Consider the following 114296-nt stretch of genomic DNA (forward strand, 5'->3'; position numbering starts at 1 on the left):
ACTACCGCGGTTCAGAGATCCACAACGAGATCCTCCACGACGACTCCATCGCCTTCGCCACCGACATCAAATACCCCGAGTCCGACCACGCCCCCTTCGTCGCCACCTTCGACTTCGACTGACCCCGCAGCACCGCGCAGCACTCGATCAGGAAGGCCGGCGCGGCTCTGGTTCCGGCTCGGAAGGGTCCTGGGCCGACTCTATTTGCTCGGTTGCTCCAGTCAGTTCCCTCCACGCCTTGACCAGCGGGATGCAGGCCTGGATCAAGCGGGTGAGAGAACGCGGCACATGTTCCATGGCGACGAGGAAGGCCAGCAGGCCGGTCGTGGCGGTGACGAGGGTTTGAGTCATGCCGTTGTCGTAGGGGGTGCCGCGGCCGGCGCATCACATCCGGGCGGTGGTTTCACACGTTCGGGGATTCCTTCTGAGGATTGCGTTATCCACGGGCCCCACCCCTCCCTACAACGCTCTCAGCACGTGACCGCATCGGTTCGCAGGGAGAGGCATGCCCGACGACCAGTTCGACGGGGCTCCACCGTTGGGGGCCCAACAACTGCCGGCTGCACGCGTCGGCACCGACATTCCCGAATCCCCGCTCTTCAGGGTGCAGATCGAAGAGAATGCCGCCGCTGTCGCCCGACTCGCGGACAAATCCGCCGACGAAACGAGCCAGAGAGCAGCCGACGATGCAGCCGTACATCAAGCCCTGGCAGCCGCACACTTCGACGGCCCGGCCTGGAATCTCTTCGCGCGGGCGTTGACCGAGTACGCCTATCCCATTGTGACCAACTGGCTCTATACGGGGGAAATCTTCACCTTGTGCGCCGACCGGGGCCGGCCTGTTCGGACACCCCGGACGCTGCAGGACATGGAAACGCTGCGCACCGATCCGGACGAGCGGGAGGAGCTCGTCTGTGAGGTCGTCGCGCGGGCCCTGCACCTCTACCGCCGCAGCGCACGTGCCGGCACCGGCTGGCGCCCGGACGGCGGCGCGTCCCTGAAGACCTATTTCGTCGGTGCCGTCCTGGGCGAGTTCGCCGGGGTCTACGACCGCTGGGCTTCGGAGCGCGCCCGGCGCCCACCGTGTGACCCGGACGGCATGAACGCGTTGCAGGATGTCGCAGGTCATCGAAGTGAGGAACCCGAGAGCCAGGCGATCGGTCATGACGCTGTGCAGCGGTTGCTCGCGGAGGTGAAGGACAAGACCACGCGCACCGCTCTCTTCCTCATGCTGAGGGGTTACACGAGGAAAGAGATCGGCGAGTTCCTCGACCTGTCGGCGGCGGCCGTCGCGATGCGCATGTCCCGGCTGAGAAAGAACCGGCCGCAGCATGACGGCCAGGAAGAGCAACTGACCCCCTCGACGGCGCAGGACGGCAGGGAGGACGCGTGAAGCGGGAAGAACGCCTCGCAGACGGGGTCGCAGAGGCCATCGCGAGGATTCAGGAGGCGGAACTGCTCGCCCCCGAAGAGCTGCGCCCGAGCGTGCGTGCGTGCCTGGAACACCTCACGGAACTGCAAGAGCGCATGGACCGAGAGGCCGGAGGAAGGAGCGGACACGCGGGCGGCGTGACCGGCCCCGACTTCGCGACCTTGCTCAAGCAGTCCTCGCTCAGCACACCAGGGGCGGCGGCACTGCGTGCTCGCACCGGCGCCGAGGTACGGGAGCGCATCGAGAGGCGGTTGTCCGAACTCGAGGAGGGCGTCCCCACCGATGCACCGCCCCACAGCGCCGGGGAAGTTGAACCCGTACGCAAGGTGGCGGGACAACTGGGCACTCTGCTGCGCAGCTACTTGGAGCAGCGACGCCGACGCGCCGAAGAGCAGCCGGAGCGCAAGGAACGTCCTGACGCCTCCGAGGTGACCTGCGAGATGAGCATGCGGCTGGTCGTCTCCAACAGTTCCTCGGCGCCCGTGCCGGCGAAGCTGCGCTACCGCCGGTCGGACCCCTACGCCATCGAGGCATGGTTCCGAACGGCACCAGACGAACTGGTGCACTGGGTCTTCTCTCGTGAGCTCCTCACGGCCGGTCTCCGCACCTCCGCAGGCGTCATGGACGTGAAGATCCGGCCCGCTGTCTCCGTCGGAAGGGAGGTCGTCTTCATCACTCTCCAATCCCCAGAGGGAACAGCACTGCTGGAAGCCCCCCGGGCAGCGCTGCAGAAGTTCCTCCGACGCACGAACGACCTGGTGGCACCCGGAGACGAGAGGCGCCACGTCGATGTGGACGAGCTGTTCCAACTCACCGCACTGAACAGGCGGGACACAGCGAGCAGGCCCGACACCGCCATCGACCCGGTGAGTGAGCAGGACGAACACGAGGACAGCCCCGACCACCGAGCCGAGCCCGACCAACTCCTCGAGAACCAGAAACGCCCCGACCATCCTTGATCCGCCACGGCGGAGGGGGCGGTACGGCCGTGGGATGACGGGCACAGAGTGGTCCCACGGCCGTACGGCAGACCTGGCGCGTCAGCGCCGGGTATAGATGAAGCCGATTTTGTCGATCTCGGCGCCGGCCCGGCCGTGGAATCCGGCGATCTGCCAGCCGGAGGGCGCGGTGCGCGTCACGCAGTCGGACGTCGTCGTCCCGCCGGCCAGCGTGCGGCCGAGGCTGGTTGTGAAACTGGCGTAGAAGATGCGCGTACGGCCGTCCTTCCCGCCCTGGCACAGGTACGCGCTCGTCACGTACTCGCCGCTGCCGAGGGCCAGTGACGCGGCCGTGCCGCCGGTGCCGCCGTGCGCGAGCGTCGTGCCGTTGGTCAGGGTGACGCTCAGCCGGTCGACGCGGGAGCCGGCCCGCAGGGCGATCGTGGTGGCGCGGGCGCCCGCCGACACTCTGTCGATGTCCGTGAAGTAGTCGCCGTGTGGCCCGCCGAACTGGTCGCTGAGCTGGAAGGCGGAGTCGCGCGACCAGGAGAAGCCGACGGTGATCGGGTCGTGGTCGGAGAGCATGAGCCCGTCGCTCGTCAGGAACTTGGCGTGCTCGTTGCCGTACGACGTGGCGCTGAGCGAGACGAGCTTGCTGCTCCTGTACAGGACCTTGTCGACGACCTCGCACGTGGGCGGCACCGTCGTCCCGCTCTGGTCGCACACCAGGGCGGGGCTGCCCTTGGCGGGCGGGGTGCCGCCGCGAACGAGCTCTACCCAGGCGTCGGTGAGGCCGTTGGCGGCGGCGAACTCGGCGATCGTGTCGCCGGTGCGGGTGTAGCGGGTGTTGGTGTCACCCATGACGACGACCGCGTTGCCCGCCGAGTGGGTCTTGATGAAGGCGGTGAGCTGGTCGAGGTTGTCGGCGCGGGAGGCGAGGTCGCCGTCGGTGGTGCCGGCGTTGGTGTGGACGTTGTAGAAGTCGACGTAGACACCCTCGGCGAGGCGCTCGCGCTGGAACGTGAAGCCCTTGGGTGTCAGGCAGTCACCCGAGTCCAGCCGGCACGAGTCCCAGCGCACGCGCTCGAAGTCGTCCGCGTCGTAGGAGATCTTCGACAGGGTGTTCAGCCCGCTGCCGATGCCGGCGCCGCCGCTGGTGGGGGTGCGGTAGGGGTGCGCGGTGTCGGCGGCGTAGAGGTGGGCGTGGTAGTTGAAGTCCTCCTGGACGTGCACGACGTCGTACGGCGCTATGCGCTGTCCGATGGCCGTGGTGCTCGGCTCCCGTGGGGTCGGGGCGCTGGACAGGCTCTCGGGGAGGCCGGCCACGTTGTAGGTGAGGACGCTGAACGTGCCCGAGTCCGCGGCCGCCGCGGGCGGGGCGGACATCGTGAGCCCGCCGACAACGGCCGCGGTCGCGGCCAGACAGGCGAGGAGTCTGCGCATGGGGGAATGTCTCCTGGGGGTGAGGCGGAGAGGCACGGACATGGACATGGACATGGACATGCCGGACGTTACTGCGGGTTACACCAGTCTGGGAACGAATTCGGATGCTCTTCACCCCGCGCATGCCGCGATCAAGGCGTCAGTTCGCCCGCGCTTTCCCACATGTGCACGGCGAGCAGCGCCGCCTGCTCAGACTCGACCCGCTCGCGGACGCCACGACGAAGCTCCAGCCGCGGCTCTTCCACGGGGCGCGTCGAAGCCGGGCGAACCGGACTTCGCGCGAGACGCTGCCACCATGACAGCCTCGCCTTCCACCGAAGCCCCGTACCGCTTCGACGACCTGACCGCCCTCTACATCAACTGCACCCTCAAGCCCTCCCCGCAGCTCAGCCACACTCAGGGGCTGATCGACAAGAGCGCGGAGATCATGATGTCGTGCGGGGTCACCACGTCCGAGATCAGGGCCGTCGACCACGACATCGCGCCCGGCGTCTACCCGGACATGACCGAGCACGGCTTCGCGAGCGACGAGTGGCCCGCGCTGTACGAGCGGGTGATGGCTGCGGACATCCTGGTCATCGCCGGGCCCATCTGGCTCGGCGACAACAGCTCCGTGACGAAGAAGGTGATCGAGCGCCTCTACGCCTGCTCCAGTCTCCTCAACTCGCAGGGCCAGTACGCCTACTACGGCCGTGTCGGGGGCTGCCTCATCACCGGCAACGAGGACGGCGTGAAGCACTGCGCGATGAACGTCCTCTACAGTCTCCAGCACCTGGGCTACACGATCCCGCCCCAGGCGGACGCGGGCTGGATCGGCGCCGCCGGCCCTGGACCCTCGTATCTCGACCCGGGCTCGGGCGGACCGGAGAACGACTTCACCAACCGCAACACCTCCTTCATGGCCTGGAACCTGATGCACCTCGCCGCGCTGCTCAAGCGGTCCGGTGGCGTGCCCGCCCACGGCAACCAGCGGACGCAGTGGGACGCCGGCTGCCGCCCGGGCGCGGACAACCCCGAACACCGCTGACCCGCCCCGGCGAACGCAAGGACTTCGCCACGCGCCCGGCGAAGCGTGAGCGGCCGAGCGCCCCTACGGCAGGAGTTCCCGGGAGAAGCCGGTTGACGGGGACATTCACCCGTTTGCGTGAATCGAGCGAACGTACGACGGCTGGTCCCTCACCGGTGCGTAACGTGCGTGGTCGGCCTGCCGAACGGGGCTCATGCGGAGCGAGCAAGCGGAGGGGTTGCGGGGATGACGGACGGTTCTTCGAACCGAGGCGGAGGGTTGTCGCGACGCAGGCTGCTGGCCTCGTCGGCCGTCGCAGGCGGCGCCGGCTGGCTGCTGCGCGGGCTGGTCGGGCCGGACAGCGCCCACGCGGCCTCGGCGCCGCCGCCGGGCTTCCCTGCCGGGGTCGACGTCCACCAACGCGTCTATGAGAACTGGGTCGGCGAGATCCGTACAGATCAGCTGTGGACCTGCGCGCCGCGCAGCCCTCAGGAGGTGCTCGACGTCGTCAACTGGGCCCACGGCGCAGGCTGGACGGTGCGCGCGCAAGGGCGACGCCACGGCTGGTCTCCCCTGACCGTGGCCGACGGCACGCCCGCCGCGGCCCGGGTCGTCCTGCTGGACACCACCGCACACCTGACCGCGATGTCGCTGGAGCAGCAGGCCGGCGACGGGTCGGCCGCGGTACGGGTCCAGGCCGGGGCCTCGCTGGAGACGCTGCTGGCGTTCGCCGGGGCCGGCGGATACGGCGTCACCGCCGCACCGGCACCCGGTGATCTCTCGGTCGGCGGCGCGCTGGCCGTCGGCGCGCACGGCACGGCCCTCCCCGCCGCCGGCGAGAGCCCGTCACCCGGCCATGGCTACGGCTCACTGAGCAACCTGGTCACCGAGCTGACCGCGGTCGTCTGGGACGCGGGCGTCGGCCGTTACGTCCTGCGGACCGTCGGCCGGGCCGAGCCCGACTGCGACGCGCTCCTGACGCACCTCGGCCGCTCGCTGGTCACCGAGGCCGTCCTGCGAGTGGGCACCGACCACAACCTGCGCTGCCAGTCGTTCGTGGACATCCCCGCCACCGAACTGTTCGCCGCTCCCGGGGCTTCCGCCGGCACACGGACCCTGGCCGGCTTCGTGGACCGCACCGGCCGGGTGGAGGCGATCTGGTTCGCCTTCACCGACCACCCGTGGCTGAAGGTCTGGAGCGTCGCCCCGACCCGGCCGGCCGCCTCCCGCGCGGTCGACGGGCCGTACAACTACCCGTTCTCCGACTCGCTCCCCGAGCCGGTGGCCCGGCTGGCCGGTGACCTGGTCTCCGGGGCCTGGGCGAGCGCGCCGCTGTTCGGGCAGGTCCAGGCCCTGCTGGCCAAGGTGGCGCTGACCGGCGACATCAGCGACGTGCTGCTCTCGGGGACCCTCGTACGGGACGTGCTGACCGGCGACGTCCTCACCCACCTGCTGGCCGGCGGCCTGCGCTCGGACCTGTGGGGCGCCTCCCGCAACCTGTTGCAGTACATCAGGCCCACCACGCTGCGCGAGACCGCCAACGGCTACGCCGTGCTCACCCGCCGCGCCGATCTGCAGTGGGTGGTCAGCCAGTTCGCCGACTTCTACCGCACCCTGCTCGCCCAGTACGCGGCACGCGGCGAGTACCCGGTCAACGGCCAGGTGGAGATCCGGGTGACCGGCCTGGAGGAGCCGTCCGTGTGCGGCGTCCCCGGTGCGCGGCCCCCTCTGCTGTCCGCCGTGCGGCCTCGCCCCGACCGGCCGGACGTCGACACGGCCGTGTGGATCGATGTCCTCTCCCTGCCGGCCACACCCGCCCTCAACCGCTTCTACCGCGACATCGAGCAGTTCCTCCTGACCCTGGACGGGGACCGGGCCACCGTTCGGGCGGAGTGGTCCAAGGGCTGGGCCTACACCGACACCGCCGCATGGGCCGACCCGGACGTCCTCACCCGCCACATCCCCGACAGCCAGCGCGCCGGAGGCGGCCCGGGCTGGGACGAGGCCGTCGCGACTCTCGACCGGCTCGACCCCCACCGCGTGCTGTCCAGCCCCTTCCTCGACACGCTGCTGCGCTGAGCCGGAAGGCAGTCGGGTTTCTGCTGCGACGCCTGAGCGTCGGACTTCCTGGCGCGACGCCAGGTGTCCGACTTCCCGCCGCCACGCCTGGTGCCCGACTTCTCGCCGCGACGCCGGGTATCCGGCCTCCCGCCGCCACGCTTGGCGTCCGGCTCGGCGACCGGCCGCCCGGTGAGCGGGGCCGTCGGTTCATCTGTCCCGTGCGTTGACACGGCATCGTCACCGTCCCCATGATGGACCGTCATGGGAGCGCTCCCACACCTGTGCCCCAGCACGTCCCGTCGCATTTGTGCCTCAGCCCGTCCCGTCGTACGGCTCGACGCCCGGCGAGCCGTCCGTGCCGCCGGCCCCCCGAGGGAGGACCCCATGGCCCCACCGCAGAGATCACGTCGGCCGGCTCGCGCCGCCGGCCGCCCGCGCCACCTCGCACGTACCGCCGCCGCCCTGGCCGCCGCGCTCTCCCTGCTGTCCCCGCTCGGCGCCGCCGGCATCGCGGCCGCCGCCGTGCAGGAGACACCCGCCGCGGACGTCGAGGTCCAGGTCAACACACAGGCGTCTCTGGGCCGCTTGACCGACACCGCGCGCGGCGTCAACGCGGCCGTGTGGGACTCGCACATGAACGACCCCGAGGTCGCCGCCCTCATGAAGGTGGCCGACGTGGGAGCGATGCGCTATCCGGGCGGATCGTACGCCGACATCTACCACTGGCAGACGCACACCGCTCCCGGCGGATACGTCGCCCCCGGCACCGGCTTCGACGCCTTCATGGGCACCGTCCGCGCCACCGGGGCGCAGCCGATCCTGATCGCCAACTACGGCTCGGGCACGCCCCAGGAGGCGGCCGGCTGGGTCCGGTACGCGAACGTCACCAAGGACTACGACGCGAAGTACTGGGAGATCGGCAACGAGATCTACGGCAACGGCCACTACGGCAGCGGCTGGGAGCACGACGATCACCCGGACAAGAGCCCCCAGGAGTACGCCCGTCAGGTCCGCGCCTACGCCCTCGCGATGAAGGCCGTCGACCCGACCATCAAGATCGGTGCGGTGCTCACCGCCCCGGGCAACTGGCCGGACGGCGTCGTCGGCGCGGGTGATCCGGGCGACTGGAACCACACGGTGCTCTCCCAAGTCACCGACGTCATCGACTTCGTCAGCGTCCACTGGTACGCGGGCGGCTCCGACACCACGGCCGACGCCGCCATGGCCCGTCTGACCCGGCTGCCCGGCGAACTGCGTGAGGTGCGCAACCAGATCGACCGGTACGCGGGCGCCGACTCCCCGCGCATCGGCATCGCCCTCACGGAAGTCAACACCAACACCGGCGGAGCCATGCTCACCGCACGCCCCAACGGTCTGTTCGCCGCCGACGCGTTCCTGACGGCGCTGGAGAACGGCGTCTTCAACGTCGACTGGTGGAACACCCACAACGGCGCGGATCGGATCACCACCGTCGACGGTGAGACCGACTACGGCGACATGGGGATGCTCTCCAGCGGCGGCTGCACCGGCGAGTTCTGCGAACCGGCGCCCAACACGCCGTTCCACCCGTACTACGGCATGAAGATGACCAGCGAACTGGGCACCGCCGGCGACACCTTGGTCGCCGCCGTGTCGTCCGCGCGGGACGTCTCCGCACACGCGGTGCACCGCCGCGACGGGCGCCTGAGCGTCCTGCTCATCAACAAGAACCCCGACGCCGCACGGACCGTCGACCTCGCCTACACCGGGTTCACGCCGTCCGTCGCCACACCCGAGGCAAGCCGTTACGCGCGCGGCGACAACGACGTCACCGACGTCACGGGCAGCGGGGCGTCCGCCTCGCGGGTCACCGTGCCGCCGTACGGGATGCTCGCCGTCACCCTCACCCCGCGGCCCGGCACCGGGCCCGAAGCCTCGGCCGCCGGCACCCCGGGCACGCCGAGACTGGACGCCGTGACCGGCACCACCGGCCGCCTGTCCTGGGCGGGCGCGCCCGGCGCCACCCGCTACCTCGTCCAGGAGCGCGACGGCGCGCACACCTGGCTGGTCGGCGAGACCACCGGCACGTCCGTGACCCTGGGGAACCTGCCGCCGGGCAGCACCCACACGGTCAACGTGCTGGCCTCCGACGCCTCGGGACGACTCTCCGCCCCGTCCGATCCGCTGACCTTCACCACCGGCACTCCGTCCGACGCCCCCTGCGCGGTGACGTACCACCCCGACACGGGCTGGGGCAACGGCTTCGTGGCCACGGTCACCGTACGGAACCTGTCGGACACCCCGGTCACCGGCTGGACCATGGACTGGGACTGGCCGACCGACGGCCAGTCGGTGTCCTCCGGCTGGAACGCCACGTTCCACCAGACCGGCCGGCACGTACGGGTGACCGCACCCGAGGGCGCCGGGCCGCTGGCCCCGGACGGTGCGTCAACGGTCTCGTTCGGCTTCGTCGGCGCCAACGACGGACCCAACCCCGAGCCGAGCGCCTTCCGCCTCAACGGCGCTGTCTGCTCCGGGGGTTGAGTGGCCAGTCCCGCCAGGGAGGACCGACGCGTGCCCACCTGTGGCGGAAAAGACCGTACAGAGGCACGAGGAAGCGACGGCGGACACCGCGGCCCGCGCAGTCATGATCCGCGAGAAGCGGGTGGTTCTCTCCACCCTGCGACCCATGGGGCAAATGTTGAAAAAGGGACAGAAGTGACCTACGGGAATTTTGCATCATCCCGGGAAAATCGGTGAACCGGGGTGGTGGGAAATCCAGCCGGAACCGAAAGGAGATGGTGACATGACTGCCACCGAACGCCTGACCGACGAAGTCACCGGCATCGAACTCGAGGAAGTTCTCGCCCCCGCCGAGCCCGACGGGGTCTACCGCGACAGCAGGGAGTGCGCCGCCCTGGCTCTGCAGGGTGGAACCACCACGCTGCTGCTGTCTCCGCCGACCCCCCGCCCGAAGAAGGGCTGAGCGGCTCGACGGGAGCATCACATGGAGCAGTCACGTACCTCCGCCCTTCTCCAGGGCGCGGTGCAGGACCTCGCTTCGGGCGTGGCCTCCGCCCTCCACGGCGGTGGCCACGCCTCCCCCTCCGGCGATGTACTGCGGGACGGGACGGCGAACGGCGTGGTCCTCGCGGCCGTACGGGTGCTGGGAGCCGATCTGCTCCTGCCCCGCCTTCTCTTCCGCACCGCACCGAGTGAGCCCGAACGGGCCGCTGTCCAAGAGGCCGTCCGCGCCTTCCCGCCGCGTCCGGACGCGGCCCCCACCGTGGCCTGGAGCCATTGGGGCATGGTCCGCGCCCTGCGCCGAGCCGACGCCGGCCTCACCCACACACCACTCCCCTCCCTCGACGACCCCGACTCTCCCACCTCGCCCGGCCCGCCCGGCTCGACCGTCGATCCGGACACCGGCTGGCTGCGGGACGACTCCTGGCAGACCCTCACCCACCGCCTCGCCCTACTGGCGGCCCTCGCCGTGCCCGGCGAGGACGGCCCCGTCGCGCGCGGCGCCCAGCAGCGGGTCGTCGACCTCAGCCGCGGCTTCGTACGGGCCGTACGCCGCCGGGACTGGCGGCAGGCCGCCGGAGCGGGGCGCTGGCTGGCGCTGCTCCGGGACGTACCGGAGACGCTGGGGCTGGACACCGGCCTGGACTTTATGGAACTGATGGGAGGCGACGACGCCTGCGTGGCCCTGCAGGTACGGGCGGCCCGCCTGATGCGCACCGGAGTGCCCGTATGACGGCCGCGGACGTGCGAGGGGTGGTGGACGCGGCGCTCGCCTGGGTCTCCGAGGAGCGCGAACGGTTCGTGCTGCCGGACGAGGTCCTGGACAGCGCGGGCGCCGTGAACACGACCTGGAAACCGCTCGGCGAGCTCGCCCAGGTCTGCTCGACCGCCCTGCGCCACACCACCGCGCCGGATCCGCTGCACGCCCGGGCGGCGGACCTGCTGGCCTTCGCGTGGAAGCAGACCGGGCAGGGCGAGCTGCTCGTACGGCAGCAGCGCCGCGAACCCTTCTCGACGTATCCGCTGGAGGTGTACGCGGCGTTCGCGTCGGCCGGACTGCGGTACGAGCCCTTCGTTTCGCTGTCCGCCAGGCTGACCGAGACGCGCGGCCGCCGGCTGGTCGAGCAGGTGCCGGTGCGGCGGCTGGGCGTCCTCTTCGCCGAGCGGCACTGCGGCCGACATCCCGAGGGGGAGGTCCCCGAAGTACTGGGCCGCACCTGGCTGGGCGGGCTGCCCGAACCGTGGGCCTTTGAACGGCTCTCCGGCTACGCGCTCACCCACGTCGTCTTCCACCTCACCGACTGGGGGCGCGGCGGCCCAGGTGTCCCCGCCGACCTGGTCGATTACCTGGAGCTGTGGCTGCCGCCGTGGCTCGACACGTGCCTGGACGCGGGCCTGTGGGACCTGGCCTGCGAACTCGTGGCCGTGGCGGCGAGCCTCCCGGTCCCGTTCCCGGTCCCGGCCGATCAGGCCGCGAGCCCGCCGGTCCCGCCCGAGCACGCCGCATCCGTGGCACCCGGCACCCCCGGCCCCGGTCTGTGCGCCGCCCTCGACGACGCCTGGACCGCGCTCGCCGCCGCCCAACGCCCGAGCGGTGCCATCCCGGAGGAGGCGGGCGGCGGCGACGGGGAGCCGGCCTTCCTCGACTGCTACCACTCCACCCTCATGGCCGCCTTCGCGGGTGTCCTGACCCTCGGCTGCCGCCCCGCCCACGACGGGGAAGGAGCACACGCATGACCGGCACAGCCCTGATGCACACCGTGGGTGTCCGCGCGCTCGAATGGCTGTGGGGCCACCGCGACGGTTTCCGCCTTGAGCCCGACGCGGACCCCGAAGTCGGCTTCCTGGAGCGGTTCAAGCCGATCGGGGAACTCGCGCTCGTATGCAAGGTGCTCTTCCGTGAGGGCGTGGCCGGATCGCGTCAGGCGGAGCTGGCCCGCCGACTCCTGGACCACGTGTGGCGCGACACCCTCGACGGCGGCCGCCTGCTCGTCCGCGGGCAGCGCACCGAGCCGTTCTCGCCGATCCCCTTCGAAGTGCACCTCGCCTTCCGGGAACTGGGCTACCGCTGCCCGGAGGTGGAGCGTGCCACCGAGCTGAACCACCGGCTCGGCAGCTGGTCCGCGTTCGAGACCACACCCACCCGGCGACTGGGCCTGTCCGCCTTCCAGCGCCGCGCCGGTCTGGCCCCGCGGCCCACCGAGGCCGACGTGTTCCGCCGGACCTGGCTGGCCCGCCGGCCCGAGCCGTGGACGGTGGAGGGCCACACCGCCTACGACATCACCCACGCGGTCTTCCACCTCACCGACTGGGGTGAACACCCCGAGGGGCTGCCCCCGGACACCGCCGGCTACCTGTCCCTGTGGCTGCCTGTGTGGCTGGACGACTGGCTGGACCTGCAGCGCTGGGACCTGCTCGGCGAGCTGCTCGTGGTCGACGCCTGTCTGCCGCGGCCCACCTTCGACCAGCGGGCGTGGGAGGCGTTCGCCGCGGCCCAGCAGCCCGACGGGGCCATGCCCGCGCTGCGGACGATGCCGACCGGGGACAGGGACGAGGTGTTCGACGTGGTCTACCACCCCACGCTGGTCGCCGCGTTCGCCTCCACCCTCGCCACCTCGCGGTCCCTGAGCGACCTGGCGGAGGCGTCATGACCGGCGAGCCTCGCACCCGCTGGCCCGAAGCGGCACCGCTCGACGAGGACACCGACGTAGCACCGCCCGCGACCGCGGCACCGCCCCTCGCCGGGGCCGTCGGGGCCGTCGGGGCCGTCGGGGCCGATGACGTCGAGGAGCGGCTCGCGGCCGCCGTGGACGCCGCCGACGCGCTCGACGCCGTGTTCGCCCTGTCCCGGCACGGCAGGCGTGTCGTGCGCTGCGGCGGTCACCGCTCCGCCGACACCCCCCGGGAGGACCTGCGCTACGAGATCGGGTCCGCCTCGAAGACGTTCACCGGCCTGCTGCTCGCCCAGCTGATCCGGCTCGGGCGGCTCACCGGCGGCGAGTCTGCGGCCGCCTGCCTGGCACCCGGCCAGGCCGCGCGCACCGGCGTGATCTCCCTCGCGCACCTGGTCACCCACACCTCCGGACTGCCCGCGCTGCCGGCCGACTTCGTCGTCCGCGCCCTGCCCGCCTGGCGCACCCAGCCCTACGGCCGCTACCCGGACGACCGGGTCGTCGCCGCCTTCCTGCGGGCCAGGCCACGGCACCGGCCCGGCAGCCGCTGGCACTACTCCAACTTCGGGGTCGCCGTACTGGGCCACGCTCTGGCCGCGGTGACCGGGACGCCTTGGGAGGACCTGGTCACCGAGCACGTCCTGCATCCGCTCGGCCTGCACGGCACCACGCTGCGGGCGGGTTCCCCGGCCACGGACGCGACGGGGCACGGCAAGGACGGCCGTACACCCACCCTCAGCTTCGACGCGGGCGGGTTCCGGGCGGCCGGCGCCGTCCGGGCCACCCCGCACGATCTGCTCACGTTCCTGGAGGCGCACCTCGATCCGGCCGGAACGCCCCTCGAGGACGCGCTGCGGTCGGTGCGCGTCCCGGTGCTGCGCCGGGGGCTGGGCCACCGGCACACGCACACGCTCACCTGGTTCCGGCACCCGACGGACGGCGGGCCGATGTACTTCCACAGCGGAGCCACGCTCGGCCAGCAGTCCTTCCTGGGCTTCCGGCCCGACACCGGGACAGCGCTGGCGGCCCTGTGCACCCGCAGGTTCCGGGCCGGCGACCCCTTCATCGCCACGGCGTACGCGCTCCTCGCCGACGACTGACCCGGTCCGGCGTACGGGCTCCTCACGGACGACCGACCCGGTCCGGCGTACGGGCTCCTCGCCGACGACTGACCCGGTCCGGCGTACGGGCTCCTCGCCGACGACCGACCCGGTCCGGCGTACGGGCTCCTCACCGACCACTGATCCGGTCCGGCGCGCGGGTGGCGGTTCCCGCGCGCCGGACCGGTCAGGCCGGGTTCACAGACGCTGCCACAGCGCGGGCGTGCCCTCCGGCCGCCAGCCCGCCTGCGACTGGTGGGCCTGCAGGCACTGGTAGCGGACCGTGCCGTAGGTGACCGTCGCTCCCGCCTCGTAGACCCGGCCGGCGGTCCAGGCATCGGCCGCCGGGGTCTCCTCGGGGCCGGGCGACGCGGGCGGGGCCGACGGGGTCTCCTCGGCGGCCGCGCTCACCAGGGTGAGACCGAGGTCGCTCAGCAGCGGGTTGATCGGCTGGAAGAACGTGGTGCCGCCGCTCGTGCAGTCCCCGGAGCCGCCCGAGAGGACGCCCTGCGCCTGCGCGCCCGCGACGTACGGCCCGCCGGAGTCGCCGGGTTCGCCGCACACCGTCGTCCCGGTCAGCCCGTTGACGGTGCCCTCCTCGTAGGTGACCGTGGCGTTCTCCCGCTCGATGGTGCCGCAGTGCCAGCCGCTGGTGGAGCCCGAGCGGCACACCGAGGCGCCCACCAGCGCCTGCACCGAGCCCGCCACGTCGACCGTCGCGCCGTCCTGGCCCCGCACCTTGGGGGTGACGGTCCAGCCGCCGGTGACCCCCACCCACGCCATGTCCTTGCCGGGGAAGGTCGAGGCCTGGAAGGTGCCCTGCGCGGCGTCGCCCGCCCCGGTGGTCGTCGAACCGCGCTCCCCGCAGTGGCCGGCCGTGGCGAACCCCTTCTGGTCGCCCTTGGTCACGGAGAAGCCGACGGAGCAGCGGTAGGTGTCGTCGATGTTGTACGGGTCGCCCCCGACGATGTCCGCCAGGGCGCGGGGCCGGTACTCGGACAGGCGCACGCTGATCCGCTGGCCCGCCACCCCCGCCCGTGCGATCAGCGACTGCGCCGCGGCGCGGGTGGTGGCCTGGACGACGACCCGGTTGGTGCGTACGTCGATGGAACGCACCGGCGTGTTCACACCGTCGGCGCGGGTGACGGCCGCGTCGAGCTTCTCCTTCACGGCCCGCAGGTCGGCCAGCGATGCGGGGACGACCGCGGCCTCGGCGCCCTGCGCGCGGATGGCGGCCGCGTCGGCGGCGCGGGTGGTGGCGACCGTGAGCAGGGCGGAGGTGGTGCCGCTCAGCCAGGCCCCGGCGAAGTGATCGCCGAGGGAGTTGCGCAGCAGTCCCGCCCGAGCGCCCGCCTCGGCCTCGTTGGCCAGGCGGGTCATGGCCTGGGAGGGGGTCAGATGCAGATCCCGCTGCAGTGCCCGCAGCACCGCGGCGTCGGGACGGCCCGCGCCGAGTGCCTGCGCCGGGGACGGAAGGGGAGCGGCGGCTGGCGGGGACGCGGCACCCGCCGTGGTGTGCGCGGCGGTCAGGACGAGGGCGCCTACCGCCAGCAGGGCGGCTCGGGCTGTGCGCGCGGTGTGTCTGCCGACCATACGGGGCCTCCTAGGGTCCGGATGAGAGGGGTCGGGACGTCGGACGTCGTAGGCCATAGCCCTTGACGCGATGTCCACGGCTCATCGCGGCGGCGGAGGTGTTTCCCGCGATGGGGGACGTGGGGGGTGGCAAGTGCAGTAGGCCGCCGGGCGCGGCGGGTGCATCGGGTACGCGGGGTGCGGCAAGGCACCGCACGGTGCCGCGCGAGGACCCGGCCGCGAGTGTCTGCGAGGTGAGCCTCTACCTCACGCCCGACGTGACGCTGCCGCCGGACACGTGCGGGCCGACGGCACAGGAACAGCGTCGGACTGCTCGATCACAGCCGGGTGGCCGGCCAGACGGTCACGGCCGCGGCGACCATCAGCCCGGCGTTGAGCGCGATCCGGCGGTCTTCGCCCCTCAGGTGGACGGCGATCGCGCCGACCTGCAGGAGTACGAAGCCGATGGCCGCGGCCGGTGCCGGCGAGGGAGCGATGCCGGTCAGCGGCGGCAGGATCAGGCCGGCCGCGCCGAGTGTTTCGACCACCCCCAGCGCTCTGACGGCAGGCAGGGGTATGTGGTCGACCCAGGCCATCATCGGGCGGAGTTGATCGCGGCTGCGGATCACCTTCAGCGTGCCTGCGTAGAAGTAGAAGAGCGCGAGCGGTCCCGCGACGATCCAATAGGCGAGGTTCATGGTTCCCGTTCATGGGCCACCGGCTCGCGGGGGCCCGTCGATTGCGTCGTGCGCCAGGGGCTATGCCGGTCGAAAGGAGGGTGGCCTGGTCGTGCCGCGTCGGTGGTATCAGGCGAAGTCGGTGGCGGGCTCGGTCGCGTAGCGGCTCATCGCGTCGATGTTGGCCTGTGGAGTCAGCGACCGGCCGCCTGCGAGCACCTCTTGGAGGTCTCGGAAGTACTGCACGTACAGGTCGGGGGTGAAGGTGCTGAGCATGACGGCGGGTTGGTCGGTCAGGTTGGCGAAGGTGTGCGGGGTGCCGGGCGGAACCATCACGAGCGTGCCCGCGGCGGCGTCGTAGTCCTGCTCCCCGACGGTGAACCGCACGGTGCCGGAGAGGATGTAGAAGCCCTCGTCGTGTTCGGCGTGGCGGTGCTGCGGCGGTCCCTGGGTGCGCGGGGCGAGGACGGACTCGGCGATCGCGAGGCGGTGCCCGGTGTGGCTGCCGTCCTCCAGAACGCGCATGTGTGTGGTGCCCAGAACGATCGTCTCGCCGTCGCCGGGACCCACCACCGACACAGCGGGGTGGGTCGGCGGCTCGCCGGCCTTCACTTCTTCGGTCATGCTCACGAGTGCACCGCCGGGGACCTGCCCGTGTCCAAGACCCGTCCCGCGGCGCCGATACCTCGTAGGTATCGTTGCAGCGTGGAGCTACGGACCTTGCGCTACTTCGTGGCGGTCGCCGAGGAACTCCACTTCGGCCGGGCCGCCACCCGACTGCACATGAGTCAGCCGCCGCTGAGCCGGGCGATCAAGCAGTTGGAGGCCGATCTCGGGGCCCTGCTGTTCGCCCGCTCCCCCACGGGGGTCACACTCACTGCGGCGGGCTCGGTCCTGCTCCACGAGGCGCGGGCCCTGCTCGACCACGCCGACCGCGTCCGGGTACGCGTGAGCGCGGCGGCCGGCGTCGCGACCATCACCATCGGCATCCTGGGCGACGGCACCGACCCCGGAGTGGCCAGGCTGGCCGCCGCCTACCGCCGAAGCCGCCCCGGCGTCGACATCCGCATCCGCGACACCGATCTGACCGACCCGACCTGCGGGCTGCGCGCCGGACTGGTCGACGTCGCCCTCACCCGGGCGCCGTTCGACGAGACAGCCCTGAGCGTGCGTGCACTGCGGACCGACCCGGTCGGCGTGGTCGTGCGCGCCGACGATCCGCTGGCCCGCCGCGAGGGACTGCGGCTGGCCGACCTGAGCAACCGTCACTGGTTCCAGCTCCCACAGGACACCGACCCCATCTGGCAGTCGTACTGGAACGGCGACAGGCCCCGCGAGGGCCCAGTCGTGCGCACCGTCCAGGAATGCCTGCAAGCCGTACTGTGGAACGGCACCGTCGGCCTGGCCCCGCTCGGACACGACCTGCCCACGGAACTGGCCGTGGTGCCGCTGATCGACATGCCGCCGAGCCGCGTCGTGGCGGTGTGGAACGAGGGTGACACCAACCCGTTGATCCGATCCTTCATCGAGATCGCGACAACCGCGTACCGTCACTGAGCACCGTAACCGTGAGTGATGACGCCGATCGGAAAACACTCGCTACAAGGCGGTGGCGGCGCGGACCAGCCCCGCTACCGCCGTCGAACGGCTGTGTACGGGCCAGGCGATGACCGTGGTGACATGGGGAGCGTCGAGGACGGGCACAGCGATGAGGCCCTCGCGGAGGCCGGTGCGGCCCGACTCCGGAACGACCGCGCAGGCACGGCCGAGGGCGATGAGCTGGGTGAGCTGCGTATGGTCGCGCACCTGCGGGCCCGGCCCGTCCGGGAAGGACCCGTCGGGACGCGGCCAACGGGGCAGGGGCAGATCGGGAAGGCCGGTGACCTCGGCGAGCCGCAGGTGGGGGCGGACGCCGAGGGGATGGCCCGCCGGGAGAATCGCGACCTGCCCCTCGGTGTGCAGGTCCTCGGTGTCGAAGCCGGCCATGTCGTCGAACGGCCGGTGCAACAACGCCACATCGGCCCGGCCGTCGCGCAGCATCCCTGCCTGCTCGCCCGGCCCGCACAGCATGACGTCCACGGCGACGGCGCCGGGTTCGGCGGCGTAGGCGTCGAGGAGTTTCGCCAGGAGTTCGCCGGAGGCGCCCGCCTTCGCGGCGAGGACCACTGCCGGGCGGCCGGCCGCGGTGAGGGCGGCCCGGCGGGTGCGCCGCTCGGCGGCCTCGACGGCGTCCAGCGCCGCCCGCGCCTCCCGCAGCAGCACCGCCCCGGCCTCGGTCAGAGCGACGCCCCGGCTGCCGCGCTCCAGGAGGGCGGCGCCCAGGCGCCGTTCGAGTCCTCCGATCGCCCGCGACAGCGGGGGCTGGGCGATCCCGAGCCGCCGCGCGGCCCGGCCGAAGTGCAACTCTTCGGCGACCGCGACGAAGTACCGCAGCTCACGTGTCTCCACCCCGCCAGCGTAACCGGGCCGGCCAGCAGCGATACCCGGGCGGTATCGCCGCCCACCCGATCGGTCTTGGACGCTTGGCCGGGCGCGGGAGCAGCATCGATGCCATGAGTGAGAAGAACATCGTGAACGTGAAGAAGGTCGCGCTGGTGACCGGGGCCAACAAGGGCATCGGTTACGAGATAGCCGCCGGGCTCGGCGCCCTCGGCTGGTCCGTCGGGGTCGGGGCGCGGAACGAGGGGCGGCGCGAGGCCGCTGTGGAGAAGCTGCGCGCAGACGGAATCGACGCGTTCGGCGTACCGCTGGACGTGACCGACGACGCGAGCGTGACGGCGGCGGCCCGGCTGCTGGAGGAGCGGGCCGGACGGCTCGATGCACTGGTCAACAACGCGGGCATCACCGGCGGCGGACCTCAGGAGCCCACCACCGTCGACGTGGACCGGGTGCGGGCGGCCGTGGAGACCAACGTGATCGGGGTCATCCGCGTCACCAACGCCCTGCTGCCGCTGCTGCGCCGCTCGCCGTCGCCGCGGATCGTGAATGTCTCCAGCAGCGTCGGCTCCCTCACGCTCCAGACCACGCCCGGCACAGAAATCGGCCCGATCGCCGTCGCGTACTCACCGTCGAAGACGTTCCTCAACGCCGTCACCGTGCAGTACGCCAAGGAACTGGCCGACACGAACGTCCTGATCAACGCGGTCTGCCCCGGCTACACCGCGACCGACCTCAACGGCTTCCGGGGAGTGCGCACCCCACGGCAGGGGGCGGCCTCGGCGATCCGGCTGGCGACCGTACCGGACGACGGGCCGACGGGCCGCTTCTTCGACGACGAGGGCGAGGTGCCCTGGTAAGCGCGTCCGGCCAACTGAGCCACCCCGTACGGGGCATGACCCAGATACGCCGGAGAGCCGCCACGGGATGACCCGTGGGCGGGCCCGCGCCAGCTGGGAGGGGTGCGGGGCGGCGGCGCAGCCTGGGCGGGCGGGCCAGGTTGCGCGGCCGCGGCGCCGGCGGCCGCGCCCGCAGCGCCGGCTCCGGCCTGGACCTGCTGGAGTAAGTGTTCCCAGGTGCCGTCGGCCGACCACAGCAAGTGGCGTTCGTAGACCGTCTTCCACGGGCGAACCGTTCAGGCAGTTCCCGGCGGGCTCGTCGGCCGCGTCCGTGGAACAGGTAGTGCGTCAAGCGAGCTCGCTGACAGTGGAGTTGCGCCGGTCGTCTGTCCGTGACAGGGATGCTGAGGACGAGCCGACCATGATGATGCTGGGACCTGCCCGGCCGATCACTCGGAAATCGCGACGCGTTCACGGGGCAGTCGTTGATGTCGTTGGCCGGCTGGAGTGAGGGTGCACGCAGACGGCGAACAGCGGGGCCGTATCCTGAGGTCGGCGACGCAGGGAACCGCCTGTGCGTCGCCGCCGTCCTTCACCGCCAGGCGCCGCCCATGCCGGGTGCCAGGTGCCCGGGCAGACGATCGGGAGTTGACAGTGATCAGCCTGGCCGCAGTGGGAGGGGTGGCCCTGGTCGAACTGGGCATGGCCCTGACTCCTGGACCGAACATGATCCACCTCGCCTCCCGCGCGATCACCCAAGGCCGCAGGGCCGGCCTGGTCAGCCTGAGCGGGACCGCTGTGGGCTTCCTGTGCTATCTGCTGGCCGCGGCCGCCGGCCTGTCCGCGTTGTTCGCCGCCGTGCCGCTGGCGTTCACGGTGGTCAAGCTCGCCGGGGCCGCCTACCTGGCCTACCTGGCCTGGGGCATGCTCAGGCCCGGAGGCCGCTCACCCTTCGCTCCGGCCCCGGACCTGCCTCCGGTCTCCGACACCCGACTGTTCGCGATGGGGCTCCTGACCAATCTGCTCAACCCCAAGATCGCTCTCATGTACGCCGCTCTTCTGCCCCAGTTCATGGATCCGCAGGCGGGTCCGGCCTGGGCACAGCTGATGCAGCTCGGTGGTGTGCAGATCATCGTGGGGATCTCCGTGAACGCTCTGATCATGCTGGGTGCGGCACGGGTGTCGGGGTTCCTGACTGCCCGGCCCCGCGTGATGACCGCTCAGCGGTTCACGGCAGGCGGCCTGCTCGGTGTCTTCGCGCTGCGCACAGCCCTCTCCCGTACGCCTGCCTCGGCCTGAGCCATGCATGTGGACCCGTGAGACCAGTGCTCCGCTGAGGCACCTGCCACATCGGCTGAGGAGCTGATGCCGGCTTCGGTTGACGCGAGGCCGGTGAGCTTTCTGTCAGGCCGAGGACCCGAGGGCGGTCACGCAGTTCGCTTACCCGGGCCGGGCCTTGGCGTTCACCGGCATCCCCCGAGCCCCGGGACGGCGGGTGATCCTGCGGCTTCATGCCCGGCGAACTGGAGCGTCTGCCAGGCGCCCGCGCACGTGGGTCCGCAACGACACTGGGTCGAGCCGGACCGGGCCGGGCCGCAACCGGCCCCGACGAAGGCACAGTTCCTTCCCTGATCAGGGCCCGGCGGCCGCAGCAAGCCGGGGACCGGGCCGCCCGGGCAGGTGCCGGACAAGCTCACCTCCGCGCCTGAGCCGACCCGCCAGTATGAGCCCGCTCGCCGTCTTCGTGCCGCTCTGGTCCTTCGGCGGATCGCCTGTGGCTTCGCGCATGAAGACGGATCGAACCGCTCACGGCCCGTCCCCAAAACGCGGGCCCGCGCGGTGGCCCCAAGATTTTTCTGCCCGCATGTAAAGGATCCGGCGGCGCTGCACCTCTCAGCATGTGTACGGCCGCTGCTTCACCGTGAGGCGCTGGGCCGCAGACGTAAGGAGCTCCGTGGAGATGACAGGGGTTGGAGCCGTCATGCTGGTGGTGCTGCTCTTCGCGCCGGCGCTGAGCAGCGTGCTGAAGAGCATCGCGTTCCGCAACCGCGCAGCGGGCAAGGCCGAGGTGATCCGCGCCAAGAGCGAGTCACAGGTGCTCCGCGCCCAGGGACGCCGGACGGGAGGACGGGGGCGTCGTGGCTGATGAGGGCAGGCCCGGGGCGGGGCATGCAGAGGCGCTGCGGGCGCTGGTCGAGGAGCGGTACACGAAGATGGTGGGCTACGCCGCCCGGCAGCTGCGCACCCGTGACGTGCCGCGGTCGTCGGCCGATCCCGAGGACGTCGTGCACACCGCCCTGAGCGCCGCACTCGCCCGTACCGAACCCATCGGCAAAATGCGGGCCTACACGTACAAGATCATGCAGAACGAGATCGACCGGGCGGCACGGCTCTACCACTCAGGCCGGGGGTACGCCTCCCTGGACGCGGATGTGCGCCTGGAAGACGAACCGGCGGCCGAGCCCGTCGCCGAGGCCGAGCTGCGCCACGTCGTCACCCAGGCATTGAAGGGCCTGCCACTGCAGCAACGCCGGGTCGTGCTGCTCATGCAGATGGGCATGACCCATGCGGAAGCGGCGCGGGTGCTGAAGGTGGCACCGGGCACGGTGGGCGTCCACGCGCACCGCGCGCTGCGCACGCTGCGTGTCGCGCTCGTCGGCCTGGGCACATCCGTCCTCGCGTGGATCACCTGCTCCGTGACGCTCGGAGTACGCGAGATCATCCCTGCCGCAAGTCTCCCGTCACCGGCCGGCCCCGCGATGACACGGAGCCTGCTCACGTTGCTCGGTCTGACCACCGTCATCCTCGGGCTGGCAGTTGCCGGCCCGGACAACACGTCACTGTGGCGGCGGCTGATCAAGGCACTGCAACGACGTACGCCGGCCACCAGCGCCCCGCCGGCAGAAGAGGCTCCCGCCGGCCCCAGCCCCAGCCCCGAGGCCGGCAGCGCGCAAAAGTACGGGCGGGACGACAGCATCGACCCCGCCGACCATTGGCTGCTCAACCCCGACACCGGTGAGTACGAACTGCGCCTCACCCCATCCGCACCGCCATCAACGACTCCACGCCCTCGCGAACACAGCAGTGCCACTGGCCCGGGCAGGCACCGCCGCGTCCCCGACAACAAGCCCCTCAACCGGCGCTAGAACCCGCGCCGTGAGGACCACGCTGGAAGGGCCCCTGCGGAGCGCACGCGTTCGGCCAAAGCCACGGCGCCAAGGCCTCCCGCCTCGCGCACCAGCGGGGGCCAGCCCGGCCCCGATCCAATGACAACTGCCTCCACCTGAGCGTCGACGACCCCGACATCATCCTGCCCGGCCCGGCCGGGGGCACCCTGCCCGAACGCGCCGCCCGCATCGCGCCGGCCGCCCACTTCGCCCCGAGCCAGGATGCAGCCGACCTCGCGGACCACACCCTGCCCATGCTCGCCATGCGCCCCCGGCCGGCTGCCGTCGCAGGAATCGGCGTAGTCGCGGTGCGGCGCGGGGCGTGCTGTCCTGAGAATGTACGTAGGAGAGCTCAGCCATGCGTCATCTCCGGACTTCCGTCCTCGCCTCCGCCCGGTCGCCCGCGCCGACCGGAGCGGGCGGAGGGCTGCTCCCGGCGCGGGAGCTCGCGATCGCGTGGTCGCTGATCCTCCTGGTCGTCGTACCGGCGTGGGTGCTGACCGTCGGGCAGGCGCGGGACATGGGGGTCGGGCCGGGAACGATGGGGATGGCCCTGCCGCTGTTCTTGTTGCTCTGGGTGACGATGATGGCGGCCATGATGCTGCCGTCCATGGCGCCGGTCGCCCTCACCTGGGTGCGGGGGATCGGGCGGCGGTCGTCCGGGTGGAGCCGGGCGGTGCGCACGCTGGAGTTCGTGGGTGGATATCTGCTGGTGTGGACGGCCTTCGGGCTGCTCGCCTACGCGGCTCTGGCCCTCACCGGGAACCTCGTGGACGATCATCCGGCCGCGGGACGCTGGATCGGCGCAGTGGCCTTCCTGCTGGCGGGTCTCTATCAGCTCGGCCCCCTCAAGAACGTCTGTCTGCGGCACTGCCGCGACCCCATGAGCCAGCTGGTGCGCTACGCCGGGTTCCGGCAGCCGGCCCGCGATCTGCGGGTGGGCATCCACCACGGCGGCTACTGCGTCGGCTGCTGCGCGGGACTGATGGTGGTCCTCGTGCCACTCGGGGTGATGAACGTGGCCGCGATGGCCGGGCTGGCAGTGATGATCTTCGTGGAGAAGCTGTGGTCACGGGGGCCGCTGCTCGCCCGGGTGGTGGGTGTCGTCTTCCTCGTCCTCGCCGTGCTGGCTCCGTTCCAGGACTGGCTGCTGCCCGGGCTGCGGGAATCTGCGCCCTCGATGGGCGGCATGTGAGCACCTGCGGCAAGCTGGAGGCAAGAGGCCGCCTCGCGATCCGCGTGCGGCTCGGGACGCGCGGTCTCGCCACTCCGATAGAGCTCCCTGGGGCTCGATGGGAGGGAAGCGAGATGACGGAACAGGCCGCTCCCGATACCCGCTGGCACCTGGCCGGCGACTGGTTCGACGTGTGCAAGTGCGCCATACCGTGCCCCTGCACGTTCGCGCAGCCCCCGACCTACGGCGACTGCGAGGGTGTGCTGGTCTGGCACATCCGTGAGGGCAACTACGGCGACGTACGGCTCGACGATCTCAACGTCCTGATGCTCGGCTCCTTCGAGGGCAACCCGTGGGCCGGCACGCACACCGACCCCTACGCCGCGGTCTTCCTCGACGAACGCGCCGACGACCAGCAGCGCGCCGCGCTCGGGACCATCTTCGGCGGTGAGGCGGGCGGCTGGCCGGCACAGTTCGGGGAGATGTTCCGGCCCGAGATGCGCGGCACGGACATCGCTCCGATCCAGGTGGAGGTCGACGAGGACCTCGCCACCTGGCGCGCCGAGATCCCGGGCCGGGTCACGGCGGCCGCCGAGGCACTCACCGGCCCGACGACACCGGCGGGCGCACGCGTCCAGGTCCACAACGCCCCCGGCGCCGAAGTCGGACCGGGCCAGATCGCCACCTGGGGCCGTGCCACCACCGACCGCGCCGACGCGTTCGGCTTCTCCTGGGAACGCTCAGGAAAGTCGAGCAAGTACTTCCCCTTCGACTGGACGGGACCCGACTGACCGCGGGGACGAGAAAGCACCGGCAGCAAGAGCCGGAAGCAGCGGTCCCAGCACTGCACCCCAGACGACGGTCAAGCACCCGACAGCCGCAGGCACGCCGAGATGGTGGCCGGCGCCCGCGAACTCATTTACGGCTTTCCGGGGTGCCGACCGGGACTGTCGGGCACTCTGCCTGTCGGGCCAAGGGGGGACACCTCGATTCCGCCTCGGCCTGGGCTCGCGCCCGGTCTTCGGTACGCACGCTGGTCGGGGAGGTCAGGGGGCAGGGGCGCAGCCGGACAGTGATCTGGGGGTGTTCGGGCCAGGCGGGCAGCATCGGCCGGTTGCCGTGATCCTCACGGCGCTGTCGGTCGAGAAGAGTCCGCTCAGCGGATCGTCCTGCTCGGCGATCCGGGCGCGGGCAAGTCGATGCTCGCCCGGTACGTCGCACTCGCGCTCGCGGGCGCGACGGACATGGACGCAGACCTTGCCCCGCTCTCCGGGTCACTGCCCCTCCTGGTCGAACTGCGCGCGTACGCCGAGACGCAGTGGCGCTCGGGCACTCTCCTGGATCTCGTCGACCACCTGCATGGCAAGAACAGACGGGGCCTGCCGAAAGACCTGCTAGAGGGGTACCTACGCTCCGGTGGCCGCGCGGTCGTGATCTTCGACGGGCTCGACGAGCTGTTCGATCCACGGCTGAGGGACGAAGTCACCGACGAGATCGCCGGATTCGCGGCGCGCTATCCGAGCGCCCGTGTCGTAGTGACATCCCGCGTGATCGGGTACCAGCGGGCGGTACTCGAACGCGCGGGCTTCCGCGCCTACATGCTGCAGAACTTCGACCGGGCACAGATCGACGCGTTCGTGACCAGCTGGTACCGGTCGGCCTTCCCGGCGGACCCCATCGGGGCAACCGGCCTGCGCGACTACTCACACGACGAGCGGCTGGCCGAGGACGCGCGCCGGCAGGTGCCCTGTACCTCCTGGCGGCGGGCTGGCGCGCCGACCCGGAGACCGGGGACCTGCTCCGGCGCATCGTCACCAGCCGAGCCCATACGTTCAGCGGAGACGCGGCGATCCGCGCACTCGCCGGTGGCTGGCGCGACGACCCCCGCACCGAGGCGCTCCTCCGCGAGGTTTCCGCCGACGACTCCCATGGGGGCTTGCAGCAGATCGCCGTGGAGACACCTGTGGAACGGGGCCTTACGACCCAGAGCTGCAAGCACTTGCCGACCGCTTCTCCCACGACTGGTAGCTGACGGGCTGTGGCGGCAGTGCAAGTGCCGTTCGCAAAACCGCTGCTCACGCTCTTGTGCGGGACAGGCCTTAGCATGTGGCCCGTTGAGGGACGGGCGGTTGCGGGTCACGCACGGTCGTGCCTCGACTGCCGCGTTGCCGCGTGAACGGCTGTGCCGTGGCAGCTGTGTCTACGGGGGGGGAGAACGTCGATGTTCGGAATCATCAGGCCGTGCCGTCATCGCCTGGGCGAGGGCATGCGTACCGAGTGGATGGCGCATCTGTGCGGATTGTGCCTGGCGCTGCGAGGCGAGTACGGGCAGTTCGCACGGGTGGCCACCAATTACGACGGACTGATCGTCTCAGTACTGACCGAAGCGCAGTCGGAGCGTACCGGCGACTGGCGGCGAGGCGCTGGTCCGTGTCCGCTGCGCGGGATGCGGTCGGCGGACGTGGCGCAGGGTGAGGGTGCCCGGCTGGCGGCGACCGTGTCGCTGGTGCTGGCCGCGGCGAAAATACGTGACCATGTGGCCGACGGCGACGGCCTGTTGGGGCGGCGCCCTGTGACGCTGGCGGCGCGCCGGATCGCCCACGGCTGGGACCGGGCGGGCGCCGCGGGCGGCGAACGGCTCGGCTTCGACACCGCGGTGCTGCTCGACGCGGTTGACCGGCAATCGGAGATCGAACGGGTGACCGGCCTCGGCGACTCGCTTCTGACGGTCACGGAACCCACGGAGACGGCGACCGCCGCCGCGTTCGCGCACACCGCGGTGCTCGCCGGCCGCCCGGGAAACGCCGAGCCGCTGGCGGAGGCCGGCCGTCTGTTCGGCCGGCTGGCGCATCTGCTCGACGCGGTGGAAGATCTGGACGCTGACGAGGCGACCGGCGCGTGGAACCCGATCACCGTGACCGGCGCGGACCGCACCGAGGTCCGCCGGCTCTGTGACGACGCGGTCCACGGGATCCGACTCGCCCTGTCCGACGCCGAGTTCGTCGACGCGCGGCTGGCACGGGCACTGCTGGGCGGCGAGTTGGAGCGTGCCGTCGACCGCGTCTTCGATCCCCTGCATCGTCACCGCCAGCACCGCCACCAGACACGGGGCCCGCGCATGCTGCCCTGGCTGGGACGCCGTACGGCGACGGAAACGCACTCGCGGACCGGCACGGAGACGGATTGCGGAGCCGGGGCGCTTACGGGCGCGGCCCCGCAGGGTGCCTCGATGGCGTCGGGTCGGCCCTCGGAGGAGCAGTGTCGGCGGTGTGGCCAGTGGCGCCAGTTGTGCCGCAACTGCCGGTTGTGCTCCAACTGCTGCACCTGCAACGACGACGACGGCCCGGACGACGCGGAGCCCTGGCAGTTCGGCGACGGCAACGGCAACGGCAATTCTCGCCAGGACGGTTCCGGGAGCGACGGCTGGTTCGGCGGATCGAGCGGCAATAACTCGGGCGGTTCCTCCGGCGGTTGGGGCGGCGGTGGTCGGGGGTCGGGCCGCTCCGGTGGCTCCGGCGGTGACTCGGGTGACGGCTGCTGCGGTGGCGGGGGCTGCTGCAACCCGTGCAAGTGCTGCTGCGACTGCTGCGACTGAACGACGGTGAGCGGTGAATCCTCAGGCGGGGGAACCCGTTCGAGACTCGTTCGAGGTCGTGGCACCATGTGCGGCATGACAGCACACCGAAAGGGCCATGCCGCGTAGACGGCCGCGACACGTCCGGGGTGGTGTTCCCCGCCGCCGGACACAGGACACAGTGCGGGTCGTCGACGGGCTGTCCCTGCGCACGCTGGCTGAGATCGGCCGGCTCGAGCGCAGCCGCAACTATCTGCAGCCGGGAGACGTCAGCGCGGCCCTGCTCATGTGGAAGGACTACGTCCACCGCCCCGAGAGGGAGCTGTGGCACGACTACGAGTGGGGCAACGTGCACTGGTACTGCTGTGGTGACCCCCTCGAAGCCCGCGCTCTCCTCGACACCGTGGTCCAGGCCCTGTCGCCCCGAAGCGCCCGCCGGCTCAGACAGATCATCAGCCGTTCCGACGCCATCTGGAACCGACCGACACCGCCGTACATCGTCGACGGAGGTTGAAGAACAAGCTCAGGGCGTGATCCGCACGGATGTCACGGGCTCGGAGTGGATGCGGTGGACCTTGCGGCCGGCGGGTGACTGCCTCAGCGCTCCCACGGATCCGCAAGCCGAGTGCCGCACAAGGCCTGGGAGTGACCGGCCGGACCGTTGAGGCACGCGCAGCTGCAGTGGCAGCATGGGACGCGGTCGTTCAGCATGGCCCGGGGAGGGCGACAACGTGACGGTGATCGAGTACATGCTGATCGGCGGGGCGGGCGGCGCGCTGATCGAAGCAGTCGCCTTCTTCAACCGGCTGGGCGAATGGCGCGCGGCTCGGCTGACGCCGACGGGCAACAAGCGCAAGAACCCTCCGAGCTTCCTCAACTTCATAGACCTGCCGCCAGTGGTGGCCATCGCTGTTACGCGACTGGTTCTCGGCGGGGCTGCTGCCACGGCGTTCGGGACCAGCGGTCAGGCGACTGGGGCACTCGGTGCCTTGACGGTCGGGGCCGCAGCACCCGCCCTACTCCAACAGCTGGGTCAGATCCGTCAGATCCGTGAGGCAGTAACCCAGTCAGCGACTCAGCAGCCGAGCCCGCAGCAGACGCCCGCGGACACTGCGGCCAGTACGATGCAATCGCCGGCCCCGGAGGCCGTGGAAGAGGGTGGGGTCGCATGAGCAGGAGCAGCGATGGCGAGCTGAACTTCGGCCAGAAGGTCGTCGGCGGCCTGATCGGGGCCATCAGCAACACCAACAGTTCCTATGCCGTCCACAACGCGAGTGTCCATGCTGAGCCGACGGAACCGCATTTCGCCGAACTGTTGGCCGGGGTCAGGCAATTGCGTGACGATCTGCAGCGGCTGGTCCCCAGCCCCGAAACCGATGCCCTGGACGAGGTACTCGCAAGCGTCGAGGACGAGATCACGGCGACCGGCCACGCTTCGCCAGGGCAACTGGCCAGGCTGCACCAGGCACTCCAGGACGCAGGGGCGGTGGCGGGACTCCTGGCCTCCGCGGCGGCCGTAGAGCACGCGCTTGCGACGTTGCTCGGCGGCTGAGTCGAAGCTGAACGCATGCCGCGGTCTCGCACCTGCGGCCGCCGCCCCAAGGCCCTCTCCCCGAACCGCGGACCGGCCAGCGTGACGCCGGCGCCGTAGCGAGTGGAGACTCAGCGGGAGTACTTGCTGGTGACGATGAGCACACCTAGGGCCTGTCGTTTGGATCAGGTCGGCTGAAAGGGACTGCGCTTCTTGGCCGGGTCGAGCGGGGTCTGGTGCGTGCAGCTGCAAGGCGGAGGAGGGAGTCGACGCGATGGGGGTCCCCCCGCGCGAGCTCGATTCGAGCGTGGGGGAGTCGGCAACCGACGACAACGCCGCTGGGGGTCCCCCCCCACGCCCTTAAGGCAGTGGGGGAGTGCGTGCCAGACCCCGCGACGCCGGCATGATCCAAACGACAGGCCCTAGCTGCGGGCGGACAGGTTGATCTTGGTCGACAACCCATCTGCCAGGAGCTTCACCTCTTCCAGTACGCGAACCCCACGCCAACACCACCTGTCCTCAGGCAAGTTGGAAACAACCCCCTGCCCACGATCGGCCCGAACAGCCAGAACGACCCGTCGAACAAACCGGCGGGCCGTCGCGAGAGATCGAGGCTAGGATCATCTCGTTCGTGACACGAACATTATTCGTTCATCTTCTGTCATGCTTCCCTTACCACCGAAAGATTCCTGCATGATTCGCCACAAAGGCAGACTTCCTCGCCTGGCCTCGCTCCTGATCGGTGCCGGACTGGCCGCCTCGCTGGTGACCGCTCCCGCCGGCGACGAGACCGCCGCGCATGGCCCCACGGCCCCCGCGCCCGCCGCGTACGCCGTCACCCCCGCTGTCTCCCCGTTCGTCCAGAGCGGCCCGCGCAACATCGTCACACGGATGCAGGACACCTACATCACCAACGTGAACGACGCGGACCACTCCGGGGGGCAGCTCCTGCACGTCGGCACGCCGGACAACGGCACGACCAAGTACCGCAGCTTCCTGCAGTTCGACGTCTCCAAGCTGCGCGGCGCGAACATCAAGAGCGCGAGCCTGCGGCTGTACAACTCCTTCACCGGCTCCTGCGACGGCTGGTGGATGTACGCCGACCCGGTCGCCGCCGCCTGGAGCCAGTCCACCATCACCTGGGCCAACCAGCCGGCCCTGAGCGCCGGTTACCAGAGCTCCGCGAACTTCGGCATAGGACATCCGACCTGCCCGGACCAGCCGGTGGACTCCGACCCGGACACCTCGAACGGGATCAAGCGGCTCGACGTGACCGCCATGGTCAAGGCATGGACGTCCGGGGCACTGGCCAACAACGGCCTGCGCCTGTCGGCCGGCGAGTCCGGCAGTGTGGCGTACAAGGACTTCTGCTCCATGAACCCCAACGCCACCGACTTCGCCTGCCACCTCGCCTACTACACGCCGACACTCGAAGTGGAATTCAACCCCGGCGCGTCGGTCATCGGCGCGGCCGACGAGTACGCCGTGAACTACGGCGGCTACCCGGCCACGAGCTCGGCGCTGGAGTTCTACGACTCCTACAACCCCTCCCTGTGGCCGGCGACGGGCCCTTACCAGCGATGGGTCCCCGACGCGTATCACTCCTTCCAGGACCCCTACGGCGACCTGCTCCGGGCCCCGTTCGCGGGCGGGACGGAGCACCGGCTGCGCCCCGCGGGCGCGTACGCCGCGCCAGGACGCAGCGGCCAGCAGGTCCTGGTCGTCGGGGACGGGCAGAGCGGCCTCGTCACCGTCGTCCCGTACCCGGCTCTGTCGGGGGCGCGCTTCGCCATCAACGTCGGCGTCAGCTCCATCACCAACCTGCACGGCGCGGAACTCCTGCCGGACGGCAACGTGGCCGTGGCCCTGGCCAAAACCGGCCAGGTGAAGGTCTTCACCAAGGCCCAGGGCGCGATCGGCAACGCGCCGAGCGCTTACGCCACCGCGGCGTACACCGCGGCGCTGGAGGACGCCCACAGCGTGCTGTACGACCCGGACACCCAGTCGCTGTGGGCCGTCGGGAAGAGCGAACTCGTCCGCTACGACTACACGAGCGGCACCGGGAAGCTCGGGAGCCCCGAGAAATTCGCCCTGCCGATGAACCCCAACGGCACCTCCGTGGCCTACGGCCACGACATCGAGCCCGTCTACGGCAACCCCGACCGGATGTGGGTGTCGGCCAACGCGGGGATCGTCCAGTTCTCCAAGTCCGGAGCCACGCCCTGCTACGTCTCGTCCCGGTGGCCGACCTCCGCGACGGCGCCCGACGGGAGGACCAACCACTGGTGCACGGACTACACCCGTGAACCGCTGGTCAACAAGGGCGGCATGGCCAAGAGCGTCGGCAACGACCCGGTCTCCGGCACCGTGATCACGACTTGCGCGGGAGATCCCACCGCCTGCCACGCGCCCGTCGCGGGAGCCGACAACTGGACGACGCCGGCGATCACCTTCGTGGACTCCTCCGGTCGCCATGAGGAGTTCTGGCGCGAGACCTACGCCCAGTACTACCGGGCGCGCTGGATGGTGCCCAGCTACAACTGACGCCGGGCCGCTGCCCGTCCTCCCCGGGGGACGGGCAGCACCGCCGCCGGAATGCTGTGAGGGCCCCGATGCCGCCGGGCACAAGGATGTCCAAGTCTCCGGCGGCGTCGCCAACATACGGCCGTTCCTCGCCTCCGGGCTCCTGGGCGACCTCGGGCTGACCGTCCGCACTTCGGACTCCGCTGCGGTGAGGGCGTTTGACCGTACGACGGCTCTCCATTTGGCGCGGAACATGGAGTGCTCCATCGACGCTGAGTCGGCGATGGCGGACCGAGTCGCGCCGGTGGTGTGCCCGGTCGATCCTCACCGTCCTCCGTCGGGGCCGCCGTGTCTACCGGACCCGCCGTCGCCATCACGCCTACCGAACCCGCCATCGCCGTCGCGCCCGCCGTGCCCGTCGTGCCCGTCGTGCCCGTCGCGCCCGCCGTGCCCGCCGTGCCCGTCGTCATCGTCGTGCCTGCCGTGCCGGCCGTCGTCGTGATGGCCGTCGTGTCCGGACGGGAGGTCGACGGTGTCGCAGTAGATCACCGGTCCCTGGGGCGTGAAGGGGGTGGAGCCGTCGGTGGGGATGCCCTCTGTCTCCATGACCAGCAGACGCAGGGGTGCCCCGCGCCGCACCTGAGCCACCTCGATCTCGCCCCGGTAGGACGGTGTGTGGGACGACTCCGCGTCGACCGAGATGAGGGGCGTAACGGTGTCCTCGAGGGTCACCCAGCCGAGGTTTTCGTCGCCGATGACGCCGTGGCGGCGCTGGAGAGTCGCGGTGATCTGTGGCGGCAGGGAGCCGGTTGGGTCCCAGGAGGGGCCGGTGAGACTCACCGAGAGCGGCCGGCCGGGGCTGACCGTGATTTCCCGGTCGGGCAGGGTGCGGACGACATCGGCGAGGACGACCGGTGAGATCTCGGCTCCGTGGATGGAGTCGGGCTGGTAGCGGACCAGGGCGAGCCGGACGAAGGGCAGACAGGTGTCCCCGGTGTCCAGCTCCAGGTCGCAGAACCAGCGTCCGCCTTTCTCGTCCGGGTCGAATTGCGGGGCGAATCCGACGACCGTGACGGGGAGCGGGCCGGTGGGCGCGGGCAGAACGAGTGGCTTGGGCGGCCCCACCGCGTTGGTGAACACGTCCGGGGTCGGGGCCACGACGGGCGCGGAGCGGTGGACGGGGTCGCGGCCCATCAGGGTGACCCAGGCGTCGCGTGCGGACGTCGGGTCGCCGCCGGGCGGCTCGCCGAGGACCACACCCAGCAGTTCGCCCTCTCCGGAGGAGAACCAGGGGCGGCCGAGGTACACCCGGATGCCTCCGCCGCGCCTGCGTCGGACGATGGCACCGGACGGCCCGTCGGCCTGGTCCAGGGACAGCGTGGGTACGCAGTACAGGACCCGCGGTGCGGTGGGCGCCGCGCTGCTGGGCACCGAGTACTCCTGCGCGGCGCCCTGTACGGTCAGCTCGCCCCGGCCGGGCTCGGCGAACGGCAAAGGGAAGTAGTCGCCGAAGCGGCTGCCCGCCAGCGGGCGATAGCGGACCACGCGGTGTTTGGTGTCGCCGAACTCGTGCTTCGTGAGGAGGGGCGGGACCCCGTCGGCCGTGGCCTTGTCCTCGGCCGCCTTGGTGCTGAACGTCAGTACGCCGTCGCGGATGAGGGCGGGGTCCGCGCCGGGAGTGCCGGTCGGGACCGCCCTCGCCGTGAGCAGTCCGAACACCGGCGTGGTCATCGTCCGGGTGACGGTCCCGTCGGGGCCCTCGTCCGTCACCTCGCTCCACTCCGCGATCACATCGATTCTGCCCGTGCTGTTCTCGTCCAGCGCGATGGTGCCGGCGAGATGTTCGGCGGTCGCGTTCCGAGCGCGCTCTTGCGTCGGCGGAGGCACGTTCAGTACCGGTGTCCTCAGCGGCTTCTGGACCGCGTGGACGAGGGTCAGCTCGTGCCAGGGAGTGAACATCCAGTGGCGATTCTCCGCGGCCAGTTCCAGCGCGCGGTCGGTCTTCGTCCGCTCGGCCTCGCTGTCCCCCGCCACAGCCCGGGACCAGGAGGCCATGCCCATGAGGTCCGCGTCGAAGTCGATGCCGGAGCACACCCGTACGGTGGCCATGGCGCCCTTGGGCAGCGACACGGTGAGGACCCGGGACGCCTGGTCGAAGTGGGGTGGCGCGGTGCCTTCGGCCAGCCTCAGCCGGAAGGACTTGGGACGGTGCCAGACGTCGCCGTCCCAGGGGACGAGGAACGGCTGTCCTGCGGGCATTCCCGGCAGGTCGAACAGGGCGGTTCCGCGGGCCAGGGGGTCGGGGAGGCCCCGCATGTCGACCTGTTCGCCCGTGTGCAGGGCGGTCACCGCGGGGTGGTCGGGGTCCGCCGCCGGTGACTCGACGGGCTCCAGTCGGACGTCCGGGCCGGGGTCGTCCAGGGAGCCGCTCTCGCGCACGGCCAGTTCGTAGATCGCGTCCTGGACGGCGTGGTCGGTGGAGCCGATGGCCTCGTCCAGCAGGCCGTGCCATTCCACGCACTGCAGCGATGTCTTCGGTGCGACGACATGGCGTTCGTCGACGCCCTGGTAGGGGACGTGTCCTCGTTCGGTGACCAGCGAGGACCGGTTGAACTCCGCGGCGTACTGCTCCGCCGTAATGCCGGCTGTCGGGGCCGGCTGCGAGCCGGGGCCGCAGTCGACGGTGAAGCCGGCCTTGCGCCCCAGCTCGGTCAGGGACTGGCAGCCGGGTGTGCCGTCGGCATCGTGACCGGAGAAGCCCTGGCTGCGTTGCTCTTCGGCATAGGCAGCCCTCGTCTGGTCGCCGAAGTCGCCGTCGGCGCCGCCCAGGAGGGGGTGGCCCATGGCCATGAGTGCCGTCTGGACGACGCGGATGTCGTCATTGGTCAAGTGGGGCCGGACATTGGCCAGGAGGACCCTCGTCCCGTCTCCCACAGTGGCGGGAGGAGCAGCGGGTGGCGGCCGGTCCCCCGGGCTGCTGCGGATCACCATCCGGAAGGTGGAGGCGCCTTCGGCGAGCGGCCGTCTCGGTGCCACTGCCGGCGCCGGTACGGCCTCGAACCGCTGGAAGACCAGCGGCCGGTCAGGCGCCGCCACGTCGGGCAGGTGCATCAGGGCGTCGGCCTGCCTGAGGTCGAGTCCGTTGCCCGCCAGGTCGACGGTGCGCAGCCGCACCCGGTACGCGTGGCCGTACCGCAGTGGGGGAAGTGAACCGCGGGCCGCCTTGATCGTGATCTCCAACGGCAGTCCCGGGGGCGCCTCGTTCCGGGGTGCCACCGGAGCGTTGGGGGCTTCCTGGTTGTCGGGGTCTCCCTCGGCGGTGTCCAGGAGGAGACCCGGGCGCGGCGCGGACAGGGACCATCCGCGCCAGACGGCCAGCGGCTCGGGTACGTAGAGCGCCGCATCGTTCGGCGGTGAGACCAGGTGGGCCTGGAAGAAGCCCTCGTCAGTGGCCGTCAGCAGCAGCGGTCCGTCCTGGGGCCGCCGGTATTCCACCTCGCGGGCGTGCAGCGAGAACCATCTCCTGCGCTGCTCGTCCCAGATGTCGATCCGGTGGCCGCGGACCAGGTCCTTGGCGGCGAGTACGGGGGCGGTGGGCTGGTGCTGACCGTCGTCCGGGGCCGGTTCCGCGGCCCCCGGACTTCCCGCGTCGCCGTCCGGGGGCTGTGCCCGCTGCATCCGCTGCTGTCCGACCACCTCGTTGAAGGCCTGATTGTGCTCGTTCGCCCGGCCGAGTTCTTCCTGCAGGACGCCCATACGACTGTTTCTGATCAGGGAGATGCCTTGGGCCCGCATCGGGGACAGGCCTTTGGCGTCCTCGGGAGCCCGCAGCATCTTCAGCGCGGCGCCGTCGACGTCCCCCTGCTCGACGGAGAAGTCGGTCTCTGTGAGCGCGACGAGGCCCCGCGACGGCGACGCCAGTGGATCGCCGCCGGTTTGCGGTTGAGCGGGCAGAAAGACACGGCGGCCGGGCGCGGGCGGATCCGAGGACAGGGGGTCGACGCCGAAGAAGTAGCGGGTGAAGCAGGGCACGTCGTGCGAGCGGGGACCCAACTGCGGGTCCCATCGGGGGATGACCGTCAGCAACCGCTCGCCATCCACTGATTCGGGGAGGTCGGCCGGCAGGACGAAGTCGAGGACCAGTCCGAGGCGCCGGAGCAACACAGGGTGGTCGCCGAGCGAGGTGAGCATCGTATGGAAGTCGAGGGACGGTTGCCGTGAGCGTTCCTCAGGACCGGCCACCGGCTGTCCGTCGGCAGGCGGCTGGACGGGAGCCAGCGACTCGGCTCCGAGCGACGGCACGCCGGTTGCGGATCCGTCGGCGTTCGAGGGTCGGTGGAACGCTTCCAGGTTCGCCAGCTCCGGAGGAACGGCATCGTCACGAGAAACGGCAGGCCCGCCCTCAGCGGCCAGCGTCGCCCCCTCGCCCACGAGGGCAGCCGACTGAGCGCGCAGCAGATCGTTCGTCCTGGGCGGTGCCTCGGGATGGTCCGTCGCCGCCGTGGCGTAGACGCGCTTGGTGAAACCGCGGACTTCCTGAGCCGAGTAGCTGCGCATGTCCCCCTGCGGCGCATCGCCCGAGTAGGGCTCCAACGGCGTGCCCTCGTGGAAAAGACTCGTCCACAGGTCCATGTCGGGCGCCGGGCCCTGCGGCGCGAGCGCACCGGTGAAGGACGCGGGCACGGGTGGGGTCACGCTGCCGTCGGCGGTGGCGAACTCGAAGGTGGCCGCCATGACCTTCTCGGGCCATCTGAGGAAGTCGGGGAACTCGGCCAGCGTTGCGTTCGTCCCCTCGGGCTGCAGCCGCGGTGCCACGAACACCGAGACACGCACCTGGGTGCCGTCGTCCGAGAGCCCGGCCGGCAGGACCGTCCAGTTGATGTGCTGTTCGAGGGACATGGACATCACCCATGGGTCTGGGGGGCGTACGCCTCGCAGTACTCGCGCCAGTACGGTTCCAGCGGGACACACTCGGCGAAGGTCGGGTCGCCCGGGGCGCCGGAGAAGCTGCGCTCCAGTTCGAGCGTCACGGACTTGCTGAAGAAGGCGATCCGTACGCTGACCGTGAGCGTGCCTTTTCCACGGACCACCGACTGGTGTCCGTGCTTCTCGTAGGTCAGTTCGAGGTAGAACTCGACGGACACCGTGACGATACCCAGTACGCACAGAAAGCCGCTGCAGTGCAGGTAGCCGCTGAGAGAGACCGTGTCGTGCCCATCCTCTCCTTTGCTCAGCGTGAAGCGGATGCCCGCCATGATCGAGACCCCGCCGCGCGCGACGCCGATGTTCAGCGCCGCGGCGCCGCCGAACTCTATGGCCCCCTCGATCTGTCGTGGACCGGTCGTGTCGACCAGCATGGAGAAATAGCCGCCTCCACCGAGCAGGGACACGGTGACGTTGAAGGGGTGCTCTCGCTCGGAGACGGCGAAGCGGAACGCGACTCCCTCGTCGCCCTCGAAGGGGATGACCAGCTCGGCGGTGAGCGAGACGTTCGCCAGTCTGAACACACCGATTTCCAGGGCCGGAAGCGCGAACTTGTAGCCGGCCCGGATGTCATGGGAGGTGACGTCCACGTAAGCGCCGGCTCCGAAGACGTCGGCGGGCAGCGCGCTGCGAAGGGTGTTGATGAACTCCAGGTCCTTGACGAACGTCAGCTCCAGGCCGCTGGCCGTGATGTCGGGCTTCTTCCCCGCGCCCGCCCTGAAGGTGAGCTCTGAAATGTGCACGCGGGCGATGTCGGCGAAGTCCAATGCGAAGTCGGTCAGTTTGCCCTGCACCGTGGACTTGTCCAGGGCGTCCTGCGAGCGGACGGTCCGGGCGTCGAGCGTCAGCATGGCGTTGTCCATGATGACGGGAAGCGGCGACTCGCCGGGCCCTGGGTCCGGCCGCTCGCCCAGCTTGGTCTTCCACACGTAGCGCAGTTCCTTGCCCTGCCCGTCCACCAGGTCCCGGACCCGCAGAACAGGAGCGGGCAGCAGACCGTCGGGGGCCCGCAGGATGGCCTCGATCTGCTCGTCGCCCAGTTGCTGGAGCGTCCCGAGGGGGCCGTCGGGGATGCCCGGCAGGAACTTGTCCAGGGGGATCGTGCCGAGCAGTTTCGCTCCGCCGAACGCCTTTCTGATGTCATCGACGTCAAGGGCGCCGACGACCGCCCCGGTCGCGTCCGTCTTGTACAGGTCCGGAACGACACCCGCCTGCGCGGTGATCAGCTTCAGGACGGTCTTCGGGCTGGCGACACCACCGGCCTGCTCCGTCCCGAGTGCGAGCGGGATCGGGTTCTGAAGCTCTAGGTATGCGCCTGCCGGGTGCTTCTCCATGGTCTGCTGGAGATAGGTGCCGTTGAACTTGACCTGCACGTCACCGGCGTTCGGGAGGAACTCCTCCACGGCGGGGACGTGTACGGTCGCCGCCCGCACGTAGGGCCGGCCGACCACGTAGCGGTCCTGCTCGCCGGAGTTGCGCGCGATGCTCCCGAGCCCGAAGGTCAGGGTGCTGACCGCGTGGCTGGTGCTGCCGGGGGCATCGGCCGGAGGCTGCGCCATGGCCATCACCTGACCGCCCAACTGGCAGGTCATGCGGCCGGGGACTTCTGCGTGCAGTGCCTCCAACTGGGGCTCGGGATCGACGAGTCCATCGGGTACGAACACGAGCGGCATCTGGAAGCTGACCGTCCTGCCCTCGCAGTCCGTGCCGATGAGAGTGAACTGGTGGTCGGCTCCGCCGAGGAGCCTCACCCAGAAGGCGTCGCGGTCCCGGAGTGGCTTCCTCGGATCGGTCTCGTCCCGCTGCGTCGTCGAGGGCGGCTGGATCAGCGGGGTCGTGCGGTCCGTGATGCGCAGACTGCCGAACGGCATCTCCCGTCCCGCGAACGTGAAACCGGTGCCCTGCCCGTACTGGACCTCCGGCTGCTTGACGATGATGCGGTCCTCCTGCTGCAGGTAGGCAACGATTCCGTCGTTCGGGCGGGCGACGAACACGCGGCGGAACTCCCGTACGTGGGAGGCCCGGTGACCGGTGGTCAAGTGGCCCCTGGTCACCACGCGTACGTACTGGTCGCGTCCCAGTCCCGCGATGTGGTCGTACGCCTCCAGCTCCGGGAAGGGCCGCCCGGCCGACAGGTACCGGGTCTTGTCGCCCTCGTGCGGAGCCTCCCAGACTCCGTGCAGGTGGACCGACGCCCCCAGCGGGGTGACCATGAACTGCTCGACGTGCAAGGGTGCGCTCGGGACGTCGATGGGGACGTCGCCCGGTACGACGAGTTCGGCCCGGCTGGTGAGTGTGACGAGGTCGTCCAGGTTCCCGGCGGTGAGCGGGCCGTCCACCAGGAGCGGGCCCCGGTCGCCGACCGCCGCGAAGGCCCGCAGCAGTACGTCTCCGTCCTGTGTGCCGTGCAGTCGCGCGTGCCACAACGCGGTACGTCCGTCGGACTCGTGGGGCTCCGGCCGGCTCAGCCAGTCCACCGGCTCGTCGTAGGTGATCAGCAACCGGGCGGGAAACTCGATGACGCTTCTGGGAACACCCTGGAAGACCGTCGACCCAGGGGCGTCCGGGTTCTGCAGGCCGACCGGAACCGTCAACGGCACGAGCCGCTCCCAGTCGAGCAACGCCTCCAGTGACAGATCCAGGCCGTCCAGGTCTGCCGGCAGCGAAAAGGCCAGTGTCGTCGGCCCGCAGGTGAACGCTTTGACGGGACCGGGCGGAGGCGTGCTTCCTACGATGATGGACTGCTCCACGACGTGCTGCGGCGGCAGTCCGGCCAGGACGAACGCCGGTGCACCCGGATCCCGCGGCACCAGGCGGTGTCCGTCGAAGCGCAGATTGACCAGGCTGATGTCGACGACGAGCATGTCCGCCGGCCGCACCACGCGGAAGGGTCCTTCGACAACGTCCCCGGGGTCCTCTGGACGGTCCGGCTCCGAGGGCCTCGGACGGGGACGGGGACCGTGGCCACGGTCGTCTCCGTCGAAGGGCCCGTCCCGGTCGGGCCTGTGCCCGCGGAAGTCTCCGTCGAAGTGATCACCCCGGCCGTCGCCGTGCCCTCCACCGTGATGGCCCCCGCCGGAATGGTCGCGCATCTCGTCAAAGCGTCGCAGGACGACAGGGCGAGCGGTGTGGAATGCCATGGGGAAACGCCTCGATCGAGGTCGTGAGAATCGTGGGACAGTCGCGACGACGCCGCTGACCTCACCCTCATCTTCACTCCGGCGTCGCGTGCCCGCCACTGGACCCCGTACGGGGGCCCGAGGGCCGGCATCAACTCGTCGACGATTCAACCGAATCGCTCAAGGCCCACCCGAACGCCTCCTTGCCTCGAACGGCAACTGGATGTCGATGAAGAGGGGTTGGCGATATGGGTGCCGCTGACGCGCTCTGCCGCGTCACGGATTGTTCTACTAGCATCACGGAAGGTAAGACACCTGGGGGGCACATGCGCTCGGAAGCACTGGCGGCAATGTGGGCGCGGCTCCGGCAGGTCGAGGAGACCCGCGATCTCTCCTCGGTCCTGCAAGTGGAAGCTGTCCGCCAGGCCCGGGAACTGGCAGATCTTCTCCCCGCGCAGGAGGACTTGGAGATCCGTCTCGTGCTGGGATGGTTCCACTGGTATCGCTCTCGTGCCCTGCCCGCCAGCGAGCAGGATCTGCAGTCCGCTGTTCAGGCATTCACCCCCTGCTTCGTTGCCGGTCTCGATGGTCTGCCGAAGCCGTTGCTGCCCCACCTTGCCGAAGCTGCAGCTTGGCACGCCCACCAGATGCTCGAGCAGGCGCAACTGTCACCGGAGCCGGAGCCGGATCTGCTCTCCGCCACGGTGGACCTGTGGCGACGCATCCTCTTGGCCACCCCCGCCGGCCACCCCGGTCGTGTCGGATACCAGTCCAACCTGGGATCTGCCCTGCGTATGCGGTTCGACCGGGGTGAGGCCGATGCGGACCTGGAGACCGCCATCGACTGTTTCCGGCTGGCGATGAAGGCCACGCCCCTCGGTCACGCGGACCGCGCGGGACTCCTGACCAACCTCGGGATCGCCCTCATGCGTCGATTTGAGCACAGGGGCGGGATGCATGACCTCGATGCTGCCGTCACCCGCCTGCAAGAGGGCGTGGAGGCAAGCCCCCTCGACGACCCCGACCGTGCCATGTATCTGTCCAACCTCGGGGCCGCCTTGCGGGCCCGGTTCGAGCGGACCGGTGTGGCGGCGGATCTGGAGGCCGCCGTCGGCCGCCTCCAAGAGGCCGTGGACACCCCCGCCGGCCACCCCGACCGTGCGGTCGCCCTCTACAGTCTCGGGCTCGCGCTGCAGCGTCGAGCTGAGGAAAATGCTGCGACGGCGGACTTGGACGCCGCAATCGACTGCTTCACCGAGGCAGTGGAGGCCACCGCACCCGCTCATCCTGAACGCGCGGCCCGCCTGTCCAGCCTCGGCATCGCACTGCAGGCCCGGTTCGCACGCAGCGCTGAAGAAACCGACTCGGACACCTCCATCGACTGCTTCGAAAAGGCGGTGAGGTCCGCCCCCGCCGACGACCCCGGCCGTGCGGCCTCTCTCTCCAACCTGGGCACCGCGCTCCAGGGCCGGTTCTCGCGCAGGGGTGAAGAGGCCGACTTGAAGACCTCCGTCGACTGCTTCCGCAAGGCGGTGAACTCCACTCCCGCCAACCACCCGAGCCGCGCGGGCTACCTGTCCCACCTGGGCGCCGCACTGGAGATCCTGTACGAAAGGACCGGCGCCAGGGAGGATCTGCAGGCCGCCATCCAGCACCACCACGAGGCCGTGGCCACCACTCCCACCGACCACCCCGACCGTGGAGCTCGCCTGACCAACCTCGGGACCGCGCTGCAGACCCGTTTCGAGTGGAACGGTGAGGTAGCGGATCTGGACTCTGCCGTCGATCGCCACCGGGATGCGGTGCAGACCACTCCCGTCGACCACCCCGACCGCGCGGCCATGCTGTCGAACCTCGGGATCGCGTTGCAGGCCCGGTTCGAATGGACCGGTGCGGTCGCGGACCTGGAGAACGCCGTCCACTGGCACCAACAGGCCGTCGACACCACCTCCACCGACCACCCGAGCCATGCGAGATACCTGTCCAACCTCGCGGACGCCCGGCGTATTCGATACGAGCGCACGGGTGAGGAGGCGGATCTGCAGACCGCCGTCCAGCTCCAGCAACAGGCCGTGGACACCACCCCCGTCGGCCATCCCGAACGCGCGCCTCGCCTGTCCAACCTCGGGATCTCGCTGCAGGCCAGGTTCGAGCGGCTTGGTGCGCTCACGGATCTTCAGCGGGCTGTCGACCACCTCCGAGAGGCCGTGGACACCACCCCCGGCGACCACCCGAGCCGTGCGATGTATCTGTCCAACCTCGGGACCGCCTTGCAGGCCCGGTACGAACGGACCAGCGCGGCGCAGGACCTGGACATGGCCATCGACCGCTTCCACGAGGCCGTGGACGCCACCCCCGCCGACCATCCCGACCTCGCACCTCGCCAGTCCAACCTCGCGAGCTCGTTGCAGGCCCGGTACGAACGGTCGTGCACGGCGCAGGACTTGACCGCTGCGGTGAACGCCTGGCTGAAGGCGTTGGATGCAGCTTCGGCTGCTCCCTCGATCCGCATCCACGCAGGGATCTCGGCGGCCGGCCTCCTGACCCGGTCCGGTGATGCCCAGCGGGCGGCTGACGTGACGGAGGCAGCAGTCCGGCTGCTGCCTCAGGTGGTGCCACGCCGTTTGGAGCGCGGCGACCAGCAACACGCCATCGGCAGCTTCGCCGGGTTGGCCGGTGCTGCTGCTGCGCGAGCGCTCGCCGCACCGGGCGGGAGCGCGTCCGAGCGCGCGGAACGAGCACTGGGACTGCTGGAGGCGGGCCGTGCGGTGTTGCTCGGTCAGGCGCTGGACACCCGCAGCGACCTGACCGATCTCAGCGAGCACCATCCCGAGCTGGCCCGTCGGTTCGCCGAGCAACGCAAGCAGCTCGACCAGCCCGCAAACGCCCCTGTCTCCACCGGGCCCAGTGATGCCGGCGATTCTCTGAAGTTGCGTCAGGAGCGCACAGCGCGGGACCGGCACCGGCTGGCAGAGGAGTTCAGCGACACCCTGGCCGAAATCCACCGCCTGGGCCGCTTTGCCTCTTTCGGCCTTCCCCCCGCCATCGACGAGCTCATCACCGAGGCCTCCCACGGCCCCGTGGTGGTGTTCAACGTCCATACCGACCGCAGCGACGCCCTGCTCCTCACCACCCACGGCATCACCAGCCTCGCCCTCACGGACCTCGTCCCCCGCACTGTGGTCGACACCGTCAACACCTTCCGGCACGCACTGCATCTGGCCAGGTCGGGAGCAGACCTGGCCGAGCGGGAACAGGCGCAGAAGACACTCCTCGCGGTCCTTCGGTGGCTGTGGGACGCTGCCATGGGCCCTGTGCTGGAAGCCCTCGAACATGACCGCCAGCCCGCGGCCGCGGCAAGCGGGCGTCAGGAGGAACCCTTGCCTCGGGTGTGGTGGGCGCCGGGCGGGCTGCTGGGTCTGCTTCCCTTGCACGCCGCGGGACATCACAGCGATCCGGCCGACGATCCGCACAGGCGTACCGTCATGGACCGGGTGGTCTCCTCATACACCCCGACCGTGCGCGCATTACGGTACGCCCGCGAGCGCGCTTCCCGGCGGGCAGCCGGCACCACCGCTGCCGGGGCCCTGATCGTCGCCATGCCGACCACTCCACAGGTGCCTGGCCGGCTGCACTTCGTCGATGCGGAAGCTGCCATGCTGCAGGCCCGCCTGCCCGACTCCGTACTACTGCGCGAGCCGGACCCCACCGACGCGCCTGCGGATCCCACACCGTCCACGCCGACGAAGGCCAACGTCCTCGCACACCTGCCTCATTGCGCGATCGCCCACTTCGCCTGCCACGGCGCCAGCCACCCCACCGACCCCTCGAAGAGCCTGCTGCTGCTCCACGACCACGACAGCGATCCCCTCACCGTGCAGAGCCTCGCCCCGGTGGCTCTCGACCAGGCCAAGTTGGCGTACCTCTCTGCCTGCCGCACCGCGGCCATCGACACCACCAGCCTGCTGGACGAGGCCATTCACCTCGCCTCCGCCTTCCAACTCGCCGGCTTTCCGCACGTGATCGGCACCCTGTGGGGAATCGACGACAGGATCGCCGTCCGCATCGCCGAAGCGTTCTACGAGGGTCTGAAGTCCGACTCCACAGCGCTGGACCCCGACCGGTCGGCCCGCGCTCTCCATGAGGCCGTACGGCGCGTACGAGACGGCCACGACCTGCCACCCGGCTATGACCGGCGACAGGCACCCTCCGTGTGGGCGGCGCATCTCCACGCCGGAGCCTGAAACCCAGTTGTCGCAGAAGGCCACCCTCGAATCGTCCCAACCCCAAGGCACCTCGTACTCGCCGAACAGGCTCGTGACCTTTCCGGACTGGATCGCGGGGCCCGAGTCCCGCGCCTCCGCTCGCAACTGTGCCGCACCCTGGTCGGCTCTTTCCCGCCGGCCGGTGGGATCAGGCCACAACTGCCAGCGATCCGCGGCGGGTCAGGAGGAATGATCAGCCCGGCATCTACGTCCGGTACGGGGACTGTCCGATGTCGTTCGGCTCCAGCAGATCCCACTCCGTGATGTAGACGGCGGAAGTTCCGTCGGTCGGAGTTGCGGAAACCGCGACGAAAGCGCCGCTGTCCGCGCTCGTGATCAGCCAGTACTCGCCTTCCATCGCCTCTGGGGAAAGCCCCGCATTCGAGACCCGAGGCCGCTTCCATGGCCGGCACGGGGTTGGATATTCGGTGTTCTCCCCGCCCTATGAGGGCGCAGCATGGTGCGCATGACTTTGGCCACTCCCCTACTGCACACCGCTCGCCTGCGGCTGCGCCCCTTCACCGACGCCGACGCGGACTCCCTCTTCGCGCTGCATAGCAGTGCCCATGTGCTGCGCTACTGGGACTCCGCGCCGTGGAACGACCGGGCCCGTGCGGAGCGCTTCATCGCGATGTGCCGGAAGATGGAGGACGAAGGCACCGGGGCGCGGGTGGCTGTCGACCGTGCTTCTGACGGGGCGTTCGTCGGCTGGTGCGGTCTGACCGGATGGAACCCGGACTACCGCAGCGCGTCGTTGGGCTACGTCCTCGGCGATGCGATGTGGGGCCGCGGCTACGCGACGGAGGCTGCGCACGCCTTGCTGCGGTGGGCATTCGACACGCTGGACCTGAATCGAGTTCAGGCCGAGACCGATACGCGCAACCTGGCATCCGCCCGGGTCCTGGAGAAGATCGGATTCGTACGGGAAGGGACGTTGCGGGAGGACTGCATCGTGAACGGCGAGGTGTCCGACTCGTGGGTGTTCGGGTTGCTCAAGCGGGAGTGGCGGCCGTCGACCGTGCCGATCCCAGCCGCACTCCGATGATCAGGCCGAAGGTGCACGTTCGGCTCTGAGGGGCCGGTCACAGCAACGTGATCCGGCTGCCCGACCACGCTGGGGGAGCGCAGGAGGCGGACCCTACGTAGATTGAAGAGACGAGCTCGTGGCAGGGAACGCGTGTGACACCGGAGATCGACTACACGGCGGTGTTCGCCGCCCTTCCAAGCCCGTGCCTGGTGCTCGGCACGGACCTGGTGATCGCCGATGCCAACGCGGCCTTCTGCGAGGTGACCGGACGGAGCCGGGGCGAGCTGATCGGGCAGTACCTGTTCGACGCCTTCACGGACAACCCCGCCGACCCGGAGGCCGACGGGGTGTCGACGCTGAAGGCCTCGCTGCACCGCGTCCTGGCCTCCGGCCAGGCGGATCACATGGCGTTGCAGAAGTACGACATCCCGATCGCCGACGACCCCGAGGTCTTCAAGGAGCGGTGGTGGACCGCGATCAACGTGCCCGTCCTCGGCCCGGACGGACAGGTCGCATGGATCATCCACCGGTCCGAGGACATGACCGACCTCGTCCTCGCCCGCCGCACTTCGCACCTGCCGCCGGTCAGCCCCGGCCGGGAGGCGGCCATGGAGGCCGAGCTGTACGCCCGGGCGCGGCAGCTGCAGAAGCTGAACGAGGAACTGCGGCAGGCCCACGCCCGTGAACGGCGCGTCGCCGTCGCCCTGCAAGAAGCCATGCTCCACACTCCGGACCTGGCGCAGCACCCGGACGTCGCCGTGCGTTACCTGCCCGCAGTCGGAGCCCTGAACGTGTGCGGCGACTGGTACGACGTGGTCGACCTGCCCGCGGGCCGCTTCACCGTCGCGGTCGGCGATGTGGTCGGCCACGGATTGACGGCCGCCACTGTCATGGGCATGCTCCGCAGCGCCCTGAGCGCCGCCACCCGCACCGTCCCCGGCCCCGCCCAGGCCCTGGAAGCCCTGGGGCTGTACGCCCGCTCGATCGAGGGAGCACTGGCCGCCACCAGCGTCCAGGTCCTGGTCGACTGTCACAGCAAACTGCTGATCTACAGCAGCGCCGGCCACCCCCCGCCCGTCCTGCTGCACCCGGACGGCACCTGCGAAATGCTCGACCAGGCCACCGACCCACCGCTGGGCGCCCGCCCCGAACATGTTCCCCGCCCCCAGGCCACGTCGACCTACGCCCCCGGCGACACCCTCATCCTCTACACCGACGGCCTGATCGAACGCCGCGGTGAGGACATCGACGCCGGCCTGAGCCGACTCACCTCCACGCTCGCCACCTGCACCGAGTTCAGCGCGGAACACCTCGCCGACGCCCTCCTCGCCCGCCTCGGCCTCGCCAGCGGGGCGATCGACGACATCGCCATGGTCGTCGTCCGCCTGGGCTTCACGCCTCAGCCGTCGTGATCGCCCCCAGACAAGTTCCGACGGCCAGGGGCCCGTGCGTCGTCGACCAGGGCCGCGCGGTGCCGTGTCTGATCCCTGGCCCCCAGCCCGACCTGGGCCAGGGGCCTGCGCGCCCGGATCTCCCGTGGGTCAGGGCAGCGGGCGGAGGAAGGTCAGCACGGAGGCGTCCTCCTCGATGAGCGGGGTGAGCGCGGCGTTGAACGGGCCGCCGTAGGGGGCGTTCAGATGGGCTTGGAAGGCGTCCTCGTCGTGGTACACCTCGAAGATCCAGAAGGCGCGTGGTCGCGCTTCCTTGGTGTACACGTCGAAGGCGAGGTTGCCGTCCTCCTTGCGCACCTGATGGGCGTAGTCCCGCAGCAGGCGGGCGACTTCGGCCTCGGCGCCCTCGCGGGCGGTGAACTCGGCGAGCAGGGTCTTGTGCACTGTGGGGTGCCCTTCGTGGTCGGGGGTCAGTCCCGGTAGGAGCCGAGGTGCCAGACGCGGGCCTGGTCGAGCCGGGCCGAGCCGTTCTCGGCGAAGATCTGCACCCCCTGGCTGTCGGGGTCGGGGAAGATCTGGTCGGTGATGACGGCCTCGCCGTTGCCGCCGAAGACCTCGACGGAGGAGCGGTCGACGAGGATGCGCAGCTTCACCTTGCCGTCCTTGGGCTGCAACGGCGCCCGCTGCACGCCGGGGAAGGTGCTGTGGAAGTCCACGGCGCCGGAGTGGGTGCGGTCGACGTACAGCTCCCGTGTCGTGGCGTCGTAGCCGATGACGGTCTGCTCTCCCCCGGCGCCGGTGCGCACCTTCAGACCGAACCGTTCGGCGTCCTTCAGGGAGAAGGTGGCCTCGATGTCGAGTGCCTGGCCCGTGACGGCGGGGGCGGTCAGCGGCTGGGAGGTGTTCGTGACGGTCACGCCGGCGGCGCTCGCCGGGACGCTCTCGCGCAGGGAGGTCAGGCTCTTCACGGGGCTGCTGGTCAGCCGGATCCTGCCGTCGACGGTACGCAGGGCCATCTCCCGGGGCACGGTCTGCGCGCCGCGCCAGGGTGTGGTGGGGGTGGCGCCGGCGTAGTCCCAGTTGTTCATCCAGCCGATCATGTAGCGCTTGCCACCGGGCGCGTTCTCCCAGGAGACGGCCGCGTAGTAGTCCTTGCCGTGATCGGCCCAGTCGGCGCGCTGCACGGCGGACTCGGCGGGGGCGTCGGCGGTGGTGAAGCGGTCGGCGAGGATGTGGCCCCAGCCGCCGGTGTTCATGTCGACGATCCGGATCCGGGCCTCCTTGCCGGCGTAGGGGCGCAGGTCGAAGGAGGCCCAGTCCAGCGTCTCGCTGTTGGCCCCGGTGGCGGTGCGGACGACTTGGCCGTCGACGATCAGGTCGACGGACGTGGCATCGGAGACGGGCTGCGCCCGGGTGTCGGACAGCACGATGTGGTCGACGTTGATGTGGCCCCAGCCGCCGGTGTTGTCGTCGACGATCCTGATCCGCGCCTTGCGTCCGGCGAGGTCGCGGACGTCCCAGGCGGCCCAGTTCAGGGCCTCGGTGTCCGTGCCGGTGGCGCTGCGCACGACCTTGCCGTCGACGAGGAGTTCGACGGCGGTGCGGTCGGCGTAGGCGGCGGGGTGCGTGCCGCCGCCGATGAGGAAGTCGATGTAGGGCTTGTCGAGGGTGAACTCGGGCGAGGTGAGCGTGCCGGTGGTCGAGTCGCCCTGGAGGAAGGTGTTGACGAGGCCGTCGCCCAGATAGCCGGAGACCTGTTGCTGTCCGGCGAGGGTGCCGGTGGCCGGTGCGGTGCCGAAGGCGTCGCCGGTCGCCGTCCAGTCGCCGTAGCTGCCGCTCTCGAAGTCCGCGAGGACGGTTCCCTCGGGCACGGGTCCGCGGTCCAGGACGGTTCCGTCGGTGTGTCCGTGGCGTCCGCCGCCGACCTTGAAGTTGAGGTAGGGGCGGTCGACGGTGAAGGGGGGCGAGGTGAGGGTGCCGGTGGCCGCGTCTCCGGCGTGGAAGCTGTTGGCCAGGCCGTTGCCGTCGAAGCCGCCGACGGTGCCCTGCCCGTCCAGCGCTCCGCCGGCCGGGCCCGGGCCGAACGCGGTGCCGGTGGTCGTCCAGGTGCCGAAGTCGGTGCTCTCGAAGTCCTGGACGACCGTGCCGGCGGGAGGGGTGTAGGTGCCCTTGTCCTCGGCGGTGAATTTCTTGCCGTCGAAGTCGCCGACGAAGTACTGGGCGGCCGAACCGCCCGCGATGCCGCCGGGGTTGATGTTGACGACCAGGACCCATTTGACGTTGTTCTCGTCCCCGTCGACGGGAAGGGGGAACAGGTCGGGGCACTCCCACACGCCGCCCGTCGCGCCCTCAGGTCCGAACTCGCTCAGCGGGTTCCAGTCCTTGAGGTTCTTGGACGAGTAGAACCGCACCTTGTGCTCGGTGGACAGGGAGACCGTCATCAGCCAGCTTCTGGTGGGCGCGTACCACTGGACCTTGGGGTCGCGGAACTCCGTCGAGCCGATGTCGAGGACGGGGTTGCCGGGGTACTTGGTCCAGGTGCGGCCGCGGTCGGTGCTGTACGCGAGCGACTGGGCCTGCCGGCCGGTGGACTTGTGGTGACTGGTGTAGATCGCCACCATCGGCGGGTTCTTGCGGGTGCCGAAGCCGGTGGTGTTGTCGCGGTCGACCACCGCGCTGCCGGAGAACACCATCTCCTCGGCGTCGTGCGGCAGGGCGAGCGGCAGTTCCTGCCAGTGCACGAGGTCTTTGCTCACCGCGTGGCCCCAGGACATGTTCCCCCAGGAGTTGCCGTCCGGGTTGTACTGGTAGAAGAGGTGGTACTCGCCGTCGTGGTAGACGAGGCCGTTGGGGTCGTTCATCCAGTTCGCCTGCGGTGTGAAGTGGAACTGGGGCCGGTAGGTCTCGGTGTACGGCGGGGTGTCTGCGGCTACGGCCCGGGGCGCGAGCGGGGTGGCGGACAGGGCGCAGACGGTCGCCACCGCCGCGATCAGCCGGGTGCGGGCCTGGCGGGGTGCGTGAACAGGGCTCATGGTGCCTCGTCTCCTGACTGTCGGTGCCGTCGTCCCACGGCATCGACAAGGGGTGTCATCGTTGACTTGTGTCATCGATGACATCGAGTGGCCCGATGATGGGGGCAATCCGGCCAGGGCGTCAACGCCCGTGGCGCGCTGACCCCGGCCAGGCCCGCACGGAAGCCCCACCTCAGGTCAAGTCGGGCGGGACGTTGCCGATTTGTGACAGGGGGAAGGCATTGACGTTGCCGCACGGACCCGTACATCATCCTCGGCAAGCAGTGTCAACGATGACATAAGTCAACGATGACACCTCGGGGCGGCACGCACCGCTGCCGACCGCGCCCTTCGCAATCCCGCAGGAGTCGTTCATGTCTCGCATCCCTCGCCCGCACCTTTCCCTGCTGAAGGCCGCCGCCTGCACGGGCCTCGCGGCCCTCACCCTGACGGCCTGCGGATCCGGCTCCGGATCGGACTCGGCCGACGGCTCGGGCGGCGTCAAGGTCGGCCTGATCACCAAGACCGACACCAACCCGTTCTTCGTGAAGATGAAGGAGGGTGCCGAGCAGGCCGCCAAGGAGAACGGCGCCGAACTCGTCACCGCCGCGGGCAAGTTCGACGGCGACAACGCCGGTCAGGTCACCGCGATCGAGAACATGGTCGCCTCGGGCGTGAAGGGCATCCTGATCACCCCCAGCGACTCCAAGGCGATCGTGCCCGCCATCGAGAAGGCCCGCGCCAAGGGCGTGCTGGTCATCGCCCTGGACACCCCGACCGAGCCGGACAGCGCGGTCGACGCTCTCTTCGCCACCGACAACCTCAGGGCCGGCGAGCTGATCGGCCAGTACGCCAAGGCCGCCATGAAGGGCAGGACGCCCAAGATCGCCACCCTCGACCTGGCGCCGGGCGTCTCCGTCGGGGTCCAGCGGCACGACGGCTTCCTGAAGGGCTTCGGCATCGACGACAAGGACCCGGCGGTGGTCTGCTCCCAGGACACGGGCGGCGACCAGGCCAAGGGCCAGACGGCCATGGAGAACTGCCTCCAGAAGGAGCCCGGGATCAACGTCGTCTACACCATCAACGAACCCGCCGCCCTCGGCGCCTACACCGCCCTCAAGGCCAAGGGCCGGGAGAAGGACGTCCTGATCGTGTCCGTCGACGGCGGCTGCACGGGAACCCGGGCGGTCAAGGACGGAAAGATCGCCGCCACCTCCCAGCAGTACCCGCTGAAGATGGCCGCCCAAGGCGTCGAGGCCGTCGTGACGTACGCCAAGGACGGCAAGAAGGCGTCCGGTTACACCGACACCGGCGTCACCCTCGTCACCGACAAGGCACAGAACGGGATCACGTCCGAGGACACCGCGTACGGCCTGGACAACTGCTGGGGCTGATCGCCCCGGGCTCCGCCGGACCCGTCCACCCGCAAGCCGGCGGCCCGCTCCCGCCTTCCCGACCCGAGCGGGCCGCCCTCCCACCTTTCGTCAAGGACCTCGCATGACCGCCACGTCCACGCCACCGTCCACGACCAGGCCGTACGCCGGGCTCAGCGCACCGACCGCGGCCCGCAGACTGCTCACGGCACCGACCACCGGCCCGCTGGTCGCCCTCCTGCTGGCCTGCGTCTTCTTCGCCCTGTCCACCGACCAGTTCCTCACCGGCGGGAACTTCTCGCTGATCGTGCAGCAGGTCATGGTGGTCGGCACCCTCGCCATCGGACAGACCCTGATCATCCTCACGGCGGGCATCGACCTGTCGTGCGGGGCGGTCATGGCGTTCGGCAGCATCATGATCGCCAAGATGGCCGCCGAGGGCTCCCTGCCGCCGCTCCTCGCCATCGCGCTGGGCCTCGCCGTCTGCGGCGGCTTCGGCCTGATCAACGGGCTGCTGGTGCAGAAGATCCCGCTGCCGCCGTTCATCGTCACCCTCGGCATGCTCAACGTGGCGTTCGCGCTGACCCACATCTACTCCGAGGAGCAGACGGTCACCGATCTGCCCGGCCCGCTGACAGCCCTCGGACAGACGTTCCCGCTCGGCAACACCGACATCACCTACGGCTCCCTGGTCACCATCGCCCTGTTCCTCCTCCTCGCGTACGCCCTGAGCGGCACCGCCTGGGGCAAGCACGTCTACGCCCTCGGCAACAGCCCGGAGGCGGCACGCCTCAACGGCATCCGCACCTCCCGGCTGACCATCGGCGTCTACACCGTGGCCGGCCTGGTGTACGGCGTCGCCGCCGTGCTGCTCATCTCCCGCACCGGGGTCGGCGACCCGCAGGCGGGGCAGACCGACAACCTCGACAGCATCACCGCCGTGGTCCTCGGCGGCACCAGCCTCTTCGGCGGACGCGGTTCGGTGCTGGGCACCTTCATCGGCGTCCTCATCGTCGGTGTGTTCCGCAACGGACTTCAGCTGATGGGCGTCGCCTCCATCTACCAGACCCTGATCACCGGCGTCCTGGTGATCCTCGCGGTGACCGTCGACCAGATCTCCCGGAAGAAGGCCCGATGACCGCCACCACGTCCACCACGCCCGTCCTTCAGGCCCGCGGTCTGGTCAAGCGCTACGGACATGTCACCGCCATCGACGGCGCCGACTTCGACCTGCTGCCCGGCGAGGTCCTCGCGGTCATCGGCGACAACGGCGCCGGCAAGACCAGCCTGATCAAGGCCCTCACCGGCGCCCTGGCGCCCGACGCGGGCGAGATACGGCTGAACGGCGAGCCCATCCGGTTCTCCGGCCCGCAGAGCGCCCGCGCCCATGGCATCGAGACGGTCTACCAGGACCTGGCGGTGGCCGCCTCCATGGACATCGCCTCGAACATGTTCCTCGGCCGTGAACTGCGCCGGCCCGGCGTCCTCGGCAGCGTGTTCCGCATGCTCGACAAGAAGCGCATGCGGCAGGAGGCCGCCGAGCACATGGCCGACCTGAAGATCGGACTGCGCTCACTCACCCAGGCCGTCGAGACGCTCTCCGGCGGTCAGCGCCAAGCCGTGGCGGTCGCCCGCTCCGTCGCCTGGGCCCGCAGCGTCGTCGTCATGGACGAGCCCACCGCCGCCCTCGGCGTCAGGGAGTCGGGCCAGGTCCTCGATCTCATCCGCCGCGTACGCGACAAGGGCATGCCGGTCGTCCTCATCAGTCACAACATGCCCCATGTCTTCGAGATCGCCGACCGCATCCACGTCCACCGGCTCGGCCGGCGGGCCGCCCTGCTCAAGCCGTCCGACCACTCGATGGCGGAGGTCGTCGCGATCATGACCGGCGCGCTGACCGTGGACGAGGCCGGAGGTACTGTCGTAGCGGACTCCGAGGCCGCGAAGGCAGCCGGGGTCCAGGCCATCTGACGTACGACCGAATCAACTCACAGGTTCCCGGCCGAGGCCGCGGCCGGAACCGACGAGCACAGGAGACGGCTTCCTCCATGGCAGCGAACCGCCGCCCCACGCTGGCCGATGTCGCACGCGAAGTGGGCGTCAGCGCCAAGACGGTCTCCCGCGTCCTCAACGAGGACGGACCCGCCTCGGCCCGGACCAGGGAACAGGTTCTCGCAGCCGTCGCCAAACTCGGGTTCCAGCCCAACCTCATGGCCCGCAACATCCGCGTCGGCGGACCGGACACCACCATCGGACTGGTCGTCCCGGACCTGGGCAACCCCTTCTTCGGGGCCGTGGCCGGCAGCATCGAGGACACCGTCCGCGAACGCGGACTCATCCTGCTCATGGGATCCTCCGCCGACGATCCCGAGCGTGAGCGCGCCCTGACCGACAAGTTCCTCGCCCGCCGGGTGAGCGTGCTGATGGTCGTGCCGTCCGTCGGCGCCGACCACTCCCACCTCAAGACCCACCGCGCAGCCGGGCTCCCCGTGGTCTTCATCGACCGTCCGGGCACGGGCCTGTCCGCGGACAGCGTCGTCAGCTCCAACCGCGCGGGCGCTCACGACGGCGTGGCCCATCTGCTCGCCCAGGGTCACCGGCGCATCGGCTTCATCGGCGACCTGCCCAGCAACCTCTACACCCGGCGCGAGCGCCTCGCCGGATACCGGGCGGCCCTCCAGGACGCCGGTGTCCCCTACGACCGTTCCCTGGTCACCAACGCCCATGACCAGCACGCCGCTTCCGACGCCACCGCCCAACTCCTCGGTCTGGCAGACCCGCCGACCGCGCTGTTCGCGGGCAACAACATCGTCGCGCTCGGCATCGTCACCGAACTCGCCCGCAGCAAGCGCAAGGACGTCGCCGTCGTCGCCTTCGACGACGTGGCCCTCGCCGAGGCGCTCGAGCCCGCCCTGACCGTCGTCGCCCAGGATCCCGCCGAGATCGGCAGGGCCGCCGCGACCGCCGCGCTCGCCCGCCTCGACGGCGACCGGTCGCGCGCCCGCACCCTCACCGTCCCGACCCGGCTGATCGTGCGGGGCTCGGGAGAATGCCGCCCGGCCCCGACCGCCTGACCAGAAGCGGGCCGCCGCCGGGCAGGCGAGCAGGCCATCAGTGAACAGTTCGGGCATCACAAGCTCACCGGCGACCAGTCACCACCTACGCCGAAGCCGTCCGCGCTCCTTTTGACCGGCGCGGCGTCGCGGATCGGTGGCGGCCTGCCGAGACCTTCTGGCAGGCCGCTGCTCATGCGTCCGAACACGGGACGGGGCCGCATGGGCCGCCTGCCGGCCGGTCGCACGGTGGTGCGCCGGCGTCGTCCGCCTTGCCGCTTCCGACATGCTGCCGCATCGGACTGCTGACCAGCTCCCCTCGAACAGGCGCAGGGCGCCAAGCTCTCCATGCTCGACGCCCCCGGCCGACCCGGTCACTCAATGAATCCCTGTCAGAAACATTGCAAGGCAATGTGACATGTGCCATTTTACAGCGCAGCCCGTCGCGAGACGGGACCCCAACTCCCCTTCCAGGAGCACACCTTGCGCCCTATGGCCGTCGCCACCGCCCTGCTGATAGCCGCCGTCGCCGCCTCTCCCGCGCAGGCATCCCAGGCCTCCCAGGCCGACCCCAAGCCCGACCACGTCTTCGCGGACCCGGGCCGGCGCCCGGCCCACGGCAACGTCAAGGGCGCTCCCGGCGCGCCCGGCACCAATGGCGGCAGGCTGGAATCACGCATCCTGCCAGTCGTCCACAACTGCAGCCCGTCGCTGCGGATCCGTGCCCAGGAGATGACCACCGACCAACTGACGGCGACCTGCGCGAGCCTGGCCAACCAGGACGCGTACTTCCACAGCGTGGTCAAGGACTCGGGGCCGGTGGCGAACGACTACAACACCACGCTGGAGGTCGATGTCTTCAACTCGAGCGCCGACTACAAGACTTACGCGGGGAGGATCTACGGCATCGACACCAACAACGGCGGCATGTACCTGGAGGGGGACCCCGCGAAGACGGGCAACCAGCCGCGGTTCATCTGCTACGAGCGCACCGATGTGAGCCCCGGCTGGCAGATCTGGAACCTCAACCACGAGTACACGCACTACCTCGACGGCCGCTTCGACCTGTACGGCGACTTCGACGCCAGCCAGACCACCCCCACCGTGTGGTGGGGCGAGGGCATCGCGGAGTACATCTCCTACTCCTACCGCGGCGTCACCTACAGCAGCGCGCTGGCCGAGGCCGGCAAGCACACGTACTCCCTGCGCACCCTGTTCGACACGACCTACGCCAACAGTGACGTCAACCGCACCTACAACTGGGGCTACCTCGCCGCCCGCTACATGGTCGAGCGGCACCCGGCCGACGTCGCCACCCTGCTCGGCCACTACCGCACCGGAAACTGGACCGCCGCCCGTTCCTTCCTCACCTCGCTGGACTACGAGAGCGACTGGAACGCCTGGCTGACGGCCGTGGCGGCGGGCGCCTGAGCCATACGCCTCCTACGGCCCGACTCCCCCGCACATCACCCAGTCCGACGGGGGTTCCGCACGGCCCTGGCGGGCGGGGCTGCGTACGAGGATCGCTCAGCTGCGGGCGTCGACGGGGTCGTCGGGTTTGAAGGTACGGCGGTAGGCGGCGGGTGAGATGCCGAAGGCGGTTCGCATGTGCGTGCGCAGCGAGTTCGCGGAGCCGAAGCCGGCCCGGTGCGCGACCAGGTCGATCGGCAGGTCGGTGGTCTCCAGCAACTGCTTGGCCAGCTCCAGGCGTTGCGCGGTGAGCCACTGCACGGGAGTCATCCCGACCTCGTCGCGGAACCGCCGGGTGAAGGAGCGCAGACTCATCCGGGCGTGCTCGGCGAGCTGGGCGAGGGAGAGCGGCTCACCGAGGTGCTCCAGGGCCCACGCACGGGTGGCGGTGGTTCCGGCCACGGCCGGGTCGGGGACCGGGCGGTCGATGTACTGCGCCTGCCCGCCGTCCCGCCAGGGCGGTACGACGCACACACGGGCGGCCCGGTTGGCGGCGGCGGCTCCATGGTCGCGGCGGATCATGTGCAGGCACAGATCGACGCCGGCGGCGACGCCCGCGGAGGTCAGCACATCGCCGTCGTCGACGAACAGGACCTCCTCGTCGACCTTGACGTAGGGATAGGCGCGGCGGAACTCGGGCGCCAGCTGCCAGTGCGTGGTGGCCGGCCGGCCGTCGAGCAGCCCTGCCGCGGCGAGCACGTAGGAACCGGAACAGATGGACACCAGCCGCGTGCCGGGCCGGATGCCGGCGATGGCAGCGGTGACCTCGGCAGGCAGGGGGCCGCCGCGGCCCAGTTCCGGCATGGCGTGCGTGGGCGGGATGATCACGGTGTCCGAGGCGGCCAGGGCCTCGGGTCCGGCGGCCGGCTGCACGGTGAAACCGGCGTCGGTGAGCACGGGGGCGCCGTCCGCCGTGCAGACGGTGACGTCGTACAGCGGGCGGCCTTCGGCGTCCAGGACGCTGCCGAAGACACGGGAAGGGATGCCGAGCTCGAACGGCGGCACCCCGGGCAGGGCCAGCACGGCGATCCGGTGCGGTGAGGGCCCCTCGGACGCCGGTCCCTGTGTGCTCTTCGTGGCCGGCCGCGCAGTACTCATGGCCAGATCCTGTCACATAGTGGCCAGACGGCCAACACTATGCGGAGCCGGAACAGGCCACTCTGAATTGCGTCGCGCCGGGGTCCTCCCGGCGGCGGAACCGATCGAGACGAAGGCAGAGGCAGAGAGCATGCGTGCGGTGGTCGTGGAGCAGTGGGGCGGACCCGAGAACCTCATCGAGCGCGAGGTCGAGCGGCCGGAGCCGGGACTGAACGAGGTCCTGGTGCGAGTGCACGCGGCCGGCGTGAACCCGGTGGACTGGAAGACCCGCGCCAGCGGAGCCCTGATCGAGTGGGGCGCCGTACCCGTGGTCGGCTGGGACGTGTCCGGCACGGTCGAGGCCGTCGGGCCCGGCGTGGGCGTGTTCCGTCCCGGCGACGAGGTCTTCGGGATGCCGCTGTTCCCGCGCCAGGCGGGCGGTTACGCCGAGTACGTCGTGGCTCCGGCCCGGCACCTCGCTCCGAAGCCGGCGGGGCTGACGCACGTGGAGGCGGCCGCGCTGCCCCTGGCCGCGCTGACCGCCTGGCAGGCCCTGGTGGACGCGGCGGACCTGCGTCCCGGTGAGCGGGTGCTGATCCATGCAGCGGCCGGAGGGGTCGGCCACCTCGCGGTGCAGATCGCCAAGGCCCGCGGCGCGCACGTCATCGGCACGGCCAGCGCCGGCAAGCACGACCTGGTGCGGCAGCTGGGTGCGGACGAGGTGATCGACTACCGCTCGGTCCGGTTCGAGGACGTCCTGACCGACATCGACGTCGTCCTCGACGGGCTCGGCGGCGAAACGGCCGAGCGGTCCCTGAAGGTGCTCCGGTCCGGCGGCCGGTTGATCACCCTGCCCGGCCCGGACGACGTCCCCGCGGCCCAGGACGGGGTGCGGGCGATGTGGGTCCTGGTCGAGCCGGACCACCTCGGCCTGCGAGAGATCACCGCGCTCGTGGAGCAGGGCGCCGTGAAGCCGGTCGTCGAGACCGTCCTGCCGCTGGCTCAGGCCGCCGAGGCACACGAACTCGGCGAGCAGGGCCGTACCACCGGCAAGATCGTCCTGACGGTCGCCTGACCCGCGGCCGGCCGGCACGGCATGTGTCGCCATGGCGGCGGATCGCCGCGGTTGTGCGAGGCGGTCCGCCCAGAGGACGTATCTCTGCCGCTGGGTGACGTCGGGGCGGGCCGGCAGAGCGATGCGCACGCGCCCCGGTGCGATCCGGGTGATCGCACCGGGACCTTGGTGGCCCGTCGGCCCCTGCCGGAAGAAGCCGTCCCGGACGCGCCGGCGGATCTCGCGCCTCGCCTGCTCCGGGTGGGACCGGTCCGGTTCCCTTCGGGCCGGTGGGCCTGTCACCCCGTGCCGGGGAGCGACGAGGCGTCCCGGAAGGCTCTGAGCGCCTGCTTGCGGCTGACTCCGAGCCGGGCGAGGACCTCTTCCTTCACCAGGCCCGCCGCGCGCAACTCGACGCACCGGCGGGCCAGTTGGAGCCGTTCCGGGTGGTCCTCGGGCGCTTCGTGGAACAACCCGTCCTTGAGCAGCTCGTCCACCGTGTCGGCGGACCGCCCCATGGCCCGGGCGATCTGCGCTCTGGCCAGTCCCGATCTCTTGAGCGAGACAGCCTGCGCGGCCTGTCGGCGGCGCTCGGACTGCAGGTCCTGCGTCCGCGTGGCGGGGACGCCTGCCGCGTCGCGGGCGCGGGACAGGGCGCTCTCCGCCTGCTTGTGGGTCAGGCCGAGTTCGGCGGCGATGTCCGCGACCCGACGGCCCTCCCGCTGAAGCTCCAGCGCCCGCCGGTCCTCTTCCCTGCGCAGGTCGCGCGCATGCTCCCGCTCGCCCTGCCGCCGCCGTGCGATCTCGTCCTTGAAGGTGTGCAGCAGCCGGGATCTGATGTGGCGGGCATGGCGCAGGCGCTCCTGTTCCGCCCTCATCTGCTCGCGGACGAAGTAGCCGTACCAGAAGGGCATGCGATCGCTCAGGCTCTCGCTGTCCTTGCTGGTCCCCCACTGGAACGCAGGGTGCTGCGACCGCTTCCTCAGCAGTGCGCGCAGGGCCGATGCGTCGGGGGTGTAGCCGCCGTCCTCGCGCAGCAGGAGGCGCTGCTGCTCGGTGAGGCCGGACATGGCCGCGGCCCATGCGGTGCGCAGTCCGGCGGCCTCCGCCAGGTCCGTCAGGGACGCCCAGTCGTACTTGGGCAGCGTGAGACCGAAGCGGTCCTTGTCGTCGTTCGTCGTCCACCGGTTCGTCGTGGCTTCGACGTACACGGCGAAGCCCGCACGGTTCCAGGCCCGTACGACGTCGTGCCACATCTTCGCCGACACCGCGGGGAGGTACCCGACGCGCTGCCCGTCGACGTCGCAGGCGACCGCCCGCGCGTCCCAAGGGTTGTGGGGCTCGGGCACCAGCTCGGCCTCGACCTTCTGCCCCGCGGGGAACCGGCTCAGCGATTCCTGGAAGTAGTAGGCCCCTGAGGCGTAGAACTCCCCGGACGCCCGGAAGCAGTCGTCGAGCAGCATCCGCCCGGCGGGTCTGACGTACTCGTCAGGACGACGTATGTGGATTCCCACCGTCCTGCCCCTCCTCCGTACCTGTCCCCCGCCCTCCTCCGCGCCTCTGACCTGCGGAGCTCTCGGTGATCATACGCCCGGCAGGAGAGCGCCGGAGGCGGGCCGCTCATGGCTCCGGGTCGTCGAGGGTCGGGTGCAGCTCGGGCCGGGCGTCCCACCAGGCGCGGTGGAACGAGTTGTTGTCCACGTTCGTGAGATAGGCATGGGCGGCCGCCCGGTACAGCAGCTCCGCCTGCCGGGCGGAGACCGCCGCCCGGTTCCACGCGATGCGGATGCGGCCGATGACCGGGTCGCCCACCAGAGGGCGCAGAACCGTGCCCTCGGTGGTCGGAGCGGTCGGCTGGCTCAGTGATATCGCCCGGCCGGCGGCGATCAGGTCGTAGTGCATCTTCCGGTCCGTCACCCGGTGGCGCAGCAGCGGGGTGAAGCCTGCCTTCGCGCAGGCGGCGACCAGGGCCTCGGGGCCGCCGTCGTCGTCCTCCACGAGCATCATCCAGGGCTCGTCGGCCAGTTCCGCCAGGGCGATCCGCTCGCGGCCTGCCAGCGGGTGTGTGGCCGACAGCCGTACGCAGAAGGGTTCCTTGGGGATCAGGGTGCGGGCCGTGATGCCCTGGGGCAACGGCACCTCGTAGTCGTTGACCTCGCCGTACAGCACGGCGTCGTACTTGCCCGCGCCGAGCTGTCTGGTCAGCGTGGTCGCCGAATGCTCCACCGTCACATGGATGTCCTGGTCGGCCAGCACCCGTTCCAGCTCGCCGAGCAGCCGGTCGACGAGGACCAGCAGGATGCAGCCCAGCCGCAGACTCGGGTGCGGGGCGATGGCCCGGGCGCCCGCGGCCAGGGCGTCCATCTCGCCGAGCACCAGACGGGCCTTGCGCAGGACGAACTCCCCCAGCGGGGTGGGCTCCACACCATGCCGGCCGCGCAGGAACAGCTCACCGCCGGCGACCCGTTCGATGCGGCGCAACTGGGCCGACAGCGCGGGCTGGGAGACCCCGAGGCGCTTGGCGGCCCGGCTCAGACTGCCCGCCTCGGCGATCCGGCACACGGCCTCGAGATGCCTCAACTCCAGCTTCATCGGCGCAGAGTACGCGCCTCCGCGCGGCCGCACCATAACCCGCGTGTTATGCAACATCGCATGTCCCGAACCGGCCATGTCCACGCCCATACTCGCCGCAACGATCCGCCTCCCCACCCTGAACGGAGCAGACGTTGCACCCCACCAGAGTCACCGCCGCCGTGGCTGCCCTGGCGCTCTCGGCGAGCCTCGCGGCCGCCCTCGCCGGGCCCGCCGCCGCGGTCCCGCAGGACCGGCCCGTGCCGCCACCCGGCAACGGCAGGTCCCTCGCACTCGCCGCTGCCGACAACGCCGCGGACAGCGGCCTCGACGAGCTGCGCCACGGCGCCGACGAGAACCTCGTACGGACGTCCGTCACTCCCTGGTCGAACGGGCTGTACTTCTCGGCGTACGAGCGCACCTACAAGGGCGTTCCGGTCGTCGGCGGCGACGCCGTCGTACTGAGCGACTCCACCGGAAAGGTCCGTGAGGTCACCGGCGCCCCCGCCCCGGTCCTGCGGCTGTCCACCCGGGCCGCGGTCACGGCACGGGCCGCGCGCGCCACCGCGCGGGGACAGCTCGCCTCGGTGGAGAGCGCGAGCGCCCCCGAACTCACCGTGCTCCTCAAGGCCGGCAAGCCGGTCCTCGCCTGGCACACCCTCGTCGTCGGCCGCACCGCGAGGAACGCGCCCAGCTCGCTCGACACTTATGTCGACGCCCGCACGGGCCGTGTCGCGCAGGCCACCGAGAAGGTCCGGCACGCCGACGGCCGCGGCTACCACAACGGCACCGTCACCATCGACACCGCCGCCACCTCCATGACCGACCCGAACCGCTCCGGCTTCCGCTGCGGCGGCCAGAACGGCAGCGCCTACACAGGCTCCTCCCCCTGGGGCAACGGCGGCGCCAACGACCTCGTCACCGCCTGCGTCGACATCATGTACGCCGCCCAGCGCGAGTCCGACATGCTCAAGTCGTGGTTCGGCTACAACGGCATCAACGGCCAGGGCGGCATGGTCCCGGCCCGCGCCGGACTCGCCGAGGTGAACGCGTACTACGACGGCACGAAGACCACGTACGGCCGCAACCAGAACGGCACCAACCAGCTCACCGGCATCGACGTCGTGGCCCACGAGTACGGCCACGAGATATTCGACCGGACCCCGGGCGGCACCGGCTCGTCCAACGAGAACGGCGGCATGAACGAGTCCACCGGGGATATCTTCGGCGCGCTCACCGAGCACTACGCCGACAACCCCAACGACACCCCGGACTACACCGTCGGCGAGAAACTGAACTTCCTCGGTGACAACAGGCCCATCCGGTACATGTACAACCCGTCGCTGCACAACAACGACCCCAACTGCTATACGCAGTTGACCTCCAACACCGAGGTGCACGCCGCGGCCGGCCCGCAGAACCACTGGTTCTACCTGCTCGCCGAGGGCTCCAACCCGGGCGGCGGCAAGCCCAGCAGCCCCATATGTTCGGGCGGTCCCGCGTCCGTCACCGGCATCGGCATCCAGAAGGCCGGCAAGATCTTCATGGGCGCCCTGCTGATGAAGACCTCCTCCTGGAACCACCTCGCCGCCCGCAGGGCGACCCTGACCAGCGCCAAGAACACGTACGGCAGCGCCGAGTGCAATGCGGTGAAGGCGGCCTGGAACGCGATCGGCGTGCCCGCCCAGTCCGGTGAGACCGACTGCGGCGGCACCACCACCCCGGACTTCTCGCTCGCCCTGAACCCGTCATCGGGTTCGGCCCAGCAGGGCGCCTCCGTCACCGCCACCGTGAACACCAGCACCACCGGCGGCAGCGCGCAGACCGTCCAGCTCTCCGCGAGCGGCGCCCCGAGCGGCATCACCGTGTCCTTCAGCCCCTCCTCGGTCACCTCCGGCAACTCCTCCACGATGACCGTGCAGGTCGCCTCGGGCACCGCCGACGGCACCTACCCGATCACCGTCACCGGCACCGGCTCCGCCACCCACACGGTCACCTACCAGCTGACCGTCGGCACCAACACCCCACCGGCCGGCTGTGAGAACGCCGAGTACACCTACGAGGGCACCCTGGCCTCCGGCCAGCGGGCCGCCCAACCGGACGGCACGTACTACTACTCGGCGACCTCCGGCACCCACACAGGCTGCCTGCGCGGCCCGGCCGGCACCGACTTCGACCTCTACCTCCAGAAGTGGAACGGGGCGAGCTGGGTGGACGTGGCCGTGGACGGCGACGCCACCTCCGAAGAGGACCTCAGCTACACCGGCACCGCGGGCTACTACCGCTACATCGTCCACGCCTACAGCGGCTCCGGCGCGTACACGCTGGGCCTGAGCGCCCCCTGACGGGAGATTGAACGCCTCAGGACGGGTACCTGACTCCCCCGCCCTGAGGGCGAGAGCCGCGCGGGAGGAGGGGAGCCGCGCGCGGTACCGGGGCCGGACCGCCGACCATCCGTCGGCGGCCCGGTCCCTTCGCGTGCCCTGGCGATCGTCGGAGTGCACGTGCACGTTGTGGTGGTCAACGCCCGCCACATCACTCGTGCTCCGCACCTACCCCCCGAAGCCGTTGACCGACGCCACGTCACCGGCGTCATGACCCGCAACACCGGTCAGCAGTCGTTCGCCACCGGTCTGTCCTCGAGGCGGTCCGCCAGCCAGTCGACCGTGGCCGGGGCGGCTGCGTAGAAGGTGGCGATGTGGGTGGGCACCAGGTACGCGTCCCAGTCGACGGAGGCGCCGAGTTCGCAGAGCCGGTCCTTCAGTTCGGTGCCGGCCCGGTAGGGGATGACGTCGTCCAGGCGTGAGTGGTACAGCCGCACCGGCACCGCTGGACGGTGCTGTCCGGCCCGTTGTTCGGTGAGCCGGCCGCGCCAGTCGGCCCGCGTGAACGGGTCTTCGGTGGTCAACCGGTCCCAGCTGTGCAGCCCGTACTTGGCGGCGATCTGCAGCGTGCAGTCGTCGGAGATGTCGGCCAGCAGCTCGCGGCCGTGGTCGGTGAACAGCTCCTCCAGGGGGAGTTCCGGGTATGCGTGCTTCAGGCCGACGGCCGCGGTCAGGCCGAAGCCGAAGGCCGGACTGCCGTCCACGCCCTCCGCGACCACCAGGAGATCTGCGGCGGGCGCTCCGACCGAGGCGCCGCGCACGTCCAGCTCCGGTGCGTACGTGGGCTGGAGCTCCGCCGCCCAGCTCGCCGCCTGACCACCCTGCGAGTAGCCGGCGATGAGGACCGGTGCGTCGGAGGCGATCCCCGCCTCGGGCAGCCACTGGGCGGCCCGCACCGAGTCCAGTACGGCCTGGCCCTCGGCCCGACCGTTGACGTAGGTGTGCCCGCCGGGGGTGCCGAGACCCTGGTAGTCGGAGACGACGACGGCCCAGCCGCGGTCGAGCATGGACCTGATCACGGTGCTCTCGTACTGGGTGCCGGCGGCCAGTGCCCGCGAGGGGGCACAGCGGTCGCCCAGGCCGTGCGTGCCGATGGCGTGCGCGACCACGGGGCGCGGGCCCGGACCACCGTAGGGAGCGTCGGGGACGAGCACGGTGCCGGAGACGGCGATCCGGCGGCCGGCGGCGTCGGCGGAGCCGTACAGCACCTGCCAGGACCGGACGTCCTGGTCGATGAGGCCGGTCGGCTCGATGCGGAAGTCGGCGGTGCGGTACCGGATCACCTCGCCGGGGTCCGTGGTGAGTTCACCGGGCGGTGGGGTGTAGAAGGCGTCGGAGAGATCACCGCTGTCCACGGCTGCGGCCGGAGCGGTCGTCGCGATCAGGGTGGCGGCCAGCAGCGCGGCGAGTGCGGGCACGGCGGTGCGCAGAAGTCTCATGAGGGTCCTCGGGTGAGTGAGGGCTGACGAGGTCGTGCACCGATGATCAAGCGGACGGTGTGCGGCTGGTGAGGGTGCTGTCCACACGATGTGACGCGTGATCATGTGATCAACGACAATGACATATACCGTTCGGCAATGCCGTACACCCTCGTTAGGATGCGGCCATGCCCGACATGCCCGTCACCACCCATCCGACGGATCGACAGATCGGCCTGCTCGCCACCGCCTTGAAGGGACGGCTCAGCGAACTGAGCGAGCACGCCGCCGAGCGGATCCTCGCTCCCTCCGGCACCGTCGCCTACCGTCGACTGGTCCCCATGGAGGAGCTGCGCGGCTCCTGTCGCGCCCATCTGACCTTCACCCTGGGCTCGCTGACGGGTCGTCACGGCGTCACACCGGCCACGGCCACGGCGCTGCGCAGGGCCGGTCAGGGCGTTCCGCTGCCCGCCGTGATCGCCGCCTACCACGCGGGCGGACGGTTGCTGCTGGAGGAGCTGACCGCCGAGGCGCGCAACGCGGGCCACCTCGGCCTGGAGGCGCTGCCCGACGGCGCGGCCCGCCTGCTCGGGCTGATCGAGAGCGGTGCACACGAGATCACCACCGCCTACCGGCACGCGACACGGGCCGGCGCGGACCAGGCGGGCTCCCCCGCTCTCGCCGAACTCTTCGACGGCACCGCCCGCACCACGGAGGACCTCTGGCGGGCGGCGGACGCCCTCCGCCTGCCCTACGACGGACTGTTCGTCGTGCTGGTCGCCGACCCGCCGCCCGGGCCGGCGCCCGAACTCGGCAACCGGCTCGCCGCCCACGGCATCGCCTCCGCCTGGAGCCACACCGCCGGTCTGCTGGCCGGCCTGGTCTCGGTCCGCGACCAGCGCACACTGGAGCGGCTGCTGACCGTGCTCGCGCGGCAGGCCACCCTGCGGTACGGGGTGAGCCCGGCCTTCGCGAGCCTCGCCGACTGCGCCACGGGCCTACGGCTGGCCCGGCTCGCCCTGGCCGCGGCCGATCCGGCCGGCCCACGGGTCGTCCGTTTCGACGACGGCCCGCTGGCCGGGCTCGTGGCGCATTCCCCGGACGTCGCCGCCCGGATGGCCCGCTCCGTTCTCGGTGCGCTGCTCGATCTCCCCGCCGAGCAACGCACCATGCTGATCGGCACACTCACCGCGTGGTACGCGGCCTCCGGCTCCACGGAGGAGGCCGCACAGGCCCTGTACTGCCATCCCAACACCGTCCGCCAGCGCTTACGCCGGATCCACGCACTCACCGGACGCACCGTCACCGACCCCGTCGGCACCGCCGAGTTGTACGCCGCGCTCCAGTCCCTTCGGACCCTGCCGCCCTCGGCTCTACGCTGACCGGCCCGACCTCGCCGTCCACAGCGACAGGCCGGCAGGCGAACCGGACCCCCGCGCTCCCGAGGAGCTAAGGCCGGCGCAGGTACGCCACGGCGAACGGCGCGTCCGCCCGCAGGCCGGCCGGGCCGTAGCACCAGACATCCACGCTGACCCGGGGCGGCGCGGCGTAGTCACCGATGTTGCCGAGGTGGCAGGAAGACCCGTCGGCGCCGGTCGGTACGACCTGGACGCTGCCGCCGTACTTGCCGACGGTGTCCCAGGTCAGCCGGTAGTTGCCGATGCCGAGACGGAGAAGTGCCGGTGTCTGGCCGGTGGACGCCCAGGAGTGGGCCCGGTCCACCACGGGGTTCACCGGATCACCGGTGACCTGCGCGTACGCCGCCGGAACGGCACCCACACCATGCAGCCCCGCGCGCGCCGCGTACGACAGGATCCACGGCGTGTCCACGGGCTGCGGCGTCGCCGAGGAGGACACCGCGAAGCAGGCGATGCCGATCTCCAGGGTGTCACCGACCGGCGTACGCGCGTACGGGTTGCAGCGCGCCGGGGGGCCCGAGCCGAACTGGTTGATCTGCAGATACCCGTCGTCGGCCGCGAAGGACGCCCCGGTGAGCACGGCCCGGTAGCGGCCCACGCCGTCGCGCAGCACCCGGTTGACGCGTCCGGCCGAGTTGAAGGTGCCGTCGTTGGCGATCGTCGGGGCGCTCACGCCGCCGCCCGGCACGTCGTAGCGCAGCGTGGCGTACGGGTCGGCGCCGGTGGCGGGTGCCGCGTAGAAGACGGTGAACCACCAGTCGGCGGGGGCGCCGGTGCGGTCGACGCAGCCGACACCGACCAACTCGTCGGCGCCGTCGGCCCGGTAACCGCGCACAGCACAGCCGCGCCCGGAGTTGTCGGTGCGGTACGGGGTGACGTGCGCGACGCCGCCGTTGCCGCCGACGCCGGGCAGGCGCAGCTCGTACTCACCGGTGGCCAGGTGGGTGACCGTGGCCGCCCACCCCTGGCCCGCCGCGGTGCTCCACTGGAAGGCGTTGTTCAGCGCGGTGGGCACGCCGATCGGTGCCTCGGTCTCGGTCGCCCGGTTCATGTAGGCGTATGCCCAGCGCGGCGCGGACGGGGCCGGGCCGGCTGCCGCGACCATGGCGTCCAGCAGCTCCGCTCTGGCCGCCTCGGCCTCCTCGGGTGAGGGTTCCGAGATCTCTTCGCCCGGGACACCGGAGCCGGATCCCCCGTCCGCACCCGAGATGTGGATCTTCACATTGCTCCAGTCGTCGGCTCCGGCCAGCCCGTCGGCGTAGCGGCGCAGGGCCCCGAAGTCGGTACCGCGCGGGACGCCCACTGTGTCCGTGGCCACCGCTTGCGAGTCGCAGTCGGCGTCCAGGCCGGCGTAGATCGCTTCCCCGTGCCGTACGTCGCCGGTGTCCACGACCGTCTCCAGCAGATTCTGCGGGCTTGTCACATCGGGGCGCGAGTCGCGACCCGTGATGCACAGGTGGTCCTCGCCGTTGACGTCGACGGCGACCCGGTCGCTGTCGATGACGCTGTCGAAGTCCCAGTTGACGGGCCTGGAGGCGTCTGCGACGCGCAGGACGCTGTCGTTGTCCCACCAGGCCGCCATGTCGTCCGTCGGGGAACCGACGCCGTCCTGCTCGCTGAGGGCATCACGGAAGAGGGTGGGGAGCCGCAGACGCGAGTAGTCGAGCCTGCTGACCTCGTCCAGTGCCTGCGAGAGTTTCCATGGCGTGGTGGCCCGGCCGAGCGCGGCCACGCGCGCCTGCCACTCGCCGAAGTCCGGGATGCCCACGTCCCCGTAGCGGTAGTTCATCACCGAGAGGTAGTGGGGCTTGTAGTTGACCCTGTCGGTGCCGCCGTGGTGGAGGCCCAGGGCGTGTCCCAGCTCGTGGACGAACGCGGCGCTCTGCAAGCGGACCGGGAAGGTTTCGGACCCGAGCGAGATGATGAAGTCCTCCTGGCGCGGTCCGACGCAGCACACGCCTCCGCTCAGTCCCTGGTTCTGCCGGTCGCCCCAGAGGCTGTAGTGGAACACTCCGCGACGCTGGGGCGCGAAGTGGTCCGCGCGATATCGGTCGAAGGGCGTCACGCCGTCGGCGTCTTGGACGTTGAGCGGTGCCGTGCGGGTGTCGGTGGGGATGGCTTCGTCCACGTGGACGAGGAGTTGGACGCCCGAGGGCGAGCGGGTGGTCGTGTACGGGCACACGGGCGCCGAGGGGATCGGCGCCGCGTCGAACATGTCGCGGGCCTCTGTCACCATCCCGGGGTCGGGCTGGTGCGAGAAGGTGGCGTCGCGCAGCCAGTCCACCTCCACGGCGATGGTCTTGCGGCAGGGGTCGGCGCCGTTGGCCGGGAGCCAGTCGTCGACGCCGTCCACGTGCGGGATCCCGGAGCGCTCGACCCGGTCGGGGATGCCGTCGTCGTCCACGTCCCCGTCGAGCGTGTTCCAGGTCTGCTGCGCGTTCTTCAGGAAGCGGTGCATGCCTCCGTTGCCGTCCGGGTCGGGTACGGAGTGGTTGTAGAGGACGACGTGGGTGTCGCGTTCCTCGATGCGCAGTCCCGCGAGGTTCCAGTTGTCGGCCATCCAGTCGTCGGCCTGGTTGTCGTGGATGAACGTGAAGCCCTCGACGACGCGTTCCTGCGGGATGCAGGGGCGGGCCACGAGGTTCCAGGTGTAGGTGGCGTACCGCTCGTCGCCGGTGCCGCCTCGGTGGAAGGGCAGCAGCGGTTCCGCGTCGGTGACGCCGTCGCCGTCGTGGTCCTCGAACAGCAGTTGCTGTCCGGCGAGTTGGACGAACTCGCTCGAGTCGTCACGGATCCCGTCGTGGCCGGTGGAGACCGTGACGGCGAGGCGGCAGATCTCGCCCTCTCCCGCGCGGGCGGTGGTGCTCTGCAGCGGCAGCAGGGCCAGGATCAGGACGAGGAGGGTGAAGAGGGTGGGTCCGGGGCGTCGGGGTCTACGCGGTGCGGACATCGGAACCTCCGGGAAGAGGACGCGCACAGGGCAACTCAGCGTAGAGGCAGGGTGGTTGATCCGGTGACTCGATGTCAGGATCCGACTGCGGGTGGTAGCTTCTGGCTGCCGGTCCGTCCGAGTCATGAGGAAGCGCCATGCCCGAGATCGTGCGGATGCCCGTCGAGGGCGGGGAGCCGATTCTGCTGGAGGTCGACCGCCGTACCGACCGCGTCGGTCGCGGCCAGGACCAGATCGACACGGCGGGCGAGAGCCTGCAGCGCAGCCTCGGGCGTGTGCAGGAGATCGCCGGGCATGTCTTCGACCGGCTGTCCTCCCTGCCGCGCACACCGGACCGCATCCGGGTGGAGTTCGGGGTCAAACTGACCGCGGACGCGAACGTCATCCTGACCCGCACCGGCGGTGAGGCCCACTTCGTCATCGAGATGGAGTGGGAGAACGGGCAGGCGGGCGGCGATGCCGGCGCCTGACTTCTCCGAGGCCGTCGCGCGGGTCTGGGGCGCCGGGCCGGAGCCGGTCGGCTCTGCCTTCCTGGTGGGCCCGCGCACGCTGCTGACCTGCGCGCACGTGCTGGCCCACGCCCGCGGGGGCCGCTCCCGGCGCGCGTCGCGGCGGCCTCTCGTCCCCCAACCGGGCTGGGAGGTCGAGGTCGACTTCCCGCAGCACGACACGGGGCCGCACGGTCCACGGCGGCTGCGGGCGGAAGCCGTGGCGGTGCGGCCGGCGGACGGCCTGCACGGTGACATCTGCGTCCTGGAACTCCTCGACGACGAACCGCAGGCGCTCGGCAGGCTCGTCCTGCACCCTCTCAACGACCTCCAGGGGCGCGGATTTCGCACCTTCGGCTACCCGGCCGACTTCGAGGACGGCGCCTCCGCCCACGGCCGGCTGCGCGGACTCGTGGGCGAGGCATGGCTGGAGGCCGTCCCGGCCGTCACCGACGAGATCGCGCCGGGATTCAGCGGAGCCCCCGTGTGGGCGGACCATCTCAGCGGCGTCGTCGGGATGGTGGTCGCCCGGCACGGCTCCGGGCGGGCCTACGCCGTCCCCGTGCGCAGCCTCCTGGACGCGTACCCGCCGCTGTGGGACATGGCCATGCCACCGTCGCCGTACCGTGGCCTGGAGCCGTTCGAGCAGAAGGACGCGCTGGTCTTCGCCGGCCGTGACACCCTGGCCGCGCAGGTGGCGGACCTCGCCCGAGAGCACCCGGTGACGGTCGTGCACGGGCCGTCCGGTGTGGGCAAGACGTCCCTCGTCCGCGCCGGTGTGCTGCCCCGGCTCGCGGCGGGCGGTGCCGCCACCACAGCGGTCCGGCTGCACCCACGGATCGAGCTCGCCGCCGAGATCGCCGCCGCGCTGCACGTTGCCGGGGAACCGGCCCCGGCCGCGGTACGTGCGCAGCTCGCCCGCCTGCTCGACGAGCCCGACCCGGCCGCCCTGCCGGCTCTGCTGCGGTCCGCGGGAGCCGACCGGCTGGTGGTGGTCCTCGACCAGCTCGACGAGGTGCTCGCGGCCGACCCCGAAGCCGCCGGCGCCCTCGACGCCTACGTCGCCCGGCTCGCCCGCCCGCCTGACGGCGTCCCGCCGCCGGTCCGCGTGCTGGTGACCGTACGCGACACCTTCCGGCACGCGGCCCACGAGGCCACGCCGGCCATCTACGCGGCCTGGGACACGTGCGGATGGGCCGTCAACCCGCCGACCTCCGCCGAGCTGCGGGAGATGATCACCAAGCCGCTGCGTACGGTGCGCTGCGACATCGACCCGGAGCTCGTCGGGCAGATCATCGACGACACCCGGGCCGGCGCCTCGGCTCTGCCGCTCGTGCAGGAGACCCTCTCGGCGCTGTACCAACGCCAGCGGGCGGGACGGCTCACCGTTGCCGCGTACCGCGAGATCGGCGGCGTCACCGGCGCCATGAAGCAGCGGGCCGACGACGTCGTACGGCGGCTGGAGTCACTGGAGCACGACCCGGGAAGTGTGCTGGCCCAGCTCGTCAGGCCCGACGACACCACGGGCGGGCCCGCCCGTGGACGGCCGCCGCAGGACGTGCGCCGGGTGGCCCTGCGGGAGGACCTGAGCGACGAACAGTGGCAGACGGCACAGGAGTTGGCCACCGCACGCCTGGTCGTCACCTCAAGCGGCGGCACGACCTCCGGCCCGGCCACCGCCGAACTGGCCCACCAGGTCCTCATCGACGCGTGGCCGCAGCTGCGCGAGTGGGTCGCGGCCACGCGCGACTTCCGGGTGCGGCAGGAGAGTCTGCGCGTCGCTCTGTACCGATGGCGGGCGGCCGAGCCGGGCCGCGACCGCCGGCACGCCCTGCTGGGCGGCACCGAACTGCGACGGGCGTCACGATGGCTCAAACAGCACCGAGATGCCGTACGACCCCACGAGCGGGACTTCGTCCTCCAGTCCCGGCGCCGGCGCGCCGCCAGGGCGCGCAGGCTGGCCGCGGCGGTCGTCACGGTGGTCACCGTCCTGGCGGTCATCGCCGCTCAGCTGATCCAGCAGAGCAACCGCAAGGCCGAACAGAGCGCGATCGCGGCGGCCGGCAGCGACCTCGTGACCCAGGCACAGCAGGCGGAGAACCCACAGCTCGCCCTGCGCCTCGGCATCGCGGGGCTCCGACTGCGACCGGACTCCGTCTCCCGGGCCGGCCTCGTCTCCACCCTCACCACCACCCACTACGAGGCCGCGCTGCCCGGCAACCCCGCGCAGGTGTCGGCGGTGGCGTACGCCCCGGACGGACGCCTGCTGGCGGCCGGCGCCTCGGACGGCTCGCTCAGCCTGTGGGACGTGGCACGGCCGCGAGCCGCCCGACGGCTGGCCGTGGCGGGCGGCTGCGCCGACGGGACGTACGTCGACGCGGTCGCCTTCAGCCCCGACGGACGCACCGTCGCAGCGCTCGCCCACCTGAATGTGACCTGCCTGTGGGACGTCCACGACCCGGGACGTCCGCGCCTGCTGCACCGGTTCGGCACGAACGCGCAGGACCTCGCCTTCAGCCCGGACGGCGCCACCCTCGCCCTCGGCGACGGCAAGTCGGTGGCTCTGTGGGACGTACGCCGTCCCGCGCGCCCGGTGCGCCTGTCCGTCTCCTCGGGCCACCTCGACGTCGTGTACCAGCTCGCCTTCAGCGCCGACGGCAGGATCCTCGCGAGCGCCCGGGACGGCGTGATCCTCTGGGACCCGAGAGATCCCCGGCACCCCGAGCGCCTGGCCACGATCCGTAAGCCGCTCTATCTCGACGGCCTGGCGATCCACCCCCAAGGGCGGCTCGTGGTCGCGGCCCAGTACGGCGGAAACCTCATCGCCTGGGACCTCAGCGATCCCCACCGGCCCAGGGTCGCGGCGCGGTGGGCGGGGCACAACACCTCCATCGACGGCATGGACTTCTCCCCCGACGGGACGCTGCTCGCCACCGCCGGCGACGACGGTTCCGCCGTCCTGTGGGACATGAGCGACCCCGGCCGTCCCCGCAAGCAGGCGACACTGAACGCCGGTTCACCCCTGCGCGCCGTCGCCTTCAGCCCCGACGGTGACCATGTCGCCACCGCCGCGGGTTCCGGAGTGACCACACTGTGGCGGGTGCACGCGGCCACCGAAGCCGCGGCTCTGTCCACCCTCAAGGCCGGCATGGTGGCCCTGCCCCGGAGCGGTGGGGTCATGGCGGTCGCGGGCAGACCGAGCGGGCTGTACGACGTGAGCGACCCGGCCAGTCCCAGGAGGCTCGCCACCCTGGACCCGGGCGGCACCTTCGCGCTCGCGTTCAGCCGGGACGGGCGCACGGTGGCCACCGTCCCTGCGGGCGCACCGGTGACCCTGTGGGACGTGAGCGACCCGGTCCGGCCGCGGACCGTCGGTACCGCCGCCGGCCCCATGGCCGGCCGGGGGTCCGTCCAGCACCTCGCGTTCCGGCCGGACGGGAAGCTGCTCGCCGTCGTCGCCTCGATCGACGACGGGCTCGGCGCGCGCGTGGACCTGTGGAACACCTCCGACCGCCGGCATCCCGTCCTCCTGGGCACCATCGACGACGACGCCGGCGACCGCATCCGGTCGGCGGAGTTCAGCCCCGACGGCCGGCTCCTCGCGGTGGGGGGCCTGTACGACGCCGCCGCGGTCTGGGACGTCAGCGACCCCGCCAGGCCGGTCCGGCGTGCCGCCCTCGACCCGGATCCCTCGGCCCCGCCGTCGAACGTCGGCCCGCCACCGTCCACCACCGTGGCGTACAGCCCCACCGGCGGACTTGTCGCGAGCGGCGAGAACAGCGGAGACATCCTCCTGTGGGACGTCACCGACCCGGGACGGCCGACTGTCGCGCATCGGCTCATCGGTCAGTCGAGCGAGATCCGTTCGGTCGGCTTCAGCCCCGACGGACGGCTCCTGGCCTCCGGCAGCTTCGACCGGACGCTGGCGATCTGGGACATCACCGACATCGAGCATCCTCGGCGTGTCTTCCTCCAGCGCAACGACGACACCTATCCCACCCAGGTCGCCTTCTCCCCGGACGGGGCCGCGCTCATCGCGGGCGACGAGTGGACGACCGTGACCGTCCACGACGTCAGTGGCCTGCACGACGCGGTCACCGACCCCCTCGGCCTCGCCTGCGCCCTCTCCGGCGAACTCGTCCCGCAGGTCTGGCCGCGCTTCGTACCGGACGTGCCGTTCCGCCATACGTGCCCGCAGTAGAGCGCGGGCAGCGCGTCACAACCGCCTCTCGCCGACCCCCCGTGGGCAAGCCGCGCGTGACGAGCTGACCGTCACACTGTGGCCGCAGGCGGAGTCCACCGTCGAGTGCGGGGCACCGCGTCGGAGACGCCGTAGTCCTTCTTCAGCTGTTCGGGGATGGCGTAGTGCATGACGCGGCCGCGAGTGAGGGAGGACAGCTCGAGGACGGCGGTGAGCTGGCCGAGGCGGTCCAGGGCCCAGGCGCCGAGAGGGGAACGGTCCTCGATGGCTTCCAGGACGCCGAGGAGGTGGGGAACGGCCTTGACGACGGTGTCCCACGGGGTCCGGGGCACCTGGAGCCAGTCGCCGCACGTGTCGCCGACGAGGTGGCGGATGAGGGCGGACACGATCGGGTCGAAGAAGGTGCCGGGCACGACCTCCTCGTAGAGATCGATCAGTTGCCGGGTCAGGTGCGCTCCCTCCGCGGAAGGCCCCATGTGCCGGATCATGTACAGGTCGAGGAACTGGCGTGCCGCGTCCAGGGACTTGGGGACGGCGTCCTGGTCGACGCCGAGCATGGCGCCGACGACGCGCCAGGCGTAGTAGTAGGCCTCCGCGCCTTCCTGCGACATGTGGATGCCGAGGCGGTGCAGGCTGTCCAGGACGAGCAGCGAGAAGAACATCTGCCCGCCGATCATGTCCTCCTGACAGATCGGCGTCCCGTACACATCGGTGTTCCACCGGTTCTCACGCCGGAGGTGGTGGCGGATCGAGGCGTGCAGCAGGCGGACTTTCTGGGCCGCGGGGATGAAGCGGCTGCCGGCCTCGAAGGCACCTGGCTGCATCAGGTAGACGGTGAACTGGCCGGTCTCCGCCATCCGTTTGGAGGGGTACTTCAGCCCATGGGTGGCCGACAGCAGCTTCGCCACATGGGGGACGACGTAGCAGGCGGGCATGGAGGCGAAGGACAGCGCGGTGGAGATGTGCACGTTGTTGTCGATGAAGAACAACCGCGCCTTCTCCATCTCCCCCCAGTCGACCCAGGCCGGCGGGACACTCGTGGCCTGGAGGTACTCCCGCGCGACGTCGGGCAGCCCGTCCGGCAAGGGCGCGCCGACGGTGGAGACGTAGCGCATCAGGGTGTTGAACTTGCCGACCTCGCCGCGTTCGAACAGGGTGGCAACGGTGGCGTCGGCGAGTTCGTCACCGGAGTGGCGCAGGGTGTCCATCGATGCCTCGGTGTAGGTCATGGAAGGGCTCCTGGGAAGCGTCTTGGTGTGGCGGTCAGGACGGGCGGACCGTCGCCGAATGCGCCAGCGAGGTCAGAGCAGCGGCGGCATGCGCGGGTACATCCAGCTCGTGCAGGGCGTCGATGGCTTCCTCGACCCGCGCGGTGATCATGTCCTCGACGCGGTCAGGGGTCTTGAGCCGGCGCATGACGTCGCGCACCGCGTGCGCAGCGGTTTCCTCCGAGTCGCGTCGTCCCAGCAGGGCGCGGAGCTGTCTGCGGTCGTCCTCACCGGCGATGCGCCAGGTCTCCGCCAGCAGGGCCGTGGGCCGGTGTCCGCGTACGTCGTCGGCGTTCGCCTTTCCGGTGCGGTGCGGGTCCCCGAACAGGCCGAGCAGGTCGTCCCGCAGCTGGAAGGCTTCGCCGAGCGGCAGCCCGTAGGCGGAGTAGCCCTCGCGCAGCCGCTCACCGGCGCCGGCGAGGGCGCCGCCGATCAGCAGGGGCTGCTCTACGGTGTACTTGGCGGTCTTGTACCGGATCACCTTCAGCGACGCCGCGGTGTCCGGCTCGGATCCGGTGTGCAGGATCTCCAGGCACTCGCCCGCGATCAGCTCGCGCGCCAGCACCGCCCACAAGGGGCGGCCTCGGGCCAGGTACGCGGCGGGCAGGCCGCTGGTGGTGAAGAGCTGGCCGGCCAGCGACATCAGCAGGTCGCCCACCAGCATCGCCAGGGACCTGGCTGCGGCGACGGCATGCGGACTACCGGGTACGGCACCGCGCAGAGCGATGTGTGCGGTGGGTCGGCCGTGCCGCAGGGGGCTGTCGTCGATCAGATCGTCGTGCACGATCGCGGCGGCATGCACCAGCTCCATGGAGGCCACCGCCCGTACCAGCGCATCGCTGTCCGGCTGGTCCGCCGCGCGCCAGCCCCAGTAACAAAAGGCCGCTCGCAGCCGTTTGCCGTCTCTGGCCGCTGCCAGAAGCTGCTCGGCCACCGGGTCCAGCTCCGGGTCGATCGCCGCGAACTGTTCGGCCTCTTCGGCGACGAAGCGGTGCAGCACCTCGTCGACGCGGTGTTTGAACGCGGCCGGCTCCCACCGGTCAGACGTCATCGGCAGCCCGCCGAGCCATCGCATGCCGGGCGAGAACCTCCAGATGCGCCGGAGGCACGGCCGCGTACCTGTCCAGCACCAGACGCCCGCGCGCCATCAGGTCGTCCTCGGCCGCTGCCGCCAGGTCCGCCGTGTCCGAGCGGCGCAGCAGCCCCCGCACCGTCCCCAAGACCGTACCCACCGAACTCACCGCCACATCGGCCAGCCCGGCCACCAGCAGGACCGCCCGCTCCTCCGGGCCCCCACGTCGGCCCGCTTCTCCCGTCATGACACTCCCCACCCCAGCCCGACCCGGCCGGTTGCACGCCGTCTGCACCAGCATCCCGGCAGGCCGGACGCCGAAGGGCCGGTATTCACGATCGGGTGATCACCTCGCCTGGCCGTACGGATCGGGCCGGCACCGGGTACTCCACCGCGCTGCTGTGTGCACGCCTGGGCGAGGAGCAGGTCCAGCGCTCAGGAGTCGTTCGAGCCCTGAGATGATCCGCATGCGCGTCAGGTGTCACGGGACAAGCCTCAGGGGACGGGTGCGAATGAAGAAGTGGGTCATCTTGCTGGGCGGCGCAGTCGTCGTCGGAATCGCCGCGGCCGTGTGGTGGAACTGGTTCCGGGCGCCCTACGCCCTGGCCGACTCGCCCACGGTCGACGTGACGGTGCGCGCGCAGAAGTCCCCGTATCCCGACGTCCAGGAGACGGCCGAGGACGTCGACACCCTCGTACGGGTCTACGTGCAGCGGCTCAAGAACGGCGACGCGAAGGGAGTCGCCGAACTCGCCGGGCCCGACTACACCGAGCCCGGACCGACCGCGGCCGAGTTCGTGCGCGAGTACGGCGAGGCCGCGGACGGACACGTCGACGTCACCGTGCTGGAAAGCGCCGTCGACTACTTCAACCCCATCACGGTCACGTACGCGGAGACCGGTCAGCGACAGAAACTGCTGCTGGTCAGGGATGACGGACACTGGTGGATCGGCCTCGGCGACGGCGACCCGGCGGCTGGCGCGTGACGACAGCCGCGAGAGGTTCCCGGCAGTAGAGCCGGTTCGCGAGCACTGCGCACGTCGATGGGCACGGCATGCCCTTGGGGAGGCGGTTCGCGCCCCGCAGCCCGTAAGTGCAGCGGCTTGCGTCCGGCGTCACGCGGCGCCGGCCATGGCGGCGAGGCCTTCTCCCACCGTGGGGTAGCGCGGGGTCCAGCCCAGGTCGGCCTTGGCCTTGGCGTTGGAGACGCGCATGCTGACCTGGGTCATGCGGTGTGCGTAGGACATGGGGCGCAGCATCCACGTGGGCAGGGTCATCGGCCTGGGGGTTTCGAAGGTCCGGGCGACGGCCCGGACGTAGGCGCCGAAGCCCAGGGGTTCGTCGTCGACGATGTTGTACGCCGCCCCCGGGGTGCCGCCCTCGACCGCGAGGGCGACCGCCGAGGCCGCGTCGGCGAGGTGGATCCAGGGCAGGACGCGGCCGTGGTCGTTGACGGCCGGGATCTTGCGGCCGCGCAGCATGTCGACGAAGGCGTCGGTGCCGCCCTGCCCGTCGAAGCCGGGCCCGTAGAAGAGGCCGAAGCGCAGGGTGATGCCCTCGATGCCCTCGGTGTGCAGCATGAGGTTCTCCTTGACGCGCATGCCGGCCAGGTGGGGTTCCACGGCCCTGTCGCCGGGTGCGGCGAACTTGTCGTCCTCGGTGAGGACGCGGTCGCCGAAGTCCTGATAGCCGTAGCCGATGGCGATGGACTCGCAGATGACGCGGCGGGCACCGACCACGCGGGCCGCCGCCATGAGGTTGCGGGTGCCGGCGGTCCGCAGGTCGTCGGTGGCGTACATGTCCTTGTGCTTCATAGGGGGTTTGCGCAACGCCGTGGCGGCGTGGACGACGGTGTCGAAATGCCGGCCGTCGACCGCGCGCAGCAGTTGATCGCGGTCCATGAGGTCGGCGGTCACGTCCGCGGAGCCGCTGCGGCCGAGTCCGACGACGGTGTATCCGGATGCGGCGAGGGCCTGCGCGATGTGGCGCCCGAAGATCCCGCTCGCTCCAGCCAGCAGCACGTTCTTGGTGTCGGTCATGCCCATAGGACACGCGTGGACCCCGGAATGTGACAGCGTCAAATGTGGTGTACATCACAGCAGGAGCAGCCAAGACGGTCAGGGCTACCGCGCCCAGGCCGATGACGGCCAGGCGCAAGACGTGCACGCATGCCCGTCCCTCAGCCGCGCAGAGCGGAGGCGAAGATGCCGGGCAGCTTCCTGATCGAGGACGCAGCGCTCGTCACTCTGGGCTCCGGCCCCTACGCCCGCACATCCCGGCCCGTGATCGAAGCCTGTCTCGATGCCAGGGTCCCCTACCTCGACATCAACGACGACGTCGACAGCACACGAGCCGCCCTCGATCACCACGCCCGAGCCAAGAAGGCGGGCATCGCGCTCTACATCGGCTGTGGCGCCTCGCCCGGCGCGACCAACGTGTTCGTGCGGGACGCCGCTCGCGACCTCGACACGGTCGGGAACATCGACGTGTGCTGGGCGGTCGGCGATGAACGGCCCGGCATCGACCGGGCCCCTGCGGAATCCCGCGATGGGACGGTTCCACCGCCCCAACGACCGTGAACCGCGGGAAAGGGTCATCCTCCGAGCGAGGCCGATCTGCCGGCTGAGGCGTCAGCCGATCTGTTCGGCCAGGGCGACGATGATGCCGGAGGGTCCGCGGAGGTAGCACAGGCGGTAGACGTCCTCGTACTGTGCCACCTCGCCGAGCAGTTGGGCGCCGTGAGCACGCAGGCGCGCGATGGTGTCGTCGATGTCGTCGACGGCGAACATGACACGGTGCAGGCCCAGAGTGTTGGGCACGGGCGGGTTGAGCGATCCGCCGCCGACCGCCGCGGGCGCGTGGTACTGGGCGAGCTCCAGCTTTCCGTGGCCGTCCGGGGTCCGCAGCATCGCGATGTCGCTGCGGACGCCCTCAAGACCGACGGCCTGGTCCGCGAAGAGGCCCTCGATCGGCGCCCTGCCTTCGACCTCCATGCCCAGTTCGGTGAAGAAGGCGACGGCGGCCTCCAGGTCCTCGACGACGATGCCGACGTTGTCCATCCGCTGAAGCGTCATGCTGGTACTCCTTTGCGTTGCGTGGCCCTTCAAGGCCACCGGTATACCGAGGACGGAGCCGAGAACTCGTTCTCGACACCACCACTCTCCTATGGGGTCGTCGGGCCTCCGATCAGGTGGCAGGGACGGCGAAGCCGGTGTGTCTGGGTACCTCCGTCCGGATCCCGCCTACGTTCGTAGGGGATCAAGGGAGGCTGCGATGGCCGATCACCCGAACATCGGGGTGTTTCACCGGGCTCTGGAGGCGTTCTCGGCCGGCGACATGGAGGCGCTGGCGGAGGTGTTCCACCCGGACGTGGTGTGGCATCTCGGCGGCCACGGTCCGCTGGCGGGTGACTATCAGGGCCGCGAGGCCGCGTTCGCCATGTTCCAACGGGAGTTCGAGCTGACAGGGGGCACCTATCGCCCCCGTCTCCACGATGTGCTGGCCAACGACAAACACACGGTTGCCCTGCTCCACGTCACGGCCTCACGCGAGGGCAAAGAGCTCGACATGGACCAGGCGATCATCTTCCACATCCAGGACGGCCGGATCACCGAAGCCTGGGTGCTGTGGTCCGACCAGAAGGCGTACGACGCGTTCTGGTCCTAGCGACGACGCCGTTTGCCGCGTGCAGGACCGCCCTCGGCACGGTGGCGGTACCGCGTTCGTGGAATCCGCCACCCGCGCCAGGCGTCATGGCCCCGGCCAAGTTCCCCCGGCCCGCCCGGCGACGGCACCTCCTGCCGCGGTCACTTCACCGGCACGTACGAGCACCGCACCCTCGCGAACGTCGGACACAACCTGCCGCAGAGGCGCCCACCGTCTTCGCGCAGGCGGTCGTCGATGCCGGCCATCTCCGAGCCCCGCGGCCGACATCGACCCTGCATCACCGCTTTGACAGGTGACGAATAGAGGTGACAGATTCATCACCCGTCAGGGGGGTGACGCAGCCGGTGCGGTCGATCCGCGTCCCGCCTCGAAGTGCGGTGCGGGGCGCGGCTGCACGAGTGGGGTACTTCAGGCGGCCGGGACCCTGTCCTGCACGACGGCGTCCCCCCTGACCGTCGTACCCCCGGACTTGCGGCCGTTGCCGAGGAAGACCGCGAGGAGGATGCCGACGCCGAGGGTGGGGGCGATCCAGAGGTAGCCGGTGGCCGTGGCGTGGGCGAAGGTGACCACGGCGCTGGCGGCGCCGAGGTCGGCGGCGGGCACGCTGTTCTGGACGGTGGTCAGCACGACCATGGGGCACCATCCCGATGCCCCCTCCGGTGATCAGGAAGTAGACGCTCAGGACGAGGGTGTCGGTGGCGGCGCCGATGGTGCCCGGCAGGAGCAGCCCGGCGAGGTTGGCGGCCAGACCCGCGAGCAGGATGCGGCCTACCGGGCGCGGAAGAGGAGCTCAGCGGTTCCTGTCCGGTCGTTCTGACCGCCTGTTAGCGTGCACGCATGGAAGATCTTGGACACGTGGCTTGGCCGCCGCCTGAGCCGATCAGGACCGAGAGGCTCGTGCTCCGTGAGCCGGAGGCCCGGGACCGTGCGGCGTTCATCGAGCTGCTCGCCTCGCAGAAGGTGCACGCCTACCTCGGCGGCCCCCGGTCACGTGACGAGCTTGAGCGCGAGCTGCCCGCGGCGCCCGAGCGGTGGCCCGGGAGCTTCGTCGTCGATCTCGACGGGGCGATGATCGGCCAGATCCTGCTCAGGAGAGCAACGGGGCACCGTCGCCCGGCTGCCGCGGGGAAGGCCGATCTCGGCTACCTTTTCCTACCGCGAGCGTGGGGACGCGGGTACGCCACCGAGGCGTGCGCGGCGGCACTCGGCTGGTTCGACTGCACGCTTCCCGGCGAGCCGGTCGTGCTCACCACCCAGACCGCCAACGTCGGCTCGATGCGCCTCGCGGCGAAGCTGGGGTTCACCGAGGTGGAGCGGTTCGAGGCGTGGGGCGCCGAGCAGTGGCTCGGCATGCGGTCCCCGGCCACGCCGTCCCGTTGAGCGGCCGGAGTCCACCTGCGCGGCTCGATCATGTGCATGAAGCTCCTGACTTCAGGGCGTGAGGCCCGACAGGAGCCTGCGTGGTTCCCCGCTGTCCTCGCTGTGGGATGTCGGAGTGAGTCCGCCGTCGGCGCGCCTTCGCCGCCGCTCTATGACGTGCCGGGTGTCGTCTGACGGACCTTGGCGGGTTCGGGCCAACTGGCTCCCACCACCGGGCAGATGGCGGCGTCGCGTCAGTCAGCCGTCTTCAGCCACCTGGTCACCACGATCGGAGTCGCTCGGGGCGAGCCGCACACAGCATTCCCCGGGCTCGGGGGCCAGGACGGCCTGCACCCCGTTGACCTCAAGGCCACCCAGGCAGCCGGAGAGGAAGGCCTGGTTCATGCCGCACACGAGGTCGGGGGCCTTGGCCGCCAGCGGGTGGAAGGGGCAGTTGCGGAGCCGGAGCTGGGTGGGGGTTTCCCGGAAGGGTTCGTAGCCGTACTCGTCCAGCAGGCGCTCGCATGCGGTCAGCCCGCGCTCGGGGCCCAGGCGGCCCGGGCGGGTCCTGTCACGGGCACTACGGCCCATCTGCCGGCCGCGCTGTTCTGCCGTGCGCATGGCTGCCTGGGCGGCGCTTTCGTCGGCGCCCTCGGTCAGGACGGCGTCCAGGAGGAGGTCCGCCAGGAGTTCGTGGCGCCGGTCGGGGATGTTCACGGTGATCTGGGCGTCGGTGGGCTCGTACACCTTGGGCCGCCTGCCGACCTTGCGGATCCCGCCCGGGGCTTCGTAGCGGGCGCGCAGGAGGCCGGCGTCGACGAGCTTGTCGAGATGGAACGCGGCGAGCTTGCTGGATATCCCGACACTCGCGGCAGCCTCGTCGCGGGTGACGGCGCGGCCGGCACGGCGGATGAAGAGGAACATGCGCCGTCGCGAGTCCTCGCTCAGGACGCTGACGGAGTCGATGGCGCGGTCGGCCGCTTCGGCCCGCGAGGAAGGATCAGAAGCCACACCCCCACAGTAACCCCCATGAGCGTGGGCACAAACGTTCTTTCGAGCCGATCAACTGGGCATCTTGACGCCACCCCGCAATAGAACCAACAATTGTTGGTGAAACTACTGGGAGGTTGCGATGGCTGATCAGCGACAGATGCAGGCCAAGCGTCCGGTCAGCGCCTTGCTCGCCGGCCCGTACGGCCACCCGTTCCACCCGATCCTGGTCACCGTTCCGATCGGCGCCTGGGTGACCAGCCTGGTGTTCGACATCGCCTCGCACGTCGTCGACCGGCCGGGCTTCCTGACCCAGTCCTCGGAGTGGCTGATCGCGGCCGGTGTGATCGGTGCCGTGCTTGCGGCCATGATCGGATTCCTCGACATGTTCGCGATCCCCACGGCCACCCCGGCCTTCCGCACCGCACTGGTCCACATGACGCTGAACCTGCTGGTGACGGCCGCCTACGCCGTCAACTTCCTATGGCGGCACGCCGACTACACCAACGGCGCGAGCGTGGGCGTCGGCAAGCTCGCGCTGTCCGCGATCAGCGTGGCGGTGCTGGGCGTCTCGGGGTTCCTGGGCGGCAAACTCGCCTACCGCTACGGCGTCCGCGTCGCCGACGAGAACACCCAGGCCGAGGGATACACGAACGGCGACAGCCCGAGGAATACCCGCTCGTCAGTGTGACCAGGCCCTCGGCAGCCCTCCCCACGACGGCAGCAGGGCTCTTCCGGCGCCATCACCACCGTTCCCCTATGGAGATACCCATGGACATCGCCGCACTGATCACCTGGGTGGTCACCGCTCTCGGCGGCTTCTACATGCTCGGCACCTGGATCCAACGCGGCGGAATCCGCCAACAGCAGTCGGGCACCAGCCGCCTGCCCGCCCCCGCCCTCTTCGGCCACTTCGCCCTGGCAGCCGTCGGACTGGTGGTCTGGATCATCTACGTCGTCGCCGACAAGAGCGCCCTGGCCTGGACCGCGTTCGCTCTGCTGCTGCCGGTCGCCCTGCTGGGATTCGTGATGCTGGCCCGCTGGATCCCCGTCTACCGCGACCGCGACCGCGGCACGGCCGAGGCGGCCGTCGCCGCAGACCCCGGAGCCGAAGCGACCGTCCCCGCCGAACGGCACTTCCCCGTAGCGGTGGTGGTGGCACACGGTCTGCTCGCGGTGGTCACCCTGCTCCTGGTCCTTCTGACCGCCCTGGGCGTCGGAGGCAGCTGACATGACCGAGCGTCCCCACCGTGCGACGGCCCGAATAGGCGCGCAGGACGAGGAGGAGAACGTGTCCGCACGGCCGGCCCTGCGGGTCGTCCATGAGCCAGAGGCGATCGACCTGGCCGCGGCGGAATCCGCGGCCGGGCAGTTTCTGACCGCCCTCGGCATCTCCACCGCCTCCGAAAGCCTGCGCGGCACGCCTGGCCGGATGGCCCGCGCGTATGCCGAGCTGTTCAGCCCGCGCGCCTTCGACCTGACCACTTTCCCCAACGACGAGGGCTACGACGAACTCGTCCTGGCCCGCCGCATCCCCGTCCGGTCCGTGTGCGAGCACCATCTGCTGCCGTTCGTCGGCACCGCCCACGTCGGCTACCTGCCCGGCGCCCGCATTCTCGGCCTGTCCAAGCTCGCCCGTGTCGTCGAGCACTTCGCCTGCCGTCCCCAGGTCCAAGAACGCCTGACCAAGCAGGTCGCCGACTGGCTGCAGACTCACCTGGAACCCAAGGGCGTCGGGGTGGTCATCGAGGCCGAACACTCCTGCATGACCCTGCGCGGCGTCCAGGCCACCGGCTCCAGCACCATGACCTCCACCCTGCTCGGGCTGCTGCGCTCCGACGCCCGCTCCCGCAGCGAGTTCCTCGCCCTGACCGGCGTGACCTCCTGACCCAATGGTGTTGCGGCCCATGCCTCGCCCTGGCTTTCACTTCCATCCTTGGTACGGGCCTGAGCGCGGCACCCGCCGAGGACAGGGATGACACGCCCCGACCGGGGTAAACGGCATCCTGCCCAAGCCGTACCGGCTGTGCGTCGGTCTTCCTCAGGAGGCAGCAGTGCCAGGCATGTTGGATCGGATCAAGCAGTTCAGCAGGAGTCCGCAGGGACGGCGTGCCATCGAGCAGGTGCGTCGAGCCTCCTCGGACCCGCGCCGCAGGGCGCAGGCGCAGCGATTGCTCGGCAAGTTGCGAGGCCGGCGCTGACGCCTTGCCACCCCGGTGTCCTCACGGGCCGAGTCCGGCCCGCGCCCGCCCCCGCGACGGCTCTGCCGGGGGCGGGCCGTGTTCGGCGAGCCCGTTGTCAGTGGTGTGAACCAGAATGCAGCGCAGCACGATCAACACCGGGCCCGTACGGGGTAAGCGGTGTCCATTCCTCCGTCAGGAAAGGCCAGGCCGATGGCGCTTGCTCAGCACCAGCCCCCGTCGCCCGTCGCGGCACGCACCCCTCGCTCCGTTCGTCCGAGACGTGCCGTCACCCCGCTCGCCGACCCCGCGGCCGAGGTGCTGCGCATCGTGTCCGACTCCCGGACCCCCGTCTTCGGCACGGCGCTGGCGGGCGGGCGCCTGCGATACGGCTACTGGCGTCCGAACGGCCCCGCAGCCGGAACGGGTGGCTACTACGTCGCCCTTCCCACGGCCGTGTGCGAGGAACTGCTCTCGACCGGCCACATCACCCTGGGCGCCCCCGTGTCCGACCCGGGCAAGACCACCTACCGCGTCAGCCCCGCACAGGACCTGAGGCGGACAGAGGCCGCGGGGCACGCAGGGCGCTGGGCCGCGTGAGGAGCACATCGGGAGTTCCGCCGGTGGCGTGAGAGCTGCCGGAGTCACCTGCGGCAGCTACTCGCCGCCGGTCTGCCGGCATCGGTCGCCTCACGCACCCTCCCCCGCTACCGGTGCCTCTGTACGGAGAACTCGTTGCCGTCAGGGTCGAGCATCATCACCCGGCTGCCGTCGCCCTCGCCGGTCTCGGTGCGCGTCGCGCCGAGCGCGATGAGGCGCTCCACCTCCGCCTCCCAGTCGGCGCCGGTGGGAACCACCAGCTCGAAGTAGAGCCTGTTCGTGCCTGTCTTGGGCGCCACCGGGGGACCGCCCCAGGTGATCTTCGTACCGCCGTTCGGCGATTGGATCGCGGTCTCCTGGTCCTGGTCCCAGACCAGCGGCCACCGCAGCGCCTCGCTCCAGAAGTAGCCGACCGCCTGGGTACCGTCGCAGGCCAGTGCTCCGATGAAGCCCGTGTCGGCGAGGAACTTGTTGCCCGCCTGGATGACGCAGAACTCGTTGCCGTCCGGATCGGCGAGCACCACATGCCCCTCCTCAGGGAGCTGGCCCACGTCGATGTGCTTCCCGCCGAGCTTCAGCGCCCTGGCCACCGTCTCCTGCTGCTGCTCCGGGGAGGCGCTCGTCAGGTCGAAGTGTGCCCGGTTCTGACCGGTCTTCGGCTCCTGGCTCGGCAGGAAACGGATGCGGAACCCGTCGGTATCAGGAGGCAGGACCGCGATGTCGCCGTCCGGACCGTCGGCCAACTCCCCGCCCAGGAGCTCGGACCAAAAACGTGCCAGGTCCGCGGGCCGGGTCGCATTGAAGCAGATCGCGAACAGTTGACTGGTCATACCCCGGTACATCTCCGATCCGCTGACGCTCGAGAGAGCGCACGTCGCCCTCCCGCGAGCGCAGCCTAGGGTGGCCGCGCGGGCACCCGCATCCGAGTTTCCGTCGCGGGGCGGCAGTTCGCGAGGGTATGGGCGCCGCAGACGCTCCGGAGGATCGTCACAGAGTCCGGCGGGCGGCATGCGGACGCGGACGCGCTCACCGACCGGCCCGGGTCCGAGGGCCGCCGAGCCGCGTGACCTGGGCACACGGGTGGCCAACGGCCGTACGGCAGGCCTCAGTTGAGCAACCCTAGCCCTCCGGCGCATGTTCCACTGGAAAATGCCAGAACCTCCACCCCTCGCACACACGGAGCGTAGCGTCTTCCTCACTCAGCCGGACCACAGGTGGGAGGGGCGCCGGCATGCCCGGAATCGACGAATGTCTGCTGGAGGCCATGCGGCTGCCCGGAGCCAGGGGGGCCGCGCTGGTCGACTGGACGAGCGGGCTGGCGCTGGGCCAGGTCGGGGAGTTCCCCGGCGGTGACCCGGAGGCGGCCGCCACCGAGGCCGCCGAGGTGGCCCGACTGGCCGCCGAGCAGCGGACGTTCACGCCCGCGGACGGCACGGAGGCCGACCCGCCGGTCGAGGATCTCATCATCAGCAACCACGACAGCTTCCATCTGCTGCGGTTCCTGCGGACGTCGTTCGACAGCAGCGTGTTCCTGCACGTGTGGCTCGGCCGCGCGGACGGCAACCTCGCTCTCGCCCGCATCCGGCTGGACGAGATGGCCGGGCGGCTGGTGCTGGGATGACCGTGGTGGAGACGACACCGCCCCGGCTGCCGATGCGCGAGACGGCGGCCCGGCGGACGGGCGGCCTCTCGCCGATGCTGAGCCGCCTGTCCCACGAGCGGGCCACCGGCGCGCTGGAACGTGAGCACGGCACCCTGTACCTCGCCGACGGGCAGGTGGTGCACGCCGACAGCCCCCTGGCCCCCGGCCTCGACGCCCTGCTCCCGGCGCACGGCACCCTCTCCGCCGAGGCCTGGCGGGACGCCTCGGCCCAGGCCGACGACCGGCGCGGCGCCGCCCGGCTGCTGCTCGACACCGGCCTGATCGCCCGGGGCGCGCTGGAGCTGTGCCACACCGGCGTGCTGTTCGACGCCGGGTACTTCGCGCTCGCCCCGAGCCGTACGCCGGGCCGCTTCCGCTACGGCGACCGGCATCCGCTCGGGGTTCTGCGGCCGGTGACCGTGGCGGCGCTGGAGCGGGAGACCCTGCGCCGCCGCGCGCTGCTGCACCGGCTGTGGCCGGACGACCGGCCCGACAGCATGCGGCTGCTGCGTGGCACCGGGGCGGACACCGACGCTGCGCAGCCGGCCTCTCGGCGGGCCGTGCTGGAGCTGGTGGACGGAGTGCGTACCGCGCCCGAGATCGCCCACGCGCTGGGGCGGCACACCTTCCACACGCTGGTCGCCGTACGCCGGCTGGTCGCGGCCGGTCTGGTGGTGGCAGGCGCCCCGCCCCCGCGGCCCGACCCCCCGGCGGGCCCGGCCCCGCCCCCTGCGACCGACCCCGACATCACCCTGCTGAAGAGGCTCAGGGATGCGCTGGAGGCCCTTTGAACGGCAACGACCGCGCAACGAGAGGAGCGACCTGATGGCGGCCCAGGCCGAGATCCTCGACGAACTGCAGCGGCTGCGCGCCCGCTTACCCCAATTGACCGGTGCTCTCGCAGCGAGTGTGGACGGGCTCGTACTCGCCCACGACACACCCGGTGTGGAGCCGGAGGGCCTGGCGGCGCTCACCGCCGCCGCACTGGGCGTCGCCCTGCGCACCTCCGACGCGACCGGCCGGGGCGAGCTGCGCGAGCTGCTGCTGCGCGGCCACAACGGCTATGTCGCCACCTACGCCGCCGGCCCCTCCGCCGTCCTGACGCTGCTCGCCCAGGACCGGGTGAACGTCGGCCGGCTGCATCTGGAGGGCCGCCGGTCCGGCGCGCACATCGCCGGCCTCGTGGCAGCCGCCGAGCCCGCCTCCGCCGCGAAGGCCCCCTCCAGGGCCCCCGCGAAGAGCACCGGCCGGCTTCCGACCCGGCCCGCCGCCGCACGCACCACGGCCCCCACCGGCACATCCGCTGCCGGCTCGACCCCCACCGAACCGACCCGCATCACCGAATCCTGAAAGGAACCCAGCCATGGCCAACACCGAGACCGCGCTGAAGGAAGCCCTCGCCTCCATCGAGGGTGCCACCGGAGCCGCGCTCGTCGACTACACCACCGGAATGGCGCTCGGCACCATCGGCGGCAGCAAAGGCTTCGACCTGAACGTCGCCGCCGCGGGCAACACCGATGTGATCCGCGCCAAGATGCGCACGATGGAGCACCTGGGGCTCAAGGGCGAGATCGAGGACATCCTCATCACCCTGACCGACCAGTACCACCTGATCCGGCTGCTCAGCGGCCGCAGCGGCAACGGCCTGTTCCTCTACCTGGTGCTGGACTCCCAGCGGGCCAACCTGGCGATGGCCCGCCACCAGCTGCGGAAGATCGAGCAGACGCTGGAGGTCTGAGCAAGGCCCAGACCTCCGCGACGGCACGGCGGCGGGCCCGCCCTGGGCCACGTCGCCTGCCGCGACACCGGTGCCGCGGCAGGGCTTGCCCCCCTCTGTACGGGCTGCTCGATGTGTGCGCTCAGCCAGACGTACGCGAGCCGAGACACGAGTACGGCGGTGGCGGCCGCCCGCACGGGCGGCGACCGGCAAGGGCCCCTGCGAGTGCCCGGCTGCCGCCGCCACAGCCGAATCGGGGCGAGTAGGCTGATGATCGTGGGTGGCGAGAGTGATCTGCAGAAGCTGCTGCGTGGCATGCGCCCGGAGCTGAGGGCGGGCCGCTACGTGTTCACCACGGTCGAGGGCGGTGTGCCCTCCGGTGTCACCCCTTTGGTCACGGTCGCCGAGGACGAGGGCCTGACCCTCGTGGTGCCGCTTGAAGAGGCGGATGCGGCAGGGCTGGCATACGACTACGTGGCCGGCTGGATCACGTTGCGCATCCATTCCGCGCTCGATGCGGTCGGGCTGACCGCCGCGGTCTCGCGGGAGCTTGCCGACGTCGGCCTGAGCTGCAACGTCGTCGCCGGGTTTCACCACGACCACCTGTTCGTCCCCTACGAGCATGCCGACCGGGCGGTGGCCGCCCTGGACAGCCTGGCACACCGTTCGGCCTGACCCGACCCAGGAACGGGCCGGTCCGGGCTCGCCGCCGACATACCAGTTGCGGCGCTGTGGGCGAATCGGGCCCGCTGATCTCCATCCCGGCCCGGCATCTCCCCCTTGTGGGCGGTCTGTTGTTATCCCCAGGCCTGATGGCACAGGTCCGCGATCCCGGAGGGCGCGACCCCGTCCGCCCTGCGGCACAGGTCACGCATCTGCTCGGGCTGGACCGGCGGTTGCGTGTGCGGTCGGGTAGGCGGCACCTTCGGAGCCGGGGGCGCCTGGGTGGCCGGCCGGGGCCGCACACGAGGCTGTGCGGGTCGCTGGGGAGCGGCCGGACGGACCTGAGGTGCGGCCTGCTGTGGTGGCGCCGCTGTGGCCGGCTGCCGCACGGGCGCCTCGACGCGGCGCTCGAGAACGCGGTCTCGGCTGCGGGGGCGCTGGGGCCCGGTCCGCACCAGGGCGGACCGCTGCGAGCGCTGCGTCACCGACGGCGCGGGCCGCGGCGGCGCCGGCCGGTCGGGCAGGGCCGGACCGTGCACTCCCTGCGGGCGGTCGTCCCGCGCCGGAGTGCCGGGGGTCACCGTGGCGCAGGCCGTGACGCTCAGGAGGACCAGGGCCAGGAAGGTCATTGGGCGAGGTGGCACCGACCCACTGTGCTGCACCGCGCACCCCGCCGGGCGGCACCACGGAAGCCGGTCATCACATGGAGGGACCCGGCGCAGCGATGCTGACCTGCGATCAGCCCGTCGTACCGGGGGCTCCGAGTCCGGGGGTGGGGCGGTCCGAATTGAGCAGTGGCCGGCGTACGACGAGACCTCACACATGCTTCCCGCGGGCAGTTGGGAAATGGTGTCGGCGTGAGTGGTGGTGTTCAGGGCGAGCATGCCGACCTTCGGGTCGCTTCGGCCGAGCTTCACCTCCTCGCCGAGGAGGGTCTGCATCAGGCGGTCGGCGGAGGCCGAGGGCAGGTCTTCGTCCACGGCGACGTGCAGCATCAAGTGTTCTTCCCCGCTGGCCCGCCACCGGACCTGAGCCACCCACACCGAGCGGACGGCGGGGAACTCGCGGATCCGCCGAGCGAGTGCGTCGCGCAGGGCGAACGCCACCGGGTCGGTGGACCATTCGAGGTTCATTTCCGCCCCGGGCCGTAGGTCGCCCACTCCCGCAGCACTTGCTCGCGAAAGATCGCCTGCCCGTTTCCGGAGCGGACCCCGAGCACGGCGACGGTCCCTCAGCCGCGCCGCGTCGCAGTGCACCATCCCGGCGGCCGCCGGCAGCAGTTGCGCGCCGATGGCCGCGTCGGTGAACCCGAGCAGCGTGGGCGGCTGTGCGCCTGTTTCGCATCCGTGGGGCGTGCCAGTCGGTGGGCGAGCGCGTCGCCTTCCGGATTCCGCACGAAGCCGCTGCGGGTCGGCCTGCTGCCACTCCTCGGCCCCGAGGCGTCGAGTTTCCGCAGCACGCCGCTCGCCGGCAAGGAGGGGGCGTACGAGATCCTCTACGGCCAGGACAAGGGCGTCCCGGTCTACGAGCCCAACGAGACCGGCCCGCAGCTCCTGACCCTGCTGGGCGCGTCGAGCGCGGCCGCGGAACGGTGTCGTACGTCGTCATGCCCGGCCGAAGAGCCGATGTCGGACCACGAACGGCAGCGTCGGCGCGGGCAGTTGCTCCAGGGCGGTCAGGGGCGCCCGTATCGCTTGCACTCGAAGTACGTGATCCATTCCGGAGGATTGCCGTCATCGAGGCAGACGCGGACGACGGCCGCGCCACCGGGAACATCCGCGTCGACAGGGATCGAGAACGTCTCGCTCCTGCCGCACACGCTGTCGCTGTAGGCCCTGCTCAGTTCGACGCCGGCACTGTTGAGGGTGAACACTGAGGTACCCCGGCAGCTGGAAGCGTCCACTGACTTGTGTTCGCCCGTCACAGTGACCGAACGGTTGTACCAGGTGATGGTGCCCCTCGTGTAGGTGTTCCCGACGGTGACGTCGAATGCGCTGGTCGGGTAGGCGGACGTCTGGGCGGTGGCGACGGGCGCGCTCAGCGGCGTACTTAAGGCGAGCGCGACGCCGCAGAGTGCAGCGGCGAGACGAATACGCATGGAGTCTCCAGGAGTTGACGGCCGACTGCTCGCATCGAGCACGCTTTACTCTCCAGGCGGCATATCAACTGCGTCCAGAGGGCTTTCAGGCCAGCGACGCGCCACCGCTGCCCGGTACTCACACCTCAACGCGGGGCCTGAATCGTCCGCCCCACACACACCACCGCAGCCCCACATCGACGTCCCCGGGCACCCCCAAGGTTGGCCACCATCGTGGCCTCCGCCTCGGGGACCCGGTCCAGCGCTGCTTGGAAGCAGCCGACGGCCTCGTCGAGATCGCCGGTGTAGTCGTCGAGTGAGTCGGCGACCGCACCGTGACGCTCACCCTGGACAAGTCCGTTCCCTCACCAGCAGCACAGACGGGAACGCCGCGGACCCTCGCCTGCGTCGCACAGGCGGTGCGCTTCATTCGGACAGAGGCGAGCGTGTCGTGGCGCATGCTCGCGGACAACGTGCTGGTCAACGTGGTGCCGCCGCTGGTGTATCGCCTTTGGAGCCTGTCTACGGAACGAACTGTCAGCTCGGCACGCACTCGGGAACCTGGGTGCCGTCGGTGTCCTCGCCTTCCTCTACGGCTACGTCTTCGACGCGTCCAATCAGGCCCGCGGCGCCGAGGAGGACCGGCTGAACAAGCCCTACCGGCCCGTCCCGACCGGACTGATCACCCCGGCCGGCGCAGCTCACCGCTTCTGGCTCGTCATGCCTCTCTACACACGACGACGGCCCAACTCGCCGCCGCCTGGCAATGCGTGGCTCCGCTGGACGGCACGGCCATCACGTGGATCTTCCTACGCCGCAGCCCTCCTCGCCGGCCCGATCCTCTGGTGGAGGTGACACCGCGGAAGACGGCACGGCGTCCACTCCCCCGGCCGGCGATGAGTTTGGGCGGCGGATCGGGTCTGCCCTGGCATGACTCGCATCATCGCTGACATCTCGGTCCCCCTGGACGGCTTCGTCACCGGGCCCGACCCCGGCCCGGACGGCGGGAATGACCCGGAGGTCGTACGACGTCCTGAGGTGATCCGATGACCACGGTTCACGTCAATGAGGTCGCCTTGGGCATCGAGTCGTTCGGGGACGACGAGGCGCCACTCGTCCTGCTCGCGGGCGGCACGACGATGCTGTCGTGGCCCGACGCGCTGTGCGAGCGCCTCGCTGCCGGCGGGCGCCGTGTGGTGCGCTACGACCTGCGTGACAGCGGGGAGTCGACGACGGCGGACCCTCAGGCGCCCGCCTACACCCTGCGCGACCTCGCCGCCGACGCGGCCGCCCTTGCCGACGCGCTCGGCGGCGGGCCCGCGCACCTCGCGGGGATCGGCGTCGGCGGGATGGTCGCCCAGGTGGCCGTGCTCGACCATCCGGGCGCGTTCGCGGCGCTCACCCTGGTCGGCACCCGCGCGGTCGCCCCCGGCCCGCCCGACGACGACCTCCCCGGCCATGACCAGGCGACGATGAGCCGGCTCTTCGCGCGCCGGATGCCCGACTGGACCGACCGCGAGGCGGTGGCGGAGTTCGCCGCCGCCGGCGCGGAGATCCTCGGCAACGACCCCGTCGCCGCGCGCGCGATCGCCGCGCGCATCTGGGACCGCACGCCCGGCACCGCACCAGCGGTCCAGATGGCCAACCAGATGGGCATGGTGTTCTCCCGGCTCGACTGCGCGCCCCGCTGGCGCGAGCGTCTGCCCGAGGTCGACGTCCCCACGCTCGTCGTCCACGGCCACCGCGACCCGTTCTTCCCCGTCGGCAACGGCGAGGCGATCGCGCGCGACATCCCCGGGGCACGGCTGCTCGTCCTCAAGGAGGCCGCCACAGCGATCCCCGACGCGGCGGTCGACGAGCTCACCGAAGCGATGCTCACGCTCGGGTAGAGGGCGCGGGTGGGTTCCTCGATCAGGGTGATCGACGCCGATGTGGCGCTCGCGGCCCGCGATCCTGCCACGGCTTGCAGCCCGGTTCCGGCGGCGAGACCCTGGATGAGGAGAGTCCAGGAGCAGCGGGCTTCCGGTCGACGCGTCGGGCAGTCCGAGGACCCGAAGGCGTTCACCGACATCGGGGGATGCGGACCGGCAGGGCACCCGTGTACTCGCGTGCGGGGCGAACGCGGTGTCGTTCCGCTCGGGGCCCGCCGCCGTGAGGGTGTTGATGGGCTTCGAGGCAGGCTGTCCGTCCCAGCGCGCGAGCTGCAACAGCAGGGCGAGTGTGCCTACTGTGGAGGAGAGGGGGCCCCAAGGGCGCGAAGGTGGCGTCCGATGCCCAGGATGTCAGCCGCGCCGCTGAGAGATTGTCCGGTGACGCCGACCCGGCGCCCTCGTCAGAGGAACCTCATGGCGTTCAAACAGATCAAGATTTACTTCCAGGGTTCGTTCCAATGCCGGCTGGCGACCAACACCGATCCGCCCGACGTTTCGCGGAGTGATCCGTACGGCGATCTCCGCCTGCCCGCCTCCACCGGGTGGACGTTCGACTACGACGAACCCCGGTTCGACCGCAGAATCCGTACGGCGTCGCCTGTCGCATTGCGCAGCGCGCTCGTCGACGACTTCGTCCCCACGACGGTCACCGGCATCGATGCCCAACCCGAGGCATTGTTCGGAGTCGAACTGCCCTTCCAGAGCATCCCGGTGGACCCGCTCATCGGCCTCCCGGTGTCACTGGGCCCGGATGTGATGTTCGACGAAGCGGGCGGTGGCGGCGCAACCTTCGAGAAGCTGCCCAACTGCAACCTCTCCTTCGGCACATTGCTGACCGCCACACCGACGACGACGCCGCACCTGACGGGCGTTTCGGACACGGGCGCCGGCACCGAATACCGGCTCAAGAAGCCTGCCGCGATTGCCGTGGCACTCGCGGCGGGCGCCGTCGTGCCGACCCGGGTCAAGGTGTTGTCGGAGGAAGGGCCGATCCCGCTCCTGCCCAAGTACCTCCAGACGTACTCGGGCTTCTTCGGGGCCAAGGCATCCACCGAACCCGTGCCCGTGTCACTCAACTTCTCGCCCGCGGGCTCGTCGGGCGTCCTGGCGTCGATCCTTCTGGACTGGACCTGGACCCTGGGCCTCACTTTCTCCCGCTTCGACGGCGACACCCTGACGGGCCGCCTGGAAGGTGACCTGCTGGGGGTTCACGCCACCTTCTGATCGGGTGAGCCGACGGGCGTCGGCCGGAGAATCAGTCCATGTTCGCCAGCTTCTGGCGCATGACGATCGCGTTGAGCTCCACTGCGAACGGTGCGGTGTCGGTGAGGCCCAGGGCCCCCACGCGGCTCTTGCCCAAGCCCACGGTGACGTCGGCGCAGAAGGCGACGGCGTACAGGTACGCGCCGGCGTCGTCGTCCTGGAGGGCGAAGAACAGATCGCGGTAGTAGCTGGTGCGGTCCGGCTCCTCCTCGTAGTAGGCCAGGCCCGGTTGGCCCTCCTGCGCAGTGAGGCCGGTGAAGGCGTCCACGAGGTCGCGTTCGATGGTGTCCCAGAACGACGCCTGAGCGGCCTCGGGCGGAAGCGCCTGGCGGACCGCCTCCTTGAGGGAGAGCACCATGACCAGGATGGGTGCTTCCTCCTGGAGCCTCCAGCCGCGGACGACCTTGATGATGTCGCTGTCGGGGAGCACGGCGGCGGCATCGCGGATGTGCGTGAAGTCGTAGTTGACGGTGGCGGGTGCGATCGCCTCCTGGAAGGCGCACTTGAGCGCCTCCGCTTGGGCCTGATGTCCCTCTTCCACCACGGTGACGGTCCTGAAGCAGGCTGCCAACTCACTCTCCTTCAACATTTTGTTGCACGGGTGAGGCGTCAGTATGCCTGCCGGTGCACGAGACCGCTCCCCCGGGGGAGGGCGAGGGGGCAACGGGTGGGTCGGCGGCGAGGGCCGGCGCGCACAGGGCGGCCGCCACGCGGGAGACCGGCTCCATGGTCGGGTGGGGAAGGCGGGCCAGGAGCAGGCGGCGTTTGTTCCTGCGCGCCACCGCGGACGTGCAGGACGCAGACGCCCGGTGGCGCGGCTGACGGGTAGGACGCGGACGCCCGCCGGCGCGGCGGAGGCGAGCACGACGGGCGGCCGTGGTCAGTCCGCAGCCCGCGGCGACCAGTTGGAGCTCGGCGAGCCAGTCGCGGGCGGTGTGGGCGATGTCCGGCCGCTCGTCCAGGCCCGGCCACACGCCCATCAGCCGGTCCTCCGCCGAGGAGGAGCCCGCGATCCAGCGCTGCCCGCGCAGGTCGGCCACGTCGACGAAGTCGCCGCGGGCCAGTGGGTGGGTCGCAGGCACCGCCAGGCAGAGGTCACGTTCCGTGAGCGTCTGCAGTTCGAGCGGCGGTAACTCGGCGTCCGGCGGCCTGAACGGCGGTGCCGAGGCGAGCAGGGCGAGGTCGAGGGTGCCGGCCCGCAGGGCGCGCACCAGAGCGGGGTGCTGCGAGGTCGAGTACGCCGTGGAGTCGTGGCGCAGCGCTGTCCGCCGCAAGGCCGCGCAGGAGGCCGGCTGGCCGGTCTGGCTGAACGTGCCGTCCAAGGTGGCTCAGGTCGCCGCCGTCCCAGCCCTCGCGGCGGAACGCCGCGAACGCGACCTCGCCACCGGCACGCCGATCGCGTCCGCGTGCCCCGGCATGGTCGACACCGCCACCCCCCGCCCCTGGTTCAGCGACTACAGCCAGGCACAGTCACCGGCCCGGGCCGCCGCGGCCGTGCTCGACCTGGTCTTCGCCGAGGGCGTCGATCCCGCCCTGTACGGCGAGTTGGTCCGCTTCGGCAGGGCCCTGGCCTGGCACGACGGCACACCTCCGGTGGAGCAGGACCGGATGCTCACGCCCTCAACGGGCGGGCGCGTGCCCGCTGGATGACCTCACCGCACTCCTGATACACCGTCAGTTCATTGGCGCGATCCCGACTCAACGCCCAGCGCGTCTTCTCCCTCTTCCCCGGTGGCAACCGCGGAACGAAAGGACGCGACAGGTGCGTACAAGACAAGCCGGGCGAGTGATCCTCGCCCTCACCGCGGCGGGAGCGGTGCTGGCGCCGCCCGCGCTGGCGCAGGCCGCCGAACCTCTCCGGATCGACCTGCGGGCCGATGTCGACCGGAACGGAACCGTCGATGTGACCGGCACGGCGGACGAGGACGGAGAGGACACCTGGTCCGTCGGGCGCGGGGCGCTGTTCCTGCCCAACATCGACGACGACGCACGGCGCTGCCGCGCCGTCCTCGGCCCCGGTGTCTCCGACACCGTGCTCGCCCGCTGCAACGACGCCGCCGACACCAAGGTCAACGGCACGGCGGACGCCGCCGATCTGGCACGGGTGCGCTCGGTGCCGGCCGCCGGCCTGCCCGACGACGCGACCGGACGGGTCCAGGTGACGACCGGCGCCGCGCAGGTGCGGGTGTACGTCAAGCGGGCCGGTGCCTGGACGCTCGTCACCTCGCAGACCCGGCTGACCGCCGAGGAGCTGCGCGGGGGCGTGGAGTTCGGCGTCGAGGGCCGGGACGTGATCCGCGACAGCCGCGTCTGGGACGGGCGCGCGGTGATCCGGCTGACCGTGACCTCCGCGGCCGGCACCGCGAGCGACGACGTGACGCTGCGCGCCGCGCCGCTGCTCACCCACCACAACCTGCAGAACACCCAGCGGCTCCTGGTCACCGAGGTGAAGGGCGGCGAGCCCTGGGCGCGCCGCCAGCAGACCTTCGTCAGGAGCCTGGAGCAGCGGGCCAAGGACGCCGGGATCACCGCGTCGGTGGTCAAGTTCACGTCCTACGGCGACATCTGGGCGCAGGACTTCGTGGAGCCCGCGTATGTGAGCATGCCCCGGCCGGGCGGCCGGCAGCAGGCGATACGGGTCATGCTGCGCTCCGCGCAGGACCGTCCCGCCGGGCGGGAGCTGTACGCCAGGCTGCGCGGCCCCGGCACCGGCGTGGTGCAGGCACACGGACGGGACATGCAGGGCTGGGAGACGCTGAACTCCTACGGCAACCTGGAGACCATCCCGCCGTACGCGCACAACGGCCGTTCCTATCCGGCCGGGCGGATCATCATGGGCGAGCGCAAGGACGGCAGCGGCGTCCGGCCGTCGAGCGAGATCCGTACGCTGCTCAGGTCCCAGGGGATGCAGAACCCGCTGCTGCTGGACACGTCCTGGCTGCACGTCGGGCACGTCGACGAGTTCGTGCAGTTCCTGCCCGCCGACACCCCGCGCGGCTGGCGCATCGGCGTCGCCGACCCGAAGGCCGGGCTGGACCTGCTGCGGGCGGCGAAGCGGGACGGTCACGGCGGGGCGAAGATGTTCTCGGTGAAGCCCTTCGACGGCATGCTGGCGCCGCAGGAGACCATCGCGCAGGCGCTCGCCTCCCGGAAGCTGATCGCCGACAACGACCTGGCCGCCGCCCGTATCGAGGCGAACCTCGACATCCTCAAGCGGGAGACCGGCGTCACCGACGCCGAGATCGTGCGTGTGCCCGCTCTGTACACCCGGGGCATCGACACCACGCTCACCGGCAGCCGGATGCCACTGCTCCAGCGCATCGGCGGCACCGTCGACGCAGCCGCCGCGCACGGCCAGCAGCGGCTGCTCGCCCGCGACGGCGCGGCGGCCGCCCCGACGATGATGACCAGCGCCTACGTCCCCGGCGCGGTCAACGGCATCCTGCTGGCCCGCGACCGCTACCTCGCCCCGCGCCAGTGGGGCCCGGTCGTCGGCGGCAAGGACATCTTCACCGCGGCCGTGAGCAAGGCGTACAACAACGCAGGGATGAAGGTCTCCTACATCGACGACTGGTACACGTACCACCTCGGCATGGGTGAGGTGCACTGCGGAACCAACACCCTGCGGGACACCTCGGCACCCTGGTGGGGGGTCTGACCGACCGGCAGGACGCTCCGAGGAGCCCAGAGGCGTCAGTCGAAGCAGCCCGTCTTCGCCCCGTCCGTCTCGGAGCCGACCTCTATCTCGAAGCCGGAGCCGGAGTCGAACTCCGGCCCGGCGTCGTAGTCGTACTCGAACTTCAGGTCGTCGGCCGTGGTGAACTGCACGGTCAGCAGGAGGGCTTCGCCGTCCCCGCCTTTGGTGAAGCACAGGCCCGCCGTCGTTTCGGGGGTGTTCGGATCTACGGGGTCGTGCTGCAGGTGCCAGCCGTCCGCCTTGGCGGTGGTGCGGTAGAAGTCCACGACCTTCTGCCGGGAGCCGGGGAAGGCGTAGACGCGCGCGGCGTACAGCCAGGCGTCGCCGCTGTCGTCGATGCAGCGCGAGTCGACCGAGTCGAGCCCCTTCGGGGCGGTCGCCCCTTCGGGGACGGAGTTCAGGATCGGCTGCGAGCGCAGGTCCTGCAGCCGCGCCTCCGTGTCGTCACATGTGTTGAACGGGGACAGCGCGGAGCAGCCGGTCAGGCCGGCGGTCATCAGGGCGGTGGCCAGGAGCAGTGCGACAGGCAGGGCGAGCGGCCGGACGGGGCGCGTCGGCAGCGGCATGGGGGGTCTCCCGGAGGTCGTGGAGGGGTCGGAGGCTGGGGGACGGGTCCGGAGGCGAAATCAGGAGGAGTTCGGCGACCGGACGAGGTGAGGGTGCGAAGGAGGGAACCGGCCGGTGGTGACACGAGGGTGCCGGGGCACGCCCTCGAAAGGGCCTGCCCCGGCACCCGTCGGCCAGGTCAGCAGGTCAGCGGACGCGAGAGTCCCATGACCGCTGCGGGATCACCTCTTCAGGTAATGGTTGTTGTAGAGCCAGCTGCCGGCGTAGTACAGGTACTGGAACAGGTAGCCGCGGTTGTTGTAGTACCGCATCCAGTACCGGTTGTAGCTGCTGGCGACGAAGTTGCGCGCCACCCGGTTGTTGAACTGGTCCTTCTGGGAGTCGGCGCTCGTCTGCCCGTACTCATGGGCGTCTCCGAGCCGCTTGGCCGCACGCCAGCCGAAGAAAAAGGTCAGCGCGGACATCCAGATGAAGTGCCGCAGGGCGTTGTTGCGGGACTTGCTTCCGGGGAGCTTCCACAGCAGGACTCCGGACAGCATGGTCGCGAAGGCGCAGCCACCGGCCCCCAGCGCTCTGCAGGCCTTGGCCTCCTCGTACTTCTTGCGCCAGGCCGAGACACGGCCGTCCAGGTCGAACTGGTTGACCGGGTCGGCGTTGGCGTAGTCGTAGGCGTTGGCGCTGCCGCCCCGGACCGGGTCGAGGGACAGGAAGCGTCCGATGGCCGGGTCGTACAGGCGGGCGCCCATGAGCTTCAGCCCGGTGACGGTCTCCGACGAGCGCTGGTGCGCGCCGAGCCAGTCGTAGCGGGTCTTCGCCTGTCCCGCGCGGGGGTTGCCGAACTCGTCGGCGTCCAGGACCGTCGGGGCGACGGCCGTGTCGGCCGGGAGCTGCAGGGTGATGTCGCCGTGCAGGTTGGCCAGCTGCAGGACCGTGCCGCCGGTCTTGGCGGTGGTCGCCGCCAGGGTGCCGTCCGGGCCCTCGACGTTGCGGCTGACCGCGCCGCCGCTGGTGCTCTCCACGATCCAGCGGGGGCTGTCCCCGTCGGAGTCGTAGTGGTTCAGCCGGGAAGCCGTCTGGGCCCAGGTGCCGGAGGTGTTGGCCTCCGTGGTCCAGGAGCGGTAGCGCAGGGCGGCGTCCAGCGTCCAGGTCTGCCGCTCGGTGCCCGCCGTCTGCTGCTGCACCAGGTCGTTGACGTGGTACGCCAGCGTGGTGCCCGGCTTGGCGGTGGTGCGGCCGAACGCGTCGTAGACGTAGCCGGTGGCGATCAGCCGGTCGCCGGTGTCGTAGGTGAACGACGTGGTGGTGGCGCCGGTGAGGGTGCAGTCGGCGTTCACCGCGGCGGTGGCCGTGGCCAGCGTCTTGCGGTTGGAGTTCTTGTCGAAGGTGTAGGCACGGGTGGTGCAGACCGCGTTGGTGGCGGTGTCCTGCGCCTGGGTCAGCCGGCCGGCCTTGTCGTAGGTGTACGCCTGGGAGGCGGTGACGCCCGGGGTTCCGGCGTGGGTGGCCGTCTGGCCGTGCACCGTCTGGGTGACGCTGTCGGCGATCACCACGGAGTTGTCGCTGTTGCGGGTGACCGTGCGGGCGGTGGTCGTGCCCGCGGGGTCGATGACGTCCTGCGTGGTGTAGCCGCCGGGCAGGCCCTGCGTGACCAGCTGGCCGTCCTCGTCGTACCGGGCGGTGAACGTGCCGGCCACGGAGTCCGTCATCGAGGTGAGCAGACCGCGCGGGTCGACGGCGGTGTCGTAGGTGTAGGTGGTGGTCGACGGCACGGTGTCGGTGACGGTCGTCGGCCGGTCGAGCGCGTCGTACTTGGTGGTGGTGGTGCCCCCGTCCGCGTCGGTGTACGTCATCTGACGCCCGAGCTGGTCGTAGGTCCTGCTGATGGTGCCGCCGGTCGGGGAGGTGGCGCTGATCGGGAGGCCGGTGGCGTCGTCGAAGGCCGTGGTGCTCACGGGGACGGCCGCGCCGACTCCGCCCGAGACGGTCAGGGTGGTGACCCGGCCCGCCGCGTCGTAGCCCGTCGTGGTGGTGCGGGTGACGCCGTTGGCCGTCTCGATGATCTTGGTGGCCTGGCCGAACTGCCCGTACTCCAGGACCTTGGTCGGCAGTTGGGCCGGGTTGGAGCCGCCACCGGTGATGTCGGCGGCCGGGGCGAGGCGGCAGATCTGGTCCGCCCACTCCGGCTTGCCGCCGCAGGTGCCGGTGCCGTCCGCGGTGTAGTAGGTGACGACCGTGGTGCCGGCGTCCGAGCCGGTGGACGCGGGCTGCGACTCGCGGATCACCCGGCCCTGGGCGTCGTAGGCGGTGGTCGTGGTGATCGCCAGGCCGCCCGGGTCGACGGTGGAGCTGGTCGGCTGGCCCTTGGCCCAGTCGTAGGCGGTCGTGGTGACGCGCGGGTCCGCCGTCAGGGTGGGCCAGGAGCGGGGCTGCGCGCCCACCGTGACCTTGGTGACCTGGTCACGGACGACGGCGGTGCCGTCGGTGGGACGGCCCGCGTCGAACTCCCGGACCGTGTGCTGACGTGCCATCAGCTGGGTGCCGGCGGCAGCCAGCGTGGTGGTACCGCTGGTGAGGTTCGCCGCCAGGGTGACGCGGTGCAGCGGACCGTAGGTGTCGGTCTCGCGCTCGCCGTTCGCGTCGAACACCGAGACGCTGGACAGCAGTTGGGCGCGCTCGGCGGAGGCCAGGGACCCGATGCCCAGGTCCGTCAGCTTGTCCTTGAGCGCGGTCGTGGCACCGAGCGCGAGTTCGCGGTTGGCCGCGGACAGGGTGCGCACCGGGTTGCCGAAGCGGTCGTACTCGGTGACCGACAGGCGGTGGCCCGGTTCGGCCTTGTTCACCGCGCGGCCGCTGGCGTCCAGGTAGTGGATGCCGGCCCGGCCGTAGTCACCCGCGGTGAGCGAGGAGCCGTCGTTGGAGGCGGGCACCTGGTCGGGCGGGAAGACCGCGGTTGCGTCGGTGGGCGTGTCCGACTGGCCCCACGAGGCCGTTGCGGTGGCGCCCAGGTTCTCCGGCGCCGCGGTGCCGGTCAGCGGCACTCCGTAGACGACGTTGGTGGTGGCGGTGCCGTTGGTCTGGTCGGCGCTGCCCGGAGTGAGCGTCGCGCGGGAGACCTTCAGCAGCATGCCGGGGCCGGACGCCGGGCTGGAGCCGGCCTGGCCGTAGGTGAAGGACCACGGCAGCTGGCCCGCGGGCTTGAGCGAGGTGATCCGCCCGGTCGTGTCGTAGCCGTACGCGGTCTTCAGCGCCGGGGAGATCCGCGGGTCCCAGGTCTCGCGGAGCCGGCCGTCGGTGTCGTAGGCGTAGCGCGCGACCGTGGTCGCGGTGGACGCCGAGGCGCCGGGGGCGGTCGCCCACAGCCTGATCGAGGACACCTGGTCCTTCACGTCGCCGAACGCCGAGGCGGTGGCGGTGGTGGAGGTCGCGTAGACGAACTCCAGGACGCGGCAGCCCTTGACGGTGGAGTCGGCCGCGCAGGAGGAGTTGGACACCGCCGAGTTGCCGGCGATGATCTTCTTGGGCCGGGCGACGATGGTCTCGCCGACCGTGACCGTCTCCGAGACCGTGGTGGTCGTGGAGTTGTCCACGCCCTCGACCCAGGTCGCGCTGGCCCGCCAGGTGCTGCCGCCGGCCTCGACGGGGACGAAGGTGGTGGTGCCGCCCTCGGTGCTCTTCAGGGTGAAGTCGCCGCCGAAGCCGCCGGTGAGGGTGTAGTCCTCGGAGCCGGGCTCCGCGATCCAGCCGGTCTGCGCCGCGTTGGCGGTGAAGTGCATCTGGCTGTCGTCACCGGCGAGGCCGATGCTCAGCGAGGTCGCCGACGTCTTGTGCAGGTACGAGAACGGGGTGGTGATCTGGTCGGCAGCGGCGCTGTACAGCCACTCCTTGCCGAAGATCGGGGCCTGCTCGTTGGCGGCTCCGGCCTGCGGGGAACGGGAGGAGGCGCTGCGGGTGACGCTCATGCCGAAGAACGAGGCGTCGCCGCCGGGAAGCGTGTAGTCACCGGTCAGCAGGTTGACCGAGCCGGGGCCGATGCTCTCGCTCGCCGCGCCGTCGGCGTTGCGGTCCACCACGACGCCGACCGGGTCGGAGGCGCCGGTCGCGCCCGCGGGGCCGGTGAACTGCGCGCGCAGCTGGACGACGCCGTCGGGGTCGACGGTCGAGGTGGCGTTCCAGGTGAGCTGCGGGGTCTTGCCGGAGGACAGCGCGAGCGGCCAGGAGGCCACCGGGGTGCCGCCCGAGGTCACGTCGCCGGCCGGGAGGTTCACCCAGGCGTCGGCGTCGCCGCGCCGCCACTGGAAGGTCACGGCGTCGAACTTCGGGGACTCGGCCTCCGCCGCCAGCGGCACACGGGCCGCGGTGCGGGTTCCGTCGTCGGGCAGCGTCACACCGCCGGGGCCGACGTGGAAGGTGTACGAGACCGTGTCGGACTTGTTCTCCGCCTTGTCCGTGGCACGGACCTGGAGGACGTTGGTACCGGCCTTCTCGGGCGCCAGGGTGATCTTCACCGGAGTGGTGCCGCTGGTCGGGACCTTCTCCCAGACCGCGCCGTCCAGCGACCACTCGATGCCGTTCTGGTCACCGGAGGGCGGGGTGACGGTGAAGTCGCCGCTCTGGCCGACGCCCTTGACCCAGGCGTCGGTGGGGTAGTCGGTGGAGGTCACCGCGGTGGGCGCGGAGGGGGCGCTGGTGTCGACGGTGAAGTACGCGTACGCGGACCAGCCGGTGTTGTAGTGCTGGCCGTCGTACGGCGACGTGCGGAACTTGTACGTCTTGCCGTTGGTCAGCAGCCCCGCGGGAACCTTCACCGCGGCCGGCTGCCCGGAGGCCACGAAGGGCGAGACGAGGACGTCCCCGACCTGCGTACCGGTGGCGTTGTCGAAGATTTGGAAGGTGCCGTCGACCTTGTCGTTGTTGGGGTCGACGAAGGTGTCCTGCAGGGTCGGCGTCGTGGTGTTGACGAACCACGTACCGGCGGAGTCCTTGAAGAACGGCGGGCCGGCCTGCTGGTCGGTGCCGGTGCGCGGACGGTAGTTGTAGTTCACCGTCAGCTTGGGCGGGTTCGACGCGGCGTTGCCGGAGTTGACGCGCTTCCATTGCCCGGTGACGGCCTCGTCGGAGGCGCGCAGGCCCATGTGGGACTTCGCGGCCTTCGCCGACGCCCACTCCTGCACCAGCGTGGTGACGTCGGCGTTGATCCAGCCGTCCGGCTGGGTGCTGCAGGAGGCGTTGCCCCGCGTCTCCGAGGAGGTGGCCTTCTTCGCGGTCCAGGTCGGCTGAGCCGTCCAGCGCGAGGAGGTCGAGGCGGCCCCGGTGGACCACACCTCCCACGGCTGGTTCGGGCAGGAGGAGCCGGTGTAGTTGCCGGAGTGGAAGTTCCACAGCGACAGGGTCGCGCTGTTGATCAGGGCGTCGGAGACCGGCGAGGTGTTCCAGGAGATGAACGAACGCGCCGTACGGAAGGTGCCGTCGGCGTTCTTGGTGCCGGGGTTGCCGAGGTCCAGCTCGACGTCGTTGGACCAGTCGACCGTCTCGCCCTGCTGCACGTACGTGTCGAACACGTTGGACAGCGCGGACGTCGAAGGGTCGACCGTGACCGGGTACTTGGTCCTCGGGTCGGCGAGGAACTTCGCGTCCGGGGTGATGACCAGGTCGATCGTGCCGCCCTTGCGGACCACCTTCATGCCGACCTCGACCCGGCGGGTGTGCTCGCCGGAGACGGGGTCGACGGTGGAGTCCCACATCACCGGGGCGGGCATCACCGCGGTCTTCTTGTTGTTCCGGCCGGTGAACAACACGCTGCCGTCGGCCTGCACCTTCGCGTTCAGGCCCTTGGCCTTGAGCGGCAGGGTGTAGGAGAAGCCGTCGGCGGCCGGCTTCTTCTTGATCTCCACGAACTGCTCGAAGCCGGTACGCGTCGCCTCGACGATGACGTCGGCGCCCGGCACGGCCTCGGTGTACTCGGCCCGGGTGCCGTCCAGCTTGGGCTTGGGCAGACCGCCCTTCCACTGGAGGGTGATGCCGTTGTCGCCGTCGCCGAGGGTGACCAGGTCGACGGCCTTGGCGCCCTGGGCCGCCTCGAGCGAGCGGGCGGGGGTGCCGGACTTGCCGGCGATCCGCAGGCCGCGGGGGTGGGCCTTGGGTACGACCGCGCCCGAGCTGTCGGTGACCAGGTCCAGGTCGACGGCGCGCCAGTCGCCGCTGTCCTGGTCCTTGAAGCGGATCGGGCCTGCGGCGATCTCGGTGGTGAGCGAACCGTTCGCGTTGACCCAGGTGGTCGAGGTCTCGGTGCGCTCGGACAGCGCCTCGACCCGCTTGCCCGAGAGCCGTGCGGCGATCCGGGCCGACGGAATGTCCGCCGCCTGCGCCGCGTACTGCTTCGGCGCGGAGTCGTGCCCCTGGCGCCCGGCCGCCATAGCGGTGCCGGCCCCGTCCAGGAGGGTGACGGCCATGGCCAGGGCTATGCCACCGGCGACGTACCGGCTGGGCCCTCCGAACCAGGCCTGTTCACGCCATCTAGGCGCGAACGTGTGGTTTCTCATGAAGTTTCCGATTCTGAAGACATGATGCGACGCGCCGCATGATCAAGACTGCGGCTCACGCGCAACTTACAGAGCGTCAAAAAGGCTCAAAGACAGCGTTAGTTGATCAAGTCAGCGTTCGACTCGCCGAACCCTGGAGTGATTTACCTCACGTTTCAACGGAGCGTGCACAGCCTCGGATCGTGTCCGCTCTCGTGGTGCAGCCGACCATCCGGTGGCGGTGATGGTGGTGTTGCGTGGTGCGGAGTTGCTTCCGGGAAGCTCGACGGTGTAGAGCCTGCCCCGCTCGAAGAGCACGGCAGTTGGCTTGTAGCCGGGCCTCACCGCTCTGCCAGGGGCAGGACGGTCGCGCGGGCGAATGTTTTTGACGTCACGCCGCGAACTGCTCCGGCACCGTCAAGAGCGCTTCCCGCCCCTGCAACCAAGTACCTAAAGTGCAAGGACGCCGAGCTCGTGAACAGGAGGCGGCGGCCGAGGTCCGCGCGCTGCGGGACGCCGCATCCCGTCTGTCGTCCCCGGATGCGGAAATCGGCCACCTGACGCAGGCAGTTCACACGCACCGCTTGGACGTGACCGGCTGGGGAGGCCTTCCGGGCTTTCTTGCCGTTCTCGACGCGATGCTGCCACTACCGGTCTATGTGAACGCGGCAGCCTCCGGGCAGACCACGCTCCGTCTTTCACGGTCCGTACTTCATCGGCGGCGTCCTGGCCAACGTCTACCTGATGCTGGCCCTCCTCACGCTGCCGTGGCTCCTCGTCGTATGGGCGATCCGCAATACCCGCGTGGGAGGCATATCCGCGCGCCATCGGCTCACCGTGCGCACCGCAAGGGCCGTCCTGCTGTGCGTCGAACTGTTGGATACAGCTCCGGCGGTGCGACCTCCACTGCTGCGCCGACTCGATCGCCGGTGCCGTCTGATCGAGCGGGGCGTGCTGGCCGCACATCGCACCGTCGGGACGATGGCCCGCTCCTCCCCGCGTCACGCGGTCAGCCGGAAGCACTGCGCGCTTGTCGCCGGTGCGCTGCGCCGCGATCTCGTGGGCCTGGACACCGACCAGGACGCGGCGCTGAAGAGGTTGGGCAGCACGCTGCTGACCATGGGCGAGCGGTATGCCGAAGGGCGTGTCGGTGCGATGCTGCCCGAAAGCGCGCTACGGGACGCTGTGCCGGTGTCGGTCACGCGGGAGACGCTGCGGCTGTCGGTGCGACTGTCGCTGGCCGCTCTGGCAGCCCTTGGCTCCGTATGGGCGGTCCAGCCCCTGCTCGCCCACCTCGATGCGCCTGCATTGCTGCGCCCCTGGTGCTACGCAGTTGCCGCCTTCATCCCCGCGCTGCTGATCGCCGGACCACGACAGATCCTTGCGTTCTTGAACGTCCTGCCGTAGCCAGGTGACGGCCACCGACGGTCCGGACCGCATCGGCGTCCGCCATGAAGCTGACAGCCGAGGGCAGGCGTCAGCGGTGCGGGAGCAGGAGATCGACGAGGGCCGCGCCCCGTTCGGTGGGGAGCAGGAGGACGCGCCGGCCATGGCGTTCGCGGTGGAGGAGGCCGGCGGCGGCGAGCTGGTCGCAGTGGTACGTCACGGTGTTGGCGCCGAGGCCCAGTTCATTCGCCATCTCACCGACGGACGGGCGCTGCACGAGGCGGCGCAGGATCGTGGCGCGTACGACGCCCAGGGTGAGGGACAGCGGGTCCCCGTCCCTGGGCGCGGCCGGTTCCGCGCCGAGGTCGCCGAGGCCGGGGACGGGGTAGCCGAACCAGACGGTGTCCCTGCGGTCCAGGCTGCTCAGGCTCGAGCCGGCTCCCGCGACCATGGGGATCAGCATCAACCGGCGCCCCTGGAGGCCCAGTTCGGCCCGCGGATCCGGCATCCGCAGCGCGTCGCCGCGTAAGTGGACGGGCCCCGGGAGGCTCGACAGCAGGGCGTCCAGCGTGTCCGTCACTGCGGCGACACCGACCCGCTCGACCTCGCGCGCCAGGAGCCGGCGGGCGCCGTGCCAGCGCGGGGCCAGGGCCTCCGACAGGCCGGCCACCACCCGGACGTACGCGGCGAGGAAGCCGTGCGGGTCGTCGACGAGGGCACGCCACAAGGCCGGCGGCGAGCCCTGGAAGTGCGTGACGACCTCCCCCGCCAGCTCGTCCGGGTCGCGCCCGTGCAGATCCTCCGCCACCTGGTCCAGCCGGTCGAGGGAGAGGTTCCCGGTCAGCCCCAGCGCGTCGGGCGCCCAGCACACCTGCGGGCCGAGCACCGGCCGCACGCGGTCCAGCGCCGTGGCAGGAATCGCAGCCCGGACGGCCTGCCGCCAAGGCGCGGGCAGCCCCTTGCTGCCGCTGCCGATCGTGTCCTGCAGAGCGCAGAAGAGCGTCGCGCCCGGATGCAGGCCGACCTGCACCGACACCTGATCGAAATCCCCGAGTTGCAGCAGATGGTCCGTCACAAGTCCCCCCCCTGGCGACGACGCTTCGAGGATATTCGAAAGCTTCGCCCCGGGCGCGCGCAGCCGAGAAAGTAAAGGCGTGCCCCCTCGGAGGGCGCACGGTGCGACGCGGTCCGTCGCACGCTCCACCTCCGTCCAGGAAGGGAAGAAGCGTGGAACGCAAGATGAGTCTGAGGCAGGCGGCGCTCGCGGCGGGAGGAGCACTCGCGCTCGCGGGTTCGCTGCTCGGCGGCACCGCCATGACGGCCTCCGCCGCCCCGGTCGCCCCGGTCGCGCAGGCCGCGACGACCGACGCCGCGCCCGCGACCCGAGCGACCGTCACCGCGGTGCCGCCGGCGTCCCGGGGCCCGGTCGTCACGACGGCGAAGACGCGCGGGCACGAGGCCGGCGCCCTCGTCGGCGACGGATTACGGGTCCAGGCCTCGCCGTGCTGGTACTCCTCCAGCCACTGGTGGTGCAACAACGTCTCCGGTGCGGGCGTCTACATCAACGAAGGCGGCGAGGCCAAACTGGTGGGCCGCATGTACAGCAACCCGTCCTGGTTCACCTGCCGCTCCGACAACGGCGGCTACATCGGCGGCCCCCACCCCTACCGCTGGGAGTGGACGCAGGCCGACAACGGCGCCTGGGGCTGGATGAAGGACACCGACATCTACAGCGAGACCGACCCGCTGCCGGTCTGCTGACGCGACCGGCTCCGCACGTCCCGCGCCGCCGCCCCCGCAACGGGGGACGGGGCGGCGGCGCGGGCACACCCGCCGCGCCCGGGCCTCGACGCCCCTGGCCGTCCTCGACGCCCCTCGCCGTTCTCGGCGATCCGGTCGCTACCCGGCAGCCGGCGGACATCGACCCCTCGTGGTGCCCGGCCCGGTCCACCGCCGAACGCATCGCCCGGCCCGGCTACGATCGGCCCCGTGAGCAAGAGCGCAATTCTGGCCGGGGCTTTCGACGAGTTGGCCGGAAGCTACGACCACGGGCATCACGAGGAGATCGCGCGGGCCCTGATCGCCTGGGTGGAGCCAGGTGCCGCGCGGAGGGTCGCCGATGTGGCGTGCGGCGCGGGTGCCGTCGCTCTGGAGCTGGCCCGGCAACGGCCGGTCACCGCGCCGGCCGTCCTGGCCGTCGACCTGTCGCCCGGCATGATCGTCACGGGCCGTCGCCGCGCCGCCGGACTGGTCCCGGACACCGCGATCGACTGGCGGGTCGCCGACGCCGTGCCACTTCCCGTGCCCGATCACTCTCTCGACGTCGTGCTCTGCGCCTCCTCGCTGCACTTTCTCGGCCGTCGGGCACCGCAGGACTGGATGCGCGCCCTGCGCCCGGGCGGCAAGGTGGGCTACACCCTGCCGCTGGCGACCCACTTCCGCCCCTCGGAACTCTTCGCCCGGCACGTCGCCCCCGATGTGCCGCTCCCCCGCACCGCCGAGGACGCGAGTGCCTGGGCGACGGCATGCGGTTTCACCGGGGCCGCCTCCCGCATCCTCGACCTCGGCACGCGTCGGGTCTCCGTCACCGTGGCGAGCAGTCCCGCCGGACGCTGACCCGCCAGCCCCTGACCCGCCGGTCAGCGCGTACGGCCGTCGGTACGCTCGGACGGCTCGGACGGCTCGCCCGGCTCCAGATAGGTGGGCCGGCGCGCGTCCCACGAGCGGCGCAGCGGATCGCGGACCGTCCGGACAACCAGTCCGACCGGGGTGACCACCGCGAAGTACAGCGCGGCGAGCGCCAGTTGACGAGGCCTCTCAGTCCATCGGGATCGCGGCACGCCAGTCGCCCTCCTCCCGCCACTCGGGCTGGTCCCGCTTGTCCAGGAGGAAGTCGCCGAGGACGAGCAGATCGATCCGGGTGCGCATGAAACACGCGTACGCCTCCCGGGCGTCCCGCACGATCGGCTCCCCGCGCACATTGAACGACGTGTTCACCAGCACCGGACAGCCCGTCCGCTCCCGGAACGCGGTGAGCAGCGCGTGAAAGCGCGGATGGTGCTCGGCCGTCACGGTCTGCACGCGCGCGGAGCCGTCGACATGGGTGACCGCCGGGATCGTGGAGCGCGGCACCCGCAGCAGGTCCAGGCCCGCCGCACCCTCGTCCGCGGGCCCGGGCTCCCGCCGTCGCGCCGCGGCGACCTGCGCGGTCAGCAGCATGTACGGGCTCTCCTGCGGCAGGTCGAACCAGTCCTTGGCGTCCTCGGCGAGCACCGCGGGCGCGAACGGCCGGAAGGACTCCCGGAACTTGGTCTTCAGGTTGAGCGTGGACTGCATCGCCGGATCGCGCGGGTCCGCGAGGATCGACCGGTTGCCGAGCGCCCGCGGCCCGAACTCCATCCGCCCCTGGCACCAGGCCACCACCCGGCCCGCCGCCAGCTCCGCCGCGACGCGTTCCACCAGCTCCCGCTCCGGCAGCCGTACGGCCGGACAGCCGACCTCGGCCAGGAAGTCCTCGATCTCCCGGTCGGAGCAGGCGGGTCCGAGCAGGGCGCCGGCCATCGCGTCCGAGCCTCTGTCCACATGGGCGCGGGGCGCTCCCCGGCGGTGCGACTCGGCGAGGGCCGCGCCGAGCGCCCCGCCGGCGTCCCCGGCCGCGGGCTGCACCCACAGCTCGTCGCACACCCCGTCCGCCAGGAGGCGCCCGTTGGCGACGCAGTTCAGCGCCACCCCGCCCGCCAGGCACAGCCGGCGTTCCCCGGTGCGCTCCAGCACCGTACGGGCCAGCCGTCGCAGCACCTCTTCCGTGACCTGCTGCACCGACGCCGCCAGGTCGAACTCCCGCTGGGTGAGCGGGCTTTCGGGGATGCGGCGCGGTCCGCCGAACAGCTCCTCGAAGGCCCGGCCGACCATGGTCCGCCCGTACTGGTAGGTGAAGTACCGCAGATCGAGCCGGAACGAGCCGTCCGGCTTGACGTCGATCAGCCGCTCCCGGACGAGCGGCGCGTACCGCGGCACGCCGTAGGGCGCGAGGCCCATCAGCTTGTACTCGCCCGAGTCGACCTTGAAGCCGCAGTAGTACGTGAACGCCGAGTACAGCATGCCCAGCGAGTGCGGGAACCGCAGGTGTGCGAGCGGGACCAGCTCGGTGCCCCTGCCGTGCCAGAGCGTGGTGGTCTCCCACTCCCCCACGCCGTCCACGCACAGCACCGCCGCCGACGCGTAGGGACTCGGGAAGAACGCCGACGCCGCGTGCGAGGCGTGGTGCCGGTGCGCGACCACCGGAGGAAGCGGCCGTCCGGGCGCCAGTTCCGCCAGCCGCGCATGTACGTCGTCCAGGGCGCGCCGCTTCCAGCCGGCCCACTCGGGCCAGGCCCGGCGGAACACCGGGAATCCGCGCGGGGCGGTGGCCAGCCAAGTCGCGAGCACCCGGCGGAACTTCAGGGCCGGGTCCTCGTAGAAGGCCACCGCCGCAAGCTCGTCCGGGCGCAGCCCGGCCTCGCGCAGACAGGCGGTCACGGCGTGGGCGGGAAAGCCCGCGTCGTGCCGGCGGCGGGTGAACCGCTCCTCCTGCGCCGCCGCTATGGGGACACCGTCGGCCACCACGGCGGCGGCGCTGTCGTGGTAGTAGGCGGAGATGCCCAGAACCGGGCCGTTCGGACCAGCGGCATCGGGTGAACGCGCCATCTCAGAACAGGGGGTAGACGGAGGCGTCGCCCTCGGACTGCGGGCGCAGACCGGACGGCGGGTCGGCGGGCGGCGGGTCGGCGGACGGCGGGTCGGCAGGCGGCGTGTCGGCGGGCGGGGCAGCGGTGGCGGGGCCTCGCCGGTGCGCCCGGCGCAGCCGGGAGGCCAGGCGGCGCACCGCCGACACGGGCGCCTGACCGCGGTCGTCGTGGGCCGCGTCGTGCGGGGCTTCGGGCATCAACGGCTCCTCACACCAGGTCGAGACGGTCCGCCAGTTGCCGGGCGACGAGGTCGTAGCCCAGGTCGGTGCAGTGCACCCGGTCGATGAACAGCCAGTCCTCGGGCCCGGCCACCTCGCCCAGGGCCACGTTCATGTCCAGGAACGGCACCTCCAGACCGGCGCACCCGGCCGCCAGCCGGTCCGCGTAGGCGCGGCCCACCGCCATGGTGGAGATGTCGTTGTGGAACCGCCGGAAGTTGGACACCTCGTCCAGCTCGTCGAAGAGCAACTGCTCGCGCAGCAGCGGCACTTCGCGCACCCAAGGCGCGAGCGGCTGCAGCACGAAGGTCAGCCGGGCACCGATACCGTCCGCGAGGACCTTCCACGCTCTGAGGTGACGTAGCGTCAGTTCACTCGCGTGTGCGACCCGTTGGTCCGGCGGTGGTACGACGTCGGGGGCGGGTCCGCAGTCGAAGAACGCGCCGTGCCGGCCCTGCTTCTCCTGCGGCAGCCGGCTGAGCACCAGGTTGTTGACGCCGGACAGCAGCACGATGTCCTCGACGGGCGGAAGCTCGTGCAGGAAGAGGGTGAACAGCAGTAGTTCCTGGGCCGAGTTGTGGCTCTGCCCGGACATGTTCAGCCAGGGCAGCCGGGCTGCGTGGGCGTTCCACAGCCGTGCGGAGATGGTGGCGGCGTCGCCGGTGGCGCCCACGCCGAAGACCGCGGAGCTGCCCGCGAGCACCCGCGCCGGGCCCTCGGGGCGGTCGTCGCCGACCGTGGCCCGCTGCCCGGCCGGGCCGGGCGTCACCCGGAAGCCGTGCCGGTCGGTCGTGGAGACAGGGGTCTTCTCGTTGCCGTACTGGAAGTACCCCAGATAGGGCTGGTCCTCCAGGACGAAGGTGTAGTGCTCCATGTGCGGGGCGAACTCGGCGCGGGGCGAGGTCATCGCGAGGGTCTCCCGTGGCGTGGATGGGTCGGACGGCGAGCGCTCAGCGGGCCGGTGCCGGGGGCGGCGGCTCGGGCAGGGAGCCGGGGCGGTCCTCCCGGATGAGGTCGGCGTTGATGGCCATGCCCGCCAGCCCGCCGCTGGCGGCGGCCATCGCGGCCTGCTGCATGTTCCGGCCGAGGTCGCCCGCCACGTACAGCCGGGCCAGGCTGGTGCGGCCGCGGTCGTCGGTCTGCACCGACACCAGGTCCGGGGCGTGCAGCCAGGGGCGCAGCGGGGCCAGCCGGGGCTCGATCTCCAGGTGCAGGAACAGGGCGCCGTACCGCCCGATCCGGCCGTCCTCGAAGACGATCTCGACCCCCTCCGGATGCGGCTTCAGCTCCCTGACCCCCTCGGTTATGACGGGCACGCCCGCCGCGACGAGCCGTTCTCGTTCGTCCTGCGGGAGCCTGCGCCCGTCGGAGAGGTACGTGATCTCGTCCGACCACACCGTCAGGGTCGCCGCCAGGCACTCGCTGGGCTCGTTGCCGCCGTACACGGCGAAGCTGCGCTCGCGCACCTCCCAGGCGTGGCAGTACGGGCACTCGAACACCGACCTGCCCCACAGTTCCGCGAGGCCCCGGACCGGGGGCAGCACCGAGCGCACCCCGGCCGCGTACAGCAGGGTGCGGGCGTGGAAGGTGCCGGACTCCTTGGTGGTGATGACCACCCGGTCGCCGTCGGGCTCGGCCGACACCACCTCGTCGTCGCGGAACGCCACGTCGTAGTTGGCGAGTTGGGCGCGAGCACGGGCACGGAAGTCCGCGATGGACGCCCCGTCGTTGGTGAGCACGTTGTGCATGACCCCGGCCGCCATGTTGCGGGCGTCCCCCGAGTCGATCAGCAGCACCCGGCGGCGCGAACGGCCCAGGTACAGGGCGCCGTTGAGGCCGGCCGGGCCGCCGCCGACGATCACGGTGTCGTAGAGCTGCGTGTCCAAAGGTCACCCCTTGTCGAGAAGGTCGTCGTGCGGACAGGTGCCGGCGGGCGGAGCGGGGTCCTCGCGCAGCGGCGCGAGCAGCAGCAGCGCGCCGAGGGCGAGGACGGTTCCGCACACCACGAAGACGGCGGGCACGGACAGGGCGGCGGCGAGCAGACCGCCGAGGGTGGCGCCGACCGGCATGGACCCCCAGGAGCACAGCCGGGACACGCTCATCACGCGGCCCTGGAGCTCTTCCGGGGTGAGCCGCTGGCGCAGCGACATCACGGGGATGTTCCAGCCCATCATGAAGACGCCGTTCACGGCCAGCACGAGTGCGGCGAGCACCGGCTGCCGCACCAGCCCCAGCACGGCGTACAAGGCCCCGGACGCCACCAGGGACCATCGGGCCAGTCGTACGGTGGTCAGCCGGTCGGCGGCCCTGGGTGCCAGCCAGCTGCCCGCGACGGCGCCCACCGAACCCGCGGCGAGCAGCAGACCGTACCCGGTGCCGTCCAGCCCGAGGGCGCGGTCGCTCAGCAGCACCAGCATGGAGAACGTGGCCGAGAACACCAGCCCGTACAGCGCGCTCGCCGCGAGGGTGAGCCGCAGGGTGCGGTGGCCGAGGACGAACCCGAGGCCCGCCCGGATGTCGCGCAGCACCCCGCCGCGCACTCCGCTCGGGCCTTCTGGGCGGCCGGCGCGGGCGAGCGGGGCGAGGCCGAGGAGCGGCAGTGCGGCCAGCGCGTACATCGTCCCGCCGGCCGCCAGTGCCGCCGCGGAGGCCAGCCCGACGAGGAGGCCCGCCAGGGGCGGCCCGGCCATCTCGTTGAGCACCGTCTGCGTCGCCGACAGCCGCCCGTTGGCGCGCTCCAGTTGCCGCTCGTCCACCAGCCGCGGCAGCATCGCGGGCGCCGCCGTGTCGGCGAGGGTCTCCGCGACGCCCAGCACGAACGCGAGCGCGTACAGCAGGGCCAGGGGGCGGTCGTCGGCCAGCACCAGGGCCGCGCCGAGCAGGGCGGCGGCGCGCACCACGTTGCTGCCGAGCACGATCAGGCGCCGGTCCACGCGGTCCACCAGGACGCCCGCGGGCAGCGCGAACAGCAGCCAGGGCAGCATGTTGACGGTGGTCAGCCCGGCGACCGCCGCCGGGTCGGGATGGTGCGCCACGACCAGCAGCGGCAGCAGGGTGCGGGTGATGCCGTCGCCCGCGTTGGAGGCGGCGGTGGAGGCCCACAGCCGGCGGAACGGACGGCCCAGGTCCGTGCGCCGGTCGGGTCCGGCCGCGGGCCGGGTGGTGTCAGTCAACAGCGTTCCCTTCCGACCCGCCGTCGTCCGACCACCGGCGCAGGCCCAGCAGCCGCTCGCCCAGTGGGCTCAGCCGCGCCGGGCCCCACAGCAGCGCCTCGTCCTTGCGTACGCCGCCCTCCGGGGGATGCGGCGGAATCCGGTCCCGCCAGAACCGCACCCGGCTCTCGCGCAGTTCGGCGTGCTCCTCCCAGGCGGGTGCCATCGTCAGGTACTGCGCCATGCGCACGCGGTCCTGCGAGAGGTTCGGGTGCACCCCGTGCGGCAGCAGGCTGTTGAAGATGATCAGGTCACCGGGTGCGACCCGGGGCATGGTGATCGAGTAGCCGGTGATGTCGGGTGCGTACGGGTCCCGGTCGGCGGGCTGTTCGCTCAGCCACTTCTCCCACTCGGTGAAGATCTCCGGCACGCACTGGAAGCCGCCGATCTCCTCGTCGCCGTCGGTGAGCGAGAGCACCGCCTGACAGCTCACCGGCAGCGGGTCGGTGGAGGTGTCCACGTCCCAGTGGATGAACCCGTCGAAGGCGCGCGGCCCTGTGTTGGGTGGGTTGACGTTGGCGAAGTCGATGGTGACCCACAGGTCGGGGCGGTCCCAGATGTCCGCGAAAGCGCCGTGGATCCGCGGGGTCTGCCGGACGTCCCACTGCGCCTGGTGGTTGTACATCTCGACCAGACCGCTGTGGCCCGGCAGCCGGTCGTTGCCCGTGTGCGGTGAGGTCCACGAGGAGGGGTCCGCAAGGCGCATGTCCAGGAACGCGCACAGACCCTCGACGAGGGCGGCCACGGTCTCCCGCGGCACCGCCTGACGGACGATCACATACCCCTGGGTGGTCCACTGTTCCCAGTCCGCGGGGGACAGCACGCGCAGCGGCTGGGTCTTGTCGATGTCACGCAGTTGAACGACGGCCACAAGCTCTCTCCAGGTCCTGATGCTGGGGGCGGGCGGTTTGTCACTCGACGATCAGGCGGTGTTCGGGCAGCGCCACGGCGTCCAGCTCGGTGCCGGTGAGCAACTCCAGTGCCTCGTCGAGGCGGTTGAGGATGGGGCGGCCGCCCCCGTTGGCGCTCGTGTTGATCAGTACCGGCAGGCCGGTGCGCGTGGCGACCGCATGGCACAGCCGGTGCAGCAGGGGCTGGACATCGGGCCGTACGGTCTGCAGCCGGGCGGTGCCGTCGATGTG

The 114296-nt window shown here is 71.0% G+C and carries 91 protein-coding genes and 5 pseudogenes (2 of these 96 cut by a window edge); 59 read left to right on the forward strand and 37 right to left on the reverse strand.

Annotation, left to right across the window (positions count from 1 at the left end; genetic code table 11):
• Positions 1 to 122, forward strand: partial view of an endonuclease/exonuclease/phosphatase family protein gene (locus ACIQ6Y_RS20040; protein WP_404040500.1) — the final stretch only. 1027 nt of this gene lie to the left of the window's left edge; the window shows 122 of its 1149 coding nt (coding positions 1028–1149); its start codon lies off the left edge, out of view; it ends in the stop codon at positions 120 to 122.
• 25 nt (positions 123 to 147) lie between these two features.
• Here the strand turns inward: ACIQ6Y_RS20040 and ACIQ6Y_RS20045 are convergent, their stop codons facing one another.
• Entirely contained in the window at positions 148 to 351 is a 204-nt protein-coding gene (locus ACIQ6Y_RS20045) for a hypothetical protein (RefSeq protein WP_404040503.1), read from the reverse strand.
• 154 nt (positions 352 to 505) lie between these two features.
• Between ACIQ6Y_RS20045 and ACIQ6Y_RS20050 the strand changes: the two genes are divergently transcribed.
• Positions 506 to 1393, forward strand: a complete 888-nt coding sequence (locus ACIQ6Y_RS20050) for an RNA polymerase sigma factor (protein ID WP_404040506.1) — start codon at positions 506 to 508, stop codon at positions 1391 to 1393.
• A gap of 479 nt (positions 1394 to 1872) precedes the next feature.
• Positions 1873 to 2229, forward strand: a pseudogene (locus tag ACIQ6Y_RS20055) (SsgA family sporulation/cell division regulator); the annotation flags it as partial.
• A gap of 243 nt (positions 2230 to 2472) precedes the next feature.
• Here ACIQ6Y_RS20055 and ACIQ6Y_RS20060 read toward each other — a convergent pair.
• Positions 2473 to 3813 carry a jacalin-like lectin gene (locus ACIQ6Y_RS20060; RefSeq protein ID WP_404040509.1) on the reverse strand — a complete coding sequence of 447 codons (1341 nt, stop codon included), beginning with the start codon at positions 3811 to 3813 and terminating at the stop codon, positions 2473 to 2475.
• A gap of 295 nt (positions 3814 to 4108) precedes the next feature.
• Here ACIQ6Y_RS20060 and ACIQ6Y_RS20065 point away from each other — a divergent pair, with 295 nt between their 5' ends.
• From ACIQ6Y_RS20065 to ACIQ6Y_RS20100, 8 genes are all read left to right on the forward strand, one after another.
• On the forward strand, positions 4109 to 4840 hold the full coding sequence (locus tag ACIQ6Y_RS20065) for a flavodoxin family protein (protein WP_404040513.1): 732 nt from the start codon (positions 4109 to 4111) through the stop codon (positions 4838 to 4840).
• A gap of 225 nt (positions 4841 to 5065) precedes the next feature.
• On the forward strand, positions 5066 to 6898 hold the full coding sequence (locus ACIQ6Y_RS20070) for a cholesterol oxidase substrate-binding domain-containing protein (RefSeq protein ID WP_404040516.1): 1833 nt from the start codon (positions 5066 to 5068) through the stop codon (positions 6896 to 6898).
• A 366-nt stretch (positions 6899 to 7264) separates the two neighbouring features.
• Positions 7265 to 9403 carry a cellulose binding domain-containing protein gene (locus ACIQ6Y_RS20075; protein WP_404040519.1) on the forward strand — a complete coding sequence of 713 codons (2139 nt, stop codon included), beginning with the start codon at positions 7265 to 7267 and terminating at the stop codon, positions 9401 to 9403.
• Positions 9404 to 9665: 262 nt separating this feature from the next.
• Positions 9666 to 9845 carry a hypothetical protein gene (locus ACIQ6Y_RS20080; protein ID WP_404040522.1) on the forward strand — a complete coding sequence of 60 codons (180 nt, stop codon included), beginning with the start codon at positions 9666 to 9668 and terminating at the stop codon, positions 9843 to 9845.
• A 21-nt stretch (positions 9846 to 9866) separates the two neighbouring features.
• Complete coding sequence (locus ACIQ6Y_RS20085; RefSeq protein WP_404040525.1) at positions 9867 to 10616, forward strand: hypothetical protein; 750 nt, start codon at positions 9867 to 9869, stop codon at positions 10614 to 10616.
• On the forward strand, positions 10613 to 11620 hold the full coding sequence (locus ACIQ6Y_RS20090) for a DUF6895 family protein (protein ID WP_404040528.1): 1008 nt from the start codon (positions 10613 to 10615) through the stop codon (positions 11618 to 11620). Before ACIQ6Y_RS20085 ends, ACIQ6Y_RS20090 begins: the two co-directional genes overlap by 4 nt.
• Complete coding sequence (locus ACIQ6Y_RS20095; protein ID WP_404040531.1) at positions 11617 to 12534, forward strand: DUF6895 family protein; 918 nt, start codon at positions 11617 to 11619, stop codon at positions 12532 to 12534. The genes ACIQ6Y_RS20090 and ACIQ6Y_RS20095 overlap by 4 nt, the downstream gene beginning before the upstream one ends.
• A complete protein-coding gene (locus tag ACIQ6Y_RS20100; protein ID WP_404040534.1) occupies positions 12531 to 13655 on the forward strand; it encodes a serine hydrolase domain-containing protein in 1125 nt (374 codons plus the stop codon). Before ACIQ6Y_RS20095 ends, ACIQ6Y_RS20100 begins: the two co-directional genes overlap by 4 nt.
• A 198-nt stretch (positions 13656 to 13853) precedes the next feature.
• Here the strand turns inward: ACIQ6Y_RS20100 and ACIQ6Y_RS20105 are convergent, their stop codons facing one another.
• From ACIQ6Y_RS20105 to ACIQ6Y_RS20115, 3 genes are all read right to left on the reverse strand, one after another.
• Positions 13854 to 15248: a carbohydrate-binding protein gene (locus tag ACIQ6Y_RS20105; protein ID WP_404040537.1), complete on the reverse strand. Its 1395-nt coding sequence runs from the start codon at positions 15246 to 15248 to the stop codon at positions 13854 to 13856.
• A 317-nt stretch (positions 15249 to 15565) separates the two neighbouring features.
• The gene (locus ACIQ6Y_RS20110) at positions 15566 to 15925 is read right to left on the reverse strand and encodes a DoxX family protein (protein WP_404040540.1); all 360 of its coding nucleotides are present in this window, start codon (positions 15923 to 15925) and stop codon (positions 15566 to 15568) included.
• A 108-nt stretch (positions 15926 to 16033) separates the two neighbouring features.
• Entirely contained in the window at positions 16034 to 16528 is a 495-nt protein-coding gene (locus ACIQ6Y_RS20115) for a cupin domain-containing protein (RefSeq protein ID WP_404040543.1), read from the reverse strand.
• 81 nt (positions 16529 to 16609) lie between these two features.
• Between ACIQ6Y_RS20115 and ACIQ6Y_RS20120 the strand changes: the two genes are divergently transcribed.
• Positions 16610 to 17461: a LysR family transcriptional regulator gene (locus ACIQ6Y_RS20120; protein ID WP_404040546.1), complete on the forward strand. Its 852-nt coding sequence runs from the start codon at positions 16610 to 16612 to the stop codon at positions 17459 to 17461.
• A 42-nt stretch (positions 17462 to 17503) separates the two neighbouring features.
• Here ACIQ6Y_RS20120 and ACIQ6Y_RS20125 read toward each other — a convergent pair whose 3' ends face one another.
• Complete coding sequence (locus ACIQ6Y_RS20125; protein WP_404040548.1) at positions 17504 to 18352, reverse strand: LysR family transcriptional regulator; 849 nt, start codon at positions 18350 to 18352, stop codon at positions 17504 to 17506.
• Positions 18353 to 18456: 104 nt separating this feature from the next.
• Between ACIQ6Y_RS20125 and ACIQ6Y_RS20130 the strand changes: the two genes are divergently transcribed.
• The 12 genes from ACIQ6Y_RS20130 (at position 18457) to ACIQ6Y_RS20185 (ending at position 31169) form a co-directional block, all read left to right on the forward strand.
• Positions 18457 to 19200: an SDR family oxidoreductase gene (locus ACIQ6Y_RS20130; RefSeq protein ID WP_404040550.1), complete on the forward strand. Its 744-nt coding sequence runs from the start codon at positions 18457 to 18459 to the stop codon at positions 19198 to 19200.
• 633 nt (positions 19201 to 19833) lie between these two features.
• Positions 19834 to 20478 (forward strand): LysE family translocator, encoded by a 645-nt coding sequence (locus ACIQ6Y_RS20135; RefSeq protein ID WP_404041524.1) that lies wholly within the window; start codon positions 19834 to 19836, stop codon positions 20476 to 20478.
• Positions 20479 to 21139: 661 nt separating this feature from the next.
• Positions 21140 to 21325, forward strand: a complete 186-nt coding sequence (locus ACIQ6Y_RS20140; RefSeq protein ID WP_404040553.1) for a hypothetical protein — start codon at positions 21140 to 21142, stop codon at positions 21323 to 21325.
• Complete coding sequence (locus ACIQ6Y_RS20145) at positions 21318 to 22325, forward strand: RNA polymerase sigma factor (RefSeq protein WP_404040556.1); 1008 nt, start codon at positions 21318 to 21320, stop codon at positions 22323 to 22325. Before ACIQ6Y_RS20140 ends, ACIQ6Y_RS20145 begins: the two co-directional genes overlap by 8 nt.
• Before the next feature lie 379 nt (positions 22326 to 22704).
• On the forward strand, positions 22705 to 23541 hold the full coding sequence (locus ACIQ6Y_RS20150) for a DUF2182 domain-containing protein (protein ID WP_404040559.1): 837 nt from the start codon (positions 22705 to 22707) through the stop codon (positions 23539 to 23541).
• Between the two features lie 113 nt (positions 23542 to 23654).
• Positions 23655 to 24311, forward strand: coding sequence for a DUF1326 domain-containing protein (locus ACIQ6Y_RS20155; protein WP_404040562.1), 657 nt, complete (start codon positions 23655 to 23657; stop codon positions 24309 to 24311).
• 378 nt (positions 24312 to 24689) lie between these two features.
• Positions 24690 to 25886 (forward strand): NACHT domain-containing protein, encoded by a 1197-nt coding sequence (locus tag ACIQ6Y_RS20160; protein ID WP_404041526.1) that lies wholly within the window; start codon positions 24690 to 24692, stop codon positions 25884 to 25886.
• Positions 25787 to 27115 (forward strand): DUF5685 family protein, encoded by a 1329-nt coding sequence (locus ACIQ6Y_RS20165; protein ID WP_404040565.1) that lies wholly within the window; start codon positions 25787 to 25789, stop codon positions 27113 to 27115. Before ACIQ6Y_RS20160 ends, ACIQ6Y_RS20165 begins: the two co-directional genes overlap by 100 nt.
• Before the next feature lie 160 nt (positions 27116 to 27275).
• A complete protein-coding gene (locus ACIQ6Y_RS20170; RefSeq protein ID WP_404040568.1) occupies positions 27276 to 27608 on the forward strand; it encodes a hypothetical protein in 333 nt (110 codons plus the stop codon).
• A gap of 217 nt (positions 27609 to 27825) precedes the next feature.
• Positions 27826 to 28266, forward strand: coding sequence for a hypothetical protein (locus ACIQ6Y_RS20175; RefSeq protein ID WP_404040571.1), 441 nt, complete (start codon positions 27826 to 27828; stop codon positions 28264 to 28266).
• The gene (locus tag ACIQ6Y_RS20180; RefSeq protein WP_404040574.1) at positions 28263 to 28646 is read left to right on the forward strand and encodes a hypothetical protein; all 384 of its coding nucleotides are present in this window, start codon (positions 28263 to 28265) and stop codon (positions 28644 to 28646) included. Before ACIQ6Y_RS20175 ends, ACIQ6Y_RS20180 begins: the two co-directional genes overlap by 4 nt.
• A gap of 672 nt (positions 28647 to 29318) precedes the next feature.
• A complete protein-coding gene (locus ACIQ6Y_RS20185; protein ID WP_404040577.1) occupies positions 29319 to 31169 on the forward strand; it encodes a DUF6528 family protein in 1851 nt (616 codons plus the stop codon).
• 303 nt (positions 31170 to 31472) lie between these two features.
• Here ACIQ6Y_RS20185 and ACIQ6Y_RS20190 read toward each other — a convergent pair whose 3' ends face one another.
• Positions 31473 to 36047 carry a peptidoglycan-binding protein gene (locus ACIQ6Y_RS20190; RefSeq protein ID WP_404040580.1) on the reverse strand — a complete coding sequence of 1525 codons (4575 nt, stop codon included), beginning with the start codon at positions 36045 to 36047 and terminating at the stop codon, positions 31473 to 31475.
• A gap of 5 nt (positions 36048 to 36052) precedes the next feature.
• Positions 36053 to 39013: a hypothetical protein gene (locus ACIQ6Y_RS20195; RefSeq protein ID WP_404040583.1), complete on the reverse strand. Its 2961-nt coding sequence runs from the start codon at positions 39011 to 39013 to the stop codon at positions 36053 to 36055.
• 563 nt (positions 39014 to 39576) lie between these two features.
• Between ACIQ6Y_RS20195 and ACIQ6Y_RS20200 the strand changes: the two genes are divergently transcribed.
• From ACIQ6Y_RS20200 to ACIQ6Y_RS20210, 3 genes are all read left to right on the forward strand, one after another.
• Positions 39577 to 43494 carry a CHAT domain-containing protein gene (locus ACIQ6Y_RS20200; RefSeq protein ID WP_404040586.1) on the forward strand — a complete coding sequence of 1306 codons (3918 nt, stop codon included), beginning with the start codon at positions 39577 to 39579 and terminating at the stop codon, positions 43492 to 43494.
• A gap of 487 nt (positions 43495 to 43981) precedes the next feature.
• Positions 43982 to 44560, forward strand: a complete 579-nt coding sequence (locus ACIQ6Y_RS20205) for a GNAT family N-acetyltransferase (protein WP_404040589.1) — start codon at positions 43982 to 43984, stop codon at positions 44558 to 44560.
• A gap of 134 nt (positions 44561 to 44694) precedes the next feature.
• The gene (locus tag ACIQ6Y_RS20210; protein ID WP_404040592.1) at positions 44695 to 45954 is read left to right on the forward strand and encodes a PP2C family protein-serine/threonine phosphatase; all 1260 of its coding nucleotides are present in this window, start codon (positions 44695 to 44697) and stop codon (positions 45952 to 45954) included.
• A gap of 129 nt (positions 45955 to 46083) precedes the next feature.
• On the opposite strand, the gene ACIQ6Y_RS20215 is transcribed toward ACIQ6Y_RS20210, so the two are convergent.
• Positions 46084 to 46377, reverse strand: coding sequence for a putative quinol monooxygenase (locus ACIQ6Y_RS20215; protein ID WP_404040594.1), 294 nt, complete (start codon positions 46375 to 46377; stop codon positions 46084 to 46086).
• Positions 46378 to 46403: 26 nt separating this feature from the next.
• Positions 46404 to 48965 carry a GH32 C-terminal domain-containing protein gene (locus tag ACIQ6Y_RS20220; RefSeq protein WP_404040597.1) on the reverse strand — a complete coding sequence of 854 codons (2562 nt, stop codon included), beginning with the start codon at positions 48963 to 48965 and terminating at the stop codon, positions 46404 to 46406.
• A gap of 353 nt (positions 48966 to 49318) precedes the next feature.
• On the opposite strand from ACIQ6Y_RS20220, the gene ACIQ6Y_RS20225 reads away from it, so the two are divergent.
• The 5 genes and pseudogenes from ACIQ6Y_RS20225 to ACIQ6Y_RS20245 form a co-directional block, all read left to right on the forward strand.
• Entirely contained in the window at positions 49319 to 50338 is a 1020-nt protein-coding gene (locus ACIQ6Y_RS20225) for a sugar ABC transporter substrate-binding protein (protein ID WP_404040599.1), read from the forward strand.
• Between the two features lie 103 nt (positions 50339 to 50441).
• Complete coding sequence (locus ACIQ6Y_RS20230; RefSeq protein ID WP_404040602.1) at positions 50442 to 51455, forward strand: ABC transporter permease; 1014 nt, start codon at positions 50442 to 50444, stop codon at positions 51453 to 51455.
• Positions 51452 to 52288 carry an ATP-binding cassette domain-containing protein gene (locus tag ACIQ6Y_RS20235; protein ID WP_404040604.1) on the forward strand — a complete coding sequence of 279 codons (837 nt, stop codon included), beginning with the start codon at positions 51452 to 51454 and terminating at the stop codon, positions 52286 to 52288. Before ACIQ6Y_RS20230 ends, ACIQ6Y_RS20235 begins: the two co-directional genes overlap by 4 nt.
• A 77-nt stretch (positions 52289 to 52365) precedes the next feature.
• On the forward strand, positions 52366 to 53391 hold the full coding sequence (locus tag ACIQ6Y_RS20240) for a LacI family DNA-binding transcriptional regulator (RefSeq protein WP_404040607.1): 1026 nt from the start codon (positions 52366 to 52368) through the stop codon (positions 53389 to 53391).
• Between the two features lie 642 nt (positions 53392 to 54033).
• Positions 54034 to 54795 (forward strand): annotated as a pseudogene (locus tag ACIQ6Y_RS20245) (collagenase); the annotation flags it as partial.
• A 102-nt stretch (positions 54796 to 54897) separates the two neighbouring features.
• Here the strand turns inward: ACIQ6Y_RS20245 and ACIQ6Y_RS20250 are convergent.
• The gene (locus ACIQ6Y_RS20250) at positions 54898 to 55938 is read right to left on the reverse strand and encodes a GlxA family transcriptional regulator (protein WP_404040610.1); all 1041 of its coding nucleotides are present in this window, start codon (positions 55936 to 55938) and stop codon (positions 54898 to 54900) included.
• Between the two features lie 130 nt (positions 55939 to 56068).
• Here ACIQ6Y_RS20250 and ACIQ6Y_RS20255 point away from each other — a divergent pair, with 130 nt between their 5' ends.
• Positions 56069 to 56992: an NADP-dependent oxidoreductase gene (locus ACIQ6Y_RS20255; protein ID WP_404040613.1), complete on the forward strand. Its 924-nt coding sequence runs from the start codon at positions 56069 to 56071 to the stop codon at positions 56990 to 56992.
• A 278-nt stretch (positions 56993 to 57270) separates the two neighbouring features.
• Here the strand turns inward: ACIQ6Y_RS20255 and ACIQ6Y_RS20260 are convergent, their stop codons facing one another.
• Positions 57271 to 58485 (reverse strand): hypothetical protein, encoded by a 1215-nt coding sequence (locus ACIQ6Y_RS20260; RefSeq protein WP_404040616.1) that lies wholly within the window; start codon positions 58483 to 58485, stop codon positions 57271 to 57273.
• A 106-nt stretch (positions 58486 to 58591) separates the two neighbouring features.
• The gene (locus ACIQ6Y_RS20265) at positions 58592 to 59563 is read right to left on the reverse strand and encodes a LysR substrate-binding domain-containing protein (protein ID WP_404040620.1); all 972 of its coding nucleotides are present in this window, start codon (positions 59561 to 59563) and stop codon (positions 58592 to 58594) included.
• Positions 59564 to 59697: 134 nt separating this feature from the next.
• Between ACIQ6Y_RS20265 and ACIQ6Y_RS20270 the strand changes: the two genes are divergently transcribed.
• Positions 59698 to 61887: a M4 family metallopeptidase gene (locus ACIQ6Y_RS20270; protein WP_404040623.1), complete on the forward strand. Its 2190-nt coding sequence runs from the start codon at positions 59698 to 59700 to the stop codon at positions 61885 to 61887.
• 266 nt (positions 61888 to 62153) lie between these two features.
• On the opposite strand, the gene ACIQ6Y_RS20275 is transcribed toward ACIQ6Y_RS20270, so the two are convergent.
• A complete protein-coding gene (locus ACIQ6Y_RS20275) occupies positions 62154 to 63365 on the reverse strand; it encodes a lipase family protein (RefSeq protein WP_404040626.1) in 1212 nt (403 codons plus the stop codon).
• A 167-nt stretch (positions 63366 to 63532) separates the two neighbouring features.
• Between ACIQ6Y_RS20275 and ACIQ6Y_RS20280 the strand changes: the two genes are divergently transcribed.
• Entirely contained in the window at positions 63533 to 64726 is a 1194-nt protein-coding gene (locus tag ACIQ6Y_RS20280) for a PucR family transcriptional regulator (RefSeq protein WP_404040630.1), read from the forward strand.
• Positions 64727 to 64793: 67 nt separating this feature from the next.
• On the opposite strand, the gene ACIQ6Y_RS20285 is transcribed toward ACIQ6Y_RS20280, so the two are convergent.
• The gene (locus ACIQ6Y_RS20285; RefSeq protein WP_404040632.1) at positions 64794 to 67712 is read right to left on the reverse strand and encodes a hypothetical protein; all 2919 of its coding nucleotides are present in this window, start codon (positions 67710 to 67712) and stop codon (positions 64794 to 64796) included.
• Positions 67713 to 67849: 137 nt separating this feature from the next.
• Here ACIQ6Y_RS20285 and ACIQ6Y_RS20290 point away from each other — a divergent pair, with 137 nt between their 5' ends.
• Positions 67850 to 68182, forward strand: coding sequence for a CU044_2847 family protein (locus tag ACIQ6Y_RS20290; protein WP_404040635.1), 333 nt, complete (start codon positions 67850 to 67852; stop codon positions 68180 to 68182).
• Entirely contained in the window at positions 68169 to 72401 is a 4233-nt protein-coding gene (locus tag ACIQ6Y_RS20295; protein WP_404040638.1) for an AAA family ATPase, read from the forward strand. The genes ACIQ6Y_RS20290 and ACIQ6Y_RS20295 overlap by 14 nt, the downstream gene beginning before the upstream one ends.
• 71 nt (positions 72402 to 72472) lie before the next feature.
• Here the strand turns inward: ACIQ6Y_RS20295 and ACIQ6Y_RS20300 are convergent, their stop codons facing one another.
• Genes ACIQ6Y_RS20300 through ACIQ6Y_RS20310 form a run of 3 tightly spaced genes read right to left on the reverse strand, consistent with a single transcriptional unit; the run spans position 72473 to position 74988 of the window.
• On the reverse strand, positions 72473 to 73630 hold the full coding sequence (locus ACIQ6Y_RS20300) for an oxygenase MpaB family protein (RefSeq protein WP_404040641.1): 1158 nt from the start codon (positions 73628 to 73630) through the stop codon (positions 72473 to 72475).
• A 34-nt stretch (positions 73631 to 73664) separates the two neighbouring features.
• Positions 73665 to 74720, reverse strand: coding sequence for a polyprenyl synthetase family protein (locus ACIQ6Y_RS20305; protein WP_404040643.1), 1056 nt, complete (start codon positions 74718 to 74720; stop codon positions 73665 to 73667).
• Positions 74710 to 74988 (reverse strand): polyprenyl synthetase, encoded by a 279-nt coding sequence (locus tag ACIQ6Y_RS20310; protein WP_404040646.1) that lies wholly within the window; start codon positions 74986 to 74988, stop codon positions 74710 to 74712. The genes ACIQ6Y_RS20305 and ACIQ6Y_RS20310 overlap by 11 nt, the downstream gene beginning before the upstream one ends.
• 265 nt (positions 74989 to 75253) lie before the next feature.
• On the opposite strand from ACIQ6Y_RS20310, the gene ACIQ6Y_RS20315 reads away from it, so the two are divergent.
• Positions 75254 to 75727: a hypothetical protein gene (locus ACIQ6Y_RS20315; protein WP_404040649.1), complete on the forward strand. Its 474-nt coding sequence runs from the start codon at positions 75254 to 75256 to the stop codon at positions 75725 to 75727.
• 129 nt (positions 75728 to 75856) lie between these two features.
• Here the strand turns inward: ACIQ6Y_RS20315 and ACIQ6Y_RS20320 are convergent, their stop codons facing one another.
• Positions 75857 to 76780 (reverse strand): NAD-dependent epimerase/dehydratase family protein, encoded by a 924-nt coding sequence (locus tag ACIQ6Y_RS20320; RefSeq protein WP_404040652.1) that lies wholly within the window; start codon positions 76778 to 76780, stop codon positions 75857 to 75859.
• Between the two features lie 165 nt (positions 76781 to 76945).
• Between ACIQ6Y_RS20320 and ACIQ6Y_RS20325 the strand changes: the two genes are divergently transcribed.
• The gene (locus ACIQ6Y_RS20325) at positions 76946 to 77320 is read left to right on the forward strand and encodes a hypothetical protein (RefSeq protein WP_404040655.1); all 375 of its coding nucleotides are present in this window, start codon (positions 76946 to 76948) and stop codon (positions 77318 to 77320) included.
• A gap of 51 nt (positions 77321 to 77371) precedes the next feature.
• On the opposite strand, the gene ACIQ6Y_RS20330 is transcribed toward ACIQ6Y_RS20325, so the two are convergent.
• The gene (locus ACIQ6Y_RS20330; protein ID WP_404040658.1) at positions 77372 to 77815 is read right to left on the reverse strand and encodes a VOC family protein; all 444 of its coding nucleotides are present in this window, start codon (positions 77813 to 77815) and stop codon (positions 77372 to 77374) included.
• 199 nt (positions 77816 to 78014) lie between these two features.
• Between ACIQ6Y_RS20330 and ACIQ6Y_RS20335 the strand changes: the two genes are divergently transcribed.
• Together ACIQ6Y_RS20335 and ACIQ6Y_RS20340 are read left to right on the forward strand one after the other, a co-directional pair.
• The gene (locus ACIQ6Y_RS20335; protein ID WP_404040661.1) at positions 78015 to 78407 is read left to right on the forward strand and encodes a nuclear transport factor 2 family protein; all 393 of its coding nucleotides are present in this window, start codon (positions 78015 to 78017) and stop codon (positions 78405 to 78407) included.
• Between the two features lie 111 nt (positions 78408 to 78518).
• Positions 78519 to 78703: pseudogene (locus tag ACIQ6Y_RS20340) on the forward strand (alpha/beta hydrolase); the annotation flags it as partial.
• Positions 78704 to 78815: 112 nt separating this feature from the next.
• Here the strand turns inward: ACIQ6Y_RS20340 and ACIQ6Y_RS20345 are convergent.
• Complete coding sequence (locus ACIQ6Y_RS20345) at positions 78816 to 79040, reverse strand: hypothetical protein (protein ID WP_404040664.1); 225 nt, start codon at positions 79038 to 79040, stop codon at positions 78816 to 78818.
• Positions 79041 to 79244: 204 nt separating this feature from the next.
• Here ACIQ6Y_RS20345 and ACIQ6Y_RS20350 point away from each other — a divergent pair, with 204 nt between their 5' ends.
• Complete coding sequence (locus ACIQ6Y_RS20350) at positions 79245 to 79787, forward strand: GNAT family N-acetyltransferase (protein ID WP_404040667.1); 543 nt, start codon at positions 79245 to 79247, stop codon at positions 79785 to 79787.
• Positions 79788 to 80024: 237 nt separating this feature from the next.
• On the opposite strand, the gene ACIQ6Y_RS20355 is transcribed toward ACIQ6Y_RS20350, so the two are convergent.
• Positions 80025 to 80777 (reverse strand): helix-turn-helix transcriptional regulator, encoded by a 753-nt coding sequence (locus ACIQ6Y_RS20355; RefSeq protein ID WP_404040670.1) that lies wholly within the window; start codon positions 80775 to 80777, stop codon positions 80025 to 80027.
• 121 nt (positions 80778 to 80898) lie between these two features.
• Between ACIQ6Y_RS20355 and ACIQ6Y_RS20360 the strand changes: the two genes are divergently transcribed.
• From ACIQ6Y_RS20360 to ACIQ6Y_RS20375, 4 genes are all read left to right on the forward strand, one after another.
• Positions 80899 to 81447, forward strand: coding sequence for a DUF2231 domain-containing protein (locus ACIQ6Y_RS20360; RefSeq protein ID WP_404040673.1), 549 nt, complete (start codon positions 80899 to 80901; stop codon positions 81445 to 81447).
• Between the two features lie 68 nt (positions 81448 to 81515).
• On the forward strand, positions 81516 to 81986 hold the full coding sequence (locus ACIQ6Y_RS20365; protein ID WP_404040676.1) for a hypothetical protein: 471 nt from the start codon (positions 81516 to 81518) through the stop codon (positions 81984 to 81986).
• Between the two features lies 1 nt (position 81987).
• The gene (gene folE, locus ACIQ6Y_RS20370; RefSeq protein WP_404040679.1) at positions 81988 to 82644 is read left to right on the forward strand and encodes a GTP cyclohydrolase I FolE; all 657 of its coding nucleotides are present in this window, start codon (positions 81988 to 81990) and stop codon (positions 82642 to 82644) included.
• A 505-nt stretch (positions 82645 to 83149) separates the two neighbouring features.
• A complete protein-coding gene (locus ACIQ6Y_RS20375; RefSeq protein WP_404040682.1) occupies positions 83150 to 83536 on the forward strand; it encodes a hypothetical protein in 387 nt (128 codons plus the stop codon).
• A 107-nt stretch (positions 83537 to 83643) separates the two neighbouring features.
• On the opposite strand, the gene ACIQ6Y_RS20380 is transcribed toward ACIQ6Y_RS20375, so the two are convergent.
• Positions 83644 to 84366 carry a VOC family protein gene (locus ACIQ6Y_RS20380; RefSeq protein ID WP_404040685.1) on the reverse strand — a complete coding sequence of 241 codons (723 nt, stop codon included), beginning with the start codon at positions 84364 to 84366 and terminating at the stop codon, positions 83644 to 83646.
• A 401-nt stretch (positions 84367 to 84767) separates the two neighbouring features.
• Between ACIQ6Y_RS20380 and ACIQ6Y_RS20385 the strand changes: the two genes are divergently transcribed.
• The 5 genes from ACIQ6Y_RS20385 to ACIQ6Y_RS20405 all read left to right on the forward strand — a co-directional run bounded on the left by ACIQ6Y_RS20385 (position 84768) and on the right by ACIQ6Y_RS20405 (position 87570).
• Positions 84768 to 85157, forward strand: coding sequence for a hypothetical protein (locus tag ACIQ6Y_RS20385; RefSeq protein ID WP_404040687.1), 390 nt, complete (start codon positions 84768 to 84770; stop codon positions 85155 to 85157).
• Positions 85154 to 85969: a transcriptional regulator gene (locus ACIQ6Y_RS20390; RefSeq protein WP_404040689.1), complete on the forward strand. Its 816-nt coding sequence runs from the start codon at positions 85154 to 85156 to the stop codon at positions 85967 to 85969. Before ACIQ6Y_RS20385 ends, ACIQ6Y_RS20390 begins: the two co-directional genes overlap by 4 nt.
• Positions 85970 to 86003: 34 nt before the next feature.
• Complete coding sequence (locus ACIQ6Y_RS20395) at positions 86004 to 86528, forward strand: roadblock/LC7 domain-containing protein (RefSeq protein ID WP_404040691.1); 525 nt, start codon at positions 86004 to 86006, stop codon at positions 86526 to 86528.
• Positions 86529 to 86541: 13 nt separating this feature from the next.
• Entirely contained in the window at positions 86542 to 86916 is a 375-nt protein-coding gene (locus tag ACIQ6Y_RS20400) for a hypothetical protein (protein WP_404040694.1), read from the forward strand.
• Positions 86917 to 87171: 255 nt separating this feature from the next.
• Positions 87172 to 87570 carry an ACT domain-containing protein gene (locus ACIQ6Y_RS20405; protein ID WP_404040697.1) on the forward strand — a complete coding sequence of 133 codons (399 nt, stop codon included), beginning with the start codon at positions 87172 to 87174 and terminating at the stop codon, positions 87568 to 87570.
• 1663 nt (positions 87571 to 89233) lie between these two features.
• Here the strand turns inward: ACIQ6Y_RS20405 and ACIQ6Y_RS20410 are convergent.
• Positions 89234 to 89656, reverse strand: coding sequence for a hypothetical protein (locus ACIQ6Y_RS20410; RefSeq protein WP_404040700.1), 423 nt, complete (start codon positions 89654 to 89656; stop codon positions 89234 to 89236).
• 909 nt (positions 89657 to 90565) lie between these two features.
• On the opposite strand from ACIQ6Y_RS20410, the pseudogene ACIQ6Y_RS20415 reads away from it, so the two are divergent.
• From ACIQ6Y_RS20415 to ACIQ6Y_RS20425, 3 genes and pseudogenes are all read left to right on the forward strand, one after another.
• Positions 90566 to 90643: pseudogene (locus ACIQ6Y_RS20415) on the forward strand (dihydrofolate reductase); the annotation flags it as partial.
• 38 nt (positions 90644 to 90681) lie between these two features.
• Positions 90682 to 91524 carry an alpha/beta fold hydrolase gene (locus ACIQ6Y_RS20420; protein ID WP_404040703.1) on the forward strand — a complete coding sequence of 281 codons (843 nt, stop codon included), beginning with the start codon at positions 90682 to 90684 and terminating at the stop codon, positions 91522 to 91524.
• A gap of 456 nt (positions 91525 to 91980) precedes the next feature.
• Positions 91981 to 92790, forward strand: coding sequence for a hypothetical protein (locus ACIQ6Y_RS20425; RefSeq protein ID WP_404040706.1), 810 nt, complete (start codon positions 91981 to 91983; stop codon positions 92788 to 92790).
• 31 nt (positions 92791 to 92821) lie between these two features.
• Here the strand turns inward: ACIQ6Y_RS20425 and ACIQ6Y_RS20430 are convergent, their stop codons facing one another.
• Positions 92822 to 93400 carry a Type-2Aa cytolytic delta-endotoxin gene (locus ACIQ6Y_RS20430; RefSeq protein WP_404040708.1) on the reverse strand — a complete coding sequence of 193 codons (579 nt, stop codon included), beginning with the start codon at positions 93398 to 93400 and terminating at the stop codon, positions 92822 to 92824.
• A gap of 1 nt (position 93401) precedes the next feature.
• Positions 93402 to 94151 (reverse strand): LysR substrate-binding domain-containing protein, encoded by a 750-nt coding sequence (locus tag ACIQ6Y_RS20435; RefSeq protein WP_404040711.1) that lies wholly within the window; start codon positions 94149 to 94151, stop codon positions 93402 to 93404.
• Here ACIQ6Y_RS20435 and ACIQ6Y_RS20440 point away from each other — a divergent pair.
• Positions 94057 to 94479 (forward strand): annotated as a pseudogene (locus tag ACIQ6Y_RS20440) (carbonyl reductase); the annotation flags it as partial. The gene ACIQ6Y_RS20435 and the pseudogene ACIQ6Y_RS20440 sit on opposite strands and share 95 nt — an antisense overlap.
• Positions 94480 to 94591: 112 nt before the next feature.
• Complete coding sequence (locus ACIQ6Y_RS20445) at positions 94592 to 96487, forward strand: protein-arginine deiminase domain-containing protein (protein WP_404040714.1); 1896 nt, start codon at positions 94592 to 94594, stop codon at positions 96485 to 96487.
• A 35-nt stretch (positions 96488 to 96522) separates the two neighbouring features.
• On the opposite strand, the gene ACIQ6Y_RS20450 is transcribed toward ACIQ6Y_RS20445, so the two are convergent.
• Together ACIQ6Y_RS20450 and ACIQ6Y_RS20455 are read right to left on the reverse strand one after the other, a co-directional pair.
• Positions 96523 to 97092, reverse strand: a complete 570-nt coding sequence (locus tag ACIQ6Y_RS20450) for a hypothetical protein (RefSeq protein WP_404040716.1) — start codon at positions 97090 to 97092, stop codon at positions 96523 to 96525.
• A gap of 222 nt (positions 97093 to 97314) precedes the next feature.
• Positions 97315 to 103542 carry a DNRLRE domain-containing protein gene (locus ACIQ6Y_RS20455; RefSeq protein WP_404041528.1) on the reverse strand — a complete coding sequence of 2076 codons (6228 nt, stop codon included), beginning with the start codon at positions 103540 to 103542 and terminating at the stop codon, positions 97315 to 97317.
• Between the two features lie 813 nt (positions 103543 to 104355).
• On the opposite strand from ACIQ6Y_RS20455, the gene ACIQ6Y_RS20460 reads away from it, so the two are divergent.
• On the forward strand, positions 104356 to 105018 hold the full coding sequence (locus ACIQ6Y_RS20460; protein ID WP_404040719.1) for a hypothetical protein: 663 nt from the start codon (positions 104356 to 104358) through the stop codon (positions 105016 to 105018).
• Positions 105019 to 105088: 70 nt separating this feature from the next.
• Here the strand turns inward: ACIQ6Y_RS20460 and ACIQ6Y_RS20465 are convergent, their stop codons facing one another.
• Positions 105089 to 106072, reverse strand: a complete 984-nt coding sequence (locus ACIQ6Y_RS20465) for a hypothetical protein (RefSeq protein WP_404040721.1) — start codon at positions 106070 to 106072, stop codon at positions 105089 to 105091.
• A 164-nt stretch (positions 106073 to 106236) separates the two neighbouring features.
• Here ACIQ6Y_RS20465 and ACIQ6Y_RS20470 point away from each other — a divergent pair, with 164 nt between their 5' ends.
• Together ACIQ6Y_RS20470 and ACIQ6Y_RS20475 are read left to right on the forward strand one after the other, a co-directional pair.
• Positions 106237 to 106758, forward strand: coding sequence for a hypothetical protein (locus ACIQ6Y_RS20470; protein ID WP_404040724.1), 522 nt, complete (start codon positions 106237 to 106239; stop codon positions 106756 to 106758).
• A 228-nt stretch (positions 106759 to 106986) separates the two neighbouring features.
• On the forward strand, positions 106987 to 107613 hold the full coding sequence (locus ACIQ6Y_RS20475; protein WP_404040727.1) for a class I SAM-dependent methyltransferase: 627 nt from the start codon (positions 106987 to 106989) through the stop codon (positions 107611 to 107613).
• Positions 107614 to 107636: 23 nt separating this feature from the next.
• On the opposite strand, the gene ACIQ6Y_RS20480 is transcribed toward ACIQ6Y_RS20475, so the two are convergent.
• The 8 genes in view from ACIQ6Y_RS20480 to ACIQ6Y_RS20515 are tightly spaced (at most 43 nt apart) and all read right to left on the reverse strand, a layout consistent with a single transcriptional unit that may run on beyond the window.
• Complete coding sequence (locus tag ACIQ6Y_RS20480) at positions 107637 to 107837, reverse strand: hypothetical protein (protein ID WP_404040730.1); 201 nt, start codon at positions 107835 to 107837, stop codon at positions 107637 to 107639.
• Positions 107815 to 109683, reverse strand: coding sequence for a carbamoyltransferase (locus ACIQ6Y_RS20485; protein ID WP_404040732.1), 1869 nt, complete (start codon positions 109681 to 109683; stop codon positions 107815 to 107817). Before ACIQ6Y_RS20485 ends, ACIQ6Y_RS20480 begins: the two co-directional genes overlap by 23 nt.
• A 1-nt stretch (position 109684) precedes the next feature.
• A complete protein-coding gene (locus tag ACIQ6Y_RS20490; protein WP_404040735.1) occupies positions 109685 to 109921 on the reverse strand; it encodes a hypothetical protein in 237 nt (78 codons plus the stop codon).
• Positions 109922 to 109931: 10 nt separating this feature from the next.
• Positions 109932 to 110849 carry an Inducer of phenazine A gene (locus ACIQ6Y_RS20495; RefSeq protein WP_404040737.1) on the reverse strand — a complete coding sequence of 306 codons (918 nt, stop codon included), beginning with the start codon at positions 110847 to 110849 and terminating at the stop codon, positions 109932 to 109934.
• A gap of 43 nt (positions 110850 to 110892) precedes the next feature.
• Positions 110893 to 111828 (reverse strand): NAD(P)/FAD-dependent oxidoreductase, encoded by a 936-nt coding sequence (locus ACIQ6Y_RS20500; RefSeq protein ID WP_404040740.1) that lies wholly within the window; start codon positions 111826 to 111828, stop codon positions 110893 to 110895.
• A 3-nt stretch (positions 111829 to 111831) separates the two neighbouring features.
• Positions 111832 to 113115: an MFS transporter gene (locus ACIQ6Y_RS20505; RefSeq protein ID WP_404040742.1), complete on the reverse strand. Its 1284-nt coding sequence runs from the start codon at positions 113113 to 113115 to the stop codon at positions 111832 to 111834.
• Positions 113108 to 114025: a phytanoyl-CoA dioxygenase family protein gene (locus ACIQ6Y_RS20510; RefSeq protein ID WP_404040744.1), complete on the reverse strand. Its 918-nt coding sequence runs from the start codon at positions 114023 to 114025 to the stop codon at positions 113108 to 113110. The genes ACIQ6Y_RS20505 and ACIQ6Y_RS20510 overlap by 8 nt, the downstream gene beginning before the upstream one ends.
• Before the next feature lie 40 nt (positions 114026 to 114065).
• Positions 114066 to 114296: the 3' portion of a carbamoyltransferase C-terminal domain-containing protein gene (locus tag ACIQ6Y_RS20515; protein WP_404040747.1), read on the reverse strand. Its footprint extends 1629 nt past the window's final position; only the last 231 of its 1860 coding nucleotides appear in the window; its start codon lies off the right edge, out of view; its stop codon occupies positions 114066 to 114068.

Source organism: Streptomyces sp. NPDC096205 (assembly GCF_044763135.1).
Classification (GTDB): domain Bacteria; phylum Actinomycetota; class Actinomycetes; order Streptomycetales; family Streptomycetaceae; genus Streptomyces.

Bases quoted from the DNA above. Each gene is read 5' to 3' on its own strand.
- ACIQ6Y_RS20285 (WP_404040632.1), bottom strand. From the start codon at position 67,712: ATGTCCGCACCGCGTAGACCCCGACGCCCCGGACCCACCCTCTTCACC.
- ACIQ6Y_RS20335 (WP_404040661.1), top strand. From the start codon at position 78,015: ATGGCCGATCACCCGAACATCGGGGTGTTTCACCGGGCTCTGGAGGCG.
- ACIQ6Y_RS20280 (WP_404040630.1), top strand. From the start codon at position 63,533: ATGCCCGACATGCCCGTCACCACCCATCCGACGGATCGACAGATCGGC.
- ACIQ6Y_RS20240 (WP_404040607.1), top strand. From the start codon at position 52,366: ATGGCAGCGAACCGCCGCCCCACGCTGGCCGATGTCGCACGCGAAGTG.
- ACIQ6Y_RS20410 (WP_404040700.1), bottom strand. From the start codon at position 89,656: ATGCGTATTCGTCTCGCCGCTGCACTCTGCGGCGTCGCGCTCGCCTTA.
- ACIQ6Y_RS20220 (WP_404040597.1), bottom strand. From the start codon at position 48,965: ATGAGCCCTGTTCACGCACCCCGCCAGGCCCGCACCCGGCTGATCGCG.
- ACIQ6Y_RS20095 (WP_404040531.1), top strand. From the start codon at position 11,617: ATGACCGGCACAGCCCTGATGCACACCGTGGGTGTCCGCGCGCTCGAA.
- ACIQ6Y_RS20140 (WP_404040553.1), top strand. From the start codon at position 21,140: ATGACAGGGGTTGGAGCCGTCATGCTGGTGGTGCTGCTCTTCGCGCCG.
- ACIQ6Y_RS20350 (WP_404040667.1), top strand. From the start codon at position 79,245: ATGGAAGATCTTGGACACGTGGCTTGGCCGCCGCCTGAGCCGATCAGG.
- ACIQ6Y_RS20305 (WP_404040643.1), bottom strand. From the start codon at position 74,720: ATGACGTCTGACCGGTGGGAGCCGGCCGCGTTCAAACACCGCGTCGAC.
- ACIQ6Y_RS20365 (WP_404040676.1), top strand. From the start codon at position 81,516: ATGGAGATACCCATGGACATCGCCGCACTGATCACCTGGGTGGTCACC.
- ACIQ6Y_RS20320 (WP_404040652.1), bottom strand. From the start codon at position 76,780: ATGACCGACACCAAGAACGTGCTGCTGGCTGGAGCGAGCGGGATCTTC.
- ACIQ6Y_RS20455 (WP_404041528.1), bottom strand. From the start codon at position 103,542: ATGGCCGTCACCCTCCTGGACGGGGCCGGCACCGCTATGGCGGCCGGG.
- ACIQ6Y_RS20315 (WP_404040649.1), top strand. From the start codon at position 75,254: ATGAAGAAGTGGGTCATCTTGCTGGGCGGCGCAGTCGTCGTCGGAATC.
- ACIQ6Y_RS20050 (WP_404040506.1), top strand. From the start codon at position 506: ATGCCCGACGACCAGTTCGACGGGGCTCCACCGTTGGGGGCCCAACAA.
- ACIQ6Y_RS20395 (WP_404040691.1), top strand. From the start codon at position 86,004: ATGGCGGCCCAGGCCGAGATCCTCGACGAACTGCAGCGGCTGCGCGCC.
- ACIQ6Y_RS20115 (WP_404040543.1), bottom strand. From the start codon at position 16,528: ATGACCGAAGAAGTGAAGGCCGGCGAGCCGCCGACCCACCCCGCTGTG.
- ACIQ6Y_RS20400 (WP_404040694.1), top strand. From the start codon at position 86,542: ATGGCCAACACCGAGACCGCGCTGAAGGAAGCCCTCGCCTCCATCGAG.
- ACIQ6Y_RS20390 (WP_404040689.1), top strand. From the start codon at position 85,154: ATGACCGTGGTGGAGACGACACCGCCCCGGCTGCCGATGCGCGAGACG.
- ACIQ6Y_RS20425 (WP_404040706.1), top strand. From the start codon at position 91,981: ATGGCGTTCAAACAGATCAAGATTTACTTCCAGGGTTCGTTCCAATGC.
- ACIQ6Y_RS20200 (WP_404040586.1), top strand. From the start codon at position 39,577: ATGCGCTCGGAAGCACTGGCGGCAATGTGGGCGCGGCTCCGGCAGGTC.
- ACIQ6Y_RS20450 (WP_404040716.1), bottom strand. From the start codon at position 97,092: ATGCCGCTGCCGACGCGCCCCGTCCGGCCGCTCGCCCTGCCTGTCGCA.
- ACIQ6Y_RS20105 (WP_404040537.1), bottom strand. From the start codon at position 15,248: ATGGTCGGCAGACACACCGCGCGCACAGCCCGAGCCGCCCTGCTGGCG.
- ACIQ6Y_RS20060 (WP_404040509.1), bottom strand. From the start codon at position 3,813: ATGCGCAGACTCCTCGCCTGTCTGGCCGCGACCGCGGCCGTTGTCGGC.
- ACIQ6Y_RS20190 (WP_404040580.1), bottom strand. From the start codon at position 36,047: ATGTCCCTCGAACAGCACATCAACTGGACGGTCCTGCCGGCCGGGCTC.
- ACIQ6Y_RS20185 (WP_404040577.1), top strand. From the start codon at position 29,319: ATGATTCGCCACAAAGGCAGACTTCCTCGCCTGGCCTCGCTCCTGATC.
- ACIQ6Y_RS20380 (WP_404040685.1), bottom strand. From the start codon at position 84,366: ATGACCAGTCAACTGTTCGCGATCTGCTTCAATGCGACCCGGCCCGCG.
- ACIQ6Y_RS20300 (WP_404040641.1), bottom strand. From the start codon at position 73,630: ATGACCTACACCGAGGCATCGATGGACACCCTGCGCCACTCCGGTGAC.
- ACIQ6Y_RS20485 (WP_404040732.1), bottom strand. From the start codon at position 109,683: ATGGCGCGTTCACCCGATGCCGCTGGTCCGAACGGCCCGGTTCTGGGC.
- ACIQ6Y_RS20460 (WP_404040719.1), top strand. From the start codon at position 104,356: ATGCTGGCCCTCCTCACGCTGCCGTGGCTCCTCGTCGTATGGGCGATC.
- ACIQ6Y_RS20265 (WP_404040620.1), bottom strand. From the start codon at position 59,563: ATGAAGCTGGAGTTGAGGCATCTCGAGGCCGTGTGCCGGATCGCCGAG.
- ACIQ6Y_RS20150 (WP_404040559.1), top strand. From the start codon at position 22,705: ATGCGTCATCTCCGGACTTCCGTCCTCGCCTCCGCCCGGTCGCCCGCG.
- ACIQ6Y_RS20310 (WP_404040646.1), bottom strand. From the start codon at position 74,988: ATGACGGGAGAAGCGGGCCGACGTGGGGGCCCGGAGGAGCGGGCGGTC.
- ACIQ6Y_RS20085 (WP_404040525.1), top strand. From the start codon at position 9,867: ATGGAGCAGTCACGTACCTCCGCCCTTCTCCAGGGCGCGGTGCAGGAC.
- ACIQ6Y_RS20325 (WP_404040655.1), top strand. From the start codon at position 76,946: ATGCCGGGCAGCTTCCTGATCGAGGACGCAGCGCTCGTCACTCTGGGC.
- ACIQ6Y_RS20225 (WP_404040599.1), top strand. From the start codon at position 49,319: ATGTCTCGCATCCCTCGCCCGCACCTTTCCCTGCTGAAGGCCGCCGCC.
- ACIQ6Y_RS20075 (WP_404040519.1), top strand. From the start codon at position 7,265: ATGGCCCCACCGCAGAGATCACGTCGGCCGGCTCGCGCCGCCGGCCGC.
- ACIQ6Y_RS20255 (WP_404040613.1), top strand. From the start codon at position 56,069: ATGCGTGCGGTGGTCGTGGAGCAGTGGGGCGGACCCGAGAACCTCATC.
- ACIQ6Y_RS20470 (WP_404040724.1), top strand. From the start codon at position 106,237: ATGAGTCTGAGGCAGGCGGCGCTCGCGGCGGGAGGAGCACTCGCGCTC.
- ACIQ6Y_RS20165 (WP_404040565.1), top strand. From the start codon at position 25,787: ATGCGTACCGAGTGGATGGCGCATCTGTGCGGATTGTGCCTGGCGCTG.
- ACIQ6Y_RS20290 (WP_404040635.1), top strand. From the start codon at position 67,850: ATGCCCGAGATCGTGCGGATGCCCGTCGAGGGCGGGGAGCCGATTCTG.
- ACIQ6Y_RS20360 (WP_404040673.1), top strand. From the start codon at position 80,899: ATGGCTGATCAGCGACAGATGCAGGCCAAGCGTCCGGTCAGCGCCTTG.
- ACIQ6Y_RS20130 (WP_404040550.1), top strand. From the start codon at position 18,457: ATGAGTGAGAAGAACATCGTGAACGTGAAGAAGGTCGCGCTGGTGACC.
- ACIQ6Y_RS20080 (WP_404040522.1), top strand. From the start codon at position 9,666: ATGACTGCCACCGAACGCCTGACCGACGAAGTCACCGGCATCGAACTC.
- ACIQ6Y_RS20065 (WP_404040513.1), top strand. From the start codon at position 4,109: ATGACAGCCTCGCCTTCCACCGAAGCCCCGTACCGCTTCGACGACCTG.
- ACIQ6Y_RS20495 (WP_404040737.1), bottom strand. From the start codon at position 110,849: ATGACCTCGCCCCGCGCCGAGTTCGCCCCGCACATGGAGCACTACACC.
- ACIQ6Y_RS20250 (WP_404040610.1), bottom strand. From the start codon at position 55,938: ATGAGTACTGCGCGGCCGGCCACGAAGAGCACACAGGGACCGGCGTCC.
- ACIQ6Y_RS20235 (WP_404040604.1), top strand. From the start codon at position 51,452: ATGACCGCCACCACGTCCACCACGCCCGTCCTTCAGGCCCGCGGTCTG.
- ACIQ6Y_RS20155 (WP_404040562.1), top strand. From the start codon at position 23,655: ATGACGGAACAGGCCGCTCCCGATACCCGCTGGCACCTGGCCGGCGAC.
- ACIQ6Y_RS20490 (WP_404040735.1), bottom strand. From the start codon at position 109,921: ATGCCCGAAGCCCCGCACGACGCGGCCCACGACGACCGCGGTCAGGCG.
- ACIQ6Y_RS20045 (WP_404040503.1), bottom strand. From the start codon at position 351: ATGACTCAAACCCTCGTCACCGCCACGACCGGCCTGCTGGCCTTCCTC.
- ACIQ6Y_RS20090 (WP_404040528.1), top strand. From the start codon at position 10,613: ATGACGGCCGCGGACGTGCGAGGGGTGGTGGACGCGGCGCTCGCCTGG.
- ACIQ6Y_RS20375 (WP_404040682.1), top strand. From the start codon at position 83,150: ATGGCGCTTGCTCAGCACCAGCCCCCGTCGCCCGTCGCGGCACGCACC.
- ACIQ6Y_RS20345 (WP_404040664.1), bottom strand. From the start codon at position 79,040: ATGGTCGTGCTGACCACCGTCCAGAACAGCGTGCCCGCCGCCGACCTC.
- ACIQ6Y_RS20420 (WP_404040703.1), top strand. From the start codon at position 90,682: ATGACCACGGTTCACGTCAATGAGGTCGCCTTGGGCATCGAGTCGTTC.
- ACIQ6Y_RS20110 (WP_404040540.1), bottom strand. From the start codon at position 15,925: ATGAACCTCGCCTATTGGATCGTCGCGGGACCGCTCGCGCTCTTCTAC.
- ACIQ6Y_RS20180 (WP_404040574.1), top strand. From the start codon at position 28,263: ATGAGCAGGAGCAGCGATGGCGAGCTGAACTTCGGCCAGAAGGTCGTC.
- ACIQ6Y_RS20070 (WP_404040516.1), top strand. From the start codon at position 5,066: ATGACGGACGGTTCTTCGAACCGAGGCGGAGGGTTGTCGCGACGCAGG.
- ACIQ6Y_RS20275 (WP_404040626.1), bottom strand. From the start codon at position 63,365: ATGAGACTTCTGCGCACCGCCGTGCCCGCACTCGCCGCGCTGCTGGCC.
- ACIQ6Y_RS20385 (WP_404040687.1), top strand. From the start codon at position 84,768: ATGCCCGGAATCGACGAATGTCTGCTGGAGGCCATGCGGCTGCCCGGA.
- ACIQ6Y_RS20295 (WP_404040638.1), top strand. From the start codon at position 68,169: ATGCCGGCGCCTGACTTCTCCGAGGCCGTCGCGCGGGTCTGGGGCGCC.
- ACIQ6Y_RS20100 (WP_404040534.1), top strand. From the start codon at position 12,531: ATGACCGGCGAGCCTCGCACCCGCTGGCCCGAAGCGGCACCGCTCGAC.
- folE (WP_404040679.1), top strand. From the start codon at position 81,988: ATGACCGAGCGTCCCCACCGTGCGACGGCCCGAATAGGCGCGCAGGAC.
- ACIQ6Y_RS20330 (WP_404040658.1), bottom strand. From the start codon at position 77,815: ATGACGCTTCAGCGGATGGACAACGTCGGCATCGTCGTCGAGGACCTG.
- ACIQ6Y_RS20230 (WP_404040602.1), top strand. From the start codon at position 50,442: ATGACCGCCACGTCCACGCCACCGTCCACGACCAGGCCGTACGCCGGG.
- ACIQ6Y_RS20205 (WP_404040589.1), top strand. From the start codon at position 43,982: ATGACTTTGGCCACTCCCCTACTGCACACCGCTCGCCTGCGGCTGCGC.